Origin of the sequence: Nocardia sp. CWNU-33, from assembly GCF_046764895.1 — a bacterium.
Taxonomy (GTDB): Bacteria; Actinomycetota; Actinomycetes; order Mycobacteriales; family Mycobacteriaceae; genus Nocardia.
On sequence record NZ_JBKOQN010000013.1, the window covers coordinates 55,842 to 170,925 of the forward strand.

Sequence of the window (115,084 nt, forward strand, 5' to 3'; positions counted from 1 at the left end):
CCGACCGGCGCAGCCGGGCGCCGAAGGAGATGCCGATCGACACCACGGCCGCGGTCGGTGCGAAGAACGGAATTTTATGGCCGATGACGTTGTGCGCGATAAACCAGGCAAGCGCGGCGCCGACAGCACACTGGACGATCGGCAGCGCGGACAGTCGCAGCCGCCGCCAGGAGCTGTGCAGCCGGTCCATACTGCTCATCCGCGCAACGTCCACGCGGGAGTTCAGGTCGAACAACTACGACTCAGTCCAGGCCGAGCTCGGACGCAGCACGCGGGTCACAGTCCTCCAGCAGATCCAGGCAGCGAGCGTATTCCTCGGTCTCGCCGATCGCACGCGCCGCCTTGGCCAGCGCGCCGACGCACCGCAGGAAGCCCTGGTTGGGTTCGTGGCTCCACGGCACCGGCCCGAAACCCTTCCACCCGTTGCGGCGCAACAGGTCGAGGCCGCGGTGGTAGCCGGTGCGGGCGAAGGCGTACGCGGCGACGATGTCGTGATTGACCACCGCCGCGGCGTCGTCGCTGCCACCCCGGGCCAGCGCGGCCTCCGCGAGGTGGGCCCACGCGATCGAGGCCGCGGGATGGGCGGCCGCGACCTGTACGGGGTCGACCTTGTCGAGCAAGGCCTCCTCCGCTTCGGAGTTTTCGGGCAGGAGTACCGGTTGCGGTCCGAGCAGGTCACCGAACGAGGTCATGTGGATCATTGTGCACCCGGTGGGGCGAAGTGTGGCGACAGGGGAATCACCAGTGACGGGCAGAAGCCGCGACGGACCAGTAAAGACGGACTACCCCTGGGTGCGCCCATTAGGCTGACCGTCGAGTTCAACAGTTCCGCGTGAGCGAGGGGTATCAGTTGTCCGACCCGAACGACAAGAAGAACCCGGCACAAGGTAGCGCCGGTGCCGCCGACCAGGCCGCGGACGCCGCGCGCCCGGACGCGCCCGCGGAACGGACATCCGCCTCGGATACCGCCCAGAGCGGCACAGCCGCCGCACCGACCAAGCCCCTGTCCACCAAGGCTGCCGAGAAGCAGTCGGGAACCTCGGCTCGAACGGATACCTCCGGTGCGTCGGGCAAGTCCGGCACGTCCGAAGGATCCGATGGCGTGCAGGACGCCGTCGCCGCCACGACATCGGCCGCCACGGCAACGTCTGCGCCGCCCGTTGGGACACCGGCCACCCCAACCCCCGCGACACCGTCTGTGCCGTCCACCGGAACGCAATCCGCACCAACTGTTGAGACACCGTCCGTGCCGTCCGCTGCGAAACCGGCCACACCAACCCCCGCACCGGCCGCTGCAACGTCCGACCGACCTGACGCTCCGACGCCGGGCGGGCCCGGCAAGCCTGCCGACCCAACTCCGGAAACCACACCCATCCCGTCTGCTTCCAGCAAGTCTGCGGACGCGAACCCGAAATCCGAGCCGGAAACGACACCGATCAAGTCGGGCGAATCGGCGTCGGGCCAGGCGGCGGGCGAATCCGCATCGGGAAAGACCGCGGACGAATCCACTTCCGGCAAAGCCGCGAGCGAACCCGCGACCAGCACTGCGTCTTCTGGTGCAGCGTCGGGCACAGCGGCATCGGGCGCACCCGACGCGGAGACGGTTCCCGGCCGTCCGATCCAATCTGTGTCCGCTACCGCAGGCACGAACACCGCAGAGTCCGCCGAAGCCGACGGCCCCGCCACAGCAGGCGCCGCGAAGTCCACCTCCGAGGTCGCAGGCGGTGGCAGTGACGACCGAACCACCGTTATCCGAGGCGACAGCTCGGCGAGCCGGACGCCGGCCGACGCCGCCCCCGCTCGAGCCGCAGGCCCCGATACGGAAACCGCGGTGATCAAGCGTGACACCTCGGCGAGTCGATCAGGACCCGATGCCGCGACAACCGATGAGGCACAACGCGCGGCCGCTGCGGCAGAACTGGCCGATTCCAGCGCGGCGACCGTTGTGATGCGCAGGGCGACCCCCGCAAACAAGCCCACTGACGGCGACGCGTCCTCCGACGCACCCGCGGATATCGCGGCCGCCGATGCCAAGACCGTCTCCTTGCCGACGGCAACCCCGGTAGCCGACAAATCAGCGACCGACAAACCACAGGACGCCGGTCCCGACGAGCCGAATATCGCGGGCGCCGACGCGCAGACCGTCGCGATGCGGGTCGTCCCCAACCCGGCCGACGATGCCAAGACCACGGCGATACCGATCCAGAAGCGCGCCGACAGCGACGCGACCCAGCGGATGCAGACTCCCGGAGCCGGTAGGAAACCCGGCACCGACCGCGTCGCGTCGCCATCTGGCCGTCCGGCCCCGATCACCCGGCCGCCGAGCACGCCTCGGCCCGCGTCCGGCCCGAAACAACCTGCAGCGCAAGGTTCTTCGGCACCACCGCAGAACGCACCCGGCACGCCGCCGACCGAGCAGACCCACCCTTCGCCACCGCGTCCGATCGCCACCCCTCGACAGGTCAACTCGGCGCCGTCACCGGCGGATATGCAGGTGACCCGCCCGGGGCAGTCGCTGTCCGGCCCGCCCGCGGCCCCGCGCCCGCCGCAACCGCGCCAGATCGCCTCGCCGCAGCGCATCGCGCCACCCGCTCAGCCGCAGCAGGCCCCGGCTGCCGCCGAGCCCGTAGCGCCGGCCGGACGCTCGAAGCGTTGGCCCACCTCGGTGCTTGCCGCGGCGGCACTCGTCGTCGTGGCGCTCATCACGTTGGCAGTGGTGCTCATCAGCAATTCCCGCAACAACACTCCAGAGGCCAAGGTCCGCACCGCCATCTCCGATTACACCCAGGCCTTGAAGACCGGCGACCTGACAACGCTGCAGGACACCACATGCGGTCCGCTGCACGATTTCTACAAGAACATCCCGACCGATCAATTCGAGGGTGTGCACCAATTGTCGGTGGAGCGCAAGAACATTCCGGTGGTGGACAGCGTCGACGCGATCCGGATCACCGACAACACCGCGATCGCGCAGGCCACCGTCTATACCGAGGCGGATCGCGCCAAGCGGTCGGCGCGGACCTTCGATCTGGAACGCACCGACAATGGCTGGAAGGTCTGCGATCCACCGACCGCGACGCCATAGCAGGGCCGAGCCAAGGCGGTGCCGGACGTCACATTGACCTGGTCAAGGGACCGGTTGACCAGTAGCATGGCCCGGATCATGGGCACGGAACAGACAATCGCACACCCGGAATCGGATGTTGTGGCGCAGACACCGACGCAGGCTGGACGACGATTCCGCAGCCGCGACCATTACGTAGTAGGCCGAGAGAAGGTCCGCGAGTTCGCGCGCGCCGTCCAGGCCCAGCACGGCGCGCACCTGCGGGAGCCCGATGCGCGCAAGCTGGGCTATGACGGCATCATCGCGCCGCCGACCTTCTCCTCGGTCATCGGCATCACCGCGACACGGGCGCTGCTCGATTCGGTACTCACCGAGTACGACCTCTCCCAGATCCTGCAGACCGACCAGGTCTTCGAGATCGTGCGGCCGATCCTCGCGGGCGACCGGCTCACCACCGAGATCGTGATCGAATCGATCCGGCAGTTCGGTGACAACGATTTCATCCTGGTCGGCTTCGCGCTGACCGACCAGCACGGCGCGGTCGTGCAGACCGGATCGACCACGATCGTCGCGCGCCGCGGCGTCGAGGTCGACGCGAATATCGCCGAGACGGTGGAGAGCATCGTGATGCACGCCGTCCCGCTGACCACCCCCGCGGCGGCCAAGAGCTCACTCATCTCCCTCGACACCGACGACGCCGAGCCTGCGCGCCTCTCGCCGCCGAGCGCGCTCGTGCTCAGCCTGCCCGACTTCGACCAGCTGTCGGTCGGCGATCAGCTCCCGGCCGGTAGCGCCGAGGTGACTCGTGGCGACCTGGCCAACTATGCGGGCGTCTCGGGTGATCCCAACCCGATCCACTTCAGCGAGCAGGCCGCAACGCTGGCCGGGCTGCCCACCGTGGTGGCGCACGGGATGCTCACCATGGGTCTTGCCTCCGGCTACCTGACCTCGTGGGTCGGTGATCCGACCGCGATCGAGAAGTTCAGCGTGCGGTTCTCCGGGTTCGTTCCGGTGAAGAGCGATGCGCCGAGCACGATCGAATTCACCGGCAAGATCAAGTCCTTGAATCCGGCGCGGCGGACCGCGACGGTCGTGATGGCGGGCACTTCGGAGGGGCGCAAGCTCTTCGGGCGCGCCATTGCCGAGATCCGATTCGCCTGAGAAGCAGCACTGTTCGCGCGAATCACTCCACCGTGGCGTGCATCAGATAGACGTTGTAGTCACTCCAGGTCGAAACATTGAGGTACAGGTCCGAACCCGAGGACCACGGGTGGATGAAGCCGCCGTAGAGCTCCGGGTAGGCCCGCGCCGTCACCGTCGGCGTGCTCTCGGACCACTCCCCCTGCGGTGAATCCGATTCGCGGATAACAACGGCCGCCTTCGCCGTCTCGAGATAGCTCATCTGCCAGATATTTCGTGCCGCGTCGAAGCGGACCGACAACTCACCGGCCGGCGCATCGACAATCGGAGTGGCGGCGGCGAATCCGCCGACCGGTGTCCACTGTCCGTCACGCCAATACTGATACGCGGTGGTGTTGAGGATCTGGTCCTTCGGCACCCTGGCCAGGCCGACCGCGCCGAGGCGGGTGTTGGGCGTGCCGAACACGTAGACGTGGTCGCCGTTCGGCACCATCGCACTGACCTGGAAGTTCGCGAGGCCGAAGATGTTGTCCCAGCGCGCGTACGGGTCCTTGGTCCAGGTTTGGCCGTGATCGTCGGAGTAGGCGATGCCGCCGTAGTTGGTGAAGAAGGTGCCCGGGATGCTGTTCCAGGTGCGAATTGCCATGTAGCTCAGGTACTGCCGGTCACCGATGGCGAATCCGGAGGTCGGAATCGTGGTCACCTCGACATTGTCGAGCTTGCGACTGGACAGCACTTCGGCTGCGTGGCAACGATCGTCGGTCACCATCCGGTCGTAGGTCATGCCGTCGGAGAGATCCCGATCGGTGCTGAAGGCCAGCACATTGCTGCGCCAGTCCGTGCCCATCCCGCCGGGCGGGTGGAACCCGCGCCCGACCGTGTCACCGAAGGCGGTCGCGATCTCCCCCGGTGCGCTCTCCCACATGATGCCGAGGTCGGTCCCGTCCACCTGCCACCGCTTGTCGGTGCGGTTGACCGAGTTCGCACCGGTCTGCTTGGCCACCTCGCGCACCGCACCGACTCGCGGCGCACGCCGCTGCGGTGTTTGCGCGGCGGGTTCGGTCGGCGGATCGACCCGAGCGGGCCGCGGCTGCACGGACCCCGGTTGCGGTCCTGGTCCGGGAACCGCGAAGTGGAAAGGCTTGAGGCTCAACAGAACTTCCGGAATCCCGAGCCGACTGGCCAGACCGGGTGGCGGCACCGGCCCGTCGGTGAGATCCGGACACGGGTTGGTGCACGGATCGGCGGGCAGTTCCATTACGACCCGCTTGGGCGCAGGCTCCGGCAGCTGCGGCGGAAGCACAGTGACCACCGGATACGGAATCGGCACCTCGATCGTCTTCGGCACCAGCGGCTCATGGGTGGCCATCGGACCGCCCACGCACGGCCCGACTCCCACCGCATTCGCCTCGGGCACCGCCACAGCAGCCCGCTCAACGCACACCAACACCCCCGCCCCCACCACGACAGCACCGAGTACAGCTACCAGTCGCCCAGCCATAGCCACCCCTCGACATCCCTCGGAGTACCCGCCACCAGCGAACGACCATACCCGGCACACCCGATCGGACATGCGCGACTTTCCGATCACCGAAGGTATTTACCCCAGGCAGCGCAGTTACCGATCCAGTACGGGACACGCGATGGGGAGTCCCGGCCGGATCGGCGACCGGGACTCACCCGATGTGGACGATGCTCTTGCCTCGGGTCGCTCCGCCTGCCAGGTGGGCGATCGCGGTCTCGACGTCGGCGAGGGCGTATTCGGCGGTGATGTCGATGCGCACCGACCCGTCGGCGACCAGGGTCATGGCGCGGGCGGCGCTGTCGGCCAACCGCTTCGGGTTGATCTGGCCGGCCAGGTTGCTGTTGTAGGTCAGCAGCGACTGGCCTTGCATCAGTAGGTCATTGGCCGACACCGTGACCGGTTCGAAGGTGGCGATGTTGCCGTAAACCACGATCCGGCCGTGCGGCGCCAACCGCGCCAGATTCGCGACCCGGGTAGCGCCGCCGATCGGATCGAGGATCGCATCGAACTTCTCCTCGCCCAGCGCATCGGGGAACTCTTCCCGCACGAGCACCTCGTGGTAGCCGAACTGGCGCGCGTAATCGACCTGTCCGGCATTGCCGACCACCCCGACGATCCGCTCCGCACCCGCGAGCGCGGCGAACTGCCCGGCCAGCGAGCCGACACCACCGGCGGCGGCATGGATCAGGACACTCTCCCCGGCCCGCACCCCGGCAACCGAGTTGATCAGGTCGTAGGCGGTCGGCGCGACCCACCCGAACCCTGCGGCATCGCGCAGGCCGACCCCGGCGGCGTTGATCGCCAGCACGGCCGGCGCAGTCACCACCTCGGCGTAACCGCCCCCGCCGATCAGCGCGATCACTTGCTCGCCGATCCGCGTCTCGTCCACGCCGGCGCCGACCGCGACGATCAAACCAGCCGCTTCGAAGCCCGGCACGAACGGGCGCGGGATCGGGAAATGCCCCGCACGTACCAGCACGTCACCGTACTGCACCCCCGCGTAGGCGACCCGGATCGCGACCTCGCCCGGCCCGGGCACGGGCTCAGCCACCTCGGTGATGCGGAATTGGTCATCGATGCCCAGAACAACAGCCTTCATCACATTCAACCTTCTGTGTCAACTCAGTATCCTGATACTCAGAACTAAAGCATTATCAGGTAACTGAGTCAACTTAGGGAGTTGTGACATGGTGGACGTGCCCGTCGGGGAATACGTGTGCACCCGGATCCGTCGCGCCGAGCAGGCGCTGATGGCCCACCACGAAGCGGTGCTGCGCGGCTACGGGCTGACCATGACCCAGTACACGGTGCTACTGACCCTGTCCCGGGAGGACAGCATGTCCGGCGCCCAGCTGGCCCGCGCGTGCGGAGTCACCCAGCAGAGCATGGCCACCGTGTTGACCGGGATGCAGAACAAGGGGGTCATCGATCGCAAACCGTCTCCCCTGCATGCGAAAGTCATGATCGCCACTCTCACCCCGGCCGGCCTCGACCTGCTCGATCACGCCTACCAGGAAGTCATCGTGCTCGAACGCGCTCTGACCGACCGATTCACCTCCGACGAGCACAAGCTGTTGTGCGAATTCCTCGACCGCGCCACCGCCGCCCTCATCGAGCAGACACCCACAGCCCACACCAACTGACAATCCCACCCGCCACGGACCGGTGGGGAAATCCGCTGTCCGCCAGCGTGTGAGAACTGCTGGCCCCGCAGACCTACCCGGCCACTGACGCCCCGACCGAATCATCAGGCGCAGACACCGGGTTCGGCGCAGGATGGAAGGCGTGAACATCTCACTGATCCACCGCCACGGGCTCGCTACATTCGGCGTTGCCTGTCTGCTGGCGGCCGGGTCGGCGCTCATGCCGACCGCCGCTGCCGATCCACCGCAGGCCGCCGCCATATCCGGGCCGCAAGATTCGCATCCGATACCGAGCTATCGGCCGGGGCCGAAAGGGAACAATGTGCCGCCGCCGAAGGAGACGGCACCGGAGGAACCCTGGTACTACGCGAACTGCGATCAGGCACGGGCCGAGGGCAGGCTGCCGTTGTATCGGGGGATGCCGGGGTATGCGCCGTATCTCGACCCGGATGGCGACGGAGTCGCCTGCGACTACTGAACGGCCTGGAAGACCAGGACGGTGGTGCCGATTCGGATGATGTCGGCATCGGCCAGCAGGGCGCCGGTCTCGATCGGCTCGTCGTTGACGAAGACGCCGTTGGCCGAATGCAGGTCCTTGATCAGCAGGCCGGCCCGGCTCGGCATGATGTGCGCGTGGTAGCGGCTGGCCTTGGGGTCCTCGAGCACCAGGTCGTTGTCGGTCATCCGGCCGATCCGCAAACCGCCGTGGCCGATCACGAGTGCCCGGCCGTCGGCCATCCGCAGCTGGCCGCTGCGCACCGCACGCGGCATCTCGGTGACCGTCTCGGTCATCGCCGCGGCCATTCGCTCCGTGCGCTTGAGTTCGGCCGTGCTGAGCGGTTCCTGACGCAACACCCGCTGCTCGAGATCGACCACCATCGGGCCGGGATCGATACCGAGCTCCTCGGCCAGCACCGCGCGCACCCGGCGGCAGGCGTCGAGCGCGTCGGCCTGCCGACCGGACAGGTATAGCGCGGTGATCAACTGCCCCCACAGCGGCTCCCGCAACGGATGCTCCGTCGTCATGGCAACCAGCTCACCGATCACCGAAGAAGCACGTCCACAGGCGATTTCGGCATCGATGCGTGCCGCGGCGGCCTGCAGCCGCTCCTCGTCCATCGCGGTGGCGAAACCGTCGGCGAACTGCAGCCCGGCCAGATCGGCCAGCGCGCGACCACTCCATTCACGCAGCGCGGTGCCGAACAACTGCGCGGCGCCGGTGTGATCGCCGACCTCCGCACAGCGTGCACCCGCATCCCGTGCCGCCTCGAAACGGCCGAGATCGCAAGCCTCCTCGGCGATTTCGAGGCGATAGCCCGATGATTCGGTGCGTAACACCGTGGCCGGATCCACACCCGAATTACGCAGTGCCTTACGGATATTCGAGACGAACACCTGCAGGCTCGCGGCGTAGGAATCGGGCGGATCCTCGTTCCACACCATGTCGGCCAACGCGGCAGAGGCTACCGCGCGCCGCCGATTCACAGTGAGCGCAGCAAGCAGCGCCCGCGGCTTGGGCCCGCCGACTGCCACCGGCTCACCACCGACGAGCAGCCGAACGGGCCCGAGCACACGCACATCAAGACTCATGAGCTGGGAGCCCCCGGGGGGTCGAGCGGGTCAGGCGCTGATCGACCGTCCCGCGGACTTCAGATCATTGCACGCCTCGAGAACGCGCGCCGCCATGGCGGACTCGGCCTTCTTCAGGTAGCTGCGCGGGTCGTAGACCTTCTTGTTGCCGACCTCGCCGTCGATCTTGAGCACACCGTCGTAGTTGGCGAACATGTGACCGACGACCGGACGGGTGAAGGCGTACTGGGTGTCGGTGTCGACGTTCATCTTGACGACGCCGTACCGCAGCGAGTCGTCGATCTCCGACTTCAGCGAGCCCGATCCGCCGTGGAAGACGAAGTCGAAGGGCTGCGCGTCGGCGGCGAGACCGAGCTTGGCGGCGGCCACCCGCTGGCCCTCGGCCAGCACCTCGGGCTTGAGCACCACGTTGCCCGGCTTGTAGACACCGTGCACATTGCCGAAGGTCGCGGCGAGCAGGTACTTGCCGTTCTCGCCTGCGCCGAGCGCGTCGATGGTCTTCTGGAAGTCCTCGGGCGAGGTGTAGAGCTTGTCGTTGATCTCGGCCTCGACACCGTCTTCTTCGCCGCCGACGACGCCGATCTCTGCCTCGAGGATGATGTTCGCCTGGGCGCACGCCTTGAGCAGCTCCTTGGCGATCTCCAGGTTCTCGTCGATCGGGATCGCGGAACCGTCCCACATGTGCGACTGGAACAGCGGGTTCTGCCCCGCGTTCACCCGCTCCTGGGAGATGGCGATCAGCGGGCGCACGAAGGTGTCCAGCTTGTCCTTGGGGCAGTGGTCGGTGTGCAGCGCGATGGTCACGTCATAGCGCGCAGCGATCACGTGCGCGAACTCGGCCAGCGCAACCGCGCCGACGACCATGTCCTTGACACCCTGGCCGGAGGCGAATTCCGCACCACCGGTGGAGAACTGGATGATGCCGTCACTACCCGCGTCGGCGAAGCCCTTGATGGCCGCGTTGACGGTCTCGGAGGAGGTGCAGTTGATGGCAGGGAAGGCAAAGGAGTTCGCTTTGGCCCTACCGAGCATCTCGGCGTAGACCTCCGGAGTCGCGATGGGCACTGTGAAGACCTCCGTGTTGTGCGGTAATAGACAATTCTGTCAGGCCACAGCGTAGGCCAGCGACGTTTCGCGGTGTTTCACGGGCAAGACAATGCGTCCGGAAGGCCCGTTCCCGCCCCACCACCACGGAGCGAGTCTTACGAGCGACCGTTCGCGGCCCGTCTCGCGGCCGAGTGGCCGAAGTGCATGCGCCGCAGGCGCGAGTCTCGGCTGCTCGGCCGCGAGACCAAGGGGGCCGCGAACACGCAGCGTCGCAGGCGCTGCAGATTCGATACAGCATTCTCAGTTGAACCCGGTACTGTGGGCCGCGTAATTGCGCTGGCAGCTACCGACGCGGTGACACAACCCGCGTGACGATTAGCAAGTTGGCCAGCCGTACCCGGACAGGAGGCCGCGTGATTCTGCTCGCAGCGACAGAATCGGTAAGCAATGTTGCGCTGACCCAGCTGTTGGATCCGATGCATTTGCTCACCGAGACGTGGCTGAAGAACGCGGTTCTTCCAGCAATTCTGGTCATCGTCTTCATCGAGACCGGGCTGCTGTTCCCGATCCTGCCCGGCGATTCGCTGCTGTTCACCGGCGGTCTGCTCGCCGCGCAGACACCGAATCCGGTATCGATCTGGGTCCTGGTGCCCGCCGTTGCGATCACCGCGTTTGCGGGTGATCAGTGCGCCTACTGGATAGGCCGGGCCATCGGTCCCGCGCTGTTCCAGAAGGAAGACAGCCGGTTCTTCAAGAAGCATTACGTCACGCAGACGCATGAATTCTTCGAGAAGCACGGGCCCAAGACGATCATCCTGGCGCGGTTCGTGCCGATCGTTCGTACTTTCATGCCGGTGCTGGCGGGCGTTTCCAAGATGGACTACCGCAAGTACGTCGCCTTCGACATCGTCGGCGCCATCCTGTGGGGCGGCGGCGTAACGGTGCTCGGCTACTTCCTGGGCAATGTCAGCTTCATCAAGGACCACGTCGAGGCGATCTTCCTGCTCATCGTGCTGATCTCGGTGCTGCCCGGCATCTTCGCGGTGGCGAAGCGACTGCTGAACAAGGACGAGGCGCCCCGGCCCGACACCGAGTTGGCTGCCTCGGCGAACGAGCCAACCCACTGAGCCGGTGTCCATTGCACCGTTGCCCCTAGCAGTGGGCAATTTCGATCCGCTGACCTCGGCGGGCCCCGCGCTCGTCTGGACGGTGGTGCTGACCTTCGTTTTCATCGAGTGCGCGGTGATCATCGGACTGTTCCTGCCCGGCGACTCGATGCTGATCACCGCGGGCATCGTGATGGCGGGGCACGCCACCGGCGAGACCCAGGTGTGGGCGCTCTCGGTGGGCACCATGCTCGCCGCCATCGCAGGCAACCAGGTGGGTTATGTCATCGGGCACCGCACCGGCCACCATTTGGTCGCGCGGAAGAACGGCAGGTACATCAACACCCGCAATCTGCAACGGGTCACCGAGTTGTTGCAGAAGCACGGGTTCCTCGCGGTGCTGATCGCCCGCTGGATTCCGTGGGTCCGCACGCTGTGCCCGATGGTCGCGGGCGCGGCCGGGATGAACCACCGCAAATACACCGCGGCGAGCACGATCGGCGCGATCATCTGGGCACCGGTACTGCTGCTCATCGGCTATTACGCGGGCAGTTTCCTGGAGCGGGTGCCGTGGTTGATGCCCGGCGTCATCGGCACGCTCGTGGTGGGGTTGATCATCGGGACGGTGCTCGGTATCCGGCACTACCGGCAAGAGATGCGCAAGCCCGCCGAGGACTTCGATCTCGAATCCGCTCCCGCGGGCATGCTCGAGTCCGAGGGCTGAGCCCCGATCCGAGCAGTCCTGCGCCGGCCGAGCCGCAGGCAAGGCAGCCGTCTAGAGCCCGGCAGCGCTGACCTGGTAGGCGGCCTCCATCAACAACCATCCCGATAGCTGCACCGACAAATCCCGCTCGGGGACCCGCGACGAGGTCACCGAACCACCCGCGGTGAAATACCCGGCACCGGAGCTGCCACCGGGCAACTGGGCCGGTTTGCTCCAGTCGTGACCGAACAGCGGCTCCCCCTCGACATCGAGCCGGTTCGCCCAGGCCGCGGCGGCCGAGGCCCGCACGATCGCGGCCGCGTCACGCCGAGCGGCGACCTGCTCGCGATCCTCACCGGGCAACATCAGCGCGACCACCGCGAGGTAGCGGGCCAGAATCCCGTTGAACAGCCCGCCGTCACCGCCACCACCACCGTTGATCACACCGCGGGTGGTCATGTGCTCCTCGACCGCGGTGAGCAGCCGGTGCACGCGTTCGGCGTGCCTCGGCTCGCCGGTGTGCACTGCAAGCTCGGTCTCCAAACCGAGCACCACGCCCTGGCAATAGCTGAACACCGGGCGCTCGATTTCGCCGGAGGGCAAATGGATTCCGTCGAGGATCAGGCCGGTCTCCGGATCACGCAGCATCTCGTCGAGCCAGTCGGCCATCTCCTGGGCCCGCGCGTGCCTGCCCAGGCGCAGCAGCGCGATACCCGCAGGGCCGTTGGCCGGTGCGTTGAAGTAGTCCGATCGCTTGCGCCACGGGATACCGCCGCCGCGGGCCGGATCCCACGCGCCGTACAGCTCCTTCTCCAGCGCCACGAGTGCGCGCCGCGCCTCGGTGATGCCCTGGGTGCGCTCGGCGCGTTCCAGCGCGATGGCGAGCCAGGCCATGTCGTCGTAATAGTTATTGGTCCAGCCGGTGATGTTACGGATGCGGTGGGAGCGCGTGATCGCACCGATACGTTGACGGCGGGCCGGGGTCGGCACCCGGTTGGCCGCGTCCGTCGCGCAATCGATCAGATGCGCCTGCCACCAGTAGTGCCAGGAGGCGAAGGTGCGCTCGCGCATGGTCGCAGGCCAGCCGACCACGCCCAATTCCGTTCCGGGACAAGCCCACAGTGCGCGCAAGTGCCGGGAGACAATCGCGGACTCCGCCATGTCGGCGCGCTCCGACCACACCGCGGGCGTCGGCGCCGCTCTGTCCCCACCCGTGCCTTGCCCGGTATGCGGGCTCCGCGATGTCATAGATCAATGGTGCCAGTTGGACGCCGGTTTTTACGCCTGTTTTCGTTACCAAGCTGAGGCCAAATCGGCATGTTGACAGATCCACGCATGCATTGCGATTCCCGCCGCGACGCCGGCATTGATACTGCGGGTCGAACCGAACTGGGCGATCGAGACCGTCATGACCGCCGCGTCCTTCGCATGCTGGGTGACGCCGGGGCCTTCCTGCCCGAAAAGCAGCAGGCAGCGGCGCGGCAGCACCGCGGTTTCCAGCGGCACCGAGCCAGGCGTGTTGTCCACCGCGACCACCGTGAGATCCGCGCGCGCGGCGTAGGCGAGCAGCTCGGCCACATCGGTGTGATGCTCGATGTGCTGGTAGCGGTCGGTGACCATGGCGCCGCGGCGATTCCACCGCCGCCTGCCGACGATGTGCACAGCGGCCGCGGCAAAGGCGTTCGCGGTGCGCACTACGGTGCCGATATTCGCGTCGTGCCCGAAGTTTTCGATGGCCACATGGAAAGGGTGCCTGCGCCGGTCGATATCGGCGATGATGGCCTCGCGGGTCCAATAGCGGTAGGCGTCGACCACATTGCGGCGGTCGCCGCCCGCGAGCAGCTCCTTGTCGAAGCGCGGATCCTCCGGCGGCGGTTCGGTGTGCTCGTCGGCCCACGGGCCGACACCGTGCGGATGCTCGCCCCACTCGGTGGGTCCTGGCGGCTCCTGCTCCGAGGTGCCCGACACTGGGTCATTCACTCGGATGATGCTAATTCCGGTCGCGACACCGCCGTCACACGAGGCGGATGCGCGCGGGCTCAATAGCTCGAGCTGGTGAGCGCGCCGGCGATACCGAGAACCACGAAGAACACCACGAACAGCAAGCCGACGATGATCATCACCGAGCCGATGATGCCGCACACGTAGCCGACCATGACATTGCTGCGTCCGCCCATCGCGCCGCCCGACGCGTCGATCTCGTTGAGCGCCCTCTTGCCCATCACCCACGCGAACGGTCCGAGCACCTGGCAGAACGCCAGACCGAGGACACCGAGAATCAAGATCAGGGTGGCCTGCGGATGTTCCTGCGGCGGGCCATAGCCATAGGGTGAATAGCCGTACTGCGGCGGCGGCGGCGGGTAGCTCATGCGTGGATGGTAGTTAGGTGTAGCTGGCCACACCATCCATTCGGCGGACAGCTCCATCGAATCCCACGGCCGCGACGACAACCATGGAGCCATGACCGAGACAGACACCGATCCGACCCGCGTGCTGGCCGTGCCGACCGGACCCCCCGGCCGATCCGCCGCCCAGGAAGTGCTTCGCGCGGTGCTACGGGCGCCGATCGAGGCGCGGACCTGGAAGGAATTCGCCTACGTCTTCACGGTTTTCGTGCTCGGCTGCGTCGCCATCGCCTATGTGTTCTTCGGCTTCCTCGGCGGGCTGTTCGCCTCGATCTTCATCATCGGGTTATGGGTGCTCGCACTGGTATTCCTGGGCGGGCGGACCTGGGGCCGGGTCTATCGCGCACTGTGCAAGGACCTGCTCGGCACACCGGTCGTCGCACCGCCGCGCTTCGCGCCGCAGCCGGGGCTGTTCGGATTCTTGAAAAGCGCGTTCACCGATCGGGCGTGCTGGCGGGCCATTCTCTTCCTCTTCGCCCAAGCCGTGCTCGGCGTCGTCGTCGGCTATTTCGTGCTCGTCGTGATAGCCGTGGTGCTGTTCACAGCGATCTCGCCGATTCCGTGGGTGCTGTTGCACCCGACGAATGTCGACGACAACGGCGTCGAGCATCATTCGCTCGCGCAGTTCGGTTCTTTCTATATCGACACCTGGCCCAAGGTGCTGCTGTTCTCGGCGATCGGCATCCTCGGTTGCTTCGCTTTGCCGTGGCTGTTGCGTGGCACCTGTTTGCTGCACCGAGCGCTCACGGTCACGTTGCTCGCCGCGACAGCGCGCGATACCCAGGTCGCCGAACTACAGGCGAGCCGGAAGGCCGCGGTCGAGAATGCGGCGGACACGCTGCGCCGGGTGGAGCGGGATCTACACGACGGCACCCAGGCGCGTTTGGTCACCATCGCTATGGCGCTCGGGCGGGCCGAGGAGCGGCTGGCCATGGGCGGCGACCCCGCCGATCTGATCGCCGACGCGCATGCCAGTTCCAAAGACGCGTTGACCGAACTGCGCGAGCTCGTACGCGGAATCCATCCGCCCGCACTGGAACTCGGGTTGGCGCCGGCCCTGGAAACCCTGGCGGCGCGCTGCGCGGTTCCGGTGGAGCTGCGGGTTCATCTGCCGCAACGGCCGCACCCTGCCATCGAGGCGATCGCCTATTTCTCCGTCGCCGAACTGCTCACCAATGTGGTCAAACATGCCCATGCCGACCGCGTCTGGGTATCTGTGGTGCCGACCGACATTCGAACCATTGCGGTCACCGTGCGCGACAACGGAATCGGCGGTGTACTGCTACCCGTGGCGGGCGAACACACCGCGGGCAGCGGACTCACGGGCCTGGCGGCGCGAGCGCGCGCCGTCGACGGCACTCTCACCGTGCAGAGCCCGACGGGCGGACCCACCGCGGTGACCATCCTGCTACCGAAAGCCGGGCCGCAATGACCATGCCACCGTCCAGCACGCCATTGCGCATCGTGATCGCCGAAGACAGCGCGATCCTGCGTGACGGACTCGCGAGCCTGCTCACCGAGCGCGGCCACGAAGTGGTCGCCATGGTCGGTGACGCGAGCACACTGAGCGACGTGGTCGGCACCCACAATCCCGATGTCGCCGTGGTGGACGTGCGTATGCCGCCGTCCTTCACCGACGAGGGCCTGCTGGCCGCGATCGAGCTGCGCAGGAAGTACCCGATGACCGGGGTGCTGGTCTTCTCCCAGTGGATCGAAACCCGCTACGCCACCGAACTTCTCGCGGGCGGTGCCAGCGGTGTCGGCTATCTGCTCAAGGATCGGGTCGCCGATGTACGCGACTTCATCGACGCATTGAACCGGGTGGCCACCGGTGGCACCGCCCTCGACCCCGAGGTGGTGAGTCAGTTGATGGGCGCATCCAGGCAGCAGGATTCGCTGGCCAGGCTCACACCACGGGAACGGGAGGTCCTCGAACTGATGGCGCAGGGCCTGTCCAATAATGCGATCGCCGGGACGCTGACGGTCACCGAGCGTGCCGTGGAAAAGCATATCGGCAATATCTTCACCAAACTCGACCTGCCGCCGTCGGATACTCATCACCGCCGCGTGCTCGCGGTATTGCGCTTGAAAGGCTGATTGCCCGGGAGAGGCCGAAAACTCGGCAGGACCCGCCGAACGCGTACGGATCGGACCGACCGCACCTGGTCGGACCGCAGATCAGGGACCGACAAGGGCGCACCACCATCGAGGCGCCGCCGTCCTCGCCCGACCATCCGCCGAGTCTTGCCGAGGTGCGTTCACAGCCGAGCGCGGCGTCCTATCCTGGAGGTGGCAGGACAGTCGGGTGGAGGCTGGGTATGGACCACGCGCGCATCTTCCGCACGGTGCTCGGGGTAACCGCCGGGTACCTGATTCTGCTCGGGCTGTGGCTGGGCTGGCTATTGCCGCACACCCCGCCCGGAACCGAGCCCTATCAGATCATCGCGCTCGTCGGCCTGTTCGGATCCTGCGTCGGCATCGGGATGATGCTGGCCGTGCGTCCGTCGCGGGCGGATCGGCGGCTGTGGCGGCACGGCCTGGAGGGCTGGGCGACGATCGAGGGAGCGCATGCGCTACGCCCCACCGATCACCACACCGAGCTCACCGAATTCGATCTGGAACTCACCGTGCCCGGTTCCGAAAGTTACCGGGGGACCATTGTTTTCGACGTGACACCGGCCGACAAGCCGCGGCTCACGGTCGGCGAGACCATCTCGATCCGAGTCGATCCACAGAACCGGGACCGCATCATTCTGGTCCTGTGACTCATTCCGATACTGCGACAGCCACTTTCGCGTGCGCCCTCGGGTCGGCGAGCAGGTACTGCGCGGCGGCATAGGTGGACAGAATGACGCCCTCGGTGACGCGACGAGATCGCTCGCCGCGCGCGAAGAGACGGCGCAGCACGATCAACCCGTCGGAAACGGTGAACAGCAGCGCACCGATACCGAGTCGGCTGCGCGGGTCGGCACCGGGAACATTCACTCCGGCAACGGTTTTTGCGTGCGGTGCCACATCGGGATCGGAGGCGAGCACGGCCGCGGTCCCCAAGGTCGCGCCATAGGCCGCCAGCGGCGCGGCGACACCTGGCGCTTTGGCCCGCAGCAGCGCGCCCGCACCGAGCCAGGCAATAAGACGCGGCACGGCCACCGCGGCGTGCGGTCGCCCACCGCGCCGCCACCACAGTGCCGAATACCCGGTCTGCATCACCGCGAACGACGAAGCACCCGCGATCAGCCGACGATCGTTGTCCGGATCGATCAACAGGACGTCCCCGACCGTCGCGGCGCCCAGCGACCCGAGCAACAGAGCCCGGTCGGTGGGGTCCAGCTCCGCACCGTCGAGCGCGACGTCCGCCGCGAGCAGCGGCATCAGCAACGGTTTGGCCAGCCATTGGAGCTTCTCGCGCCCGGTGACAGCCCCGAACACGGTAACCGCCGCCGCTACGAGGAAGCCTGCCCGGAACGGCCGCACACCCCGCGACGGGCCCGGCGACGGTAGCCGATCAGACACTGAAGCTCGGCTCGGTCGGAGCGGGCGGCAGCGTGACCACCTGGCCCGCGTAGCTCAGGCCGGCACCGAAGCCGAGCAGCAGGGCCGTCTGGCCGCCCTTGGCCTTACCGGTCACCAACATCTCTTCCATCGCGAGCGGGATCGACGCGGCGGAGGTGTTCCCGGTGTTCTCGATGTCGTTGGCCACCGGGATGTCGTCGGCGAGCCCGAGGTTCTTCTTCATCAGTTCATTGATGCGGGCGTTGGCCTGGTGCGGGATGAACACCTCGATGTCCTCCTTGGCGACACCGGACATCTCCAGTGCGGTGGACAGCGCACGCGGCAAAGTGACTGCCGCCCAACGGAATACCCGCGGGCCCTCCATCCGCAGCGACATCCGGCCGACCGGCTCGACAGCCGGGTCGGTGCCCTGCAAGGCCTGCGCCCGCTGCATGTACTCGAGAAAATCGACGTCCTGCGCGATCGCAGCCGCGTTCTCGCCGTCGCTGCCCCACACCGTCGGGGAGATGCCGTTCTCCTCGCTCGGACCGACCACCACCGCACCCGCGCCGTCACCGAAGATCATCGCGGTGCCGCGGTCGGTCGGATCGAGTCCGACCGTCATCGTCTCGGCCCCGATCAGGAGCACGTAATCGGCGGAACCAGCGCGGATCAGGTCGGCGGCGACACCGAGGCCGTAGCCGAAACCACCGCATCCGGAGGTCAGGTCGAAGGCCGCGATCCCGTTCATCCCCAGGTCGTTGGCGACCTTCGGGGCGCCGTGCGGGGTCAGCGTCAGCCAGCTGGAGGTAGCAAAGATCAAGGCGCCGATCTTCGAACGATCGATACCACTGTTGACGATCGCGCGCTCGCCCGCTGCTGCGGCGATCGACTGCAGGGTCTCGTCACCGCTGATCCAGCGGCGATTGCGGACGCCGGTGCGCTCATAGATCCACTCGGGGGTCGAGTCGAGGACCTCGCACACCTCTTCATTGCTGACCATGCGTTGGGGGCGATAAGCACCGATTCCGAGCATCGCGACGTTCTCACGACTGTTGTTGACTGCAAGGCTCACCACAGGTAACCCACACGACCCTTCACTGTCTCCGACCGCCTCGCTGCGCTCGGCGTATGCGTTCCGTATATCGGGTCGCGGCGTTGCCTCGTTATCGGTCGCTCGTCGCTCCCAGCTCTGGTCCGAACCCGACCCGGGCCCGCAAACGCAGCTTAACCGAGGGCAAGATCCTTCAATCCGAGGATAGACCGGTACTCCAGCCCCTCGGCGGCGATGATCTGATCGGCCCCGGTTTCGCGGTCGACGACCGTCGCGACCCCGACCACCGTGGCACCGGCGTCGCGCAGCGCACGCACGGCGGTGAGCGGGGAGTTTCCGGTAGTGGTTGTGTCTTCGACAACCAGTACTCGCTTGCCGACGATGTCCGGGCCCTCGATTTGGCGCTGCATGCCGTGCGTCTTGGCGGCCTTGCGCACGACGAAGGCGTCGATCGGACGCCCCGGCGCATGCATCACGGCCAGCGCGACCGGGTCGGCACCCATGGTCAGTCCGCCGACGGATTCGAAGTCCCAGTCGGCGACCAGCTCGCGCAGCAGCTTGCCGATCAGCGGTCCCGCGCTGTGGTGCAGGGTGGCGCGGCGCAGGTCGACGTAGTAGTCGGCCTCCTTGCCCGAAGACAAGGTCACGCGGCCGTGCACGACCGCCAGCTCGCGCACCAGCGCGGCCAACGTATCGCGGTCGGACCCGGCGTCCTTGGTAACCGTGTCATTGCTTGTTGCCTGGTCGATCATGTCTGTGTTCCTTTCTCGCATGGGCGGGGCCCTCCGTGGTTACGCGTGCGCTGCCGCCTCCGGGCCTGACCGCCTATGCCTAAGTTCTTCCGCGTGCGTTGAACAGGCCGCGATTCATTCGGGCCGCCAGGGTTCGCGGGATCATTCCGGCGACGGTGGTGAGTGCTTTGTACTGCACGCCGGGCACGCTGAGTACCCGGTCCTTCTCCAGGTCACGCAGCGAACCGGCGACAACCTGATCGACACTCAGCCACAACGGCTTCGGCAGCGAAGACATCTCGATGCCGGCTCGCTCATGGAATTCGGTGCGCACGAAGCCCGGGCACAAGGCCTGGATCCGAACACCGGTTCCGGCCAGTCCGCCCGCCAACCCTTCGGTGAAGGATACGACGTAGGCCTTCGACGCCGAATACGTCGACCCGCGTCCCGGGATCAGACCGGCGACACTGGCCACGTTGACGATCGACCCCTTCGCCGCGGCGATCATCGGCGGCAGCGCGGCCCTGGTGAGCTGCAGCACCGCGGTGACATTGACATCCAACTGCGCCTGTAGCTGCTCCGGCGCCAACGTCCAGAACTCCCCGGAATGCGCGAATCCGGCGTTGTTGACCAGGAATTCGACACCCTCGGCCGCTCGCGCCGCGACCCGCTCACGATCCGCGGCAGCGGCCAGATCGGCGGCGAGCACCTCCGAACGGGTAGCGAACTTCCGATCCAGTTCCGCCGCGAGCCCGGCAAGACGCTGCTCGTCGCGGGCGACGAGCACCAGGTCGTAGCCGAGTGAGGCAAGTCGCACGGCGTACCCGTGCCCGATACCGGAGGTCGGTCCGGTGATCAATGCGACAGGACGGGTCGCGCCGGGCAGGCGCGCGGGAACAGGACTATCGGTCATGTCTGCGCAATCTGTGCCAGCCGCTCACTGCGGTACAGGTCCCTGGTATGGGCGGAATCCCGGATGGAAGGGGCCACCGGGCTGCTCCGGTGCTTCATCGATCGGTGGCCATGCGTCGTCCGCCTCGGCGGTGACGTGCGGCGACTCGTCGTCGGCCGACCAGCGGTCCGCGCGTGGACGGGAACGAGCGTCGGGCACCACCGCGAGCGACGGCCTGCGCGGCGGGTCCTGGACGGCCGCCGCCGACGGTGCGCGCTGCTCGGGCTCCTCGTCCGGATCGTCGTAGGCGGCAGCGTTATAACTCGGCTTCTTGTATCCGGACTTGTCGAAGCCTGTTTGCTCGTACTCGGAATCGTCGTACTCGGAATCCTCTTCCGGCGACGCCACCCGGCCGGCCCCGATCGGACCATCCGGCTCACCGCGCTCGCCGGGCTCGTCGTGACGCGTGCGGGTGCGCGGATGCGGGCGGCCAGGGTCGTGGTCACCGGAGTCCATTCCCAGCACATCGCTGACCGGCGGCAACACGTGCAGCAGACCGGAAAGCCGCAGCACCGCGTCGATGGTGGTTTCCCAATCCCGCGCGATGGTGCCGACATTCAGCATGCCGAGTGTCCAGTTGCCCTCGCTCCACAACATCTGCACCGTGTCGGGCAGCGTCTCGATGAAGGCGACCATCCGCTGGTCGACGGCGTGCCTGGCGATTTCCGGATTGGTCGCGAAAACCACCCGGTCACCGATGGCGCCGAGTAGTTCCAGGTCGGCGTCCTTGGGCGGTGACGCGGTCTTGAGCCGCATGTCGACGTCGATATCCGAGCCGATCTGCCGCCGCACCGCGACCAGCGTCGCCGCGTCTTCCAGATCGAAGAGCACGAACTTCTCGCCCTTGCGGATACCGGACACCACATCCACCGCGGAGAGGTAGCCGAGCTTGGCCAACGCACCGCGGCGCCAGGTCGACGCAAGTGCCGGTTCCACCGACACGTACGTGTATCCCTGGGATTTCGCCCAGACCTGGCGCGCATGACCGGTCCGCTGTCGTTGGACCCGATCGAAATACAGCAGCACGATCGCACCTACCAGCGCGATCGCCGCCAACCCGAACCACAATGCCGTCATCGGTGTCTAGCCTAATCGTCCGTGCCGGACGGAGTCCGACATTGGGCCCGCGCCGGGCCGAGCGAAGGCGAGGAACTCGCCGGATGTCGGGTCGCTCATCTCGGTCCTCCCGGCAACGAGGTGCTGATGATGACTCTGGCCTGGATCGACCCGTCCGCGGTCTTGTCGCCTTGGATGACGACCATGTCGCCGACGGGCAGATCGGCGGCCTTGATCGCGGACAGCGAGATCACCTGAGTGTTGGTGTCGGTGTGCACGGTGACCGAGCCGCCCGTCATCGTATTCAAGGTCAGGGTGCCGCCGTTGTTGGCGCTGATAGTGCCTATGGTCGCGCCGAGTTCGTCGATATTGCCGAGCCCCGGGATGCTGGGGATCGTCGCGGTGGACTGACCCGACCTCGGCGTGCCCGTCACTCTGGCCGGGCCCGGTAGCGTCGAGGTACTCGCGGCGCTCGACGCCGAGTCGTCACCCCCGAGCATCAGCCCGGCGACCACACCGACCACCGCGACCAGCGCGACGACACCGAGCGTGAGCGCGACCCACAGTCCCGTGTTCCGTTTGGGTGGCTGCGGTGGGCCGGGCGGGACCATGCCACCTTGGCCCGGCATCGCGCCTGTGTCCTGCAGGGTCGGATCGGCCCACTGCTGGCCGTAGGGGCTCTCGTAAGCACCCCACTGGTTGTCGTAGGGCGGAAACTCGCGAGTGGCGTTCAGCGGCGGCGGCGTCCACGCCTCGAACTGCTCGGTGGCCGGATACGCCGGGCCCGCGCCATGGCCGTATGCCTCGGTGTACTCCGTCGTGTGCGCAGGCCGCTCGAATCCGGACTTGTCCGGACTACCGAGATGCTCAGTCGGAGCATCCTCCGGCCGCTGCGCCCACGGATCGTCCCGGTTCGTCATGGCGTCCAGGGTAGGCCGGGTCAGGCCGGCAGGCAGGCAGACCTGGCCATCCGGCGCGCGGGTCGCGCCCGCGACGGCATTCGGAAACCTTTACTCATTCTTAGGTTTGCCACCAGAATTGGGGGTTCGGAAATGTTGCGGGCCAGCTACTTTGGATACCGTGTTATATGGCCGGGTCGAAGAACAGTTACGGATCCGGGCACTGCTGAACGGCGCTGCGGCGGGACAAAGTGCCGCATTGCTGATTGTCGCCGACTCGGGCGCCGGAAAGTCCGTGTTGCTGGATCTCGCGGCCAGAATGGCAGGCAATTCCTGGCTGGTGTTGCGCTGCGCGGGCATCGAGAACGCAAACGCACCGGAATCGCCGTTCGGCGGGCTGCGGCTGCTGCTCGCGCCCGCGCTCGGCCACATCGACAGACTGCCGGGGCAACAACGTGCGGCACTCGAGGTGCTCGACATGCCACATGCGGCCGATCGCACGCAGGTCGCCATCGCCACGGTGTCGCTGCTTGCGGAGCTCTCCAGCACCCAACCGGTGCTGTGCCTGGTCGACAATGCGCACTGGCTCGACCAGCCATCCGCCGAGGTGCTGCTGTTCGCCGTGGAGCGCCTCGGGCCCGAGCGGATCGCGCTCCTGTTCGCGGGACGGCCGGAGTTCTCCGGGCACGGCCTGCCCGAGATGCGATTGCCACCGCTGGGTGACGCGGCCCAGCGCACGCTGGCGGCAGCGCGGACGACAGAGCCACGCGACCGCTCGACCGCGCCGCCGATCGATCGTCGCAACCACGTAGTCGACAGGCCCGATTGCGCCCGAATGGCGGTAGTGGTTGCGGCCACCGAGGAAACAGGTGATCTGGATTTGGTGTTGCGGGTCCTCGCCGATCTCGGTTTGACGGTCGACGCCTTGGAGGCTGCCGAACGGTCCGGCGTGGTGATCGTGATGAACCAATCGGTCAGTTTTCCGAATCCAATCGAGCGCGCGGCCGCTTACCGCAACGCACCGTTCACGCAGCGACTCGCGGTGCACGCGGCATTGGCCGCGGCGCTCACCGACCAACCCGACCGTCGAGCCTGGCATCTCGCCGCGGCCGCCACCGGGCCCGACGAAACAGCGGCCGCCGCGTTGGAGGCGGTCGCACGGCGCGCACGCACCAGCACCGGATACGCCCGCGCGGCGACGGCATGGGAGCGAGCAGCCCGGCTCAGCCCCGACCCGGCCGACCGCGCCTACCGTCTGGTCGCCGCCGCCGAAGCGGCGCTCGACGCCGGCCAACACCAGCGAGCCCTCGAACTGGCGGATGAGACGGTCCATTCGATGGACGCGGGGCCGGAAGATCGGGCCCGGTTGGCCATCGTCCGAGCCCGTAACGAATTCGACCGCGGCTCGCTGCGCGCCGCACACCGGCTGCTTGTCGATGGGGCTGCGGACCTCGCGTCCGTGAAACCACATCATGCGGCACGGCTGCTGATCGGCGCCGCCACCGCGGCATGGACCACGGGAGATCTGTCGGCGGTGGCCGCCGCCCGGGTAGCAATGGCCGAGCTCGACCTCGAAGAGCAGCGTGCGCCTTGCCTCGCCGCGGTGGACGGCTTGCTCGCGCTGCAATCCAGTGATCATGCCGCTGGGGTGCGGCTCATTCGGACGAGCGTGCGACGCATCAGATCCGCGCGCGCCAGCGCGCCGACGACACTGGTCGCGATGGCAAACCAGGCTACTGCCGCAGGTGATCTCGATGACGCCCGCGACATCTTGGTCGAGCTGGCTCGGACGTGCAGGGAGCTAGCGATGGACGGCTCGCTGCCCGCTGTCAACGGCGCCCTCGGGACCGTCGAGATGCTGCTCGGCCACTTCCGGGAAGCGGAGGTGGCGCTGAGCGAGGGCGTGCGCATCGCGCAGAAGGTGAACCAACCGAACCGGATCGGCCAGGCGGAGTCGATTCTGGCTGTTATCGCCGCCATCAGCGGCGAGGAAGAACACTGCCGCAGGCTCACCAAACAGGCCTTGCGCCAAGCCAGTACCGATTTCAACGCCATCGATATCGCACACACCGAGTGGGCGCTCGGACTGCTCGACCTCGCCTACGGTCGCTACGAGGCGTCGATCGATCGGTTCGAGGCGCTGTGGGAGCGGCCGGACCGCGCCCTCGGTCAATGGATTCATCTCATGAGTGATCGCGTCGAGGCGGCGGTTCGACTGCGCAGTCCGGAACGCGCGGTCGAACCGATGGCCGCGCTCGAACAGTGGTTCACGGCAACACATTCACCGTGGATCCAGGCGCATCTTTTGCGCTGTCGCGGGATGCTCGACAGCAACGGCGAGGCATACGCGCGCGCACTGGAACTGCACGCCGCCGAACAACGCTGGTTCGATCACGCCCGCACCGCGCTGCTGTACGGCGAATGGCTACGGCGCGACCGCTCCAAGACCAAGGCGCGTTCGGTGCTGCGCGGCGCGATGAGCACCTTCGAGCGGCTCTATGCCTGGCCCTGGGCCGAACGGGCCCGCACCGAGCTGCGCGCTGCCGGCGAGGCGACCGTGCCGACCGGATGCGATCTGGCCGCGCTGCTCACACCGCAAGAACTCCAGGTGGTGCGACTCGCGGCGGCGGGCGCGACGAACAAGGAGATCGGCGCTCGGCTGTTACTGAGCCCTAAAACCGTTGCGCACCATCTCTATCGAGCCTTTCCCAAACTGGGCGTCACCAGCAGGAACGGACTTGCCCGAGTCGATTTCGGGAGCAGCGCTTCCAACGAAGCCTGACAAGATCTCTGGTAGTTGGTCGGTCAGATGTCCGAACGTTGTCTGATACCGCAGCTGGTTTCGCGGACGTAGCGTCCTGCCTGGGACTGCCGGCAATAGCCGGAGCATCCGTGAGAAACGTGCTGTCACACGCTATCCGGGCATACAGCCCCAAGCCGGCCGACTACAAGTCGAGGTCGGCCGATCACCTTTGTTGGTAAGGAATCGCCATGACAACAACACTCACCGCTCCGACCGGCGCCGCGGCCGGAATCGGTCTTGCCGAACTGGTCGGAAAGCTCTCGACCGGGTCCGCTGTGCATCCCGCGCTGCAGCGTCATCTGACTCCGCTCATCGACGGCGGAGTTCACGCGTTCAACTCGGCGATCACCAACGACGACCACGCCTTCAACTCGGCCATCGCCAACGACGACCACGCCTTCAACTCGGCGATCACCAACGACGACCAGGCCTTCAACTCGGCCATCGCCAACGACGACCACGCCTTCAACTCGGCCATCGCCAACGACGACCACGCCTTCAACTCGGCCATCGCCAACGACGACCACGCCTTCAACTCGGCCATCGCCAACGACGACCACGCCTTCAACTCGGCCATCAGCCTGACCCTGTAGGTCCGAAGCAACAGGCCGAAACTCCGGTGGACCCCGGCGCGTCCGTTTCGTCGCGCTGGGGTCCACCGGAGGATTCGACCGGACATCGCCAGGAGGCGAAGAAGATGAATCCCGAGGGCGCATCGTGGCCTACGGTCGGACTGGATGTCGAAGGGTTGCGCCGAATCGGTTGGCAGCCGCTCCCTTTCGTCGAGTACGTCATGAAGATCCACAGTCGCTGCAACCTGGCCTGCGACTACTGCTACGTCTATGAAATGGCCGACCAGAGCTGGCGCGACCAACCCAAGAACATGGACGATCAGGTATTCACCGACTCCTGCAAGACAATCGCCGAGCACGCGCGTCGCTTCGCGTTGCCTGCGGTGAATCTGGTGATGCACGGCGGCGAACCGCTACTCGTCGGACACGAGAAGCTGGAGTACTTCGCCCGGTCCGCGCGCGAGCTGCTGGAGCCGATTACCAAGGTGCGCCTAGGAATCCAGACCAACGGCGTGCTGATCGACAAGGAGTTTCTTCGGATCTGCGACCGTTGGGGCATCCAAGTCGGCGTCAGCCTCGACGGCGACCGCAAGGCCAATGATCGCCACCGGAAGTATCGCCGTGGCACGGGCAGCTTCGACGATGTCGCCAAAGGGCTGGGGCAGCTCATCGGCGGCGACCATCGACATCTGTACTCCGGGCTACTGTGCACGGTCGATGTCGAGAACGATCCGATCGAAACCTATGAGGCACTCGTACAATTCGGCCCGCCCGCGCTGGATTTCCTTTTGCCCCACGGCAACTGGACTACGCCGCCACCGGCCAAGACGGCCGACGCCACCACTACGCCCTACGCCGACTGGCTGATCCCGATCTTCGACCGCTGGTACTCCGCTCCCGAGGTAGAGACCAGGGTCCGGCTCTTCGATGTGGTGATAAAACTGCTGCTCGGTCGCAACGCCTCGACGGAGGCGGTCGGTCTGGCACCGGTCCGCCTCGCGGTGTTCGAGACCGACGGGACCCTGGAACAGGTCGACGAGTTGAAGTCGGCTTTCGCGGGCGCCACCAAGATCGAGCAGGCCGCGACCGGCAACCCGCTCGATGAAGCGCTGTGGGATCCGCATGTCATCGCTCGGCAGATCGGTATCGAGGCATTGAGCGACACCTGCCGGGCCTGCCCCCTCCACAATGTCTGCGGCGGCGGACACTACGTGCACCGGTATCGCGAGGGCACCGGCTTCCGGAATCCCTCGATCTATTGCGCCGATCTCGTGAAGTTGATCCGCCACATCGAATCCAGCATCAGGGCCGACATCACCTCAGCGGCCGTCGGGTGATGGTATTCGATTGAACAGCAATGGAATTCACACGAACAAGGCGTTCGTATTGCTGTGGTCCGGCAATGTTGTTTCGCTGACCGGCTTCTTCGGCATTCGCATCGCCTACCCGCTGCTGGTGCTTTCGGTCACCGGTTCCGTGACGCTTATGGGCTGGGCGGGGTTCGTGATCACGGTGCCGAGCCTGATTTTTCAGATTCCGGCAGGCATCGCGGCCGATTATTCAGACCGGCGGCGCACCCTGCTGATCTGCCAACTGTCCGGATTGACCGCGACCTCCGTCGCCGCCCTGGTCGTCGTTCTGAACGTGCCGAACCCGGGACCGTTCCTCATCGTCGCGGCCTTCGTCGAGGGCACCGCCTATGTCTTCTTCACCCTCAGCGAATTGGGTGCGATTCGTGACGTCGTCGACAGCGAGCAGCGCCCCGCGGCGTTCTCGTTCTTCGAGGCGGAGCAGCCCATCGGCTCCGTGCTCGGCCGCGCACTGGGCGCAGCCGCCTTTGGCATGGCACGGTGGCTGCCGTTCGTCATCAATGCCGTCTCGTACCTGTTCTGCCTGGCGACACTTTCGGCGATTCGCGGCGACTTCGCGGCGCGAAAGCCTGAAGGTGACCGGCCCAGCGGCGGACGCTGGAGCGTCGCGTGGGAGGGCGTGCGGATCGTATGGACCGAGCCGTTCCTGCGTGCCTCGACAGCGATCAGCGGGCTGTCGAACATGGTCATCCAGGTCGTCATCCTGCTGCTGATCTTCGAGATCGGCACCAGCGGCCGGCCGGTGTGGACGGTCGGCGTGGTGCTCGGTGCGGCTGGTGTCGGCGGCATTCTCGGCTCGTTCGCGGCGGCACGGCTCACCACTCGATTCAGTGCGCACGCGGTGTATCGCGGTTCGCTGTGGGCATGGACAGCGCTCCTATTGCCGATCGCCGTCAGCTCGAACCCCGCGATCATGGCGGTGTCGTGGTGCGGCATCGGTGCAGTCGGGACCGTAGTGAATGTGGCGCTGACACTCTTTCGGGTACGCGTTATCCCCGAAGACACGCTCGGCAGAGCGGTCGGCGCAGGCAATATCGTGACCGACGGCGCCGTCGCGCTCGGTGCGCTGCTCGCGGGCTATGTGCTGACCGCGCTCGGCGCCGCCACCACCGGATGGGCGCTGGTCGGCGCCATGCTCGTCCTCGCGATCGGCGGCAGCCTCGTCGGCCGCAGCCGCGAAGCTCCGCTCGCCGAGACACCCGCACGGGTCGAGTGATCCTCGGCGAGCGACGCCGCGCTTACTTGCCGACGATGAGGCTCTCCCCGTTCGGTGTCACGCTCACCTTGACCGTGTCGCCGTCGGTGATCTCACCGGCCAGCAGTTCCTTGGCCAGGGTGTCGCCGATGGCCTGCTGGATCAGCCTGCGCAGCGGCCGTGCACCGTAGACCGGGTCGTAGCCGCGTACCGCAAGCCAGAACCGTGCCGAATCGCTGACATCCAGCTTCAGCCTGCGCTGCGACAGCCGCTGCTGCAGCTGGTCGAGCTGGATGTCGACGATGGATTCCAGCTGCTCCTCGTCGAGCGGGTGGAACATGACCACATCGTCGAGGCGGTTGAGGAACTCCGGCTTGAACGCCGCGCGCACCGCGTTCATCACGAACTCCCGATCGCCGCCCGCACCGAGATTCGAGGTGAGGATCAGGATGGTGTTGCGGAAGTCGACCGTGCGACCTTGGCCGTCGGTCAGCCGACCCTCGTCGAGCACGGCGAGCAGGATGTCGAAGACATCCGGGTGCGCCTTCTCGATCTCGTCGAACAGCACCACGGTGTAGGGCCTGCGCCGCACCGCCTCGGTGAGCTGGCCGCCCTGGTCGTAACCGACATAGCCGGGCGGCGCACCGACGAGCCTGGCCACCGCATGCTTCTCGCTGTACTCGCTCATGTCGATGCGGACCATGGCGCGTTCGTCGTCGAACAGGAAGTCCGCCAACGCCTTTGCCAACTCCGTCTTACCGACGCCGGTTGGGCCGACGAACAGGAACGAGCCGGTCGGGCGGTTCGGGTCGGCGACGCCCGCGCGCGCCCGTCGCACCGCGTCCGACACTGCCTGCACCGCCTCCGGCTGGCCGACCACGCGCTTGCCGAGCTCGTCCTCCATCCGGAGCAGCTTCTGGGTTTCCCCTTCCATCAGCCTGCCGACCGGGATGCCGGTCCAGGCCGCCACCACCTCGGCGATGTCATCGGGACCGACTTCTTCCTTGAGCATCACCTCGCCGTCACCGGCTGCGGCAGAAGCCTTTTCGGCCTCGGCGAGCTGCTTCTCCAGCGCCGGGATCCGGCCGTAGCGCAGCTCGGCGGCCTTGCCGAGGTCACCGTCGCGTTCGGCGCGCTCGGATTCACCGCGCAGAGTTTCCAGTTCCTCCTTGAGGACCCGGACTTGGTCGATCGCGCTCTTCTCGTTCTGCCAGCGGGTCATCAGCTGGTTGAGCTTCTCCCGATCGTCGGCGAGCTCCTGGCGCAGTTTCTCCAGACGCTGCTTGGAGGCATCATCGGTTTCCTTGCTCAGCGCGACTTCCTCGATCTCCAGCCGCCGCACCGCGCGCTCGACCTCATCGATTTCGACAGGGCGGGAATCGATTTCCATGCGCAGCCGCGATGCCGACTCGTCGACGAGGTCGATTGCCTTGTCGGGCAGGAACCGGGAGGTGATGTAGCGGTCGCTGAGGGTAGCCGCGGCGACGAGCGCGGAGTCGGTGATGCGCACGCCGTGGTGCACCTCGTAGCGCTCCTTGATGCCGCGCAGGATGCCGATGGTGTCCTCCACCGACGGCTCGCCGACCAGCACCTGTTGGAAGCGGCGTTCCAGTGCGGCGTCCTTTTCGATGTGCTTGCGGTACTCATCCAGTGTGGTGGCACCGACCATCCGCAGCTCACCGCGGGCGAGCATGGGCTTGATCATGTTGCCCGCGTCCATCGCGGATTCCCCGGTCGCGCCCGCGCCGACAATGGTGTGCAGCTCATCGATGAAGGTGATGATCTGTCCCGCACTGTTCTTGATGTCCTCGAGCACGGCCTTGAGCCGCTCCTCGAACTCGCCGCGATACTTCGCGCCCGCAACCATCGCGCCGAGATCGAGCGAGACAACGGACTTGCCGCGCAACGACTCCGGCACATCACCCGCCACGATGCGCTGGGCGAGGCCCTCCACGATCGCGGTCTTGCCGACGCCCGGTTCGCCGATGAGCACCGGGTTGTTCTTGGTGCGACGGCTCAGCACCTGCACGACGCGGCGGATTTCGTTGTCACGGCCGATCACCGGGTCGAGCTTGCCCGCGCGGGCCGCCTCGGTGAGGTCGGTGGAGTACTTCTCGAGCGCCTGGTAGCTGCCCTCGGGGTCCGGGCTGGTCACTCTGGCACTGCCGCGCACCGTGGTGAATGCCTCGCGCAGCGCGTCGGCACTGGCGCCGTATTTGATGAGCAGCATCGTCACGTCCGAGTCGCCGGCGGCCAGGCCGACCAGAACATGCTCGGTGGAGACGTATTCATCGCCCAGCTCGGTGGCCAGGCGCTGGGCGGCTGTGATGGCAGCCAGGGCTTCGCGGCCGAGTTGCGGGGTCGTGGTCGCGCCGGTCGCCCTCGGCAGCCGGTCGACGATGTCCTGCGCTTCGCGACGGACCGTTGCCGGATCTACCGCGACAGCCTTGAGCAAGGGGGCGGCGATGCCGTCGGTTTGATCCAGCAACGCCACCAGCAAGTGCGCCGGACGAATCTCCGGATTACCCGCGGCGGACGCCGCTTGCAGCGCGGCGGTCAACGCCGCCTGGGTCTTGGTGGTGGGATTGAACGAGTCCACGGTCACCTTCCTACTAGTCGATGTGCACGGCACCGAGGGTCCGCATTCCGCTCGACACACGATGGGTCGCGCGGCTCACTGCCGTTCCTCACCGTTCAACGTTGGAAAGGTTGAGTCTGTTCCGCTCAACTTTGAAATTCTTCCAGCCTCTCGGCTCTTGACAAACGCTACGCCGCGACACCGTCGAATGCGATGAATCACGACGTCGGTGGTGTATGGATACCTACGACGGCGGTTGCCGTCGGATGCGTCACCTCTTCTCCCAATTACAAGGAGCGAACAGATGCGCGCGATCGTGGTACGGAATTTCGGAGCAACACCCGAGTTGACCGACATGCCGGTGCCCGAGCCCGGCGCAGGCAAGGTCCGCGTGCAGTTGGAGGCGGCCGGGGTCAACCCGTTCGATCAGCGGATGGCCACCGGATACCTGGACGGGAAGATGCCGCACGACTTTCCGATGATCCTCGGCGTCGACGGCGCGGGCACGGTGTCCGCGGTCGGGCCGGGCGTCAGCAGGTTCGCCGTCGGCGACCGCGTGGTCGGCAAGTTCCTTACGTCCCCGGCGGGCCACGGCAGCTTCGCCGAGTACGCGGTGTTGCCGGAGACCGGCGCGCTCGCGCGGATCCCGGACGGCATCCCGACCGGCGCGGCCGCGGCACTGCCGACCGCGGGCGTCACCGCACAGGACATTGTGGACGCCACCCGGATCCAGCCGGGCCAGACGGTGCTGGTGGTCGGCGCGACCGGCGGCGTCGGCTCCTTCCTCGTGCAACTGGCGAACATCGCAGGCGCCCACGTCATCGCCACCGCACGTGGCGATGCGGCCGATCAGACGACCCGCCTCGGCGCGGCCGAAACCGTCGACTACACCCAGGGCTCGGTTACCGCGCAGGTCGCGGCCGCCCATCCCGCCGGCATCGACGTGCTGTTCGACGTGGTGAGCCCGCCCGAAGCACTCGCCGAGCTGACCACGCTGGTCCGCGACGGCGGCACCGTCTATTCCACCATCTGGTCCGCCGACGAAGCGGCGCTGCGCGAGCGCGGCATCAAGGGCGGCAATATCGAATCCTCTGGCGGCGCACCGGAATTGACTCGCCTGATGAAACGCGTCGCCGAAGGCGATGTGGTCGTGCCGATCGACGCGACCGTGCCGCTGGCCGAGGCGCCGTCGGTGATCGGCGCTACGGGCGCGCGCGGCAAGACAGTGCTGACCATCTGAAGCGTGATGTGCGCAGGCCCAGCTGCCGGCGATAGCGTGCCGGTCGTTCGAAGGACGGTCGAACAGATCCACCGAAATGCCGAACCGGTCGCGCCCGCGGTCCGCACAAACGTCGGTGAATAACGCCTGCTACAACCGGTGAGACAGGCCCGCCGCGCACGGTGTTTGCCCACCGATTACCGTTGGCCGAGGCGTGATGGGCCATACCCACACGACCACGGGATTTTCGGGGATACTTGACCGCGGAGGACCGCCGGTTACGGGTATGTCCTCGGGCAGCAATCAGAGGGAAAGGGAGCTCGACGTCGTGGATGCGCGTTCGGCTGCGCTGGTCCGCGCCAACTTCCGTTCGGTGATCTCCTCGCCCAACGGACCCGAGCGGTTGATCAGTGCGTTCTATGGTCACCTCTTCGCGGAAACCCCCCAACTGCGCGAGCTGTTTCCGCCTGCCATGGATATGCAGGCAAAACGGCTGGTGACGGCCATCCAGTATGTGCTCGACCATCTGGAGGATTGGGAGCGGGCGCAGAAGTTTCTCGAGCAGCTGGCTCGCGACCATCGCAAGTACGGCGTATTGCCCGGGCACTACGATGCCGCAGGCCGGGCGCTGCTGGCCGCCTGTCGTAGTTTCAACTACAACAATGGCGTCTGGAATCGCGCGCTCGAGGAGGGCTGGCGCGACATCACCATCCTCATCTCCGCCTCCATGGCCATCGGCGCCAACTCCGACAAGTCGCGCCCGTCCTGGGAAGCGACGGTCGTCGGCCATCGCCGGGTGCTGGAGGACTTGGCGATCGTGCGGCTGCAGTCCGAGAGCCCGATCCCGTATCAGGCCGGACAGTACGTGCCGATCGTAGTGCCGCAGCGACCGAAGATGTGGCGCTACCTCTCGCCCGCGATTCCGGCAAATCCCTACGGCGAGATCGAATTCCACGTCCGCAAGATCCGCGGCGGCTGGGTGAGCCCCGCGATCGTGAACGAAACCCGCGTCGGCGACAAGTGGACGATCGCCAACCCGCTCGGCGGGCTGCACGTCGACCGGGACAGCGGTCGCGACGTGCTGCTGATCGGCGCGGGCACCGGCATCGCCCCGCTGCGCGCGCAGCTGATCGAAATGGGCCAGCGCGGCATCAACCCGCGCGTGCACTTCTTCATCGGCGGCCGCTACCCGTGCGAGTTGTACGACGTGGATAACATGTGGCAGCTCTCGCAGAGCAATCCGTGGCTCACCATCGTCCCGGTCTGCGAACAGAAGACCAACCCGTGGTGGTACCCGCATCCGCCCGCGGATGCGCCCTACGGCATGCACCGGACGCTGATCGGTAATCTCGGTGCAGTGGTCGCGAGCTTCGGTGCGTGGGCGGATCGGCAGATCCAGATCGCCGGATCGGCGCGGATGATCGCCGACACCCGCCGCGCGCTGATAGCGGTGGGCACTCCGGAGTCGATTATCAGCTCCGACCCTGTGTAGAACGAGGAGGCTCCGTTGGGGGACTTGCACGGCAACGGTGCTTCGCCCGATCACCGCACACTGCCCGATTTCGACGCCCCGCCCGAATGGAAGGCGACCGTCGTCGGCCATCATCGGCTGCGCCACGACCTCGCGGTGATCCGGCTGATCGGCGAGTTCGTGCCGTTCACCGCGGGCCAGTCCGTCGAGGTGCGGGTGCCGCAGCAGCCGAGCATGCGGCGAAGATTCTCCCCCGCCCTGCCGCCTTCGCTGGACGGCAAGCTCGAATTCCATGTTCGAACCGTGCCGGGCGGCTGGTGCAGCGGCTCCATCGTCGCCGACACCGCACCGGGTGACCAATGGCAGATCACCGCCCCGGCAGGCACGTTCGCCGTCGATCCCGACGGCGACGAGGTGGTGATGATCGCGGGCGGCACCGGCCTTGCCCCGATGCGCGCCCAGATCCTCGACCTGGCCAGGCACGAAGACCCGCCGCCCACCTACCTGTTCATCGGCGGCAGCTCCCCCCGCGACCTATACGCCACCGACATGCTCTACCTGCTGACCGGCGAATTGCCCTGGCTCACCGTCATCCCGGTGGTAGAAACCCCGGACGATCCCGGCTGGGTCGACGACTGGTACGAACAGTCCCGCGTAGACATCGGATTCCCACCCGACGACATGCTCCACGGCACCCTCGCCGACGTGGTCGGCTCACACGGCGCTTTCGCCAACCACCAGGTGCTCGTCTGCGGCTCCCCCGCCATGACCCGCGCAACAGTCGACCGACTCATCTCAACCGGAACCCCCGCCGAGAGAATCCAATTCGAGGGAATCTGACCAACAGACCCCCCGGAGCAGTTCGTCCAGTGCCCGCTCCGGGCCGATTCACATGCAGCACAAGCGCATCCACCAAAGTCCCGAGCATCCCCACCAATGCGCCCACTGGGCACGATGCACCTTCCGAGCGCAGCGAGACCCAGCACCAGCGTTCGCGGCCCGTCCACCCCACACCAGCCGCAGCGCATCCACCAAAGTCCCGAGCATCCCGACCAACACACCCACTCGGCACGATGACACCTTCCGAGCGAAGCGAGATCGAGCACTAGAGTTCGCGGCCCGTCTCGCTTCCGAGCGGCCGAAGCGCATGCGCCGCAGGCGCGAGTCTCGGCCGCTCGGAAGCGAGACCAAGGGGGCCGCGAACACGCCGCGCCGCAGGCGCGGCCAAATCAAAACAGCGGGTCGTGGCGGATGTTCTTGGTTTGGGTGCCCGCTGCCATCAGGCGGAACTTGGTGGTCTGCACCATGGATGGCGATCCGACGATCTGGACGTCGCGGTCGGCCCATGCCCCGTAGCCGGCGACGACCTTGCCGATCTGTCCGGTCATTCGTGGTTCCAGCCCCGGCCAGGTGCGCTCCGGTTCACCGGAGTCCACGTGCCACCACGGGTTTTCGTCGCTCTCGGTCACCGGTGTCACGGTGAGCCACTTATTGGCCACGGCGAGCGCGCTGAGCGTTTCGAGATCGTAGAGGTCGCAGGGGTGATGCCCGCCGATGAACAGGTGCACGCGGGGGTTGATCCGCCGCTGCGCCATCGCCATGAGCTGGGCGCGTAGTGGGGCGAGACCGGTGCCGCAGCCGACCATCAGCATCTTGCGCTTGCTGTTGCGTGGGATGCCGAGCCCGCCGAGGGGGGACCCGAGTAGCCACTTGTCGCCGATGTTCGTGTGGCCGACCATCGCCGGGCTGACCCAGCCGCCCAGCACGCTACGGATGTGGAATTCGATCTCGCCGTTGGCGTTCGCGGGCACGGCGGGCGACAGGTAGCGCCACATCCGCGGCCGCGACGGTATCTGCACGCTGATGTACTGGCCTGCGGCAAACTGCATCGGCTCGTCCAGTTGCAGCCGCACGACGGTCAGGTTGCGCAGCACGTCGCGGCGCTCGACCACGGTCCCGGTCCACACCGCGGGCGTGGTCTCCTTCTCCGCTGCGCCGATCATGGTGTCGCCGATGATGGTCAGGCCTTCGTCCCAGGCCCGCTCCACTTCATCGGTCCACATCTCGGTGCCTGCGAAAATCCGCATCGCGGCCTTCAGCGAGTTGGCCACCGCGACGTAATGCTCGGGCTGCACACCGTATTTGCGGTGGTCGCGGCCGAGTTGGGCCAGGAACGGTAGTAGCTTGTTCGGCTCCTCGAGCCGGTCCAGCACGTAGGCGATGGCCTTGACCAATCGGTCACGCTGTGCATCCATTGCTGCCGGGAAGAATTCGCGAGCGTGCGGGTAATCGGTGAACAAGATCGCGTAAAACGAACTTGCCAGCCTCGCGGACCCACCTTCCTCCGCAGCAACCGCCTTGAACGTCGTTCTTATCAAAGCGATAGTCCGCGAATCCATTTGTGTCACAACCCCATTTCGCACTCGTACACAAACCGAGCCGGCGAGTGAGGTGCTGCGGGACACTCGACAGCAGCCGATGCAACCGAGTGTAGGTGAGGTTTGCCAGCAACGGAATCATCCGTGAAAACATCACGCGTGAAATTCTCCTGAAACGAGGACCCGAAACGCGAAACGCCACAGAAACCGACTGGGAGATCGATAATTTGGGTGAAATCAGTCACAGACTCACTGAATTTGTGAGATCCATTTTGCAGGGTTCATCCTGATCCAGCACACCGAGCGATCACACGGCAACTCCGAAATGTTGCCGATTACCTAGGGTCAGCAACCTTTACGCACCCGGCTGCCCGGGCGACCGACCGGAAATCGCGAGACGACCGGCCGCCCGATCCGTTGCGCGGACAGTCGTGCGCGCCAATCGATCCGGCATCCCGCCCGCTATCACCGCGCCTCGACGACATCGGGCCCCAGGCTTCGGTTCATGCGTGATGAACCGAAACACCGGGGCCCGATGGTTGCCAGGAAGTGTCAGCGCCGATGCCGGGGCTGCCACACCACCAATGCGGTACTGCGTTGTGGCGGTGAAAGATCCGGGCGATAGCCCGAGCGCAGCCGCTCCACTTCAGCCGCCAGATCGGCGACGTGCTGCTGCAATTCCGCCACTTGATTGGTGAGTTCGATAATGCGCTTGATGCCTGCGAGATTGACACCCTCGTCCTGGGACAGCCGCTGCACCTCGCGCAGCAGCTCGACATCCCGGGCCGAGTAGCGCCTACCGCCGCCCGAAGTCCGTTGTGGCGTAACCAGTCCGAGGCGGTCATAGGTGCGCAGTGTCTGCGCGTGCATGCCCGCCAACTGTGCCGCCACCGAGATCATGAAGACCTGAGCCTCGGTACGGCCCGGGTTGGGCCCACCTGACGCATTCTTCGGATCACCGGACATCACGCACCTGCCCATCCCGCACGTGGATCGAACCCGCTGGTCTTCTCCGCATCCGCGTAGCGCCGCAGCGCCTCGGAAGCATTGTCGTCCAGCTTCTGCGGCACGGCGACCTTGACAGTGACCAGCAGATCACCGGCGCCGCCGCCGGGGCCGCGCTTCGGCACGCCACGGCCGCGCACCCGCAGGATGCGGCCGTCCGCGGTGCCCGGAGGCACCTTGACGCCGACGCGCCCTTCCAGCGTGGGCACCGAAACGGTTGTGCCCAGCACCAATTCACTGTAACTGACCGGAAGCACCAGGGTCAGGTCGTCGCCGTTGCGGCCGAAGACCTTGTCCTGGCTGACGTGCACGGTGACGAAGAGGTCGCCCGAAGGCGCACCACGCAGCCCCGCCTCGCCCTGTCCGGCCAGCCGAATCTTCTGTCCGTCACTGACACCCGGCGGGATCCGCACCGTAATGGTGCGGGTCCGGTTCTGGATGCCACTGCCGTGGCAGTCGACGCACGGGTCGTCGATGATCGAGCCGGTGCCACGGCATTCGTCGCAGGGTTCACTGAAACCGAACGCGCCCTGGTTGCGGCTGATGACGCCGTTTCCATTGCAGATAGGGCACACTCGGGGACTTGTCCCCGGCTTCGCGCCACTGCCGTGACACGTCGTACACGGTGAGGGACTCGTCATCCGCAGCGGAACGGTGACACCTTGCGCGGCTTCACGGAAGCCGAGCGTGGTCTCGGTCTCCACATCGGCGCCACGGCGCGGGCGACTGCCCGCGGTCCGGGTGCCACCTCGGTTGAACAGGCCACCGAGGAGGTCGCCGAGGCCACCATCGCCCGCATTCGCCTGACCGAAGATGTCGCCGATATTGAAGTCCTGGGAGAACCCACCGCCCGTACCGGGGGTGAACCCACCGCCCCGGCCATACGCACCGCCACCGGCGAAAAGCTTTCGCGTTTCGTCGTATTCCTTGCGTTTGGCCGGATCGGACAGCACGGCATGCGCCTCGCTGACGGACTTGAACCGCTCCTCGGCCTTGGTGTCACCGGGATTGGCATCCGGGTGCAGGTCACGAGCGAGCTTGCGATACGCCTTCTTGATCTCGTCCTGGGAGGCGCTGGAGGAAACGCCCAGCTCCTTGTAGAAGTCCTTTTCGATCCACTCCCGTTGGCTCACCGGGCATCTCCTCCTCTCACTGTTCTTGACCTGCGGCGCTCCCGGGGCCCTCCGTGGTCACGCTGCGCTACCGCTTCCGGGCCCGTCGCGTCCTTATTGGTTGGGTATGCCGGCATCGGAACCAGCGTTCGATGCTTCATTCACCGGTAGATCGGCCACGCCATCGGTTACCCCGACCAGCGCGTGCCGAAGCACCCGATCGCCGAAGCGATAGCCCTTGCGCATGACGACACCGATCACCGGGTCGTGCCCGGAACCTTCGTGCTGCACGGCCTCGTGCAGGGTCGGGTCGAAAGGCTCACCCTCCGAACCGAATTCCTCGAGGCCCTGCTTTGTCAGCGCGTCGGACAGCTTGTCGGCGACCGCCTTGAGCGGTCCGGTCTCCAGGTCGCCGTGCGCACGGGCCCGATCGAGATCGTCGAGCACGCCGAGCAATTCGGTGACCACCGCGGCCTTCGCGGCGTCGATGGTCGCCTTACGGTCCCGCTCGACCCGGCGCCGGTAGTTGGCGTATTCCGCGGTCAACCGCTGCAGGTCGGCAGTGCGCTCGGCCAACTCGCCGCTGATGCTTTCGGCCAGAATCGCGGCCCCCTCGTCGGCAGCGAGCACGGCGTCGGCACCGTTGCCCGCATCCGGGCCGGCCGCAGCAGCGTCTGCTGCGGCCGGTTCCCGAATCTCGCCGGTCTCCGGATCAACTTTGCGGTTGTCGACGAAGGTGATCGGCTCTTGTTCGGAGTTACGCTCCCCCGAATTTCCCTGGGTCACTTCTTCTCCGTGTCGACCGGCTCGTCCACAACTTCGGCATCCACGACCTGGTCATCGTCGGCAGTGCTCGACGCACCGTTGCTCGAGGCCGCGGACTCCGCCGCCGACGCCTCGTAGATGGCCTGGCCCAGCGCCTGCGACTCGGTCGCCAGCTTCTCCACGGCGGACTTCACCGCGGCGATGTCGGTGCCCTTGAGCGCCTCGTTGGCCTCGGCGATGGCCGCCTCGACCTTCTCCTTGACGTCGCCGGGGACCTTGTCCTCGTTCTCCTTGATGAACTTCTCGGTCTGGTGCACCAGCGACTCGGCCTGGTTGCGGGTCTCGGCCTCCTCGCGGCGGGCCTTGTCCTCGGCGGCGTGCGCCTCGGCGTCCTTGACCATCCGGTCGATCTCTTCCTTGGACAGGCCGGAGCCGTCCTGGATCTTGATCGTGTTTTCCTTGCCGGTGCCCTTGTCCTTCGCGGTCACGTGCACGATGCCGTTGGCGTCGATGTCGAAGGTGACCTCGATCTGCGGCACGCCACGCGGGGCCGGCGGGATGCCGGTCAGCTCGAAGGAACCGAGCAGCTTGTTGTGCGAGGCGATCTCGCGCTCACCCTGGAACACCTGGATCTGCACCGACGGCTGGTTGTCATCGGCCGTGGTGAAGGTCTCCGAGCGCTTGGTCGGAATGGTGGTGTTGCGCTCGATGAGCTTGGTCATCACGCCACCCTTGGTCTCGATGCCCAGCGACAGCGGGGTGACATCGAGCAGCAGGACGTCCTTGACCTCGCCCTTGAGCACACCGGCCTGCAGCGCGGCGCCGACGGCGACGACCTCATCCGGGTTCACGCCCTTGTTGGGCTCCTGGCCACCGGTCAGTTCCTTGACCAGTTCGGTGACGGCAGGCATACGGGTGGAGCCACCGACGAGCACGACGTGGTCGATGTCCTTGACCGAGATGCCGGCGTCCTTGATCACGGACTGGAACGGCGCACGGGTGCGGTCGAGCAGGTCCGAGGTGATCTTCTGGAACTCGGCGCGGGTCAGCTGCTCATCGAGGAACAGCGGGTTCTTGTCCGCGTCGACAGTGATGTAGGGCAGGTTGATCGAGGTGCTCTGCGAGGAGCTCAGCTCGATCTTGGCCTTCTCGGCGGCCTCACGCAGCCGCTGCAGCGCCATCTTGTCCTTGGTCAGGTCGATGCCCGCACTGGCCTTGAACTTGTCGACCAGCCAGGTGACAACGCGCTCGTCCCAGTCGTCACCACCGAGGTGGTTGTCACCGGAGGTCGCGCGGACCTCGACGACACCCTCGCCGATTTCCAGCAGCGAGACGTCGAAGGTACCGCCACCGAGGTCGAAGACCAGGATGGTCTGTTCCTTGTCGCCCTTGTCCAGGCCGTATGCGAGGGCGGCCGCGGTGGGCTCGTTGACGATACGCAGCACATTGAGGCCGGCGATCTGGCCGGCTTCCTTGGTGGCCTGGCGCTGTGCGTCCTCGAAGTAGGCGGGGACGGTGATGACCGCGTCGGTGATCTCCTCACCGAGGTAGGCCTCGGCGTCGCGCTTCAACTTCATCAGCGTGCGCGCGCTGATCTCCTGCGGCGTGTACTTCTTGCCGTCGATCTCGACGCTCCACTCGGTGCCGATGTGGCGCTTGACCGAGCGAATGGTGCGGTCGACGTTCGTGACCGCCTGGTTCTTGGCCGGCTGTCCGACCAATACCTCGCCGTTCTTCGCGAAAGCAACGATCGAGGGGGTGGTGCGCGATCCTTCCGAGTTGGCGACGACGACCGGCTCTCCGCCTTCGAGAACGGCGACGACCGAGTTCGTGGTCCCGAGGTCGATTCCGACCGCACGAGCCATGGTTTTCCTCCTAGTTGACGTAACTACTTGTGTCGGTGCTGGGCGAACGATCGCCCTGCGGCCAGTTGTCCTGTGCCGCGAGACCTCGCCCCTAGCACCTCACGGAGCACGGTCTCAGCAACGCTGAGCGTGGTCGACTCAATCCTGCACCGGATTGCGGTCAGGAGTCAACTCAAACTTGAGCCGGGCATACTCAACATTCCCGAACAGCTCAACCGTGGCCCTCAGCGATCTATTCCCGAACCTGGCCCGGGGGGCTGCCGCCATTCTCGACAGCCGTGTCATCGCAGCCCAGGAATGTGCGCCAGTTGTGATCAGCACATAGCTGGTCGGGGAGTGACAAGGCGATGGTTGTCACCGAGCTGGTCTGCCTGATCTGCGACAACCTCTCGGCGAACAAGCCGCCCCGAATTCGTCCCCGACCACCGCGTCCTGGGTGCACCCGATCGAGGCCCGGTTCATCGCCTGGTTGGGGCAGTTAGGCCGTATCCGGGCACAGCACCGGCGATCCGTACCACTGGCAGACCAGCAGCGCGAGCTCGACGTCGAGCCTGTCCTCGGTGATAGGCCTGCCGCGCCGCGATACCGCCCGCCCGACCCGGTATTTCACCGAATTGGAGTGCAGATCGAGTTCTGCGGCGGCCGCCTTGTAGCTGGACCCAGTGCGTAGGAACACCCGTAACGTCTCGCGCAGCCATGCGTCGTTCTTATTGTCGGTGGCCAAGTCGCCGAGCACCTCGCAAACCCATTCCTTGACCTCCGCGATCCCGCCGCCGAGCAGGGCCGCCGCCACCGACAATCCCGGGTCGCCGGCTGCGATGATGCTCGATTCCGCGTCTCCACGCGCCAGCGCGACCGAGCGCACACCTTGGGCGAGCCGATGCGACCGACGGAATCCCGACACTCCGGAGGCCACCGTGCCGATGGCCACCCGCGGCGCATCCGGATACCCGGCCGCGAAACCACGGACCTTGGCGACAGCGTCGGGCTGCGCCGACCGATACGGCAGCCATGCCCAGGCGCTCATCCGATCGTCGGCGACGAACAGCGGGCGGGCGGCGGCATCTGCCACCTCGGCCGATTCGCGGACGAATCGTTGCAGCCCGGCGAGCTCGTCAACATGGGCGCCGGCGCCCGGGTACCAAACGATAAGTGCCAGATGGAACCAATGCAGTGGGTAACGGATCGATTCGGTGGCGGCGCCGATATCGACGGTCCTCTTACCCGCCAGCACTTCGCGGACCCGAAGCGCACGGGCGCTGTTGCGGTCGTCCAGCCACTGCTCGCGCTCGCCTTCGTAGGCGGCGACGACCTGCTGGATGATCTGGTCGAGGTATTCGAACAGCCTGGTGCTGATCGCCTCCATGACGATGACCTGATCCACCGGCGCGATATCACTGGCCAGCAGATCGGCGAAAACCATCTTGGTCAGACGCCGCTGGCCGACATGGTAAGCGCGAACCAGGGCATTGAGCGGGACATCGTGCTGGGCCAAGCGCCTGCTGTACTCGATCGCCGCCACGGGCGCGTGGATCCGCGCCGCCGGGATGTCGTGCTGCAGCGCGTGCAGCAGTGTGTTGATATTGCCATGCACACTGGCCCCGAGCAGTTCGATGGTGTGGACGTCGGCACGCAACTCAGGTATCTCGTCCTCGATTACGCGCGAGATACCCACGTTGACATTCGTCACCCGCTCGTTCATGCGGGCGGCGATCTTCGCGATACAGCGGCTCACATCGACATCACCGTCGCGACGAAAAGTCGTCACCACCCAATGGTAGTTACAGCGCAGCGACCCGCGGTGACGAATACGAGGTCGACATTGTCCTCCGACGACAAAGCACGCGACGAATTTCGTCAACGCACGACGATGACGAGCCGCACCGTTACTTCTACCGTTGTCGTCATTCCTCGCACCACACCTCCACCTCGAGGACCGCTGTTGATTCTTTCGACCCTCCCGGACCGTCGCGCCGCCGCCGCGCCCGACGCACCCGCCGTCACCGACGACAACATCGACCTGAACAACACCGAATTCCTGGCCGCCGTGCGGCGGGCCGCCGCCTGCCTGCGCGCCGCGGGCGTCTCGACGGACGACGTAGTCGCGATCATGCTGCCCGATACCGCCGCCCTCGTCGTATCCCTGTTCGCCACATGGCGTTTGGGTGCCACGGCCGCCCCGATCAACCCATCGCTGACCGCCCCGGAGGCCAGCTACCAGATGGCCCAGGCGGGCGCCAAGGTACTGGTCGCCGCGCAGCGGCCCGCCTTCGACGCTCCGGTCCAAGCCGTCATTTCTGCCGACGAACTCACCGCGGCAGACCCCGCCATCTCGGCAGCGGCGCGGCCCAGCGACGATGCACCAGCGCTGATCATCTACACCAGCGGGAGCAGCCTCGAGCCGAACCGCGTGATGCTCGACCACATGAACCTCGACGCCGTGTGCCGATTGGCGATCGAGGCATTCGCACTCACCGACGCCGACCACAGCCTGTTGATCCTGCCGCTGTTCCATATCAGCGGCATCGTGGTGGGCGTCTTGTCGCCGCTGCTCGCCGGTGGCCGCGCCACCATAGCCGGCCGGTTCAGCCCCACGTCGTTCTTCGAGCGGATCGAGCGCAGCCATGCCACCTACTTCTCCGCGGACCCGACCATGTACACGGCGCTGTCCGATCTGCCCGCCCAGATACGGCCGAACACCTCGTCGGTGCGGTTCGCCATCGGCGGCGCGGTGCGGGCCAACGTCGAACAGCGGACCAGGTTCGAACACCGCTACGGCATACCGATCATCGACAGTCACGGGCTGACCGACATTCCTGGGCGAACACGTTCAACTGCTAACCGGCGTCGACTGGCTCATCTGTAGGCATACGCCGGTTAGACCTCGGAGCCATCGAATTTCTGGCGCTACTCAGCCACGCCCAGGCATTGGGCCGACCACGCTTCCGCGCGTTGATGGCACGAGTAGTCGGCGCCTCCGTCGACTATCCGGAACTGGTGAATACCTACATTCGGCGATACTTACTGCCCCGGCCGAGAGCGGCTACCGTATCCGTGACCGGTACCAAGATCGAAGGAACTGACACAGCGCCGGGACAGCCGCGCCCCTCTTGCGGCTGAGGCGGCACCGAACCTCAACGCTGCTGATGGTCTGCGTCCGTAGTCGTGCACAGGGCGTCGTCGATCAGCTTGCTTTGGGCCTGTTCCACGCGCAGGACGTCGTCCGCGGAATCGGCGAGGACGCCCGACAGCGAGACCGTGATGCTGCGCAGGCCATCTGCGGTGACGCCGGCGGCGCTGATCCAGCCGGAATCGCCGCCCTCGTGGCCCCAGTACACCCCGCCGCAGGACAGCGGGCGTGAGAAGAGCCCCAGCCCGTCACCAGCACCCGGCATGAGCTGCTCGAACTCCTTGCTGACCGGAATGGTCTGTTTCATCTGCGTCAGTTGCGCCGGTGGCAGGAGCCGGCCGCCGAGCAGGGCGCGGAAGAATCGGTTGAGATCGGCGGTGGTGGAGACGAGCCCGGCCTCTCCATTGGCGCCCATGCCGACCTGCTCGGTGACGTCCACGGGCGGCTCGCCGGGGTTGAATGCCTGATACGTCTCGGCATGTGGTTGGGGCAGCGTGGGTGAAGTACCCGGCCAGAAGGTGTGATCGAGGCCGATCGGCCGGACGATCCGATCTCTTACCTCCTCATGCCAGGGGTGCCTGGTAACCCGCTCGATGATCATGCCGAGCAGAACGTAATCGGTGTTGCCATAGCTCCAGTCCGTGCCGGGCTGGAAGTCCGGGCGGTGGCCCATCGCCCGAGCGACGGTCTGCTCGGGTGTGTAGGTGTCGTATCGGTGCTGGTAGAAGTCCTGCGCTGAGGTGTAGTCCGGGTAATCGTCGTGAATGCCGCTGGTGTGCTGGAGCAGTTGGCGGATGGTGATCGCGCCACCGTCATTGCCGTTTCCGGACACCACGCCGGGCAACCACCGCTCGACCGAGTCGTCCAGAGACAGGCCGCGGTCGCCGGCGAGCTGCAGGATCACGGTGGCCACGAACGCCTTGGTGATGCTGGCTATCCGGAAGTAGCCATCCCGAGGGATCGGCTGCCGGGTCGTCAGGTCGGCGACGCCGCTGGTGGCGGTCAGGTTCCGGTCGTCAGAGGTGACCAGGAGGGCCTGCACTCCCGTCACGCCGAGTGCGGTGAGCGCATCGGCGTCGCGCTGGAGCTGGAGCTGGATTCGGTCGTCGTGCTGCCGGGCGGCTATCGCGACAAGCACACTGAGGGAAAGGGTTCCGGCCACGATGGCGGCCAGCGCGAGGTTTCGTCGGATGGATCGGCCGCGCCGCCGTGGTGAGCGAATCGATGAACTCGTCATGGGCGTTGACGCTAGGTCTGGCCGAGGTGAGCAGACGATACCGCTCACTAGTGACAAAAAGCGGTAGTGGGCTGTAGTGCGAGGCTCGGTCGCCATGGCTCAGACTTATGCGAATGAACCACCCTGGGGCCAGTCAGCTTCCGGCGATGTGGCGCGGTCTGGGTTATCTACTGGAAAGCCTGGTCACCGCCGCGGTCGCCCTGTTCGCGCTGCCCGTACTCATCGTCCCGACGATGGCTCGCGCCTGGGCGTCCTGGCATCGTCGCCGCGCCGACCGGCTGCTGCTTTCTCCGCGTTCTGGTCCCGTCCGTGTCGGTACGTGGCGTGTTCTCGGGTGGCTGTGCACAAGCATCGTGACCAGTCTGGCGTTCGGGCTCGTCGCGGTGCTGTGCGCAGGTAACGCGGTGGCCACGGCCATCACGGTGCCCTTGTGGTGGGCGTTGCCCGCCGGCACCCGCGCGGGCGGCTTCGGCGCCGGTGTTCCGCTGTCCGGGTGGGGCACGGCGTTGACCCTGGGGACCGCACAAGTCGTCATCTTCGCGGCCTTGACCTACTGGCTCGTTCCACTGCTGGCGCGCCTGCACGCCCGGATCTGTGTTGCGCTGCTGTCCCCTTCGGCCGCGGTGCAGTTGGCGCAGCGTGTGGAGACGCTGACCGAGACGCGGGCCGACGCCATCAACGCGCACGGCGCGGAACTGCGCCGGATCGAACGGGACTTGCACGACGGCACCCAGGCCCGGCTGGTGGCCATCGCGATGCGGCTGGGTGTGGCCCGTGAGTCGATGAGCGAGGACCCGCAGACGGCGGCCAGACTCTTGGACGAAGCGCATGAGAGTACCGAGGAGGCCATGGTGGAGCTTCGTGCGGTGATCCGGACGATCTACCCGCCGATCCTCGCCGATCGCGGCCTCGCCGGGGCGCTGGCCGCGCTGGGGGCCCGATCGGCGATCGACACCACCCTCGATATCGGCGACCTCGGCACGATCCCCGCCGCGGTCGAGACCGTGGCCTACTTCACGATCGCCGAGGCGCTCACCAATGCTGCCAAGCACAGCCAGGCCACCCGGATCACCGTCCGCGTCGCACGCGACGGTGACCAGCTGTCGATCGAGGTCACCGACGACGGAGTCGGCGGCGCCGATGAGACGCTGGGTACCGGCATCGCCGGAATCCGCCACCGTGTCTTGGCGCTCGACGGCACCGTCCACATCCACAGCCCCGGCGGCGGCCCGACCACGATCACTGTGAGCCTGGCGTGCGGGTCGTGATCGCCGAGGACAACGTCTTGTTGTCCAATGGGCTGGAACTCCTGCTGACCGCCAAGGGCTTTCACGTCGCCGCGATCACCCAGGACGCCCCCGGCTTCCTCGCCGCCGTCACCGAACACCGACCGGACGTCACCATCGTCGACGTACGGCTACCGCCGACCTTCCGCGACGAGGGCATCCACGCCGCCATCCGCGCCCGCCGCCGGCACCCCGGCCTACCCGTGCTCGTCCTCTCCCAATACGTCGAGCAGCAGTACGCGGGCGAGCTGATCTCCGATGGACGCGGCGGCGTCGGCTACCTGCTCAAGGACCGGGTGAGCCGGGTGAGCGAGTTCATCGACGCGCTGCGGCGGGTCGCCGCCGGCGCTACCGTCATGGACCCCGAGGTGATCGGGCAGCTCCTCACCCGTCACGCGCACGACCCGGTTGCCGCCCTCACGCCACGTGAACGCGAAGTCCTCGCCATGATGGCCGAAGGAAAGGACAACGCCACGATCGCGGCCCGGCTCGTCATCACCGAGAACGCCGTGCACAAACACATCGGCAACATCTTCGCCAAGCTCGGCCTCTCACCGGCCGACAGCGGCCACCGCCGCGTCCTCGCAGTCCTCACCTATCTCAGCCGTCACTGACCAAGTTGTCCGTTGAGCGACAGTTATTCCTGAGGATCAGGAATCAGTGGCCACTGCATCCTGACGATCAGGATGCAGTGGCCACTGCGGGCAGTTACCGCTGGTCACCCATGCCCAGTCTCCGAGCATTCGATGTCCTTGGTGACTTCGTTGTCGGCAGGATTGGTGTCCTGGTCGCTGCTGGTCACTCGCGCCCATACGCGTACGTGGCGGGTGATGGGCTTCCCGTCTTCGTCGCTGAGGGGGAAGAGGTTGACCTGTTTGGGTTCGATGGGGCGGGGATAGTCGTGACTGCCGATCGGGCCTCCGTCGATGGACCACTCGACCCGCACGTCGTGCGCTGTGGCCGAGCCGAGATTACGAACCATGACCTGCGCGGGGAGCGGTTGCCCCATTGGCGCCCTGGAGCTACAGCCCACCGACAGCTCCAGGTCGGGCAGGCCCTCTGCCTGTGCGGCGGTGCTGGTGACGACTGCTGCCGCCGATATCAGAGCCGACACGCCAGCCGCGGCGGCGTATTTCACAACGATGTACCTCACAGGCCTTCTTTCGTGAATGTTGTTGACCGACATGGGTTCTTCAACCGATTTCCGACAACTTACAAACTGGGGACGCCCGATCGCTGCTGGAGCTGGGATCGTTCTGCCCGACTCGAGCACTCAGCCAGAACAACCCACCTTCGATGACCGGATGCGCAGCAGCCGCGCGTGCTCGATCTCGTCGTCCGCTTCCAACGGCCGTCTCAGCCTGCGGACCCGGTCGACATCCGGCGGTATGAGGCAGGATCGTTGTCAACCACCGCACTCAGGTATTCGACGCTGCGTGGGGAGCCGGTAATCCACTCGCTGAAATCGTCTGTGAAACCCGGCTTGTAGTAACTCGGGCAGGAAGGCCGCAACACTTCAGTCTGGTGCGGGCCTACCCACGTGCTGGACTGCTGTCCGAGGCCGGTCGTGCAGTTCGTCCGCCAGGTCACGCGGTAGGTGTCGTCGGTGTCGTTGCGGCAGGTGTAGTCGGCACCGCAGTTCAGTCCGGAGGCGAGAGCAATGATCAATTCCTGTGGATGACCTGGGAGGGCGTGCCTTCCCGGAAGATGATCTACGAAGTCAATGGGATCTGATCAAGACCAGCGCGCCAACGCCGGCGGGAAGGCACGCCCGTGCTCGAGGTAGTCCAGAACAACGATGCTTCCAACGAGGGCTATGTGGCCGGTGCCGGGCGGTCGTTGCTCGACGAGATCGTCCGCGATGGTGCCCGGCGGATGCTGGCGGCGGCGTTGCAGGCTGAGGTCGCGGCCTATGTTGAGCGGTTCGTCGGCGAGGTCGACGAGGACGGTCGGCGGCTGGTCGTCTGCAACGGCTATCACCAGGAACGGGAGGTGCTGACCGCCGCCGGTGCGGTGGCGGTGAAGGCGCCGCTGGTCAACGACAAGCGGGTCGACCCGGAAACTGGTGAGCGGCAACGGTTTTCCTCGGCGATCCTGCCCGCTTGGGCGCGTAAGTCGACGCAGGTGAACGAGGTGCTGCCGCTGTTGTGTCTGCACGGGTTGTCCAGCGGCGACTTCGGGCCGGCGTTGGAGCAGTTCCTCGGCACCGGTGCCGGGTTGTCGGCGTCGGCGATCACCCGACTTACCGTGCAGTGGCAGGACGAGGCCAAGACATTTCAGGCCAGGGACCTCTCGGGCACCGATTACGTGTACCTGTGGGTCGACGGCATTCACCTGAAAGTGCGTCTCGAACAGGAAAAACTGTGTCTGTTGGTGATGATCGGGGTCCGTGCCGACGGTCGCAAGGAGCTCGTTGCTCTCACCGACGGGTTCCCGGAATCGACCGAGTCGTGGGCGGATCTGCTGCGTGATTGCCGCCGACGTGGCATGACCGCGCCGGTCCTGGCGGTCGGCGACGGCGCGCTCGGGTTCTGGAAGGCGCTACGAGAGGTGTTCCCGGACACCCGCGAGCAGCGGTGCTGGTTCCACAAGCAGGCCAATGTCCTTGGCACGCTGCCGAAGTCGGCTCATCCTGGTGCGTTGGCGGCGATGAAGGAAATATACAACGCCGAGGACATCGACAAGGCCCGAGTCGCGATCAAGGCGTTCGAGATCGACTACGCCGCAAAATACCCCAAAGCAGTGGCGAAGATCGTCGGCGACATGGACGAACTGCTCGAATTCTACCGGTATCCGGCCGAGCATTGGGTTCACTTGCGCACCACCAACCCGATCGAAAGTACTTTTGCCACAGTGCGTTTGAGGACCAAGGTCACCAAAGGTCCCGGTTCCCGCCCGGCCGGGCTGGCGATGGCCTACAAGCTGATCGAGGCCGTCCAAGCCCGCTGGCGAGCGGTGAACGCGCCTCAATTGGTCGCGCCCGTCCGGGCCGGAGCCGTGTTCCACAAGGGCAAGCTCCTGGAACGACCGACCGCCATCACACCCGAAACCTCGACCGGCCAGCCGTCATCACCCGCAGCGGCGGAGGTCGCCTGAGAAGACCTCATCCACAGGATTTGACAATCGTCGGGCTTCGACGACTACCTCACCCATGTCGGCTACTGAATGATGGGGTGGGCTGCGGGTGGGCCGGGCGAGGGCGGGGTCAGTGCGGAGGCTAGGCCCGCCGGCTTTGGGGAATTGGGATTTCGGGGCGGCGGATTCAGCATCAGCGGAGGTAGCGCAGATGAGTGAGTGTCGCCTCCGGTTGGCTTGGGCGGGCACTGCGGCGAGCGGGGTTGTGCACTGCTGCAGGTGTAAGTGGGCACTGTCGAGTCGGCTTGGGCAACAGATACCGAGCCTGCGGAGACGGCCAGCGTGATCGCGATCGCGTAGAAGTAGGTGGCACGCATCGGTATCACAGCCAGATCGGGTCGCCGTACACGGCGACGGAGTTGTCGGCGTCGGCGGTCGAGGTGGACGCGATCGCGTACGAGCGCAGGCTCACCGGCCCCATGCACGAGTCGACTTTGATCTGCACCTGATCAGCGGTGATCGAGGCATGCGCGCCGCTGAGCTCCTTCGTCCCGAACGGCACGGTGGTGATCGTGCCCGGCTTGGGTGAGAAGGAGACGCTCGGGATCGCTAGTGCGCTCGCGCCGGCGTTCGCACCGCCCACCGAGATGCCTATGTTCGGTCCGATCGCCGCGGACAGCCCGATGGTCAGGCCGTTGGACACATCGACCTGGCAACCGATCTGGTAACCCAACGTCACGCTGCCCGAGTTAACCGGTACCCGACCGTGTCCGGTGATGTCGGCGACGGCCTTCAGCCTGACGAATCCTTCACGGGTGAACGGTGAGGCAGCCAGGTTGGGAACACGATCCAGATTCTCCGCGACCTTGGTGATTCGCACCTGCCACCCGTCGTCGGTGGTGACCTCGCGCGAGGTGTCCGCTACCGGATCCGCGGACGCGGTCGCGTACGTGCCAGCAATGAGTGTCGCTGCCACCAGGCACGGCAGCGCGACGATAGAGCGTTTCATTCGAACATGTCCTTATCGCTAGATGTGTTTCTCGCACTCAGGCGGCCGCTGGTCTGGTTGAGCAGCCACCTGATGGTGATCGTGCTGCCGTCGTGGCCGTTGTCGCGGACCACGCCGGGCAGCCACTTCTCCACGGTGTCGTCCAGGCTCAACCGGCCGTCGGCCGCGAGTCGCGGACGTCAGCCAGGATGCCGGGCAGGCCGCCGTCGGTCACGGCCCGCTCCGGCACCCGCTGGACCCGGCGTGGTCGTCGGCTACCGCTGCCGACGTGCCGACGGTCACCGCCGGTGCGGCGGCGAGCAGGCAAGTGGCGCGCGGAGGATTTTTACCTTGATGGGTGATCGCCTTTCAATTCTTTCAATGGGTGAGGTGGCTGCGTGCTTACGCACCGATGGCGACGCCGAACTCCGCTTCGATGACCCTGAACATGGGGTCCCAGGACTTCCACTCGGTGTTGGTGTGCACGGCGATCGTGTGCTGGCCGTCCGGGGTGCCGACCGCGAAGAAATAGGTACCCCAGAAGCTGCCGCCGACGCCGCGCAGCGTCCGGCCGCCGGTCGCCTGCTTGTCGAACTCGAACAGGCCCAGGCCGTAGCGGGTGTGCGGCATCCAGTAGCTGCCCTCGGTGGAGACAGTGGTCCACATCTGCCGGTGCTGGGCGGGTGGCAGCAGGCTGCCGGTGGTCATCGCGGTGAGGAAGCGGATCATGTCGCCGGTGGTGGAGACGACGTTGCCGGCCGCGTAGCCCAGCGAGGTGTTGAGCTCGGTGACGTCCAGCGGCGGCAGGCCGGGCTCCTCCATCAGGGATTGCCAGTTCTCCGGGGTGACCGCGGCGGGGTCGGCACCGTCCTTGAGGAACTGGTTGGAGTAGCCGCGCGGGTGCGGAGTGGGGTAGCCGGTGTCGGTGGTGGGGCGCACGCGGGTGTGGGTCAGCCCGAGCGGCCGGGTGACTCTGCGCTCGACCTCGTCGGCGTAGCTGTTGCCAGTGACCTTCTCGATGATCGCGCCGACGATGTAGAAGCCGCCGTTGGCGTACTCGAAGCGCTCGCCGGGCGCACCGACCGGCGGCTGGGACACCGCCACCCGCAGCAGCTCTTCGGTGCTGAAGGTGTCGAAGCGATGCCGGACGAGCCCGGAGCGGGTGGCGTAGCGGTAGCTGACCTCCGGGGCCAGGCCGGTGGGGAACAGTCCGCTGGTGTTGCTGAGCAGGTGCCTGATGGTGATCGTGTCGCCGTCGTAGCCGTTGACGTCCAGCACGCCGGGCAGGTGAACGTTGACCGTGTCTTCCAGGCTGAGGCGGCCCTCGGCCTCCAGAGCCAGCAGCACGGCGGCGGTGAAACTCTTGCCGCAGCTGCCGGTGTGGATGTTCTCCCCCGGCTGGCGCGGGGAGCCGGTCTCGAGGTCGGCCACACCGGCGGTGCCGAACCAGGTCCGGTCCCCATCCTTGACCTCGGCCACGATGCCGGGGATGCCGACCTCGGCCACGGCCCAGTCGAGCACCTGCTGCACGTTCTCGTTTGTTGCCATCGCACTTCCTTTCGGGATGTTTCTTCGTGACGTCCTCCACGATGTCCAGCAGCTCTGACAGGCCTCTTATATCCCTCTTCCATCCGGCACCGGCTCGCTGTAAGGCGCTTTCAGCCCACCGAATAGCCTGTCGAGCATGCGGATTGAGGTGCTGGGGCCGGTTCTTGCGTATGCCGACGACGGCGCACCGATCGACCTGGGCGGCACCAGGGTTCGCGCGCTGCTGGCCAGGCTGGCACTGGCCGGGAACGAAATGGTGTCGGTCGATTCGCTGCTCGACGGCCTGTGGGGGGAACACTCCTCCGGAGGCACCGTCAACGCGTTGCACGCGTTGGTGCATCGGCTGCGCAAGGCCTTGGCCGGGGCCGGGGTCGTGGAGACGGTGGCCGGCGGGTATCGCCTGCGCAGCAAGCAGGTCGACGCGCTCCGCTTCGAGAAGCTGGCCAAGCGAGGCAGCCGCGAATTGGCCGCGGGCGCTGTGCAGCGGGCGGCCTCGCTGCTGGACGAGGCGCTGGCGCTGTGGCGGGGAGACTCGCTGGCCGACGTGCGCGACATTCCTTTCGCCGGTACGGCTGGCGCGCGCCTGGACGAACTGCGCGTCGGCGCCACCGAAGACCGCTTCGAGGCGGAGCTGCGGCTCGGGCGCCATGGCGAGATCCTGGCCGACGTGGAGGCGGCGGCCGCTGAGCATCCGCTGCGGGAACGGCTGGCCGGGCTGCGGATGCGGGCCTTGCATGCGGCGGGCCGCCAGTCCGATGCGCTGGCCGTGTTCGAGAAGGTCCGTGGCACGCTCGCCGAGGAGCTGGGCGTCAACCCCTCCGAGGAGTTGCGCAAGACGCATCTCGCCGTGCTGCGGGGTGAGCTGGAGATCCCCGATGCGGAACAGGTCCGGCCGGAGGCGGTGCGAGGCCGTCTGCCGGCCCAGCTGACCAGCTTCGTCGGCCGGGAGGACGAGTTGAGGTTGCTGGCCGGGTTGCTGGAGACCTCCCGGCTGGTCACCATCGTGGGGCCCGGAGGAGTGGGCAAGACCCGGCTGGCCGTGGATGCGGTGAGCCGGCGTCGGGCCCATCAGCGCGGCCAGGTCTGGCTCGTCTCCCTGGCCGCGGTGGACACGGCCGACGGGCTGCTGGAGGCGGTGCTGGGCTCGCTCAGCGTCGCCGAAGCCCAGCCGTCCGGCACGCCGCTGGAGCGGGTGGTCAACCTGCTCGCCGGTGGTGAGGGCGTGCTGGTGCTGGACAACTGCGAACAGATCTCCGAACCCGCCGCTCAGCTCGCCGGACAGCTGCTGGAGCGCCAGCCGTACCTGACCATCCTGGCCACGAGCCGAGAGCCGCTCGAGGTCATGGGGGAGACGCTGTGCCGCCTCGGCCCGCTCGACCTCCCCCCGGCGCACGCGGACCCCGATCGTGCCTCCGCATCGGCCGCGGTGCGGCTGTTCCTCGACCGGGCGGCAGCCGTACAGCCCAGCTTTGTCCTGGACGCGACCACCGCGGCCCCGATCGTGGACATCGTGCGCCGGCTGGACGGGTTGCCGCTGGCTCTGGAGCTGGCCGCGGCGCGACTGCGGACCATAAGCGCCGAGCAGATCGCCCGGCGGCTGGATGACCGCTTCCGGCTGCTCAGCACCGGCAACCGGACCGCCCAACCCCGCCAGCAGACCCTCCATGCGGTCATCGAATGGAGCTGGGACCTCCTCACCTCACAAGAGCGCACACTGACCCGCCGGATGTCGATATTTCCGGCGCGTACCGGTATAGCCGTGATCGAGGCGGTCTGTGCGGATTCGGATGGGGCGCTTCCCGCGGACGAGGTCGCCTACCTCCTGGACTCCCTGGTCGACAAGTCCATCGTGGAGCGGGCCGGCGACGGCTACCGGATGCTGGAAACCATCCGGGCCCATGCGGCGGGAAAGCTCCGGCTCGCGGGGGAGACCGAAGCCGTCCTGCGCGGGCTCACGCGGCACTTCGCCGACCTGGCCGAGGAACACGAGCCGCTGCTGCGCTCGGACAAGCAGGCGGAGTCGCTGCGGCTGTTCCAGGCCGAGTACGACAACCTGATGTACGCCCTGCAAACGGCCATCGACAGCGGCGACGTCTCGGGCGCCGCCCGGATTCTCGGGCCGCTGTACTGGTACTGGGTCATGCACCGCTACGACGCCCGCGCCGAGGCCTACGTCGCTAAGGTCGCCGAGTTCGGCGACGCGCTGCCCGCGGACGCCCGGTCCGCGTTCACGGCAATTCACCTGGTGAGCATCGAGGGCGGGCCGCTCACCGACCCCGAACGGCTGCGCGCGCTCATCGACGACTGCGTGCGCACGGGCGCGCTGCGGCGTTACCCGATGCTGCTGACAATCGTGCTGGTGATGGCGCCGCTGCTCGGGCTGGATGAGCTGGCCGACCATGAGATCGCCCGGGTGCGCGGCGGCTCGGACCGCTGGGCGATCGCCTGCACCTTCATGATCGAAGCCATGCGGCATCGCGAACGGGGCGACCTGGAGAGCTCCGCGACCGCGATGACCACGGCGTTGCACGCGTTCGAGGAGGTGGGCGATCGCTGGTGGGCGGCGAAGGCGCTGTACGGCCTGGCTCAAATCCACGCCATCGCCGGTGACCACGACCAGGCGATCACCGCCTACGAGGACAGCATCGCGATCGCCACCGAGCTCGGCTCGCAGGACGAGGTCTCAACCCGGCTCGGGCTCGCCACCGAACGCATGCGCGCCGGCGACCTGACCGGCGCCCGACACGACATCGAAACCGCCGAACGAGCGGCCTGGCAGCGTGGCCAGCCGGTGGTGGAGATCGAGGTTCTCGGCGTCCTGGCCGAGCTGTACCGCCGCTCCGGAGAGGTCGAACGCGCCGATCAAGAACTCGACCGGATGGACACGCTCACCCGCAAGCTGCCCCTGGCGGCCGAGAGCGCCGACAATCGGCTGCTCCCCGCTCGGGTGGCCAACCTCCTCACCGCCGGGAACGCCGTACGTGCCCGCGAACTGCTGCCCCGCGCCGTCCACGCCGCGCAAGCGAACATGGACGCCCCCTCGGCCGCTCACCTCCTGGCCCGGCTGCTGTTCCTGGAGGGCGATCCGGCCGGCGCGGCCACCGCGCTCGGCCTGAGCCAGGCCATCCGCGGCACCTTCGACCACGGCGACACCGAACTGCGTTCCCTTGCTGAGGTGCTCGCGGAACGGCTCGGCCGCACCGACTACGACACCGCCTACCAACGGGGCGCCGACCTGACACCCCATGAGGCCACCGACCGGCTGACAGCACTGTGAACCGCCCTGGGTTTGATGGAGGCTGGGTCCTCGAGTGAAGGATGGAAAGATGGCTGGTGATGATCGGGGTCCGTGCCGACGGCCGCAAAGAGTTGGTCGCGATCACCGACGGCTATCGGGACCGAGTCGTGGGCTGATCTGCTGCGCGATTGCCGCCGCCGCGGAGACGAACTGAAGGCCCTCAGCCCCGAACCCCCGTACCCAGTCGATTTCGCCGTCCGACTATCGCGTGGCTTTACTCGTAACTCGGGCGTGACCGGTTGCGGGCAGTGCTCCGCCGGTCGCGGCATCGGCGAGATGCGTTATCGAACCGGGGCATACCTTCCCATTCACGAGAGCCAGTGAAGCTTACTTCGGGGGACCAGCCTTTGGCAGACTGCCCGGTATGTCGAGTGCTCCGGTCGAAGAGTTGGCACAGTTTCTGCGGGACAGGTTCGGTGCCAACGCACCGACTACCTGGTCGTTTCAGACACATTGGAGCTACATGCAACTCCAGGACTGGCCGCGCACCGATCAGTACGACGACGCCAAGATGATGGACCTCATGCAGCAACTGTACGACGCGTTGCGTGCGCCCGACGATGACCGGCCGTTGATCGGGGAATTGACACTGGACAACGATCCGCCGCAGTTGCAGCACACCTTCGAATTGTCGTCCCTCTCCCCATGTTCGGTGCTGCTGGATTCGGAGTTCTGCTATCCGAACGACCAACACACTCGCCAGTCGGTCTCCGAGCACCCGGCCGCAACGGATAGCGCGACCGATCCGGGGGTGTTGCGGCGCGTCGAATCGTTGGTGACCCAATGGGCCGCACATTATCGGGAAGTAACCGGGAGCGCCCCTGAGTTCGGCGAGCCCTACACCGAGGACCGGCTCTTGGCCATCGAACAACGGGTGGGCTTACGACTGCCTGAGGACCTGCGCGCGTTGTATCGATTGGTGGGCGACGATGATCACGAGCTCGGGCTGCTCGGAGGGTATTCTCTGCTCGAGCCGGCCGCTCACGATCATCCGCAGATGGGCTTCGGCGTAGCTTCCACCAGTGATCCGTTCACCCCGCTGGACCGCGTGGTGTTCGATCCGTACCCCCTTGGTGCGGTGCGGCGAGTCTCGAGCAGCGACGGGTGGATTCCGATCGGAAAAGACTACGGATGCAATGGGATCGCGGTCGATCTTGATCCTGGCCCGGCCGGGCAGTACGGGCAAATCCTGGAGTTCGGGCGGGATTTCGAGATGGTCGGTGTCTTGGCCGAATCGGTGACCGCGCTGCTGACCAAGGTGGTCACGACCCTGCTGCGTGCCGATGTCGGCCAAGACGTCTGGCCGGTGCGGATATCCCGGCCGGACCGGCAATGGGCGGCGAACATCCAGGTCGATGCCGACCACCTGGCCGCCGCGCTCGCCGAAACACCCGATGTCGACCAGTTGCAACGACTGCGACTCGCCCGACCGGGCCTGTCGATTCGTCGACTGCCGACCGGCGCCGTGATCACCAACGGCCGTAATACTGATGCCGACCCCGGCAGGCTCGACCTGCGTGCCTTGTCAGTGGCCCAGAACCTGCGGCAGGTGGAAATCGAGGGGAACGGCGAACTGCGGTTGTGGCTCCCGGACGCCGTCGAGTCGCTGTTACTGGATGCGCCAGGGGCGAATCTGTCAGAACTGGCCGGCCATCCGACGCTATGGGACCTGACAGTGGGCGGGATGTCGGTGCGAGTGCGTGACCTCGCGGCCCTGCCCGCACTGACCCGGTTGGATGCTTCCGAAGCAGACATCGACGACGTGGCCGCGTTGGCCGATCTCGACCTGCGGGTTCTGCGACTCAGCACCGAACAATGGCGGCAGTTCCGCCATGCCGATCGGCTCCCGAAACGGCTGGCCGCCGCCCAATGGGTGGGCGAGACCCCGTCGATGTCCGAGGCGATGGCCTTCAACAACTGGCTACGGAGGAAGGCCGGACGCTAGGCGTCCCGAGACAGCACAGCTAGGAAGTCTCGATCCGGCGTGCTTCGAGAGGATCGCACGTCATAGCAGTTGAAGCGGCTCGAGCATTGGCGTCTCGGTAATGAACATGCGTTGACCGCGCCCGGATGCGAGAAGATCTTCGTCGACAAGGCATCCGGCAAGCTCGCGATCCGGCCACGCCCAGACCGACAAGCCGTTACGACCGACATAGGTCAGCCCACTGCAGCAGCGAACCGGATTCGCCAGACGCAACCACACGTGTGCGCGGCGAATTGTGTTGCCCAGACACATGTTCCGCGCATTCTGCCGGTATCTCATGCGACGATCGTTTGTCATGACCTCCGATTCGACGGCGAACCCGGCTTCGTTGTTCTTCGAAGCGCTCCGCACGTGGGCCTACCCGCAGACAAGCCGCCACAGCGGCAAAGCGACATTCGTTGAGGCAGCTCAGTCGCTGTGTCAGCTGGCCGGGGCTGATGGGCCGACCGGGCCCGCCGCACTGCAAAGGCACCTATGGTGGCGGCTGCGAGCTGGGGCTTTATCTACGCTGGGTAGGTGGATGAAGTTTGGAGCGAGGAGGAATACGTTGAATACTTGCGGGAAGAGCGCCGCCGTTTTACGTGGGTGATGCGGCGATACGGAGGGCTTTCGTCGGTGGAGGCCGAAGCTGCTGCGTTGGAGTCGTATCCATATGAGGCGGCGGATAAGCCGTTTCGTGGTCTGATCTTCCATGACGACGCGTGGCATTGGGCGATGCTGAGGATCCACGGCGATAACTACACGATGGAGCATCCCGAACTGTGCGTACCGTCGTCGGAGTACGAGGCGCTCTAGTTAGTACTGCCGGTCTCCGCTCGGTTCTCCAGGCATGGGCCATGCCTCGCCCGAGCCCGCCTACCGGCGCTGACGCAGGTACTCGTCGTGTTCGAGGTCTTCGCGGTAGTAGCGCTGGGTGAGGGTCATGAGGCGATGGATTTCGGCTGCCATGGCCTGGGGAGCAAGGGGCTTGGCGATGATGGGGTCGCCGGTTTTGACGTAGTAGCGGCCGTCTTCGTAGTCCATCCACCAGAAACCGCGGCCGAAGCCGGGGCGGGCGTCGAGGGCCGGGCCGGAGAATACGGTGATTTCGCCGATGGCGAGCCGGGGGCGTTTGAAGAGGCGGTCCAACTGTTCAACGAGGCTGATTTCGTAGGGTGCGCGGACCGCGCGGTCTCGATCGGCCGCGAGTGTTTCGCGGCGCACCTCTAGTGGTTTGCCGGTTCCGGCGCGCATCTTCGGCAGGGCCGCTACCGCTTGTTCGGCGACTTTCTTTGCGGAGCAATAACTTACGATCACGTCAGCACCGGTATCGAGAGCCGCGCCCGGCAGCTGGACCAGGGTCGCACCCGCCTTGTCGCGCACCGCGCCGTGAAATCGATAGACGGCCAAGGGGTCTCGGTTGTCGAAACCTTTCGACTCGATCCGGGTATCCGGTTCCAGCAGTATGTCCAGTGCCCGCTCCAGATCGACGGCGTACTTGCCGAGCAGCGCGTCGACAGCAGCCTCCCGCTGCCGTTTCAGCGCGCTGAAATCCATTTCCTCGGGCCGGAATTGGAGCGGATAGGGCAGCCGGTCACGACCATAGGCGGCCCAGAGAATCTCGAACTCTTGGCCGGTGAAGCGCCACTCAGCCATGGCCCCCACCGATGACCGGCGGCACCGTTTTCGGTAGCGAGTCCAGGCCGGTGACTTCTTCGCCATTCTGTTTGTTGATCAGATAGTCCTTGGTGCCGGAGGTCTCACGCTCATCGTCCTTACCTTTGCCTGCCGCGCCTGGCGCGACGCCGGACGTGCCGGCGGTACCCGGCCGGTTGCCGGTGCCCGCGGACGCCGCGAGCGGGTTCGCGCCGGATTGCTGAGGAACACCGGGAATGCTGCGCCCCGGTGCCGGGGTGCCAGGAGCGCTGGGAATGCCTGGGCTGCTCGGCCTTCCGGGTGTGCTCGGTGCGCCGGTGGAGCGCGGTGGAATCGTTGGGGTCGGGGTGGTCGGACTCGGGGTGCCGGTGCCGCTCGGTGTGTTCGCCGGGGTGCCGGGCGTGTTCGCAGGCGAAGCGGGCTGTTGCGTCGCGCTGGCCGGGTTTACCGATTGTGGTGTCGTCGCGGCCGGGTCGGTGGCGAGTGGCTGTTCGGGGCTGTCGCCCGGCTCTTCGGAGCCCGGGTTTCCGGTGCCCTCAGGAACTTCGCTCGGTTTTCCGGGTTCGCCGGAACCGGTCGGGCCAGGGGACGTGCCGCCGGGCGGTGCGACCGGCGGTTGCGCCGGGTCGTCGACGATGGGCGGCGCGGCAGGCAGGACCGGTACGCCGTGGTCGGTCTGGTTCACCACCTGACCGAAGACTGTGCGCAGCACCCGGCGGGCCTCCTGGGTGGCCTCCTCCTCGGTGTAGTCGCCGCTCTTCATCACGCCTTCTTGCGGCAGCGTCTTGCCGTGGAGGTCCGGGCGTTGCGTGGCCTGCGGCATCAAGGCTTGGGTCTGCTCCAGCCCGGTTTGCAACTCGAGCAGTTTGAAACTCACCAATGCCGCTGCCCCGGACAGGTTTTCGGACTTCTTGGCATAGTTGTTCACAGCAGCGGCCGCCGCCGCACCGGACTGCCCCGTCCACCCACCGTGCCCGCCATCACCGTTGACGGTGTGGGCGAAGTGCTCGTTGAACAACGTTGTCGCGGCAGTGAGCAGCGCCCCGATATTCAGCCACGCCTCCCCCGCCTGCCGGGCGGCACTCGGCCGCATCGCGTCGACAGCTTCGACCATCTGCGCCAGCGTCATGCTGTCGTAGTTGTCCGGACCGGGGATTTTGGGCGGATCGAACTCGCCCATGAAGTTGCTGGTCAACGAGTTCGTACTGGTGTAGATCGCTTCCCGATCGCGGTTCCATTGCTCTTGTGCGGCGATGATGCGGGCGCGGTAGTCGTCGTAGGAGGTCATTGTGGAATCTCTGTTCCTGTGAACTGATCGGCACGAGCCTGATCAATCTCAACGAAGTTCGAGATTGCCTTGGCGACAGCTTCTTTCGCCATTTTGACCGTCTCTATGTGTTGAAGCAGCACCGCGTCTATCGACTGGTCGGTCCCGGCGGCTTTCAAGCTGAACTTTTCTTCTAAAGCCTTACTTGACGGGAATGGCCCGAACCCGGAGAGGACCCTCACGCCGTCGACGATCTGTGAGATGTCGCCGAGTTGGGTGAGGTAGTCATCGCACACCTTGTCCAGCCCCTTGCCAACTTCAGGGGCAAGAGATATCTCGCCCGCGTTGGCGAGATCGAGAACCCTGCGCCACTCGGCAGGATCTACACCGAACTCCACGGTTCCCTCAACTCCCAGGCAGGTACTTGGCTAGGTCATCAACATGACGACGTGCCTCGACACACGGTTCACCCTGTTTGCCAATCTCATATCGGGTGAAGACGCGAAAGAGCACTACACCTTGCGCCATCTCAACTGCAATGCTGCACTTGAGCCGCTTCGTATCGCCCACATCGAGGAATTCCACTGCTTGGCGCGAACCGACGGTCCTTGGCGTGAACGCCTCGAAGTCACGGCGCTGCTGGACAGCGGCCAGGGTGGTGGTTCCCGAAAAGACGCCGAGGCTGTACCAGCGTGCGGCTGCCCGCCAACTGCATACCTTCCAGCCGTCGAAGTCCACCCCCGCGACATCCTTCGTCCTACTTGCGGGGTCGAGCCCGGTGGCAGATATCGCCGACTCCGCAAGATCGCACGGATTCCACAGCGCCGCATCAGGATCAGCAGATTTCGTCGCCGCAGCCGTCGACGTCGTACTCGCCGCGCCCGTTGTAGTCGCAACTGGGCTGGTGGAGTCCTGACACCCGGCCAAGAACAGCACGGTGCCGATCGCGACGGCAAGACCGCGCAGCACATTCCCCCTGCTCTTCATAGGTTCCTCGCCGCCGGTAGAGCGCCGTGTCGGTAGGGCCGGACCGGCTCCTCCGCCCCCTGTCAGCTCCCCGTTGACGGTACTGGGCGGTCGACGGGCGGTGCAAGCGAACTCGTCGGTTGATGCTTGCCTATCTGCCGGAAGACACCTCGGAACCGCACGCCTTCCCGGGATCCGCACCAGCTCTGGGCGCCGCAGTGTGCAGATCCAGAGACAGTGGTGCAGATCCGGCGAAAGGCACGAAGACTCAAGGAGTGCGCGTCGCGGACAAGACACCATGCTGTCGTTTGTTGCGGCGGGCCAGCGTCCAGTCGAGAGTTAGGACCGATTGCCCGCCACATCACCATGCTGAGCATCGCGCTTCGCGCCGCGCCTATGGACCGCCAGGCAAACGGCGGTGCCCAACAGACACTTCATCTTTCAGATCTTCGTAGCCGATCGCCAGCTCAGCGAGCCTCTCCCACGCATCACCGAGCTCCCCTTTCGAACCGCTGGCCAATGCCGCGAAGGCGCAGGCGGTGAACTGTCCGAGCCGGTCGACCACCGCACCGATGGTCTCGGTGTGCACACGCGCAGCACCGAGTGACGGCGGGAGTTGTACGCCGACCCAGTGGTCGATTTCGCGGACGAGGCGCGCACGTTCGTGGTCGATCTCGTCGGCTTGCTCGCGGCTGGCACCGAGTCGCCGTTCATGCAGTTCGGCCAACTCGCTGGCCGACCGCAGTAGCGGGTCGTCGTTGTGCACGTCGCCACGACATGCGGCCAGAATCAGGTTCTTTCCCGGCAGTGGGTCTTTGGTGGTCACCGCGTACGCACCCCAACAGTTGCCCGTATCGATGCGACGACCATCAGCCCGGAAGGTCGGAATGCGCAGCGCGGCGGCTCAACCCAACAGCGGAATTGTGCGCACCGATCGGCTGGGGAAGGCAGTGCGATCGCCCCGCCTGCTCGCACTATCGAGACGTTGAGCCGGAACATCTCGGCGAACAAGCTGTCGTCGTTCGGCAGATCTGGACGCACCAAGTAGGTCCATCTGCTCGAGCGAGGGTGCGACATGATCGGTCCGATATCTTGTTGGCGGCGTTGGAGTTCCAGTCGCACTGCCTGCCCGAGATGCGTGGGCATCATCACCGCCCACACAATTCCCGCCTTGACGATGATCCGGCCTAGCTGTGGTGGGTCCACGATCGCGGGGAGGTCGCACACCTGGCGGTAGTACCGGCATCGGGACAGTGGAGTGTCCCCGAACTCTGCATGGTCCATCTGAGACCTCAAGTCGGATAGGCGGTTTGAGAGCGCCCGGCCTTCGGTCGAGTTGTAGGCCAGAGATAGGAGGTCCGAATCGTTGAAGCAGCTCCCTGCCGAGCGCATACGCCGAGTACAGCACCGCTTCCTTCGTGCTTGGAAGATCCAAGGATGGTTTTCCACGAAGTTGATAACAAGGTTCCAAAGTTGGTGCCAGACTGATTCCGTCGTGCAATGGCAGTCGATAGTGGGGGTAACGAAATGACAGGCGAGATGGCGGGATCGGCACTTCCGCGGCGGTTGCTCGGCCGTCAGCTCCGGGAGTTGCGAGAAAGGTCCGGCGTATCCGCCGTTGACGCGCGGAAGGCGATTTCAGTCTCGCAACAGACACTTTGGCGTATCGAGAGCGGGCAGAGTGGCGTAAAGCTGAGGCCGCATGACGTGCGCGCGCTGTGCGATCTCTACCGGGCCGCCGACGCCGTCACCCGCCGACTTCTAGCACTGGCCGAGGAGACGAAGAGTGCTGGATGGTGGCACGCTTACAGTGATGCCATCCCAAAAGAGTTTGATCTGTTCGTCGGCCTGGAAGAGGCCGCCAACCGTTCGACGGGCTACCAATCCACCCTGCTGCCAGGCTTGTTGCAGACCCTCGAGTATCGGCGGGCGCTGATCTGGGTCGAGTACCCCACCATCAGCACGGAGAACGTCGAACGCCGACTGGAGATATCCACGAGGCGGCAAACCCGGCTGACTGGCGACACTAAATCGTTGGCGCTGAACGTAATCCTGAACGAAGCTGTGTTGCGTCACGACGTTGGAGGTCCAGCCGTCATGCGTGCTCAGTTGAAGCAACTAGCCAACATCGGGGGTCAGCCGAACGTTTCGATCCGGGTCGTGCCTATCGACGCCTCAATACATCGTGGATTGATCGTTGGACCCTTCACGATTCTGGAATTTCCACCCCATCCAACGACATACTTGACAGAGCCGCCGGTGGTGTATGTCGAGGGCTACACAGGCGACCTCTATCTTGAGAAATCCAACGAAGTCAAGCAGTACCGCCAAGCGTTTGCCGATATCGAACGCTCAGCGTTGACAGAGGATCAGAGTTGTAGGCTCTTCCTCAACATTGCGGAGGAGCAGGGCATATGAACGCAGATCTATCCGGGGCCAAGTGGTTCAAGAGTCGACGAAGTGGCCCTTCGAAGGACTGCGTAGAGGTCGCGTTCCTCGATCGAGGCCACGTTGGCCTTCGCGACTCCAAGAACCCGACCGGCCCCGCGCTCGTCTTCACCCCCGGCGAGTGGGACGCGTTCACCGCCGGAGTACAGGACGGCGAGTTCAACCGCGCGTGATTCTGGGAACGCGAAGAAGCCGCCTCCGTCGACCGGACCCGCAAAGAAGCGAGACATGACGTCTGATCTGTCCCAAGCTCGATGGTTCAAGAGCAGCCGTAGCTCAATGGGCAAGGACTGCGTAGAAGTCGCGTTCCTTGATGAAGGCCACGTCGGCGTGCGCGACTCCAAGAACCCGACCGGCCCCGCGCTCGTCTTCACCCCCAGCGAATGGGACACGTTCACCAGCGGCGTGCGGGACCGCGAGTTCAATCGCCGGTAAGTGCGCCACGAGGCGCGAAAGATCGTGCAGGGGTGTGAAACCCCTGCTCTCGGGCCGTCGCAGCGGTCCGGGTAAAGCTGAGGACAGCCTGAACCGGGGGATGCTGGGAGGGTGGGATCAGTCCTGACAACGACGGGGCACGTCCGTATTGCCAGACGGTGTTGGGCCCAGCTAGATGAGTTATCCCAAGGAGTGCAAGGGACAGTGACCGGCCCACCTTAAGGTGATCGAGATGGACGACCGGACAGACCCCATCCAGATCATCGCCGCCGTATCGAGAGGGGAGCCTTCGAGGTGTGGATCTGGAAGGCGCGCAAAGCGGGCTGGTTGGTCTCGGTCGAGTCGAGTTCAGCGGACGAGCCCGGCGATGAGTGTGGAGTCGTGGACGTCGAGGGGTTGAAGTACCGCATCAACTTTTCGCCGAGGGTCCGCAGGCGAGTTTTCCACTCAGCACCTGGACAGCACGCGATCGCCACAGCCATCGAGATAGCGACGGGCGAATCCGCGCCGGCCGCCTGGGGCTGGGAGTTCGCTCCGGCCGTGTGGGCGGAACCGATCGTCGAAGACGACTGAGCTCCGTCCACCCCTTGGGAGAGGTCAGTGATCGTAGGCGGTCAGCGAGCGGTGGATCGGTGCGCCTTCCCCCAGCCGAGTTCGGCAACCCTGCAGGGCCTTGCGCCTGTGAGTAATATCGAGTGCTGTCACTCAAACGCCGCTCTGGGACAACAGGTTTGACACCCGGCATACACCCGAAGGGAACTTGACTGTCACATCACAGCGGGGCTTCGTATGGGTCCAACGAGAGTTGAGTGGATGCCGGAATTCCTACTGCCCGCGCGGTTCGGTATCTCCACTAGCCGGCAGGAAACGGCTCAGCATCATGAAGATGCACTGAACTGACCCACGCTGGTGCTCGTTAGCCCTACCGATTTGCGCGCACCCGACCTGCCGAGGGATCGGCCCTCGACAACCACACTCGTAGTTTGCGTTGTCTTGCGAATTCGTGACTGCCGGAGAGGCATTCACCACAGATACGGCTTGGGGACGCTCTGCTGCTTGCCCGTTTCCAACGCGCGGTCACAGAGCATGTCTGGCACTGTCGTCTTTTCAATGTCACCGTTGGGAGATCATCTGTGGAAATGCCCGGCACACACAGCTCGCCGATCGATGCCAGTGGGCCCCGCGTCTCGCTCCATTCCGAAGCGTTCGCGAGAGATCCACACAGCGCCTACCGCGCTATGCGTAGTAGCTACGGCTCCTTGGTGCCGGTCGAACTGTCACCGGGCATCCCAGCCACCCTGGTGATCGGATATCGCACCGCCGTAAGGATTCTCAACGATCCGGATCACTTCCCCGCTGATCCGCGCGGCTGGGAGAAGAATGTGCCGAGCGAGTGCCCGATTCTGCCGATGCTGGGATGGCGGCCGAACGCGCTGCGCAACACCGGCCTCGACCATCAGCGCTACCGGCAGGCGAACACGGCGGGCATCGCCGAGATCGACGGGCACGCGCTCCACGCCATTGTCGAGAAGCACGCCATCCGGCTGGTGAACACGTTCTGCGAAGACGGTGCCGCTGATTTGATCAGGCAGTACGCGTATCCGCTCGTCTTCGAAGTCCTCAATACGATCCTCGGCTGCACACCAGAGATCGGGCAGAAGGTCGCCACCGGCATGGCCGCGATCTTCGAGGGCATCAACGCGGCCGAGGGCAATGCGATGCTCACCGAAGGCCTGGTGGAATTGGTCCGCTTGAAGCGACAAGAACCTGGCAGCGACGTCACCACGCGGCTGATCGAGGATCCAGCCGCGCTCGATGACGAGGAAATGATCCACCAACTGGTCACTCTCTACGGCGCGGGTATCGAGCCACAGCTGAATTTGATCGTCAACACGCTGCTGCTGATGATGACCGACGACCGGTTCGCCGACAGTGTGCACGGTGGCACACTGTCCACTCGTGACGCCCTCGATGAGGTCCTGTTCACCGACCCACCGTTGGCGAATTACTGCGTGTCCTACCCCCGCCAGCCGATCCTGATCGACGGAGTGTGGCTGCCCGCGAACCAGCCGGTCGTGATCAGCATGGCCGGCTGCAACAACGATCCGGACATCGGCAGCAGCGGTGAATACACCGATAATCGCTCGCATCTGGCGTGGGGTCTCGGGCCGCATGCCTGTCCCTCGAAGTCGATCGCATACCTGATCGTGCAGGAGGCCATCGACCAACTGCTCGACGCGCTCCCTGAACTGCGACTGGCTGTCGCCGCCGAAGACCTGGCGTGGCGACCAGGACCCTTCCATCGGGCACTGGCCGCACTGCCCGTCGTCTTCCCTGGATCGTCACCGTTGCCGTTGCCAGTGTTCTAAGGAGATAACGATGGACCAACAATTGATCGTCCTCGACCCGACAGGGACTGACATCCAAGGAGAGTCCGCGCGCATCCGAGCGCATGGACCCGCCGTCTTGGTTGAGCTGCCCGGCGGTGTCAAAGCGTGGTCGGTTACCGATCCCGATCTGCTCACGAACCTGCTTATCGACAAGAGGGTGTCCAAGGACGCCCGCCAGCATTGGCGGCGCTCATCAATGGTGAAGTACCGCAGACCTGGTCACTTCTTCTGTGGGTAGCGGTGAACAACATGTTCACCGCGTATGGCCCCGACCATAAGCGATTGCGAAAACTGGTCGCACCCGCGTTCACCGATCGCCGCACCAAAGCGATGCGCCCGCTCATCGACCGCATCACCGCGAACCTTCTGGACAAGCTCGAACAGACCCCCGCAGGTGAGGCGGTCGACCTGCGTGAGAGTTTCGCCTATCCGCTGCCGATCCAGGTCATCAGCGAGCTGATGGGTGTTCCGGAGTCGCTGAACAGCGGCCTGCGCGCGTGTGTCGACGGAATCTTCGACACTTCCCTCGGCCCAGAGGAATCGCACGCCAATTACATGGAGATGTACCGGATTCTCGGCGAGCTGGTCGAGTTCCGTCGTGACAAACCCGGCGATGACATGACGAGCCTGCTGATCTCGCACGTGGACGAGGAGGACGGCTCGCGGCTCACCGAGCAGGAACTCATCGACACGCTGCTGCTTGTCATCAGCGCTGGTCACGAGACGACGGTCAATCTGCTCGACCAGGCCATCTTCGCGTTGCTGACCCACCCCGAGCAACTCGCCGCGGTAGTAGGGGGCCGGGCGGCTTGGTCGGACGTCGTCGAGGAATCATTGCGGTTCCAAGCCCCGGTAGCGCACCTCCCGCTGCGATTCGCCGTGGACGACATCGACATCGACGACGTCCATATCTCCAAGGGCGATGCAATCCTCGCCTCCTACGCCGGTGCGAACCGTCACCCGAAGCTGCACGGTGACACCGCGGACACCTTCGACGTCACCCGAGCCTCCAAGGAGCACTTGACCTTCGGCTACGGCGCCCACCACTGCTTGGGTGCCCCGCTTGCCCGGCTGGAGGCCATCGCCTCGCTGCCCGCCATCTTCGAGCGCTTTCCGAACATGCGGCTGGCCGTGGACCCGTCGGAGTTGAATACCGTGAACAGCTTCATCTCGAACGGACATGAAACACTGCCGGTGTACCTGACAAGCGAATAGACAGCCCTGCTGATCTGTCCGTGTTCGCGACTCCATCGCGAACACGGACACCAAGCGGCAACTTGTATCTGCACGCAATTCGTGGCGTGAATTGGTTTGTCCCCTTGCGATTACCGGGCACACGCCGTGACAGTACTTCCGCGGGCAGCTTGCCGTGCAATGCCGGAACCTGGTTGTTCTGAACATCGAATGGCCAGGCTTCGCGACGTCCTCCGTACAGGAGTTCTTACGGCACTGGGGCCATGAGTTCCGGTCGACGACTCGCCGCGCCACCGGAGCAGCTTGTCGAAAGGCGTGTCAACTGACCCAGCGGTCGCATCTCCGCCGGAGGGAGCCGGGAGCGTAGTGGCCGAAGGTTTCCGCGAGATGTTCTATCGGGAAGATGCGGCCGTATGTGCCGTCGGTGCTGTGCAGGTAGCAGTCGTTGCCGTCGTTGCGGTGGTATGTCCACGCCAGATCGGTGGCGCAACGCACGGTTTCGCCGTAGTACCACGCCGCTCCGTTCAGGAACTCGGCATTTGCCGGGTTTTCCAGCAGGTCCTCGGGAGTGGGCGTGACCTGTCGGATCATCGACTCCAACACGTCGAGCGAGTCAGGTGAGAAGTCGGAGCCGAGTTGTGCGCCATAACGCTGCTGCCATTCCGGAAATTGTTGTGCCCGTGCGGTTGTCCAGGCGGCTGCGTAGTCGTCGTCGGACTGCTTGCGCCGGGATTTCTTACGGTTCCTGCGGCGGATGGCGTCCTCGGTGCGCTGGCGGACGGCCGCGGTGACCCAGTGGTCGAAGTTGTCGCGCAGGTCGCTGCGTAGCTCGCCGAAGCCTCCGTCGTATCGGCGTTCCACCAGCCTGCGCAGGTCGTGAACTACGTAAACGCTCAGAGGGTAGCCACTTTCGCGCTCCAGCGTGCTCACGTCCAGGCCGTTGTAGCAGCGCCCATCCGCATCGAGGTTGTCGTGGTGTTGCCATTCGGACGGCTTGCCACGGCGTAGAACCTCGCCGTAGTACCAAGCGGCGCCGTCGACGAATTCAGCATGCTGGGGGTCCTGGAACTGGTTCGGGGTCGGGAGTACCGCGAACACGACCTCGGCGAGGTCGATGAGCGAGTCGCGGGAGAAGTCCCAGGTTCGTCCCGCGCCGTAGCGCGCGGTCCAGGCGGGGAAATCGTGCTCGCGTGCGGCACACCAGGATTCGACGACTGTCGGTGCAGGGGGCGAGTCCAGGCCGGGAGTGGGCGCTTTCGTCGGATGCCAGTTCAGGTCTTTCGCCGCCTGCTCGCGCGTGTACCGTTCCCGAGCCTCGTACGCGCGGGTGAGCGCGCCCGGGTCCTGCCACCGGCACGCCACCCGGACCAGGTCGATCGGCGAGACGTCGTCCGATGTGAAGTTGTAGCCCCTGACGATGGGGCGGCCGAGTGACACGTTGCTCGGTGTGTCGTCGAGGGTCCAGCAGCCGCCCCCGGCTCGCAGCAGCGCCTCGCCGACATAGGCGGCGATGTTCTCGACCAGATCCTGCTGCGGATCTGGGCCTGCCGCACGGCAGCGCCTTTCGAGCAGGCGTAGCGAATCCGCCGAATAATCGAGGGTGATGTGAGGCGCGGCGGCGGCGAGGGCGTCGATACGCCCGGCGATCGACTCGACCCAGGTGTGCAGCGGGGTCTGCCAGGCCGTACCGGCCCACCGGTACTCGGGCTGCGGCCGGTCCGCGGCGACGAACGGTGTCGTCCAGTATCCGAACGCATTGTGCAGCTGCACGGGGTTGCCGTCTCGGACCGCGAGCCACAGGTGGACTCTCGGTGCGGACGACCATTCGTCGTCAGGGTGCTTCCGCACGCGGAAGTACTCGTCGCCGTGCGGGGCAATCCACTGGCCAGGTTCCGCGCGACGCAGCGTCTCGCCGAGGTACCACGTTGCGCCGTCCACGAAATCGGCATTGCCCGGATCGTCGAGTTGTTCGGGCGTCGGCGTCACCCGAAATAGCGCGGCCGCAAGGGCATCGATGCTCGGCGGCGAAAAGTCCCACGTGCCGCCTGCTCCGTAGGCAGCGACCCATTGCGGAAACCGCTGCTCGCGCTCGGCCAGCCAGGCCGAGAGCCGGTCTGCGTCGGAAACCTTGGGGAGGCGGTCCAACCGCCAGGTGAATTCCTTGACAGGCCGCCAATCAGGGTGCACCGCAGCGAATTCGAGTACCGCCTGCTCCCACTCGACGTATTTCTCGACGATCGCAACACCGCCGGAGCCCACCAGCTTCCTCGGCGCCACCGGGGTCAGCCCAAGCTCTTCGGAGGGGCAGGCGAGCGGCTGTCCGAAGGTGTCGCTGTCCGGCGTGTCATCCCATCCCCAGCGGCCGCCCGCGAGCTTCAGCAGGGTCTGGCCGATGTAGGCAGCCGCGGCGTCGTCGAAACCGGGCGTCTCGTCGTAGTCGTAGAGCACGTCACCGAGCAACTCCAGCGACTCCAGCGTATGGTCGAGCACCACGTCGTCCGGGACGATGTCATCCATCAGGTCATAGGTGATGGACAACTCCTCGATCCACCGCACGAGGCTTTCGTGTTCGCCGAACATGCAAAGATCCTTCCGCCGCTCGACGGCATTGTTGCTCGACGCCATGGTTGCTCGGCGCAGTAATTCCCAAGACTGAGAATGAGCGGTCCGGTCGAGGTCGCTTTGTCGGCTGGACGGACGGGCGCTCGGTCCGCACTGCTGGGGTGGGGGTGACGAGGCGAGCTCTCCAGTACGCACGAACCGCGCTGTCCCGGTTGAGGATTCGCGACAGTCGGCAGCCATCGCGGCAGGCGCGATCGTCGCCATGGTTGAGATCAATAGTGACCATCGGCGGCTCGGCAGCAGGAAATCCCTGCGGGCCCACCGTCGACGAAACATCATCGCGTCGATCTCCGAGAAGTAGGTGGGCTCGGACGAGCCAGGGGCTTGTGACGTCTCACTCCTCACAGCCGAACTCGGTGTCGTGCAGCGTCCGCGCCGTTGCGACATCAGCCGAAGCTGCATGATGCCGCAGCAGGTAGACGGTATTAGAGAGCAGTGCTCTTGACAAAGAGCAGGGATAACGGAGAGCATTGCTCTCGTTACGGAATGCCGATCGCACGGAGTCGAAAAATGAAGTTGTTCTACACCGGACCTGCCACTACCGACCTGCACGAGAACTACGCCAAGAAGGGTCTGCTGGACGAGAACGCCCCGGTCCGCTCGGTCAGCACGATCGTCATCGACGCTCCGATCGACACCGTCTGGCGGCTACTGAGCGACATGTGGAACTGGCCCGACTGGCGCTCCGACGCTCATGTACTCGAACTCGGCGAGATGAAGGTCGACGCCTCGTTCCGCTGGAACCTGCACGGCACCACCATCAAAGCGACCTTCGCCACCATCGAGCCGCAGCGGGAACTCGCCTGGACCGGCGTCTCCATGGGCTGCATGAAGGCTGTCGATCGCCTCCGGCTGACCCCGCTCAGCGAAACTCGCACCGAGGTCACCATGGAGGAATCGCTGGCCGGTCCGCTACTGACCCTCTTCTTCAGCTCCGAAAAGCTGCGCGCGGGCCATGACGCCATGCTCGGCATGCTGAAGGCTGCCGCCGAATCCCCGATCCCGGCCGCAGTCTGACGGTGCGCCCTCGCTACTTGAATTGGATTATCTGGAGGTAGTTCCCGTCAGGGTCCGCGAAGGTCCCGAAGCGGCCGGAGGGGCGATCGGCGACGGGAACGAGCCAGTCCACGCCGGCTGCCCGCAGCTGCGCCTCGACGGCGTCGAAGTCCTCGACGTGGAAGTTGAGGATCATCCGGCCCGGCTCATTGTTTTTCGTCCCGAGGTCGTCGCGCTGGTCGATGACCAGCAGGAAGCCGCCGAGATCGATCGGCCCTTCACCTTTGTATTCCGGCGCGAGCGTGCTGCGGTACCAGTCACGCAGTTCCGCGGGCCGGGTAGTACCGAGCAGGATGCTGCCCGGTTTCGGCGTGAGGGCATGAGGTGAGCGCTCGGCGCGCAGGGCGGAGGCGGCATCCTGATGGGCCGGGGCATTGCCATCCTCCTTCGGGTTGGGCTGTCCCGCACCGGTATTGATCAGATTCCGCAGGCTGCCGCCGATGTAGCCGCCCCATGCGTTGGAGCACACGTCGTAGCACTCGTACTGCGGAACCAGGCCCACGTGGGTGAAGCGGACCTCGGCGCCACCGTCCTTTTCCGAGATTTCGAAGACGATCTCGGTGCCCTTCCATTCGGCCTGGTCTTCGATGAAGTTGAAGTAGTTGTCCAGAACGAGCCATGCGACCTTGCGGCCGGGCACCAGTTCCGTGACGCGGATCGTGCAGCGATGGACATCCTGGTAGCGGTGGACGAACTCGCCGCCGACCCGATCGGTGACGCCCTCGGCATCCTCCGACCACCAACCGCGGACATTGATGACGGCCTCGAAGGCTTCCTGGGGAGTCCGATCCACCGAGAAGGTGGTGGTGAAGTTCTGCTTCGTATCAACTTGCATCATGCAAGCGAGGATAACCGGAGGAACTTTCATGATGCAAGCGGTATCGGTAGACTGGTTCGCATGCTGGGGAAGACCTACGACTCACAGGCGTGCTCGATCGCGCGCGCACTGGAGGTGATCGGCGAACGCTGGAGCCTGCTCATCGTTCGTGACGCGGTGTTCGCAGGTTCGACCCGCTACAACGACTTCCAGCGCAGCCTGGGCGTAGCGACCAACATTCTCAAAACCCGCCTCGATAGTTTCGTAGAGGCCGGAATCATGGTGCGCCGCAAGTATTCCGAGCAGCCCGACCTGCATGAATACCTGCTGACCGACAAGGGGCGTGCGCTCGCACCCGCGCTGGTCGCGCTCACCGAATGGGGCGATGAGTGGGTGACCGAGGGCGAGCCCCCGATCCTCTACACCCACTCGGTATGCGGCGCCGGAATCACCCAGCACACGGTGTGCGCCCACTGCGGTCGCGTGCACGACCCCGCCGAAATCCAGGCCACGATCGGCCCCGGTATGCCCCCCGAACACATACCGCAGAAGTCTTGACGCTCGGCCGCGCTACGGCCCTCACCGCAATCCGGTCGAACGGGTGACCAAACTGCGGTTGCAGACAAATAGGTTGCTGCCTTAATCGGGTCTCGGGTTGATTGTTGCTTGACGGAGCGCAGTAGCCTGCGCTGTGGCAGCGCGCTGCACCGCAACAGCACGGCATATGTCAAGTCCGGCACAATCTCACGATGCGCATGCTGATACTGGTGTTAGCGGTTTTCGGAGCTCTGGTGGGCTCGGGCAGCGCCGCCGCGGTCGCGTTGGTAGCCGAGCATGCTGCCGCCTCGACCTCCCCGAGCCCGACTCGACCAGTGCTCGTAGTGCCGCCGCAGTGGACCTCCGAGAGAGTCTGCGATCAGCCTGGCGACATGGTGGCCATCGCCTTCGAAGATCCGAAGCCGTGGCAGGAACGTAGACTGCCCGACACCGAAGTGCTGGCCGCGCTCGGCGCGGCCGCCGGGGCGCTGCTCGGGGTGCTGTTCGGGTATGGATACGGCAGGACAGGATGGATCCTGCGCTGGGAGCGTCGTGTGCCCGGTCAGGCAACCTTCGGTAGGTAATGATCTTGGAGCCGGCGGCGAAGTCGCGGATGGGTCCGGCGTGCTGGTTGCGCCAGCGGATGTAGCCGCCGATAGCAGCGTCCTGTTCGTCGTGGCTGCGGTGGTCGGTGCCGCCCAGCGCGAAGTACCGCAACGCGGCGAACTCACACCATGATCACGAACTTCGGTCGGAATACCCACCATAGGTAAGACGTCCGATACCTTCCGATCGCCGTACCCGCTTAGGCTCGAACCGGGTAGTGGTGGGCTGCGGTAGCAGCCGGAGGAGAAAGACAGTAAATGGTGCGGATGGGTAGTCGGCTGCGTGCGGCCGTGGGTCTATTGCTAGGTCTGGCGGCGCTGGTGCTGGTGCTGTCAGCGTGTACGAACAAAGAGTCCGACTCCGGGGCGCCGACGTCGAGCACGGTGGCCAAAACGTCGACCACCGGAGCGAAAGCGGTGACGCCGACGAGCGCGGGTGCCGGTGCTGCACAAGGCAATCCGGGCGGATCGCAAGGCGCGGGCGGGTCGCAAGGCGCAGGCGGGTCGCAAGGCGCAGGCGGGTCGCAAGGCGCAGGCGGATCACAGCCAGGAGCCGCGCCCGGCACGGATGACTGCGACCGAACAGTCCAATGTGGCGTCCCCCCGGTCGGCGGCACCGACAACTGCGACAGCACAGTCGTATGCGGCGCCCCCCCGGTCGGCGGCATCGACCACTGCGACAGCACGGTCGTATGCGGCGAATTACCGAAGTGCACGGACCGGATCAACTATGCGGGCGATCCACGGTCGAATGCCGAGATCAACGCCCTGGGTGAGATGAACCTCGGCAAGTGCCCCGACCCGATTCCGCCCACGACCACCACTTCGGCCGCGCCGCAGACGACCGCGACCACGTCGGCCGCGCCAACGACCACAGTGACCACTTCGTCTGCTGCCGAGACGACGGTCACCACAACTGCGAAGTAGCCGCTGGTACGCCTGCTGTCGCTGGACTTCACCCCAGCGGACGCCCTCAGGCGTCCCGGATGGCGAGGTCGACCGCCACTGAGCTCGATACGCAAGAAGCCGCCTCGGCTGGACGAACCGGGGCGGCTTCTTGCGTGAAGGCTGCGATGCACACAGAGTCGATGGCCTGCTGACTCGACTACTGCGGCGGCCAGGGGTTTTGGGGCGGGTAAGGGTTTACCGGCGGCTGCGGAGACCCCGACGTCGGGTACTGCCACTGGGCGGGGAATTGGGCCGGTGGCGTAGCTGGGGCTCGAGTCGAGTTCGCCGCAAGTACCACGGTGATCGTGGCCGCCAGCGCGGCGATCGTCGCGGGGATGAGCAGCCATCCCTGGTCCTCGAAGAGAAACGACAGTTCCAACCGGGATGCCAACTCGAAGGAAGTGGTCGTCAGCAGCATGCCCGCACCCACGGTGGCAAGGGCTCGTAAGGCGGGGGTTCGAGCGCCCGCCCCGGTGAGCACGGCGATCGATGCGCCGATCGCGACGATGATCATGATCACGAACGGAGCATCGCTCCAGTGGAATCCGTAGGTTGCCGCCAGCCGCCACCCGCCGGTGATGAGGGCGGCCAGCAGAATCAGTATCCCGGCCACCCGGTCGATACTCGCCCCCGCAGGGCTGTCGGGCCGTGCGTAACCGGGGCCCTGGGAGTACGGGTTGGTCGGCGGGTAGGCGGGGGGCGCGGCGTACAGGTTGGGCACGCCCATCGCTGGATTGCCTTGGGGTTGCACGGGTTGCGGGTGCGGGGCCGGCTGGGCGTAGCCGCGATACGGGTCGGGCGGGGGCGGGATGGACACAGTGGGAACTCCTTGCCTGCCGACACCGATGCGGGGTGATCGAAGCATCCCCCGTCGCCACCCTATCGAAACCTGGGGCGTGCGGCCGCCCAGCCGTGGGGTTGCTGAACGAGCAAGGCCGGTCGAGGATCGGCTGCACCGCCGCGCTGCGGCCGGTCGCCGATTCCAGCGCTCGCCGACCCGGATCGGTGCGGCCGCTCGCCGTGTATATGGCCGCGGTACCGGCGGCGTGGACGCACGATGGTCCGGATCGACTACAACGCGTGATCGACGCGGTGCTCGCCACACTCTGAGCCCGCACTCACCGGCCTGATCCGGCGTTATCTTTCGCCCAGATTTGTATCCACAGTCGAAGAATCCGCGCGGGACATGGATCTACTGCTCCCAGCGACGAATGCCGTTGTCGCGAGAGCGAGCACGAGCAACCCCGCGCAGACATAGCTCGAAACGGCGAAACCACTCGACATCGCCTCGCGGGCGGCTTCGGCAACGCCGGTGGTCGCCGGTTGGCCCGCGAGTGCGGGGATCGCTGATCCCGCACTCTCGGTCACGGCCGCGCTGAGCTGATCGGCATCCCGGCCCGACGACCCGGCATCGGCGAGGCGGTCGCGCAGGCCCGATCCGAACGTTCCGAGGAACAGTGTGGTCAGCACGGCGATACCAAGTGCTGAACCCAGTTCCCTTGCAGCGCTCTGAATTCCGGAACCCTGACCGGAGAACTCGACTGGCACGTCGGCGAGCACCACATTGGTGACCTGCGCCGTCGCGAATCCGACACCGATGCCGTAGACGAACAGCGCGACAGCAATCGACCACCAGCTGCTGTCGACGGCGGCCCACCACCCGAGCAGCACCAGCCCGGCGGCCTCGAGCAGCAGGCCGATCCGCACCTGACCCAGCGCCGAAATCGCGTTCGTCATCGAGAAACTCGCGCCGCTCGCACAAAAACTGCCCACGGCGAGCGGCACCAGCGCGAGGCCCGCTTGCAGAGCGTTGTAGTTCAGCGTGAACTGCAACCACAACGGCAGCACGGCGATGATGCCGAACTCGCCGAGCCCGACGATCAGCGTCACCACATTGCCCCTGCGGAACGAGCCGATCGCAAAAAGACCCGTGTGCATGAGCGGTTCGGAGCCCGCGCGAGCAAGCGCCACCTGCCTACGCCAGAACACGAACATCGCGAGCGCCGCGGCGACAAAGGCGACGAGAACGGGCGAAGGACCTGTGCGCCAGACAAATCTGCCGATCGTCAGCGGTTCGGTGACGACAAGCCAGCCATGGGCTCGGCCCTCGATCAGCGCGAACGCGAGCAGGCCGAGTCCGATGGCCGAGAGCGCCGCGCCGGGCCAATCGACTCGACCGCGCATGCGTTGCGACGCAGGCAGATACACCACGACGCCCGCCATGATCAGCACCACCAGCGGGATATTGATGCCGAACGCCCAACGCCAGGAGAAGTCCGCGAGCCAGCCGCCGAGCAGCGGGCCGACCGCGGCCGCCGCGCCGATGGTGGATCCCCAGATCGCGAAGGCCTGGCCGCGCGCCTTCCCGGTGAACGTCGCGTTCACCAGGGCCAATGACGTCGGCAGGATCATTGCCCCGCCGATGCCCTGGAGAAACCGCGCCAGGATGAGCAGCTCGCCATTCGGTGCGGCGGCGGCGAACAGGCTGGTCACACCGAATATGAGCAGGCCGATGAGGAAAAGCTTTCGGGCGCCGTACAGATCGGCAAGTCGTCCGGTGAGCAATAGCAGGGCAGCGAAAACGATCGCGTAGGACTCCTGGATCCACTGGGCCTCGATCGAGGTGATCGAGAGGTCTTCGATGATCGGGGCGAGGATCACGTTCACGATCGTGAGGTCGACGACGATCAGAGCGACGCCGAGCGATACGGCGATCAGGCCCAACCACAGGCGCAGCGGAGGGGTTTCGGTTTCGGCGGACAATTTACCTCCATCATGAAGTAACTTCATGGTGAAGTTACTTTCGACGAGGGTAGGTTGTCAATCCAGGACCGGCAGAAACGGAGGTAGGCGCATGGGGCAGACGCCCGGCGACATTGCGTCGCAACGGCAACGGCTCGCGGAAGGACTGATGGCCTATGGCGCGAGCTTCACCGAACTGGGCCGCCGCTTCGCCGAAGCCCTCGGCGTCCACACCACCGATGCCTTTGCACTCATGGACATCGCCACCGCCGAAGCGGCCGGCGCACCCCTGTCGCCCGCACTGCTCGGCAAGCGCATCGCACTGTCCTCGGGAGCGATGACCGCCCTGCTGAATCGGCTCGAACAGGCCGGCTACGTCATCCGCAGCCGCGAGCACACCGACCGACGGATAGTCACGCTGCGCTGCAGCCCACAGGCCAGGCAGCACGCCGACCAATTCTTCGGGCCCGTGAACGCCGAGCAGGACGCCATCCTGGCCGCGTATCCATCCGAACTCCTCGAGCAGTTCGATACGGTCCTCGCCGCGCTGCGCGGCACGATGGACGTCCAGCTCGCGCCGCCGGAGTCTTAGCACCTCGCCCAGTCCCGCGCCGCCCGGTCACCTCGAGGGCAAAGTAACCCCAGGGCGAGTGACGCTGCTCGATCAATTCAAGGCCGCAGGAACAGAACACGAGTTCACGACTTCGACACCGACCACACCGGAATCACTAGTGTGGCCACCGCCGCGGCGCGGCTTTCGTTGCCCGCAGCAGGTGCTTGCCCGGCGATCTCCACTCAACGAGGATGGCGGGCGGCGGTGCGGCCGATCGAACCGCCGAGAGGAGTGGTCGTGGTGGCGAAGACGCGGTCGTGGTGGGGTTGGGGGAATGTCGAGGACGCCGTCGTCGGTGCGGAGCGGGAGGCGCTGACGAAGCGGGTCGCGGCGATCCTGCCCGGGACCGATCTCACCGTGCACGAGCCGCCCTCGGTCGAATCGCTGGAGCTGCCCGAACCTCGCGTCGCAGTGCCCGATTCGCTCGCCGGGCTCACCTCGACAGACCAGGCCGACCGCGCGGCGCACGCACACGGGCAGGCGTTTCGTGATGTGGTGCGCAATCTGATGGGCGATGTGCAGAACCCGCCCGATGTGGTGGTTCGACCACGCAATGAGGCCGATATCGTCGACGTGCTCGACTGGGCGTCGCGGGCGAATGTCGCGGTCATCCCCTTCGGCGGCGGTACTTCTGTGGTCGGCGGGGTGGAGCCGAGGATCGGCGACCACGGCCGGACCGTCGGAACGAACGGCGATCACGAGTTCGCCGGTGCGATCAGCCTCGACCTCGCCGCACTCGATCAGGTACTCGAGATCGATCGCACCAGCCGGGCAGCGCGGATCCAGGCGGGGGTCTTCGGTCCGGCGTTGGAAGATCAGCTACGCGGTGCGGACCTGACGCTGCGACACTTTCCGCAGTCCTTCGAGTTCTCGACACTCGGCGGCTGGCTGGCCACCAGGGCCGGTGGACATTTCGCGACCCTCTACACCCACATCGACGACCTGACCGAGTCGATGCGGGTGGTGACGCCGTCGGGCATCAGCGAATCGCGGCGGCTGCCGGGCTCGGGTGCGGGCCCGTCCCCCGATCGGATGTTCCTCGGATCCGAAGGCTCGCTCGGCGTCATCACCGAGGCATGGATGCGCCTGCAAGACCGGCCGCGGTGGCGTGCAACGGCTTCCGTGCACTTCGACGACTACGGCGCCGCGGTCGCCGCCACCCGCGCGATCGCCCAGTCCGGTCTGTATCCCACCAATTGCCGGTTGCTCGACCCGGCCGAAGCATTACTCAACGCAGGCGCGGCGACCAGCGGCGGAGTACTGGTGCTCGGCTTCGAATCCGCCGATCACCCCACGCGAACCTGGATGGAACGCGCGCTGGAACTGGTCGCCGACCACGGCGGCACCCTCCCCGAGCCCGCCCGCTACACCGAGTCGACGGGCCATCAGGACGGGGCGGGAGCGGCGGACACCTGGCGCTCGTCGTTCCTGCGAATGCCCTACCAGCGCGACGCGCTCGCCGCCCAGTCGATGATCACCGAAACCTTCGAAACCGCCTGTACCTGGGACAAGTTCGACAACCTGAAGACAACGGTGACCGAGGCAGCCAACGAAGCCATCCGATCCGTCGGCGCGACCGGCGTGGTGACCTGCCGCTTCACCCACGTATACCCGGACGGTCCCGCGCCGTATTTCGGCATCTACGCCGCAGGACGCTGGGGCAGCACCCTCGCCCAATGGGATGACATCAAATCCGCTGTCTCCGAAGCACTCTCAGCCGCAGGCGGCACCATCACCCATCACCACGCGGTCGGCCGCGATCACCGCCCCTGGTACGACCGGCAACGCCCCGACCCGTTCGCGCATGCCTTGCGGGCAGCCAAGTCCGCGCTGGACCCCGCAGGCATCCTCAACCCGGGCGTGCTGATCTGACACATCACCGAGCGCGCGCGTCGAACGACCACCCAATTCCGCTACCTTCCAAGGGCTTACCGGGCAGCGCCCGGCACGTCGGGTGACCTGCACCGGGCCGGACGTCACAGTCGTCTGACTGTTCGCGTGTGACTGAGACATCCAGGGTGCCTACCCGACCCGCGCCGCCTCGCGGGCGAGGATGCGGGCGCGTTGTTCTTCGAACCGGATGACGTCGCGAGCGAGTTTTTCGAGGTATTCGCCGAGTTCTTCGCGGCTGCGTTCGCCGCGTGCGGTGAAGTCGGTGCGCTCGAGGACGTTCCATATTTTCAGGACCGGTAGCACGACCTCGTCCTGGTGCTGGCGCAGGTCGTAGATCCCGTGCTTGACCATCAACACGCCATTGCGACGCCAGTTCGGCATGCCGGCGCCGGGCATAACGAACGTCTTCACGATCTTGGTCACCGATTCCATCGTCTGATCAGGTGCGATGTCGAACGCGGCACCGGTGATGTTGCGGTAGAACATCATGTGCAGATTCTCGTCGGCGGCAATGCGTTTGAGCATCCCTTCGGCGATCGGATCGTCGCAGACTCGTCCGGTGCTGCGGTGGCTGACCCGGGTGGCCAACTCCTGGAAAGTTACATACGCGACCTGATCGAGCACACCGCGGAAGTCCTCCGGCGCGTGTACACCGCGGGTCAAATGCACCATCCGGTCGTTCTCCAAGGCGACGGGATCGACAGCGCGGGTGCACACGAGGTAGTCACGCATGGCGATGGCGTGGCGGTTTTCCTCGGCGGTCCAGCGGCCGACCCAGGTGCCCCACGCACCGCTGCGAGCGAAGTTCTCAGCGATCACACGGTGGTAGGAAGGCAAGTTGTCCTCGGTGAGCAGATTCGTGATCATCGCGACTTTGGCGACCTCCGAAAGCCGTGACTGCTCGGGATCCCAATCGTAACCACCCATTGCTGCAAAGTTGCGACCCTCGTCCCAGGGAACGAAATCATGCGGATGCCAGTCCTTGGCGGTGGCCAAATGCCGGTCTAAATTGGCCGCGACAGCCGGCTCCAGCTCCGTCAGAAGTTCAAGTTGCGTCAAATCCTTTGCCATGCAGCGCCTTTCGATTCGGTGGAAATGACCACGGAACGTACCGCTGTTCACGCATAACTGACTCTGCGGCGTAGCCGCACCCAAACCCTAGACGTCGCGATCAGTTTGCTGCGCATCAGGTCCGGCCCCATTTATCGAGTGACCGACCGAAGGGAGCGCCCTGGCTCGGCATCAAACATCCGCTCGTGCCACGATCCGTATCTCGTCGCCATGAGTAATGCGGTGGCTCGATTTAGTACGCAAGGGTGACGCAAACGCCCGCGGTGATGGTCGATGGCATGACCGCGCGTCCTCGCTCGCCGCACAGGTTTACAGCCGGGGTGCGTTCTCCACAGCTGGACCCGGGTGGGCGAGTTAATCGCCGTGGGCCGGCCTGAGACCAGGATGAACTCCGGGCTGGAGGCCGTTCGCCACCGAAGTCTGTTGCAGGAGCTCAGTCAGTGTCGCGCGCTGGGCGGGGTCGAGTGCGCCCAGGATTTCGGCGTCCAGTGCGGCGACGATCCGCTCGGCCTGTGCGATCACTTTGTGTCCGGCGGGCTGTAGGTACACCGCGTGGGCCCGGCGGTCTGTCGGGTGCTTGCGCCGCTCGACGAGGCCACGCTTCTCCAACTCGTCGACCAGGCCGACCATCACGTTGCGGTGAATGCGCAGCACCTCGCAGAGCTGTTGCTGCGACTGGCCGTCGTTCGCGCTGAGCATGCGCAGCATGCCGGAGTGCCGCGGGCTGATGCCGAGGGGGGCCAGGAGTTCGGTGTACCGGTTGGTGACATGGAATCCGAGCTGTCCGAGCAGGAAGGCAGGGTGCTCGGACATCGGCACGAGGATCGGATCGGCGTCAGTCACCTACCCAGCATAAACGGCAATTAGGGCACCCAGGTTGATTGCCCTCTTGATTGATAATCACTTCAAGTGCATAGTTTGGGGAGCGCACCCGCACCGAAGAAAAGAGCTCCCATGGACACCGACATCTCCCCCGACGCAGACGCCCCACCCACCCTCGACCCGCGCCGCTGGATCGCCTTCGCCGTCGTGCTGGCCGCGGGGTTCATGGATCTGCTGGACGTCACCATCGTCAACGTCGCCGCGCCGAGCATCCAGACCGATCTCAGGGCGGAGTACTCGCACATCGAATGGATCATCGCGGCCTACGTCCTGGCTTTCGCCGCCGTGCTCATCACCGGCGGGCGCCTCGGCGACATCTACGGCCGCAAACGCATCTTCCTGATCGGCATGACCGGATTCACCCTGGCCTCTGCCGCCTGCGGGCTCAGCTCGGACCCGACCATGCTCATCACCTCGCGATTCGTGCAGGGCGCGATGGCAGGGCTGATGGTGCCGCAGATCCTCGCGATCATCCGAGCCACCTTCCCGGAACACGAACGCGCCAAGGCGATCGCGGTATACAGCGGCGTCGGCGGATCGGCGTCGGCGGTCGGCCTCTCACTCGGCGGGCTGCTGGTGCAGTGGGACGTCTTCGATCTGGCCTGGCGGCCCATCTTCCTGGTCAACATCCCGGTCGGCATTGCCGCGCTGGTCGCGGCGAGCGTTGTCATGCGGGATTCCCGCTCCGCCACCCCGCCGCGGCTCGATCTGGTCGGGATGGTGCTCGCCATCTCCGCGGTGCTGCTACTGGCCTACCCGCTGACCGAAGGACGCCAGTTGGATTGGCCTGCTTGGACTTTCGTCATGATGGGTACGGCGGCGGCAGTCTTCGGGCTATTCGTCGCCTACGAGCGGCGGCGGGCGCGGACCGTCGGATCGCCGCTGATTGATCTCGAGCTGTTCCGGTCACGTCCGTTCGCCGTCGGCCTCGCGAGCTGGCTGCTGTTCTGGATCGGACTCGGCGGCTTCTTCCTGGTGTGGACGCTGTTCATGCAGGCGGGCCTCGGCTGGTCGCCGATGCGGGCCGGATTGACGGCGGTGTGCTTCGCAGTCGGCGCAGGCACCGGCGTCGGCGTCGGCGTGGGCGTGCTCGCACCGCGATTCGGGCGCCGGGCACTCATCGCCGGCGGTCTGGTCAATGCCGGTGGATTCGGGCTCTACGGAGGGATGGCCGCGCACTACGGTGCGTCGACTACCTCGTGGCAGATGGTGATTCCACTGATCATCATCGGTATCGGGTTCGGGATGGTGGTCGCGCCCACGATCGATCTACTGCTCGGCCAGGTGCCTGCGCGCGAGGCGGGCTCGGCGTCGGGACTGCTCAATACCGGACAGCAGCTCGGCACCGCGCTCGGCGTCGCGCTGGTCGGTGTGGTGTTCTTCGGTCAGCTGGACCATGATTCGGCGCGCGGCGTCGAGGCGGTCGCGCCGCAGGTGCGTGCCGAGCTCGGCACGACGGGATTACCGCAGCCGGCGCAGGACGAGATTCTCGCCAATTTCCTGGCCTGCGTGCAGGATCGGTCCGCCGAAGTCGATCCGACAGTGGTTCCCGACAGCTGCCGCAGCGGCTCGGCACCGGGCAATGACGGCGTGACACAAGTACTCACCCGAGCCGGAGTGGAGGCCAACGCGGTGAACTTCGCCAACACCTTCGAATACACGCTCTGGTACGGCATCGCCATCTTGGCCCTGATGTGCCTCGGCTTCTTCGCCCTACCCAAGGATGCTCGGCTCGAGCAGCACGAACTCGATACCGAATCAACGGATCTCACACCGGCAGGAGTCTGACATGAAAATACTGGCCATCGGACGCGAACAGGACGTGGTGAACACGGCGGTCGCGGTGTTCCAGTCTCACGGCTACGCGGCCGTGGGGACCATCGCCGATGACGAAGCACTCGATGCGCTCGACATCGACGAGATCACCCATCTGATCATCGGCGGTGGGGTGGAGCCCGCTTCGCGAGAGCAACTGAAGAGGCGGGCGGAAGCGCACGGCGTCACCGTGCACGAGGCCGTGCGCAATGGGCGCGGCATCGAGGGTTACCTCGAAGAGGTGGTGATTCCGTCACTGCATAGGTGACGGAATCGACTCCAGCCCGGACCGGGTCGCCGAGTTCCCTGCGGATGAGCATTCCGAGACGATCGAACTCCGCGTCCCCATCGGCATGGGTGACATCGGGACGCGTGATCCACGGGTCGTCGAGGTCCACCTGATCGTCCTCGACCTTGTGTTCATCGCGACCGTGCTGACGCACACATGCCCGACGTCCCTCTTACCGACAGAGGGACGTCGGGCATTGTGTTTACAGCTCTTCAGTTTTCGGCTGCGACCTTCCACATCTTGCTGCGCAGGTCACGGCCGCGGACAACCTGGATTCGCCATGGCGACAGCCGAAGAATATGCAGCTTCGGGTCGTCGATGCCCTGCCAGAAATTGCCGAGGGGGTAGCCTGCGCCTTTCGGGCTGGTTTGCTCGTACAGATCCCAGACGTGCTGCCTGGTCACGAGGTCGTCGAGCGGCACCCAGTCGGCCAGGGCATCGGCGTGCACCTGATTCTGCTTCCTGGTCCAGTACGCGAAGGTCGTGTGCGGGTTGGCGGCCAAGTGCGCCGCCTTGACCGGGGTCCGGTAGGTGGCCAGCCAGCCGAGGGGGTTCCCGTCGACGATCTCCCACACCGGAATCAGGACCCGGGAGCGCGGGCGGCCCTTGCCGTCGACGGTGACCATGGTGGCGTAGACGATGTCGCCGATGTAGGCCTCGAACTCGTCGCGGATATCGTGGAAAGACTGTACCGAGATGGTCATTTCGAAGCTCCCTTCAGACCTGTGCAAATTGGGTCGATGCGGAATCCGTGGCCGGTTCGGCGGCGCTGCGACGCAGGCCGAATGCGGCGACCAGCCCGGCGACGGCCGCAGCGACCACCGGCACGATCAATGCTGTTCGCACCGCCTCGATTCCGGACTGACCTGCCGTGACGGCCGCCACCTCGACCGCCGTCACCGCCGAGATGCCGAGCGCGAAACCGAACTGGAATGCGGTGTACAGCAGGCCACTCGCCAAACCCTGGTCCTGCTCCGCGATGCCGTCGGTGCCCGCGATGGTGAGCGGACCGTAGACGAGCGCGAAGGCAACGCCGAGCAGCAGCATGGCCGGGAACATAGCCGCGTAGGCCCGGTCGATATCGGTCGGCAAGAACAAGGCGTAGGCGATCGCGGCGAGCACGACACCGCCGAAAACCACTCGCGCATTGCCGAATCGGTCCACCAGGCGTGGTGTCAGCACCGGCGCGAGCACCGCGTCGACGCCGATCACCGCCATAGCGAGACCGGTCTGCACCGTCGACCAGCCACGCAGTTCCTGAAAGTACAGCGTGGCAAGGAACTGGAAACCCGCGAAGGAACCGACGAACAGCAGCGCAACCACATTGGTGCGCACCAGGGCTCCCGAACGCAGGATGCCCAGCCGAACCAGCGGGTTCGCGGTGCGACGCTCGTTGACGACGAACAGTGCGAGCATCAGCAGCCCGGCCGCGAACACCGCGGTGGTCAGCGCTGGGCCGTCACCGGGATGCTCCAGCCGGACCACACCGTAGACGAGCAACAGCATCGCGCCGGTGACGCTGAACGCACCGAGTAGATCGAATCCACCCCGAACCCGTTCCGGCACACCGGAATCCCGCACCAACGGGATCGCCGCCGCCAAGATCAGCGCGGACAGCACGACCGGAGCGAAGAACACCCAGCGCCAGCCGAGCGCGGTGAGCAGCCCGCCGACAACCATCCCGAGCGAGAAGCCGCCCGCCGCAATGCCCGCGTACACCAGCAGCGCCTTGTTCCGCGCAGGTCCCTCGGCGAAGTTGGTGGTGATCAGCGACAGTCCGGCAGGCGCCATGAACGCGGCGGCCACTCCGGTCACGAAGCGTGCCGTCAGCAGCATCCAGCCTTCGGTTGCGAAGCCGCCGAGTCCGGAGAACAGCAGGAACACCGTCAGCCAGAACAGGAACATGCGCCGCCGCCCGAGCAGATCGGCGGCGCGGCCGCCGAGCAGCATGAACCCGCCGTAACCGAGGACGTACGCGGAGACGACCCCGCTCAGCATCCCCGTGGACAGGCCGAGATCGGACCGGATCGACGGCAACGCCACATTGAGCATCGCCACGTCGATGCCCTCCAAGAAGATCGCGCCGCACAGCACCGCGAGCACTGCCCAGGCACGGCCGGACATCTCGGTGAAGACCTCGGCGGGTCTCGATTCCACCATCGAACGACTCCCAACAGACACGGTTACCGATAATGAGGTCGGTTCCCTCTTGATACCGACCATGAGTCTTCGGCAGAATCGGTAGCCATGGAAGACGGCACTTCGAAGTCACCCGGTTACTGCGGGGATACCGAGGAGGACTACGACGTTCTCCAGTGGGACACCCGCGTCGACTGCGAGGTCAGGCAGATCCTCGACCGCGTGGCCGACAAATGGTCGCTGCTGGTGATCGCCCTGCTCGACCAGCGCAGCCTGCGTTTCACCGAACTGAAGCGCAAGATCGACGGTGTCAGCCAGCGCATGCTCACCCGCACACTGCGGCATCTGGAACGCGACGGACTTGTCCAGCGGACGGTCTATCCGACGGTCCCGCCACGGGTGGACTACGCCCTGACCCCGTTGGGCGTCAGCCTGCACGCCACCATCAAGGCTCTGGTCGTCTGGACGGAGGGCCACCAGAACGAAATCGCCTCCGCCCGTGATGCTTATGACCGCCGCAGCGCCGAAGCGGAAGCCCTGCAAACCGTGTGACCGGCCCTCCGGTGCGCGGTGGATTTCCGGATCGGCGACGCGCCCTGCCACTTGTTCGTCGTCCTCCTCGCGAGTCAGCCGAATAGCAGTAGCGTGAACCTGCACCGTGGGCCGACCCACGCATCGGGAGCCCTGCCGCGCGCCGCCGATTCGAGGAGTTCGCCATGAGGGCAACCGTCTGTACCGAGAGCAAGTTGACCGTCACGGACCTGCCGACGCCGACGCCAGGGCCAGGACAGCTGCTGATCAACGTCTCCCGCTGTGGCATCTGCGGCTCGGACCTGCATGCGCGCGCCCACGCCGACGAAATGGCCGATCTTGCCGTCGCAACCGGCTACGACCACTTCATGCGCGCAGATCAGGGCGTGGTGCTGGGACACGAATTCAGTGGAGAGATAGTCGATTACGGGCCGGGCTGCCGCAAACGCTGGCCGACAGGAACCCGGGTTGTCGCATTGCCGATCGTGCGCCACGACAAACAACCGCACCTTGTCGGCCTGTCGACGGCGGCACCCGGCGGATACGCCGAGCAAGTGGTGGTGCAAGAGTCGATGACTTTGCCTGTCCCGAACGGACTTTCGGCCGAGCATGCCGCGCTCACCGAGCCGATGGCCGTGGCATGGCACGCGGTTCGCAAAGGCCACGTCGACAAGAACCAGAACGCCTTCGTGATCGGTTGTGGCCCAATCGGTCTCGCCGTGATCAGCATGCTCAAAACGGCGGGCGTACGCACCGTGATCGCCAGCGACTTCTCGCCGCGTCGCAGGGAACTCGCCACCGTGTGTGGCGCGGACGTGGTGGTCGACCCGGCATCCGAATCTCCATGGTCCGCCGCCCCGAGAAAGGGGCGCATCAACGGTGTCACCGATATCCTCGGCCTCGGCTTCGACACCATGGAAAAGCTGCGTCGCATCCCGAACGTGCCGTGGTGGTACGTCTTTCGCCTCGCGCACACAATGAACGCGGGACCATCGGGTCCGGTCATCTTCGAATGTGTCGGGGTCCCCGGCATCATCGACCAGATCCTCACCGCAGCGCCACCGCTGTCGCGCGTAGTCGTTGTCGGCGTCTGCATGGAAACCGACCGATTCCAGCCCGCCATGGCCATCAACAAGGAGATCGAACTTCGCTTCGCCCTCGGCTACGACCCCGGCGAATTCCGTGACACCCTGCACATGCTCGCCAACGGCAAGGTCGACCCGGCCCCCTTGATCACCGGGACCGTCGGCCTCGACGGTATCGACAATGCCTTCACCGCACTCGGCAACCCGGAGCAGCACGCCAAAATCCTGATCGACCCGACCAGTACAGCGATGACACCCTGACCCGATTACCCGGCCCGCGCTGCATTCGCTAGCCGGCTCAGCCGCGGCAATCCAGCCGCCGTGACACGGTGCCGCGCTCAGCCGAGGTGGCGGTCGCGGTCGGCCTGGCGGTCGAGCCAGGATGCGGGCGCGGCGACGGCGCTGGGATATGCCAGTGCTGTTCGACCGTGTTCGAGGTAGAGCGGGCGGTCCTCCAGGCGGGCGCGGAAGGCGTGCCACAGCCGGCGCGCCAGCCGGGGCACAACGAAGTCGTCGATGGTGTCGACGCGAACCCATTGCCAACGGTCGAGCTCGCCCGGCTGCAACTCGACCGCCTTCTCGTCGCCGAGAACGCCGCAGTCGAATATGTAGACAATCTTGTCGCCGTCGTCGGCACTCGGCGCCCAGTCGTGCACGAGGAGTCGCTGTGCGGGGCGGTCGATGCCGAGTTCTTCGCGAATCTCGCGGCGGCACGCGGCGGCGGGCGATTCGCCGGACTCGACATAGCCGCCCGGAATCTCCCAGCCACTGCCGTCGGTGGTGTGCACGAGCAACACTTCCTCGCCGCGCACGAACAGGCCGCCCGCGGCCAACCGTACCTGGGCGAATGAATCCTCGACACTGTCGATCATCGACTCACGACCTTCGGTTGCGGACCGGGACGGGCACGACCCTTCCACTTCTACACCGCCGCCACCCGGTCGTACAGAGAACAACTATCAGGAGTCCGCGCCCACCACGGCGGGCGCGGCCATCCACAGCTCACCTACCATCCGGTGGTTCTCATGCAACCGTAACAACGGGACCAGCTACCTGAGCCAGGACCCAATACGCACTGTCCAGGCCCGCGGCTACCACGGCGGGCGCGGGAGTCTACCCCTCACTCCGCCGTCTCATGGATCCTCACGCGGCTGCGAGCACCGCGTTCAACTGGGCGGTGACCTGGGCCAGAACCAGGCCTGCGGTGTCCAGATCCGCGGCAGGGATGTCGGCGTAGGCCTGTTGCATCACGGCCGCGATATCCGAGCGGACCGAGCCGAAGCGACTGCGACCGTGCGGGCGGCCTGCTGCGGTGCGAAGTAGAAAACGGTCAGCTGGTTTCGGTGGTCAGCTCGACAGCAGGTCGAGAATGCCCTCCGCGCTGCGGGCCACGGTGAGGCAGGCCGTGATAGTCAGCTGATCGGCGAGTGGATGCTTGGCTCGGGTGCGCCATTTGCGGACGGCCGCGACGGCGTGCGCGCGCTGCTGCTCCAGCGAGGTGTCGATCGGGAGACCGAGGCGCAGGTGCGGTGCGACGCCGGATCCACCGATCAGTCGATGGAGTTCGGCGAGATCGTCTGCGGGAAGGGTCAATTCGTCGGTGCGCAGGCGGCCGAGGAGACGCAGCTCGGCGAAGCCGTGCACGTCGGCGAGCAGGGTGCGCACTCGGGGCAGCAGCTGTTCGGCCGCGACGCCAGGGTAGGCGGTGAGTACGCGAGCCAAGACGGTCAGGGCGGAATGCGCCTTGAGTTGGTCGGCGCGCTGGCCGAATTGGACGTCCAGCACCGAACGCAATTCATCGACGCCACTGCGGCTGGTCAATTCCGCTGCCAGCGTGGTCGAATCACGGACGCCGAGCCGAATCAGGGTGATGGCCATCCGGATTCCGAACATGCCGAACCGCTCGGCCAGTTGCGCGCGCAGCCCCGGTGACACCGGAAGCGCGATATCGGCGCGCGCGAAGCGATCCGCCGAGAGCAGTGCGGCGCTCAACTCGTCGACCGGAACACCCGCCAACGCATCGAAGGCCGCGAAGTCCTGCTGACGCAGCGTCGCGGCGGCGAAGGCAAGCAGTCCGGCGACCGGAATCACCGCCTGGCACAAGCCGGTTCGCTCCAGCTCGCCGGCAAAGCGCACCGCGACATCGCGGGCGGAATGCAATGCATCGATCCGGCCCGCCCCGATCTCATCAGCCCGCGAGACGACGCCGACAACGCCGAGCGGACCGGACACTCCCGAATCGCCCGCCGCACCAGCTCCGACCTGCTCGAGGAACCGAATATCGGCGGCATCGAGCCTGCGCAGCAGATACACCACCGCATCCGCACCGGGAATGGCGATGTTCTCCGGGGTGTCCAGCCCGGCCTCGCCCGGCGTCAGCAGCCGCGCGGTCCGCTGCGACACCTCCCGCGACAACGACGAAGTGCCGGGCGTATCGATGATCGTGGTGTGCGCGAGCGCGGCCGAGGGCCATTCGACCTCGAGATGGTCCACCTCCCGCGGCGCGGGCACGTCCCAGGTCAAGCGGTCCAGGTCGAAGGTCAGCCCGTGGGCTCCACCGCCGCGCCGCACCACCACATTCGCCCGGGCGCCATCGGAGGCATGCGCGGTCACACTCGGTGTCGAGCCATACCGGTACCAGGTGACCACCCGCGTGCACTCGGTGGCATCGGTCGGCGCGATGTCCTGTCCGACAAGGGAATTGAGCAGCGTCGACTTGCCCGCTTTCAGCGAGCCCGCCAGCGCGACACGCAATGGCTGATCCAGTCGGCGCGCGCAGTCGGCGAGCAACGCGCGCGGGCGCGGTTCACCGGCGAACGCCTGACGGGCCGCGCCGACCAGCTGACGGGCCTCGGCGACGATCCCGGGGGCCATCCGGGCATCGATTCTCATCGGCCCACCGTACCGACCTGCCCTTCCAACGGCGCGGCACGCTCGATCACCCGTATGGTCTGCATGGCATCCGCATAGCGCCGCAGCTCCGCGACCACCCGCAACTGCCGCTCGAGCACCGTGCACCGCTCGGCGCGCCGCGCGGTTTCCATCGTCGCCGCCTCCTGCGCCGCACGCAGCGAATCGTCGATCGAGCGCAGGCTGCGCTCGGCGACGCCGGTGTAGTGGTCGCGCAGGGCCCGATGGATGCGGTGCAGCCGGTCCTTGGATTCCTTGCCTGCTTGGAAGGCGACATCGTCGACGAACCGCCGGACCGCGATCTTCGCCTCGTTCCGCCTGCGCGCCATCCTGGCCTGCTTGTCATCACGGAAAGCCTTGCCGCCGACCAGCAGACCCGCGCCGAGCGAGAGCGGGTTGAGCAACGCAAGCCCGGCGAAGGTGCTGGCGAGACCGACCATCAGCACACCGCCATAGGAGCCGCGCATTCCGACGAGCAGTTTGCTGCCGAGGCCGATGTCGGGCTCCAGGTCGGCGAGGGTGCCCGATCCGGCGCGGCTCTCGTCGGTGTTGAGGCCGGGGTGCACGTCGGGCAGGTCGACGGCACCGATTTCGGTGAAGTGTTCGGCGACCTGCTCGGCGAGTTGCACCGCGCGGGCATGCGTCCACAGCAGGTTGTCTCCGAGTGCGGTATCGATGGTGCCTGTGAGCCATTCGGCGATCCGGCCCCAATGCCTGCCGGGATCATGGGCGTCGATCCACTCCTCACCGGTTCGGGCGATAGTGCGCAACCGATCACGCAGATCATGATCGACATCGCCGGCCAGGTCGGTGATTCCGTCGGCGAGTGTCAGCTGCCATGCCGCCGTGCGGCGGTGCAGGTCCTCGGCCGCAGTCCTGGCCGACTGCAATTCGCGCACAGCCGCAGCGCCCTGCTCGGGATCGCGTAGCGCGACCAGTTCGCTGCCCAGAGCGAGCGCCAAATGTTCTGCGGCCGACTGGATGTCGCGCGCTACCGCGAGGCGGGTCGCGGCCACATCGCGGGCAACCACCTGCTCCCGCAGGAACTGATAGAGCACGCCGAAGCCGGATTCGATGCCGAGCTGCTGATCCTGCAACCGCATGGCGTGGCTGCGCAGCACCGCGGAGACCGGGATCATCGGCACGTCGAGCCGTGCCCACTCCAGGTGGCGAAGGTCGGCCTCGTGCACCTGCCGCCAATGCGGGTACAGGTCGGTTTTGGTGAGCAGGAGCGCGACCGTCGGGCACAGTTCGCGCACCTGACGCACAAAGGCGAGCTCCGGCTCGGTCAGCTCGGTCGAGGCGTCCGAGAGCACCAGCACCGCGTCTGCGGCGGCCACCATGCCGAGCACACTTGCCGCATAAGAACTTCCGTGCCCGCCGACCCCGGGGGTGTCCACCAGTACGATGCCGTCGGCGAGCAGCGGGTTCGGCACTTGAATCTCCAGACGGAGAATCCGGCGTCCCTCGGCCAGCGGTGATCGTGCGGTGATCGTGCCGATCTCGTCGACCGGCACCGGGATTCGTGCCTCCTGCCCACCACTGTGACCTGTGACGACCAACTCGGCACGTGGTTCGGGCCCATGGGAAAGCACGGTCGTCACCGCGGTGGTCGCATCATCGCCCACCGGGCAGATATCGAGGTTCAACAGTGCGTTGACGAACCGACTCTTGCCCTGATCGAGCTGTCCGGCAATGACGATGCGCCGCCGCGGATCACGGACCCGATCGGCCGCCACTTCCAAGCGGCCGACCAGGTCGGTGCGACCCGCAGCGCGCGCCGCGGCGATGGTTTCACCGAGTACCGAAAGCAGCGGTACCGCAGGTGGTTTCGCCTGTGGTGCGGGTGTCCCCATCGCGTTATCGCTCTCCCTCAGTGCAGGAACATATCGTCGTGCAGGTCCCCGCCACCGTTTCCGGCGACGTCGGCACCCGCATGTGTGTCGGAGAACAGGCTGGAGTCGCCGTGTGCGTCGACCGAACTGTCCAGGCCCGAGCCGAAGGCACTCGAAACATCCAGTGACGACCAGGTATTCGCGGTCGAAGCAGCGGTCGACCCGACACTGCCGCCGAGATCCGCCGCGCCGTGCGCCCCGGCGTCCGCCGCACCATGTGCTCCGGTCCCCACCGAACCACCCACTCCCGCAGCCGTTTCCAGCCCGGAGTGCACAGTTCCACCAGCACTTGTGGACAACCCGCCGCCGAGATCGGCAGCCGTGTCGATCCCCGTCGACAGTCCACCGTTGATCGCGCCGCCGAGCCCTGTCTCGAGGCCCGTGCCCAGGTGTGTCCCCACGTCCGCAGCGCCACCGACACCAGCGGACAGGCCGGTATCGGCAGCACCGACTCCTGTCGAAAGTCCCGTCTCGAGCCCGGTCGCCGCCTGCGCACCGGCGCCGACAGCACCACCGAGGTCGGCGGCCAGATCAGTGCCTGCGTGCGCACCCGCGTCGACAGCACCACCCAGACCCGACGTCAGACCCGCACCCGCCTGCGCACCAACATCGACAGCACCACCCAGACCCGCACCCGCGTCTGCAACACCCTGCAAGCCGGTGGACAACCCCACTCCCAGATCCGCTCCGGCCTGCGCACCTGCACCGAGGTCGGTCGACGCTTGGCCACCGGCGTCGAGGACACCACCGATTCCGGTGGTCAACCCCGTTTCCAAGCCCGTGCCGAGGTCCATCGCACCGCCGAGACCGGTGGCCAGGTCAGCACCCAGATCAGCACCCACCTGCGCGCCCGCACCGAGTACACCGCTGAGGCCGGTGGACAAACCCGCCTCCAAACCCGTCCCGAGCTGGGCACCCGCATCGAGCGCACCTTCGAGGCCGGTGGTGACACCAGCGCCCACATCCGTTCCCAGCTGCGCGCCGGCGCCGAGAGTGGCACCGAGCCCGGTTTCGAGTCCTGCCGCGGCCTGCGCCCCCGCGTCCAGCACACCGCTCAGATCGGTCGCGACATTTCCGCCGAGACCAGCACCGCCATCGACAACGCCCTGCAGGCCGTTGGACAACCCGGCACCGAGGTCGACAACAACCTGCGCGCCGGCGCCGATGACTGCGCCGAGGTCGGTGTCCAGTGCACCGCCGAGGCCTGCCGTCAGGTCGGCGCCCGCATTGGCGAGGCCATCGAGACCTGCGGAAACCCCGGCGCCGATGTCGGCACCGAGCTGCAGGCCCGCGCCGATCGCGGTGTTCAGGCCAGAGGTCAGATCGAGGTCGACTCCAGTTCCGGCTTGCAGGCCGAGGTCGATGTCGTTCTGCAAGCCGCCGCCGAGATTCAGGCCCGCGTCGGCGGCGACGGCCGCTCCGGTGGTGACCGCAGCGGCAGCGCCTGCGTTCCCGGCGGCCTGCGAACCGGCCGCGACGATCGCCGACAGTTGCGAGCCACCGCTGACCAGCGCCGATTCCGCGACCATCGGGGCGACGGCGGCGATGTCCTCGGGCGTCACATCGGGTAGACCGGCCGCGACCAGCGCCTGGCCGGGGTTGGCGCAGTACGCCACCGCGGCGTCGTGGTGGCGTAGCAGGTTGAGAATGAACTCCAGAATCGCGTTGGGTGTCATCGAAATCATCTCCTGGATGAGCGGACCCTCGCGATCCGCGGTCGTTGGAATGCATTTCACGCTAAGGACCCCACGCGTTACTTCGAAACGGGGCGGACCCCTACTGTCCGCCGTCGATACCCGTTAGGGACCCGAAGACCATTAGGGGAATTTCCCCGACCATGCCCCGATTCAGTAACGGCGGACCGCCAGCAACCGACAGAACTGACGGATCCACAAGATCCACGCAACCCTTTTCCGCAGCGGCGGGACTAACCAACAGCGTCATCGGACCGAACAGTTTTTCGAACGGGGTTCTCGAATGACAGAGCGTGTGGCGCTCGGCATCACAGTCGGAGCATCGAATTCGGTCGCCGTGGCGGCGACCGGGGATATCGGCGACGGGGTTGACGGACCCGCAGGTAGCGGCGCCGTTTTGACCCACCCGAGCGTCCTGCGCCTGGCCGCGGACAGCGCGCCGGCCTTCGGGACGGACGCCCGCGCCACCGGCAGGCATTCCAGCGACGTGGTGCTCGATGGCTTCCTCGACCGGGTCGGCGATCCGGTCGGCATCCTGGCCGAGGACGGCACGAGCCATGCCGCCGCGGACCTGATGGCCACGGCCGTCAGATGCTTGATCGACGAAATCGATACAGAGGCAACGCAAGACGGCTCGGCCACGGTCGCGTGCCATCCGGCGTGGTGGTCGCGGCACACCGTCGATATGCAACGCGCCGCGCTGGATCGGGCGGGCCTACGTGAGGTGACCCTGGTTCCGGAACCGACCGCCGCGGTGCGCTGGCTCGAAGCCGCACACGGCCCGCTCGGCGACAGCGCGGTGGTCGTCTACGACCTCGGCGCCACCGGGCTGACGGTCTCGGTGGTCCGCACCGGCGAACAGGCGGCCTTGCTCGGCACACCGCTGCGTACCACCGACGTGGCAGGCGCCGAATTCGACCTGCTGACCATGCGCTACGTCCTGGCTAACGCGCTGGGCGGAAATGAATTCGATCCGTTCGACCCGGTCGTCGAGCGTGAATTGTCAGTATTGCGCGAACGCTGCAGAAATGCGAAAGAAGAGCTTTCCATAAATACCGCGACCGTGGTTCCGGTGCGCTTGGATCCCATCGATCGGCACACCGACAACATCCGGCTGATCCGCGGCGAGCTGGAGGATCTGCTGCGCGGACCGCTGCTGAGCTCGATCGAACTGGTCCGGGATGCGGTGCAGCGTGCCGGGCTCGACATCGGCGATATCGGCCGCGTGCTGCTCACCGGTGGCGGCGGCGCGATTCCACTGGTTGCCGAGCTGATCTCGACCGAGTTCGGCCTTCCGGTCGTCGCGGCGGCGGAGCCCGGACACACCAGCGCTCGCGGCGCCGCCGTGCTGGCCACGGATCTGCTGGCCGCCACCGGCGATCGCGAGCCGCTCATGGCCGCGGCGGCGGTCGTGACGAATGCCCCGGCGAAGACCGAAGAGCTACCCGCGGTGTCGTGGCAGGACAAATCGCCGCCGAAGGTGGGGGCGCTGCCCGGCTCACGTGTCCGCAACCTGACCGGCCGAAAGCGGGCCGCCGTTGTCGCGGGCGCGGTGGTCGTCATCGGGCTGCTGGCGACCGGCACCGTCGCGATCGGCACCGGGGCCCAACCCGAGCCGAGCCGTCCCGCATCCACCGAACAGGCCACCGCCGGCACGTCCGACGTGGCGGCGACCACCGGCGCGGGAACCGGCAACGCACCGGTTCCCGGAACAGTCGCATCGGTGGCAGACCCGACCGGTACCGACCCGAAACCCGAAGCAGGACAACCCGGCTCCGCAGCGCCGGGCGCGACGTCGGCGGAGGCGGTGAACAACGGGCCCGCGCCCGACCAGGCCGTGGCGAGTCAACAAGCGCCCGCACCGGCCAACCCCGCGCCTGCGACGCCCGGAGCATCCCAACCAGCCCCACAGTCTCCGGCTCCGGCTCCGGCCCCCGCACCAGCGCCTGCACCCGCCCCGGCTCCCGCACCAGCGCCTGCACCCTCGCCGAAACCGCCCACCCAGTCGCCGGGCGGCGCACTGAACAACACCCTCGACGGGGTCGTCGATGGCGTCGACGGGGTCGTCGACGGCGTCGGCGGCATTCTGCACGCGCCCGGCCAGATCATCGGAGGCTCTGGTGGCTGACATCGCGTTCGATACCCTCCCGTGCGCCCGCGAGATCTTCCGCGAATTGGATGCCGCCGGTCAGCGGCCGGTCGTGTATCTCATCCGAGGCCGCTCCGGCACCGGTAAATCCACGTTGCTTTCGGTCATCCGCGCCCGGCTGCAGGCCGGCGGGATCGCACTGCAGGATCACCCCGCGCTACCTGCGACTGCGCTCGAGGTCGGCTCCGGCGATGCCGTCCATGCGATGGCCGGCGCGCGTAGCGCGTTCGGTGCCGCAGCAGGCAATGGGCGCCGTACGTCCCGTATCGTGCCCGCCGCCGACACCACGCAGTCCCGCGCCGAAACCACGCAGGCAGGGCCCGCCCTGATCATCGACAACGCCGAGACCCTGAGCCACGCCGAGCTCGAAAACCTCTGCGCAACTGTCGAATCCGGCCACTGCACGATGGTGATCGCAGCCCAGCCCCGCCCGCACGACCCGTCCCTGCGCAAGCTCGCCGACACCGTGGCGCGCCGCGGCCGGGTGGTCGACCTCCGCGCCCTCGGCGTGAGCGATATCGCGCCGTTCGCCCGCGAGCTCGGCATGGCGGTGCCGCGCCCGGTGGCCCAGCACATCCACCAGCAGACCGCGGGCATCCGCAGTGGCGTGGTCGCCGCACTCACCGCGGCCTGTTCGGCGCGGCTCGACGCCGGTATCGGCGCCGTCGACGAGGCGGTCGCAGGCTGGGCGCGCGCCATGCTGGACAACGTGGCGCCCGACCTGCTCGAGACCATGGTCGTGGCAACCACCGGCACCGGACTCGATACGACCGAGCTGGCCGAGGTGCTCGGCATCGACACGGCCGCGGCGCAGGATCTCATCGACAGGGCCCGGGCAAGCGCCCTGGTGACCGATGCCGACCTGCTGCTCGGTCCCGCCATCGCACCACTGCGCACGGTGCTCGGCGACCGACGGTTCGTCGCGGTCCAGCGCAGGCTGCTGACCGCGCGATTGGACGCAGGCCTGATGCGCGACCACACCGCGTTGCAGCTGGCCGAGTCCGGCGTGCGCGATCAGCGACTTGCCGAATTCCTGTGCGCCGCCGCGACAAAGGCGGGCCGCGACGCGGTGCGCTATTACGCCGCGGCCGCCGCGGCCGGCGCCGACCCGGACATCATCGCGGTGCGCTGGGCCGAGGCGGCCGCCTGCATCGGCGACGGCGAGACAGCGATGCGTCTAGCCGAGCCGGTGCTGGTCCGCTCGGGTGTCAGTGCACCGGAACTCGCCGCGGCCGTGCGGATTTGCGCGGCGGTGCTGACCCGACGCGGTCTGGTCGGGCGGGCGGCGCAGTTGTACTCCTGGCTCGGATCCCATCGCATCGGCGCGGATTGGGCGGTCGGCGCGACTGTCCTATACCTCGCGGGCGATGTGCGCGCCGCCGCGGAGATGTCGCATTCGGCGACACAGTGGCCACCGACCGAGACCAACGCGCACGCCCGGCTCATCGCCACGGCACTCGCACAGACCATTGTCGAGCACGAAACCGGTACCACCGCAGCAGTTTCCGCGCTCATCCACGCGGCGCAGGCCGATTCGGGAGTCGACAGGTTCCTGCCGTGCACCGCGGTGTCCATCGCGACTCTGCTGTGCCTCGGCACCGGTGAACCCGACCGTGCAGAGGATGCCGTGCGCAGAGCCACCGCAAGCGGCCTGCGTTGTCATCAACTCCAGGTGCTGCAGGCGTGGGCCGCGATGCTCGGCGGCGACGAGCAGACAGCCGCGGCGACAGTCGCAGCATTGCAACCGGGTTCGCTCGATATCCGCGACCAGCTGCTCGCCCACGGCGTCGCCGTCGGCCTGGCGCGGCGCAGCGGCGATCACGCCGCGCTCGCCAAGGCCTGGCAGGCTGCCTACCCACTGTTCGACGACGTGGACACCGATCTGCTCACCTTGCTGCCGATCGGCGAGCTGTGGCTCGCCGGCATCCGGCTGCGCGACGAGCGCCGGATTACGCCGCTGGTGGACGCCTCCCTTGCCTTGCTCCGACGCCTGGATCAACCGCCGGCCTGGGCGAATGCCTTCCACTGGTACGGCGTGCAGGCTGCGATCGCACACGAGAGTCCCGCAGAGCTGCTGCCGCACGCTCGACTGCTCAAGACCGCGGCCGAGGCGGGCGACCGGCATGCCGCCGTGCTCGTCGACGCCGGCCGCACCTGGGTGCTCGTGCTGCGTGGCGAGGTCGCGGTCGCGCAGGTGCAGGTTGCCGTCGCCGGACTCAGCGAGATCGGCCTGACCTGGGATGCCGCCCGGCTCGCCAGTGAGGCCGCGCTCGCCGCGGGCGACTCCACGACCGCGACCGCACTGCTCAAGCTGGCTCGCGCGGTTCGCTCCGACGCGCGTCCGCAGGAACCCGCAGTCCGTCCGCCCGCGCATGCCGCGGCGCCGAACGGTCGGGAGCTTGCCGCGTCTGCACCGGCGGCGCAGGCGACGGCGATCCTCAGCGAACGCGAACGGGAAGTCGCCGAACTCGTACTGCTAGGTTTGACCTATCGGGAGATCGGCGCACGCCTGTACATTTCCGCGAAGACGGTAGAGCATCACGTCGCCCGCATCCGGCGCCGTATCGGTGCCAGGTCCCGCTCGGAGCTTTTGTCTATGCTCCGCGCGATGGGACACGGCTCGCTGCTGGTGTGACGGGTCGCGGACTGATCCGAAGCGAGGTAACGAGGATGGCCACAGGCGTCGGTCTGCGCATCGCCGAGAACAATTGCACCGCGGCGATTGTCACCGACGCCGGTGAACCGCAATTCATCATCCGCGAGTCGATCCTGCACATGTCCGACGACGGCGACACCGTCCTCGGCGGACCTGCGCCGGCCGATCACTCGCACTCCATCACCGAGTTCGTTTCCCGGGTAGGCGATCCGGCCGGTATCCCGGTCGACGCCGGCGAGGCCTACCGGGCCGAGGATCTGGTTGCGACCGCACTGTTCTGCCTGATCAATCTGGCGGCCGAGTATTTGAACGGCCCGGCCGAGTTCTATGCGACCCATCCGGCCGACTGGCCGCCGCTATACGTCCAAGCCTTGCGCGATTCGCTCGACTATCTTGGCCTGCGCTCGGTGGTGCTGGTCAGCGAGGGCGACCTGCCCGGCACCGATATCGGCGACCCGGAGGCAGCGTTGGCCTACGACGCCGCCCGCGCGGCACTGGCCTCGGTGCTGGCGACACCGGCGGGCAGCACCCCGCCCGATCCGAGCGACGCCGAGAACTCGACCGTGGTCACCGACGTGATTCCCGCGGTGCCTGCCCCCGGGTCGCAACAAATGCAGGCCTACTCGGCGGCGCTGCCGATCGCCGACCCGATCCTCGCGCAACTGCCGACCGCAGCGGTAGCGGAGTCGCCTGCCGCGCCGAAGACCATCGCGCCGAGGGCCACCGCGCAGCCAGGCCGCACCACCCCGGTGCTGATCGCGGCGGCGGTCGTGATCGGGTTGGTGCTCGGCGGTTTCGGCGTGTCGGTGCTGTTCCGCGATACCGGAAAGACCCCGGTGCCGACAGTGCGGGACGCCAAGTCCGATCCGGTGACGGTAACCCCGACGCCACCGGCGCCACCGGTGGAGTTCCCCACCGTGCCCATCACGACGCCCCCGCCGACCACGGAACCGCCGGTGGTCATCACCCGCACGGTCGAGCCGGAAACGACCGAGCCACCGGTCACCACGACCACCGAGCCACCGGAAACCACCACCGAGCCAACGACGACCGCCCAGCGAACGACCAATTCGCGGCCGACTCGAACGACCAGCCCCTTCCATATCGACGTGCCAACACCGCGGCAGTGGCGGCCCACCTCGGAGATCACACGTCCTCGCTGATTTAGTAGAGCCCAACCCCGGTTTGTGCCCTAAAGTGATCCGCTGACCGGTGTTGCCGGAAAAATTTCCGACGACCGGTCTGTTGCTGGACGAGGACTGTGCGCCAACGGATTCAGCCTGTGGCCCACGGATGTAGCTGGCACGCCCCGTGCCGACGAAGGGACTTCATGCGCAAGTTGGTGGCGCGCAGCGCCGCGGTCAAGGCAGCAGCCGTCGGATGCGCCGCGACCGTTTTCCTCGCTCCATTTCTCGGTATCACCTCTGCATCGGCCACCCCGACGCAGCTGACCGCCGAAAATCTGCCCGCCGAATTGGTGCAGGCCATTTCGCGCGATCTGAAGATGACGCCCGCGGAGTATCTGGAACGGTCCGCCCGCGCCCAGCAGCTCAGCGAATACGCGCGTGACTTCCGATCCGAACGTCCCGATTCCTTCGCAGGCGCGTGGATCGGCACGGACGGCAGGCCGTTCGTCGCGGTCACCTCGGTCGATGCCGCCAAGATCGCCTCGGCCGCCGGCTACCAGACCCACCTCGCTCCGGTCTCGGCGAACGCACTGGAAAACTCCCTGATGCAACTGAATCAGTGGATCAACACGCTGCCGCGTGAGCTGTCCTCCACGATCAACTCCGTCGCTGTCGACTTCCTCAACAGCCAGCTCGTCCTCAGCGTCGCGAACACTCCGGCCGGCCACGTGCTGAATCTGCCGACGCTCATCGCCAACGTGAAGGTCATCCTGTCGCCGGGCAGCGGCGGCCCGATCGAGCGCCGCCCGATGGGCGGCGACACCTACATCAGCGCCCCCACCTCGCTGCACGATGCCGAGCTGCGCAGCGTCGATGTGTGCTCGTTCGGCTTCAACGGCGTGGACGCCGCGGGCAATGCGCTCAACATCAGCGCCGGCCACTGCGACCCGAATCTCGGCAAGGGCGACCAGCAGGCGGGGGTCTACCTGCCCAACGTCAAAGATATTCCGAACAGCCCCGAGGTCGGCACCTTCATGCAAGCGAAGCTCGGCGGACCGACCGCATTGGACTATTCGGTCATCAAGCTGAACGAGCGCGCGGTCAGGGCCGGCATGGACCAGCCGTCGGTGCGCGGCTCCAACGGCACCACACTGACCATCACCGGCACCGCCGACCCGGTGACCGGTGCACCGGTGTGCAAGTCGGGGCAGTCGTCCACCTTCACCTGTGGGTTCGTGGTGGCAGATCGGGTCGAGACCCAGCTGTTCACCGCGGAGGGCGTGAGCAAGACCGTGCGCGGCTTCGCCAGCTCGGCGTGCACCCTGGGCGGCGACAGCGGTGGCGCGATCTTCACCGGCACCCTCGCGCTCGGCATCACCAGCGGCTCCAACGCGGCCGACGCACCGAATTGCAACGACGCAAATGTCGGCCTGGCACAGTACGGCGGCACCGCCTCGCTCGGCATTCCGATCCGTGCGATCCTCGCCGATATCGACGCATCCTCGGGCGGCGGACTCGGCAGCGGTGTCGAGTTGCGCACCAAGCAGGCGGCCGGCTAGGCGGCTGCGTCGCCTTCGCTCGGCCCGGCGCGGGTGCGGCTGCGTCGCCTTCGCTCGGCCCGGCGCGGGTGTCGGCGGCCTGCCGTCCGACAGTGCCATCAGGTGTGTCAGAGCCTGCTCACACCGGACGTGGCGTCGGTTACGTCCACAGCGACCGAATCGCCCCCCGTGATAAGTAGGCACCCCCGGGCCGGAGCCCATATAGTCTGGGAATGCTCCTGCCACGTATAGGTCAGCTCCGATCAGCTGCGCGACAGACCCGGGTCCGAAAAACAGTAATCGCCGCCTCGGCGGCGATTCTGCTGTTCGGTCCCACAGCAGCAGTAGCGACGGCACAACCCGACCCGAATGCCGGACTTTCCCCCGAGCTGGCAGCGGCCGTGGCACGCGATCTGAAGATCTCGCCGGAGGAGTACCTGCACCGCGCCGACCTCGCCCAGCAGGCCGCGGCCTTCGCCACTACCGCACAGCGTCAGTACCCCCAGGTTTTCGCCGGTTCGTGGCTCGACGACGCAGGCCGCGTCGTGGTGGCGCTCGCGCCGGGATCCGGCAACGATGAGGCGCGCAAGGCCGCCGATTCGGCCGGATTCGAAGTCCGCAACGTCGCCAAGAGCGAGGCTGCGCTGCGCGGTGAGAAGACCGCGTTCGAGCGGTGGCTCGACGGGCAGCCCGAGGCGGTGTCCGCGCTGGTGCGCGGCGCGGTGATCGACACCGTCAACAACAGCGTCGCAGTGCGGGTCGACAAGCCGGGTCTGCCGATGCCGAGCTTCATCGATCCGATGCGGGTCATGGTGATGGCTCCGCCGGTGGCGAGCGAGCCCGCGAACCTGCCGCGGGCCGGCGAGATCGCCGGTGAGGCGCGTGGCGCGCTGTCGGGCGGCGACGGTTTCGCCTCGATCGGCGGTGATACGTCGCTGCGTTGCTCGTTCGGCTTCAATGGCACCGACCGGTCCGGCAACACCGTGAACATCACCGCGGGCCACTGCAACCCCGACATTCCCTCGGCGGGCAACGGCAATGCGGCAGGCGTTTTCGAGCTGCACGGCGATCGCGCGGGCGCACAGCTCGGCACGTTCCAGAAGTCGGTGCTCGGCGCACAGGACTACTCGATCGTTCGGATCAACGACCAGGCCAAGGGCCGCTTCGAGAACAACGGCGTGCGGGTGCCCGGACGGGCGCCGATCCCGATCGACGGCGTCGCCACGCCGGTCGTCGGTGCGCCGGTCTGCAAGTCCGGTTCGCGCACCGGCTTCAGCTGCGGCGTCGTCAATGCCGTCGATCAGACCGTGCTGGTCGGCGATCGTGAGCTCACCCAGAGCTTCTCGGCCAACATCTGCGCGCTGCCCGGCGACAGCGGCGGCCCGATCGTGACCGGCCGGATGGCACTGGGCATCTCCAGCGCGTCCTCGGTGGCCGACTTCCCGATCTGCGAGATCCCCAACCTGATCGGCGCCCTCACCGGCAATGTGCCGCAGCTGTTCGCGCAGCCGGTCAGCGTGGTCCTCTCGGACAACCCGGGTCTGCGGATTCGCACCAACTGATCCTCGGGTCACCGAAAAGGCCGGCAGCGAGTTGCTGTCGGCCTTTTTGCTGTCACTGCGCTGTTCTACCGGCCGTCCGGGGATGAATGCGCTGTCAGCGGCCGGTAGGTTCCGGCATCCTGGATTACATGTGTTTGGTTTTGATCGGCTGGCGTGCACATCCGGAGTTTCGGTTGATCGTCGCGGCCAACCGCGACGAGTTCTACACCAGGCCGACCGAATCAATGCGGTGGTGGCCGGAGGTGGCCGGCCTGCTGGCCGGACGCGATCTCGGGGCCACCGGCAAGGCGGCGAGTGACCCCCCGGGCACCTGGCTCGGTGTGACGCGAGAGGCGCAGGGACGCAATCGCTTCGCCACCGTGACCAACGTCCGCAACCCGAACGGTGAACGCGCCGACGCCCGTTCGCGTGGTGCGCTGCTGATGGATTTTCTGCGCGGCGCCGACGACCGCCATCCCAGCGGCAGATTCCCCGGCCCCGAAAAGTACGTTCTCGACGTCGCTGCGGCACCGGATGACTACAACGGGTACAACTTGGTGGTCTCGGACCTCGAATCGCTCTGGTGGCATTCCAACCGCAGTACGACCCCGCCGCGCGAGCTGACGCCGGGCTTCCACGGTCTGTCCAACGGGACCTTCCTGGCCTCGACGGCGCCGGGACCCGCGACGGCATTGGAAGCGCCGCAACCCATCTGGCCCAAAATGCGCGACGGCGTCCTCGGCCTGCGCGCCGTCGTCGAGACCGATCCCGGCAATATCGACCGATATTTCGAGGTGCTCGCCGACCGCACCCAGGCGCCGGACGATCAATTGCCGCACACCGGCATTCCGCTGTCGCTGGAGCGGGCGGTGTCCGCCAGATTCGTCGCGCACCTCCTGCACGGCACCCGGGCGAGCACGGTGCTGCTGGTGCGCGAGGACGGGACGTTCGAGATGGCCGAGCGATCCTTCGGCAGGTTCGGCAAGCGCACGGGCGCCGTTGCGTTCAGCGGCGCCGTGGATCTGCCGGACTGACCCGGAAACGACGATCGGCCCGCTCTCTACGAGAGCGGGCCGATTGTTGTTCGGTTCGAGTTAGTTCGGCGTTTGAACCGGCGCGGCCGCGGGCGTCGCCACCGGCTTCTCGGCCCACTTCGAGGTGCCATCCGCAGCCTGGATGGTGTTGAGCAGCTCGAGGCCCGCAGCAACCAGCGTCGGACCGCCGACGGCGATGGTGCCGAGGATGCCGCCGATGCCCGCACCGGTCACCAGACCCGGAAGGCAGCCGAGCGGAAGGGTGATGATGCAGCCGGCGATCGCACCGATCGCGGTACCGATGAACCCGCCGACGGCGGTCGCGATGCCGAAGTTGCTAGCGAATTCGTTCTGCGCGCGCTGGTTTTCGATCGGCGACGCGACTTCCTTGGCGACAACCGGCTTCGCGACGACCGGCTTGTTCGACACCACGAGATCCGCGGGCTTTTCCGGGGTGACCTCGAGCACGGTGCCGTCGTTCTTCATATCCGCTTTGACCGGCACGAGCTTGCCGTCGACATCCACGTTCAGCGGGAAGGAGACGAGGGTGTTGCCCTTGCCGTCACGCACGTTGGCGACCGTGGTCTTCGGGTCGTCGACAGTGGCGCCGGGCTCCTCGGTCACCGAGAAGGTTCCACCCTTGAGGGTTGCTACAACGACCTTGTCAACCAGCTTGACGGAGTAGCTGAGAGGCTGCGGCGCCGCAGGTGCAGGCTCAGCATGTGCGGTGCCGAGGCTGATAGTCATCGCACCGATGACCAACGCCGAAGCCGCAGTAGTTCTGCGGAGATTCATTCAGATTCCAATCCATCATCACGGGTGTTCCTGAGCCTTCTCCAACACGCGAGAGCTCATTCAACCCAATGGCGGTCTGACCTTCGGGTTCTCCCCGAGCGGTGTGAAGACAGGCACAGCAAATAGAACGGACGTGAGACTAATCGAACCGCCATGAAGATGCGAGATGCATTACTAGCCCTGGGAACACGAAGGACTAAGCCTGTCCTTACCTGCAGGAACGCATGGGTCGACGTTTACGGTGGTGGTCGGTAGTAGACACCGTAGGATCGGTCGAATTTGTGTGACATTCTTCACGGGCAAATTTGGGCTCGAGCCCCTGCATGAGGGCGTTCCGCCCGGCCGGCGATCGTACGATGGAGACCAGTTGTTACTGACGGGTAACTTACTGGCGGTTAGGATACGAGCCAACCGAGGCGGCACATGGCCGCCCTCGACACTCGTGTTGCCTCTAAAAGAAAGGTCGCGACATGAATGCCCTGACAGTGACGCTGGGCACGATTGGGGCGACGCTCAGCCTCCTGTGTTGGGCGTCGTTCTTCGGCGGCGTGCGGAATATCGTCCGCGCCATCATGATCGGCCAAGGCGCGCCGGACCGTTGGCGACCGTTCTTCCCTCGCTTCAAGCAGATGCTCGTGGAGTTCATCGCGCACACCCGCATGAACAAATTCCGCACCGTCGGCTGGGCGCACTGGCTGGTGATGGTCGGCTTCCTCGGCGGCTTCATGCTGTGGTTCGAGGCATACGGCCAGACCTTCGATCCGGAATTCCACTGGCCGATCATCGGCGGCTGGGCGATCTACCACCTGTGGGACGAGATCCTCGGCATCGGCACCGTGGTCGGCATCTCGGCGTTGATCATCATCCGTCAGCTCAACCACCCCAGGGTGCCCGAGCGGCTGGCTCGCTTCACCGGCTCGAAGTTCGCACCCGCCTACGTGATCGAATCGATCGTGCTGCTCGAGGGTCTGGGCATGATCTTCGTGAAGGCGGGCAAGATCTCCGCCTACGGCCACTCGAATCCGGCCACCGACTTCTTCACCAGGCAGGTGGCCGAGCTGCTGCCCGCGAGCACCACCATGGTCGCGCTGTTCGCGTTCGTGAAGCTGATGTCCGGCATGGCATTCCTGTACCTGGTCGGCCGCAACACCACGTGGGGTGTCGCGTGGCACCGGTTCTCGGCGTTCCCGAACATCTACTTCAAGCGTGAAGACGACGGCGGCGTCGCGCTGGGCGCGGCCAAGCCGATGATGTCCAAGGGGCAGCCGGTCGACATGGAGTCGGCCGATCCGGACAACGACACCTTCGGCGCCGGTCGGATCGAGGACTTCTCGTGGAAGGGCTGGCTGGACTTCACCACCTGCACCGAGTGCGGTCGCTGCCAGTCCCAGTGCCCGGCCTGGAACACCGGCAAACCGCTGTCGCCGAAGCTGTTGATCATGTCGCTGCGTGACCACGGCTACGCGAAGGCCCCCTACCTGCTGGCCGGCGGCCGCAAGGATATGGGTGGCGACGAGGTCGGTCTCGTCGACGCCGAGGGCAACCCGAACGAGGGCGCGCTGGCGAAGATTTCGGCGGCGGCCAAGGCCGAGGCCGAGCGGCCCCTGGTCGGAGACATCGAAGCGGGCGGCATCATCGATCCGGAGGTGCTGTGGTCGTGCACCACGTGCGGCGCGTGCGTCGAGCAATGCCCGGTCGATATCGAGCATGTCGATCACATCATCGATATGCGCCGCTACCAGGTGCTGATCGAGTCGGAGTTCCCCTCCGAGCTGGCCGGGTTGTTCAAGAACCTGGAGAACAAGGGCAACCCGTGGGGGCAGAACTCCAAGGACCGGCTCAACTGGATCAACGAGATGGACTTCCAGATCCCGGTCTTCGGTAAAGACGCCGACAGCTTCGACGGCTACGAGTACCTGTTCTGGGTCGGCTGCGCGGGCGCCTACGAGGACCGCGCGAAGAAGACCACCAAGGCCGTGGCCGAACTGCTTGCCACCGCCGGGGTGAAGTTCATGGTGCTCGGTGCGGAGGAAACCTGCACAGGTGACTCCGCACGCCGCGCGGGCAACGAATTCCTGTTCCAACAGTTGGCCGCGCAGAACATCGAGGTGTTGAACTCGGTCTTCGAGGGCGTGGAACAGAGCCGCAAGAAGATCGTCGTCACCTGCGCGCACTGCTTCAATGCGCTGAACAACGAATACCCCCAGGTCGGCGGCAACTACGAGGTCGTGCACCACACGCAGCTGCTGAACCGGCTGGTGCGGGCCAAGCAGTTGATCCCGGTCGCCTCGGTGTCGCAGAACGTCACCTACCACGACCCCTGCTACCTGGGCCGCCACAACAAGGTCTACGACGCACCGCGTGAACTGATGGAAGCCTCCGGCTCCACCCTGGTCGAAATGCCACGCCACGGCGAACGTTCCATGTGCTGTGGCGCCGGTGGCGCCCGCATGTGGATGGAGGAACAGCTCGGCAAGCGCATCAATATCGACCGCGTCGACGAAGCGCTGTCCACCTCGCCGGCCAAGATCGCGACCGGTTGCCCGTTCTGCCGGGTGATGCTCACCGACGGTGTCACCGCGCGCCAGGAGCAAGGCCAGGGCGAAGGCGTCGAGGTCGTCGACGTCGCGCAGCTCATGCTCGACGCCATCGATCGCGTCGACGCGGGCACGTTGACCGAGAACTTGACGGTGGTGCAGGAACCGAAGGCTCCCGTCGTCGAGGAAGTTCCCGAGGCCGAGCCGGAACCGGCCCCTGTCGCGCAGACCCCTGCGGCGGCCGAGGCCGCGCCCGCGGGTGGCGGCTTGGCAATGAAGGGCCCGGCGAAAGCACCAGGTGGACTGGGCATGAAGGGCGCGGCCAAGGCACCCGGCGCCAAGGCATCCGACGAGGCACCGGCCGAGGCGGCCACCGCGGCGCCCGCCGCACCGGCCAAGGGCCTGGCCATGAAGGGCCCGGCGAAGGCACCCGGCGGCAAGGGCTTGGCCATGAAGGGCGCGGCAAAAGCGCCCGGCGCCAAGGCCGAATCGGCTCCGGCCGCCGAGGCTGCACCCGCGGCCGAAGCGCCCACGGCACCCGCAGCACCGGTGAAGGGCCTGGCGATGAAGGGCGGCGGCAAGGCCCCCGGCCTCGCCATGAAGGGCGCGGCCAAGGCACCGGGTGCCAAGGCTCCCGCGGCACCCGCACCTGCCGAAGCACCGGCGCCCGCCGCGGCTCTGGAAACAGCGGCCGCCGAACCCGTTTCGGAACCCACCGAAACCAAGCCGACGGCACCGGTCAAGGGCCTCGCCATGAAGTCCGGCTTCAAGCGCCCCGGTCCCAAGGCACCGGGCACCGCAGCCGCACCGGCTCCCGCCGCACCGGCCCCCTCGGCGGCACCGACCGCCGAGACACCGGTGGAATCAGCTCCGGAACCCGACCAGCCGACCAACGGCAACGGGACCCCCGAAGCCACTCCCCCGGCCGCCAAGCCCGGCGGCCTCGGCTTCAAGTCTGGAGCGAAGGCGCCGGGCCGCAAGAACTGACCGGCAACCACTCAATACGATCGGCCCAGGTCCGCACGGACCTGGGCCGATCGGCTTATCGACGCAGGCATCGCAGCTCCGATGCAGCGTCCTACTCGACACCTGCATCGTGATATCATTTACCTAGAGAATTTGATATCAGGAGGTTCGCGATGTCTCGAACACTAATCGACATCGACGACGATGCTCTGGCGCTCGCCGCAGAAGAGCTCGGCACCAAGACCAAAGTTGCCACGGTCAATGCCGCGTTGCGGGAGGTAGCCAACCGGCGAGCGGTGTCGAAGATGATTCAACAGCTCCGCGATAGCGAGACCGACCTTTCGCCCGAGGCGATGAAGGGGGCTTGGCGCTGAGGACACTGTTCATGCTGGCGGACAAGTCAGCGCTGGAGTGGGTTCTCCGCGACGATGTCGCAGCGGCCGATTTCATGCGAGTGACAGGCGAGCCAGGGGCGCTGGTCGCCGCATGCCATCTCACAGCATTGGAAATCGGGTATTCAGCGCGATCTCATGCCGACTACCTCGCCAAGCTCGCCGGCCAGAAATCATTGGTATGGCTGCCGGTAACCGAAGAAGTAATGGATCGCGCCCTGGAGGTTCAAGGCCTCTTGGCCGAGCAGGGGGCCCATCGTCAACCCATCCCAGACTTGATCACCGCCGCAACGGCCGAGATTCACGGGGCAACAATCCTCCACGTGGACAACGACTATCAAACGATCGCGGCGGTTACTGATCAGCCGCATCATCGCTTGAAAACCAGGTGACCACGCCGGAACCTAGGACAACCAGTCGTCGAGGTCGGGGAGTTCGGTCTCGACCTTGCCGGTGAACTGGGGTGGGCGCTTCTGGAGGAAGGACATGACGCCTTCGCGGAGGTCGGCGCTGGAGAAGGCGTAGGAGATCAGGCGGGCGTCGAGGGTGAACACGTCTTCGGGGGTTTTGTCGCCGGACATGGCAACCAGCCCGCGGCGGATTGCCGCGACCGAGACCGGCGCGACCTGCGTGGCGAGTTCGGCGGCGAGGGATCGGGCGGCCGGAAGCAGGTCTTCGGGGGCGTGCAGGCTGGTCACCAGGCCCGCGGCCAGTGCTTCTTCGGCGCCGAAGATTCGACCGGTGAGCATCCATTCCTTGGCGCGAGCCAGGCCGACGATGCGGGGCAGGAACCAGAGGGAGCCGCCCTCGGGGAAGAGGCCGCGGCGGGCGAAGACGAAACCGAAGCGTGAATCCTGTGCAGCGAGCCGGAAATCCGCCGCCAGGGTCATGGAAAGGCCGACACCGACCGCCGCGCCCTGCATCGCGACGATGACAGGTTTGTTCAGGTTGGTCATCGGGCGCACCACCCTGGTGGACCACTCGACCCACCCCGGCGCGGTGACGTCCTCATCGGAGGCACCCGCGGTCAGGTCCATGCCGACGCAGAAGTCCTTGCCGGTGGCGGCGAAGACGACCACGCGGACCTGGTCGTCACGGTCGGCGGCGGTGAAGGCCGCGCCGAGCTCATCGGCCATCTCGGTGGTGAAGCCGTTGCGGGCATCCGGGCGGTTGAGCGTGATCGTCGCGACGGCATCGGCGACGCTGTAGATGATGGTGTTGTAGGACAATTCGACTCCTGATCGATTCGAGCGACCTGCAAACAGTCGCTAGCGGTGGGTCAGCGCTTGCCGGATGCGGCGGTAACGAGCAGTTCGACCATGGCCGTCGCCTTGTCCGATCGGGGCGGGTCACCGGTGATGACGTCGCTCCAGACGAAAGCTTCGCCGATACGGACGATGGCGTAGGCGAGATCGCGTATCTCGATGCGCGGATCGAGGTCGGGCAGATCGGTCAATCGGGATGCCGCCCAGTCGATCATCCGGCTCTGCACAACGGTGTAGCCCGAGGTGAGCACCCGCAGACCGTATTCGGGGTCGTCGGCGACAAATCGTGAGAGCGGTTCGAAGGTGCGCACGGTGTCGGCGAGCCTGCCGAAATTACGGACGAAGCGGTCGAGGGGACCGCCGTACCCGCGCGCTTCGACCCGGGCGATCGCGTCGGCGATGATCCGCCAGACCACCTCGCCGATCACCACTTCCCTACTGCCCCACCAGCGGTACAGCGTCGCGCGACCGATGCCGAGCTCGCGGGCCAGCTGTTGCATATCAATGCGACGGCCGTCGAGAAACCACCGATGCGCGAGATCGATGACCTCCTCGCGCGTCGGCTTCGACCGGGCATCGGGTGGTTGCGCGGCAGCCGATAGCGACTCCTCCCGCACCGATTCCGCCTCGCCGCGGGACACGGTTAGGGCCTCGTGAGTGCTGCGTACCGAGCGAGATGCTGCTCGCTGGAGCCGAATTCGCGCTCGATCACGGTCAGCCGCTTGAAATAGTGTCCGATCGCGAGCTCTTCGGTCATGCCCATGGCGCCGTGCAGCTGCACCGCGTTCTGACCGATGAACCGTGCCGCGCGACCGATGGTGACCTTCGCTGCCGACACCGACCGCGCGCGGTCGGCAGCGGAAGCGCCGAGCGAATAGACCGCGAGGAACACCGCGGCGACGGCCTGCTCCAGTTCCATATACATGTCGACCATGCGGTGCTGCAGCACCTGGAAGCTGCCGATCGGCACACCGAACTGTTGGCGCTGCTTGGCGTATTCGACGGTGTCCGCGAGCACTTTTCGCATACAGCCGACGGCCTCGGACGCGATGGCCGTCGTCGCTTCGTCCACGGTCGCTTCGATGTCGTCCCAGGCCGCGCCTTCGGTACCGAGCAACGCGTCGCCCGGCAGCCGGAGACCGGTGAAGGTGAGGTCGGAGCCGACCCTGTCATCGATGGTCCGGTAGGAGTGCACCTCGACTCCGGCGGGCGGGTTGGCCGCGTCGAATTCCGTGAGGAACAGCGACACACCGGCCTTGTCGCGCCGGTCGCCCGAGGTGCGGGCAGTGATGAGCAGATGGGTGGCCAGCGGCGCGCTGGTCACCACGGTTTTCGCACCGTCGAGCACCCACGCCTCGCCATCCCTGCGCGCGCTGGTCGACACGTCATGGAACGTCGGGCCCGACGTCGGCTCCAGCGCGGCGAAGGCGGTGCGGGCAGCGCCGGACACGATCTGCCGCAACACTTCCTCGGCCCGCTCGCCGCCGGAACGCGCCAGCAGACCGCCGCCGACAACAACCGTGTCGACATACGGTTCGACAACCAGCGCGCGGCCGAGCTCCTCGGTGATCACCATCAGCTCGATCGGGCCGCCGCCCATGCCGTCGACCCGCTCCGGCAGTGTCGCGCCGAGGATGCCGAGCTCGTCGGCGAAGCCGCGCCAGAGGGCAGGCTGCCAGCCCGCATCCGATTTGGCGGCGTCGCGGCTCTTCTCCAGTTCGTAGCGGGCGCCGAGGAATCCGGCGACCGCGTCGCGCAGGAGTTCCTGCTCTTTGGTGAGTGTGAAGTCCATCAGAGCCCCAATGCTGCCTTGGCGAGGATGTTTCGCTGAATTTCGTTGCTGCCCGCATAGATCGAGCCCGCACGGTCGTTGAAGTAGCGCAGTGGTGCGACGGCCTGCCAGTCCTGGCCGCTGCGGTAACCGTCGGCGGGCGGGGTGAATTCGGCGATCGGCCCGCCGGGCTTGGTGGCGTGCGGTTGATAGACACGGCCGCGCGGGCCCGCCGCCTCCAGCGCGAGTTCGGTGATCCGCTGGCTCAGCTCGGTGCCGAGCACCTTGAGCATGGACGAGGCGGGGCCGGGGTTCTTGCCCTGCGCCATCGCGGAAAGGGTTCGGTATTCCAGGATCTCGAGCACTTCGGTGCGAATCCGCGCGTCGGCCAGCTTCGCCGCGAACGCCGCGTCGTCGATCAGCGGATTGCCATCCGGCCCAGGCTGATTCGCCGCCACGTTGGCCACATCCTGCGCCATCACCTGCAGCCACGGTGACGCCGCGCCGCCGCGTTCGTGCACGAGCAGGTACTTCGCCACCGTCCAGCCGTCGTCGATCTGCCCGAGCACATTGCCCTTTGGCACCCGCACATTGTCGAAGAAGACCTGGTTCTGCACCTCCTCGCCGGAGGTCATCACCAGCGGACGCACCTCGATGCCCGGCGTGGTCATATCGATCAGCAGGAATGTGATGCCCTGCTGCTTCTTTCCCGCGCGCGAGGTGCGCACGAGGCAGAAAATCCAATTGGCCTCGGTCGCATGGGTGGTCCAGATCTTGCTGCCGGTGCAGAGGAAGTCTTCGCCGTCTTCGACCGCCGCCATGGTGAGCGAGGCCAGGTCGGACCCGGCCTCGGGCTCCGAATATCCTTGGCAGAAGAAGATTTCGCCGGTCAGGATGCGCGGCAGATAGAACGCCTGCTGCTGCGGGGTGCCGAATGCGACGATCGCGGGCGCCACCATCCTGATCCCCATCGGCGACAGCGTCGGCGCGCCCGCCAGCGTCGCCTCCCGGTTGAAGATGTAGTGCTGGGTCAGGCTCCAGTCGCACCCGCCGTGCTCGACCGGCCACGCCGGCGCCGCCCACCCTCGCTCATGCAGGATGCGCTGCCACTCCATGCTCGCCTCGTGGTCCGCATAGACACTCGTCGCCAAGCGCCCGGCTTTGCGCAGTTCGGGCGTCAGCTTCGCGTCGAGGAATTCCCGCACCTCGTCGCGAAAGGCCAGATCCACCGCTGACCAGTCGTATTCCATCTGCCCTCCCAGAGGTATGCGTCATTGCCGCACCGCGAGCCCCTAGGCCCACGAGACACAACATACGTCTGTCTCACGTCCGAATCAAACTGAAGCCACCCGACAGCAGTTCTAATTCGGACGACCCGAGCAATAGGCGGTACCGGGCGGAGAGGTCTTCTCGACGTTCGACTCAGCCATGTACGGCTCGCCGACAGTCGGGTGAATTCGGCAGAGTCAGCAGGGTTCGATGACGGCTTTGAGATAGCCGGCGGATTGGTAGACGTAGTTATAGGCCCAGCGGGTGAGCGATAGGCGGGGGCGGGGGTCCAGGAAGAGGAGGTCTCCGTCCCAGCACCTTTCGAGGATGTGACGGGCCCGCGAGAGGTGGGGGGTGAAGGTTATGACGATGACTCGACGCCAGTTCTCGGCGCGGGCCAGCGCGGCCAGTTCGCGGCCCTCACCTCGAGTGGTGCGGGGGGACGGGTCGAAGCAGATGACTTCGAAGCTGTAGCCGCCGTGGCAGATTCGGTTGATCAGGGGGCTGTTCCCGTACGGGTCGGAGAAAAGGACTCGGGGCGCGTAGCCTTCGTGGGCCAGGCGCAGGGCCAGTTGTTCGCGGCCGTCGTGGGCGCCGCCGAGAACAAGGATGGCGTCGGCCTTTCCCGGCTGATCGGTGCGGGGGTCGACGTACACCGGCCAGAGCGCGGCAGTCAGGACGACGACGGCCGCGGCAAGGCTCGACAGGAACCAAAGTATTCTTCGGCGGCGCACCCGGTCGATGGTAGCTGGGGTGTCGCGGACAAGAAGTTCGCAGGTCAGCGCAATATTCGGGATTCATGTCGCCACCTGTACACCTGCTGTTGCCGCGACTCTTGCCTCGCTGACGTGGCGTGGCCATTGGCGAGGCCTATCAATCGATCATGCGATGCACAGTCTTCGGAACCGGGTACCTCGGGGCCACGCACGCAGCGTGCATGGCCGACCTCGGGCATGACGTGATCGGGGTGGACGTCGACCCCGGCAAGGTCGCGAAGCTGTCCGACGGGGTCGTGCCGTTCTATGAGCCGGGCCTGGAGGAGGTGCTGCGGCGGAATCTGGATGCAGGCAGGCTGCGGTTCACCACCTCCTACGCGGAAGCGGCGGCGCACGCGGACATGCATTTCCTCGGCGTCGGGACACCACAGAAGAAGGGTGAGTACGCCGCGGACCTGAAATACGTTCACGCTGTGGTCGATACGCTCGCACCGATGCTGGAGCGTCCCTCGGTGATCATCGGAAAGTCGACGGTGCCGGTAGGGACCGCGGCGGCATTGGGCGCGCGGGCCCGCAAGCTCACCGACACCGCGGTCGAGGTGGCCTGGAATCCGGAGTTCCTACGCGAGGGCTTCGCGGTGAAGGACACGCTACGCCCGGACCGGCTGGTGCTCGGGGTCGACAACCAGCGCGACGCCGCGGCCTGGGTCGAGGATCTGGTGCGGGAAATCTACGCCGATCTGATCGCGGCCGATGTGCCGTTCCTGCTGACCGATCTGGCCACCGCCGAGCTGGTCAAAGTGTCGGCGAATGCCTTTCTCGCGACAAAGATTTCATTCATCAACGCGGTCTCGGAAGTCTGCGAGGCGACCGGCGCCGACGTGACCATGCTCGCCGACGCGCTCGGCTACGACGCCCGCATCGGCCGCCGATTCCTCAATGCCGGATTAGGTTTCGGTGGCGGCTGTCTGCCGAAGGACATTCGCGCGTTCATGGCCCGCGCCGGTGAGCTCGGCGCCGATCATGCCGTCGCCTTCCTCCGCGAGGTCGACAACATCAACATGCGCCGTCGCACCAAGATGGTGGACATGGCCGCGCGGGCCTGCGGCGGTTCACTACTCGGCGCCAATGTGGCGGTGCTCGGCGCGGCGTTCAAACCCGAATCCGACGACGTGCGCGACTCCCCCGCATTGAATGTGGCGGGCATGATCCAGCTGCACGGCGCGGTGGTCACGGTGTATGACCCCAAGGCACTGGAGAATTCGCGACGCGTGTTCCCCACGCTGAACTACGCGACCTCGGTCGCCGAGGCATGCGAGCGCGCCGATGTGGTGCTCGTCCTCACCGAATGGGATGAGTTCGTCGCATTGCGACCGCAGGATCTGGACCCGGTGGTCCACGGCCGCTCGATCATCGACGGCAGGAACTGTCTCAATCGTGCCACCTGGAGAGCCGCCGGATGGGTGTACGCCGGACTCGGCACACCGTAGAGTTGCCTGGCGAGGCGGGGTCGACTGTCGGACAACCAGTCCTGCCTCAGGCATTGCCGATCGTCGGCGGTAG

At 66.3% G+C, this 115,084-nt stretch carries 101 protein-coding genes and 1 pseudogene (1 of these 102 running past the window's edge); 51 read left to right on the forward strand and 51 right to left on the reverse strand.

The window, feature by feature from the left end:
• Together ACLMAL_RS19535 and ACLMAL_RS19540 are read right to left on the reverse strand one after the other, a co-directional pair.
• Positions 1 to 199 carry the 5' end (the start) of an FUSC family protein gene (locus ACLMAL_RS19535; RefSeq protein ID WP_412000380.1) on the reverse strand. 914 nt of this gene lie to the left of the window's left edge, so the window shows 199 of its 1,113 coding nt (coding positions 1–199); it begins with the start codon at positions 197 to 199; its stop codon lies beyond the left edge, outside the window.
• Positions 200 to 242: 43 nt separating this feature from the next.
• The gene (locus ACLMAL_RS19540; RefSeq protein WP_328406975.1) at positions 243 to 692 is read right to left on the reverse strand and encodes a DUF3151 domain-containing protein; all 450 of its coding nucleotides are present in this window, start codon (positions 690 to 692) and stop codon (positions 243 to 245) included.
• Between the two features lie 140 nt (positions 693 to 832).
• Between ACLMAL_RS19540 and ACLMAL_RS19545 the strand changes: the two genes are divergently transcribed.
• Complete coding sequence (locus tag ACLMAL_RS19545) at positions 833 to 3,085, forward strand: hypothetical protein (RefSeq protein WP_412000381.1); 2,253 nt, start codon at positions 833 to 835, stop codon at positions 3,083 to 3,085.
• Positions 3,086 to 3,163: 78 nt separating this feature from the next.
• A complete protein-coding gene (locus ACLMAL_RS19550) occupies positions 3,164 to 4,225 on the forward strand; it encodes a fused (3R)-hydroxyacyl-ACP dehydratase subunits HadA/HadB (protein ID WP_412000382.1) in 1,062 nt (353 codons plus the stop codon).
• A 22-nt stretch (positions 4,226 to 4,247) separates the two neighbouring features.
• Here ACLMAL_RS19550 and ACLMAL_RS19555 read toward each other — a convergent pair whose 3' ends face one another.
• Both ACLMAL_RS19555 and ACLMAL_RS19560 read right to left on the reverse strand, forming a co-directional pair.
• Positions 4,248 to 5,705, reverse strand: a complete 1,458-nt coding sequence (locus tag ACLMAL_RS19555; protein ID WP_412000383.1) for a DUF4185 domain-containing protein — start codon at positions 5,703 to 5,705, stop codon at positions 4,248 to 4,250.
• A gap of 175 nt (positions 5,706 to 5,880) precedes the next feature.
• A complete protein-coding gene (locus tag ACLMAL_RS19560; protein ID WP_412000384.1) occupies positions 5,881 to 6,828 on the reverse strand; it encodes a quinone oxidoreductase family protein in 948 nt (315 codons plus the stop codon).
• An 88-nt stretch (positions 6,829 to 6,916) separates the two neighbouring features.
• Here ACLMAL_RS19560 and ACLMAL_RS19565 point away from each other — a divergent pair, with 88 nt between their 5' ends.
• Positions 6,917 to 7,372: a MarR family winged helix-turn-helix transcriptional regulator gene (locus ACLMAL_RS19565; RefSeq protein WP_412000385.1), complete on the forward strand. Its 456-nt coding sequence runs from the start codon at positions 6,917 to 6,919 to the stop codon at positions 7,370 to 7,372.
• Between the two features lie 142 nt (positions 7,373 to 7,514).
• A complete protein-coding gene (locus ACLMAL_RS19570; protein ID WP_412000386.1) occupies positions 7,515 to 7,850 on the forward strand; it encodes an excalibur calcium-binding domain-containing protein in 336 nt (111 codons plus the stop codon).
• Here the strand turns inward: ACLMAL_RS19570 and ACLMAL_RS19575 are convergent.
• Together ACLMAL_RS19575 and fbaA are read right to left on the reverse strand one after the other, a co-directional pair.
• A complete protein-coding gene (locus ACLMAL_RS19575) occupies positions 7,844 to 8,962 on the reverse strand; it encodes a BTAD domain-containing putative transcriptional regulator (protein ID WP_412000387.1) in 1,119 nt (372 codons plus the stop codon). The genes ACLMAL_RS19570 and ACLMAL_RS19575 overlap by 7 nt on opposite strands.
• A gap of 30 nt (positions 8,963 to 8,992) precedes the next feature.
• Positions 8,993 to 10,027, reverse strand: a complete 1,035-nt coding sequence (gene fbaA, locus ACLMAL_RS19580; RefSeq protein WP_412000388.1) for a class II fructose-bisphosphate aldolase — start codon at positions 10,025 to 10,027, stop codon at positions 8,993 to 8,995.
• A 458-nt stretch (positions 10,028 to 10,485) separates the two neighbouring features.
• Here fbaA and ACLMAL_RS19585 point away from each other — a divergent pair, with 458 nt between their 5' ends.
• Positions 10,486 to 11,136 (forward strand): DedA family protein, encoded by a 651-nt coding sequence (locus ACLMAL_RS19585; protein WP_412000474.1) that lies wholly within the window; start codon positions 10,486 to 10,488, stop codon positions 11,134 to 11,136.
• A 19-nt stretch (positions 11,137 to 11,155) separates the two neighbouring features.
• Positions 11,156 to 11,839, forward strand: coding sequence for a DedA family protein (locus ACLMAL_RS19590; RefSeq protein WP_412000389.1), 684 nt, complete (start codon positions 11,156 to 11,158; stop codon positions 11,837 to 11,839).
• Positions 11,840 to 11,890: 51 nt separating this feature from the next.
• Here ACLMAL_RS19590 and ACLMAL_RS19595 read toward each other — a convergent pair whose 3' ends face one another.
• The 3 genes from ACLMAL_RS19595 to ACLMAL_RS19605 form a co-directional block, all read right to left on the reverse strand.
• The gene (locus tag ACLMAL_RS19595; protein WP_412000475.1) at positions 11,891 to 12,979 is read right to left on the reverse strand and encodes a glycoside hydrolase family 76 protein; all 1,089 of its coding nucleotides are present in this window, start codon (positions 12,977 to 12,979) and stop codon (positions 11,891 to 11,893) included.
• A gap of 132 nt (positions 12,980 to 13,111) precedes the next feature.
• A complete protein-coding gene (locus ACLMAL_RS19600) occupies positions 13,112 to 13,798 on the reverse strand; it encodes a TrmH family RNA methyltransferase (RefSeq protein WP_406234251.1) in 687 nt (228 codons plus the stop codon).
• 59 nt (positions 13,799 to 13,857) lie between these two features.
• Positions 13,858 to 14,187, reverse strand: a complete 330-nt coding sequence (locus ACLMAL_RS19605; protein WP_412000390.1) for a DUF4190 domain-containing protein — start codon at positions 14,185 to 14,187, stop codon at positions 13,858 to 13,860.
• 91 nt (positions 14,188 to 14,278) lie between these two features.
• Between ACLMAL_RS19605 and ACLMAL_RS19610 the strand changes: the two genes are divergently transcribed.
• The 3 genes from ACLMAL_RS19610 to ACLMAL_RS19620 all read left to right on the forward strand — a co-directional run bounded on the left by ACLMAL_RS19610 (position 14,279) and on the right by ACLMAL_RS19620 (position 16,988).
• A complete protein-coding gene (locus tag ACLMAL_RS19610) occupies positions 14,279 to 15,655 on the forward strand; it encodes a sensor histidine kinase (protein WP_412000391.1) in 1,377 nt (458 codons plus the stop codon).
• Positions 15,652 to 16,320 carry a LuxR C-terminal-related transcriptional regulator gene (locus ACLMAL_RS19615; RefSeq protein WP_412000392.1) on the forward strand — a complete coding sequence of 223 codons (669 nt, stop codon included), beginning with the start codon at positions 15,652 to 15,654 and terminating at the stop codon, positions 16,318 to 16,320. The genes ACLMAL_RS19610 and ACLMAL_RS19615 overlap by 4 nt, the downstream gene beginning before the upstream one ends.
• A gap of 221 nt (positions 16,321 to 16,541) precedes the next feature.
• Positions 16,542 to 16,988, forward strand: a complete 447-nt coding sequence (locus tag ACLMAL_RS19620; RefSeq protein WP_412000393.1) for a hypothetical protein — start codon at positions 16,542 to 16,544, stop codon at positions 16,986 to 16,988.
• A 1-nt stretch (position 16,989) separates the two neighbouring features.
• Here ACLMAL_RS19620 and ACLMAL_RS19625 read toward each other — a convergent pair whose 3' ends face one another.
• The 6 genes from ACLMAL_RS19625 to ACLMAL_RS19650 form a co-directional block, all read right to left on the reverse strand.
• Positions 16,990 to 17,697 carry a lysoplasmalogenase gene (locus tag ACLMAL_RS19625; protein WP_412000476.1) on the reverse strand — a complete coding sequence of 236 codons (708 nt, stop codon included), beginning with the start codon at positions 17,695 to 17,697 and terminating at the stop codon, positions 16,990 to 16,992.
• A 31-nt stretch (positions 17,698 to 17,728) separates the two neighbouring features.
• Positions 17,729 to 18,793, reverse strand: a complete 1,065-nt coding sequence (locus ACLMAL_RS19630; RefSeq protein ID WP_412000394.1) for a beta-ketoacyl-ACP synthase 3 — start codon at positions 18,791 to 18,793, stop codon at positions 17,729 to 17,731.
• A gap of 149 nt (positions 18,794 to 18,942) precedes the next feature.
• Positions 18,943 to 19,521: an orotate phosphoribosyltransferase gene (gene pyrE, locus ACLMAL_RS19635; RefSeq protein WP_412000395.1), complete on the reverse strand. Its 579-nt coding sequence runs from the start codon at positions 19,519 to 19,521 to the stop codon at positions 18,943 to 18,945.
• Positions 19,522 to 19,600: 79 nt separating this feature from the next.
• Positions 19,601 to 20,413: an SDR family NAD(P)-dependent oxidoreductase gene (locus ACLMAL_RS19640; protein ID WP_328406991.1), complete on the reverse strand. Its 813-nt coding sequence runs from the start codon at positions 20,411 to 20,413 to the stop codon at positions 19,601 to 19,603.
• A gap of 24 nt (positions 20,414 to 20,437) precedes the next feature.
• Entirely contained in the window at positions 20,438 to 21,529 is a 1,092-nt protein-coding gene (locus tag ACLMAL_RS19645; protein WP_412000396.1) for a hypothetical protein, read from the reverse strand.
• 95 nt (positions 21,530 to 21,624) lie between these two features.
• The gene (locus tag ACLMAL_RS19650) at positions 21,625 to 22,428 is read right to left on the reverse strand and encodes a DUF5666 domain-containing protein (protein ID WP_412000397.1); all 804 of its coding nucleotides are present in this window, start codon (positions 22,426 to 22,428) and stop codon (positions 21,625 to 21,627) included.
• A gap of 160 nt (positions 22,429 to 22,588) precedes the next feature.
• Here ACLMAL_RS19650 and ACLMAL_RS19655 point away from each other — a divergent pair, with 160 nt between their 5' ends.
• The 4 genes from ACLMAL_RS19655 to ACLMAL_RS19670 all read left to right on the forward strand — a co-directional run bounded on the left by ACLMAL_RS19655 (position 22,589) and on the right by ACLMAL_RS19670 (position 28,368).
• Complete coding sequence (locus ACLMAL_RS19655; RefSeq protein WP_412000398.1) at positions 22,589 to 25,189, forward strand: LuxR C-terminal-related transcriptional regulator; 2,601 nt, start codon at positions 22,589 to 22,591, stop codon at positions 25,187 to 25,189.
• 209 nt (positions 25,190 to 25,398) lie between these two features.
• Complete coding sequence (locus tag ACLMAL_RS19660; protein WP_412000399.1) at positions 25,399 to 25,803, forward strand: hypothetical protein; 405 nt, start codon at positions 25,399 to 25,401, stop codon at positions 25,801 to 25,803.
• A gap of 104 nt (positions 25,804 to 25,907) precedes the next feature.
• Positions 25,908 to 27,119 (forward strand): FxsB family cyclophane-forming radical SAM/SPASM peptide maturase, encoded by a 1,212-nt coding sequence (locus tag ACLMAL_RS19665; RefSeq protein ID WP_412000400.1) that lies wholly within the window; start codon positions 25,908 to 25,910, stop codon positions 27,117 to 27,119.
• Between the two features lie 10 nt (positions 27,120 to 27,129).
• On the forward strand, positions 27,130 to 28,368 hold the full coding sequence (locus tag ACLMAL_RS19670) for an MFS transporter (RefSeq protein ID WP_412000401.1): 1,239 nt from the start codon (positions 27,130 to 27,132) through the stop codon (positions 28,366 to 28,368).
• A 22-nt stretch (positions 28,369 to 28,390) separates the two neighbouring features.
• Here the strand turns inward: ACLMAL_RS19670 and clpB are convergent, their stop codons facing one another.
• Entirely contained in the window at positions 28,391 to 30,946 is a 2,556-nt protein-coding gene (gene clpB, locus ACLMAL_RS19675; protein ID WP_328412489.1) for an ATP-dependent chaperone ClpB, read from the reverse strand.
• A 283-nt stretch (positions 30,947 to 31,229) separates the two neighbouring features.
• On the opposite strand from clpB, the gene ACLMAL_RS19680 reads away from it, so the two are divergent.
• The 3 genes from ACLMAL_RS19680 to ACLMAL_RS19690 all read left to right on the forward strand — a co-directional run bounded on the left by ACLMAL_RS19680 (position 31,230) and on the right by ACLMAL_RS19690 (position 34,455).
• The gene (locus ACLMAL_RS19680) at positions 31,230 to 32,165 is read left to right on the forward strand and encodes an NADP-dependent oxidoreductase (protein ID WP_412000402.1); all 936 of its coding nucleotides are present in this window, start codon (positions 31,230 to 31,232) and stop codon (positions 32,163 to 32,165) included.
• Between the two features lie 307 nt (positions 32,166 to 32,472).
• Positions 32,473 to 33,636, forward strand: coding sequence for an FAD-binding oxidoreductase (locus ACLMAL_RS19685; protein WP_412000403.1), 1,164 nt, complete (start codon positions 32,473 to 32,475; stop codon positions 33,634 to 33,636).
• Between the two features lie 60 nt (positions 33,637 to 33,696).
• The gene (locus ACLMAL_RS19690; RefSeq protein ID WP_412000477.1) at positions 33,697 to 34,455 is read left to right on the forward strand and encodes an FAD-binding oxidoreductase; all 759 of its coding nucleotides are present in this window, start codon (positions 33,697 to 33,699) and stop codon (positions 34,453 to 34,455) included.
• Between the two features lie 389 nt (positions 34,456 to 34,844).
• Here the strand turns inward: ACLMAL_RS19690 and ACLMAL_RS19695 are convergent, their stop codons facing one another.
• From ACLMAL_RS19695 to ACLMAL_RS19720, 6 genes are all read right to left on the reverse strand, one after another.
• Positions 34,845 to 36,014 carry an FAD-binding oxidoreductase gene (locus ACLMAL_RS19695; protein WP_412000404.1) on the reverse strand — a complete coding sequence of 390 codons (1,170 nt, stop codon included), beginning with the start codon at positions 36,012 to 36,014 and terminating at the stop codon, positions 34,845 to 34,847.
• A gap of 531 nt (positions 36,015 to 36,545) precedes the next feature.
• The gene (locus ACLMAL_RS19700) at positions 36,546 to 36,959 is read right to left on the reverse strand and encodes a heat shock protein transcriptional repressor HspR (protein ID WP_412000405.1); all 414 of its coding nucleotides are present in this window, start codon (positions 36,957 to 36,959) and stop codon (positions 36,546 to 36,548) included.
• On the reverse strand, positions 36,959 to 38,131 hold the full coding sequence (gene dnaJ, locus ACLMAL_RS19705; protein ID WP_328407003.1) for a molecular chaperone DnaJ: 1,173 nt from the start codon (positions 38,129 to 38,131) through the stop codon (positions 36,959 to 36,961). The genes ACLMAL_RS19700 and dnaJ overlap by 1 nt, the downstream gene beginning before the upstream one ends.
• Before the next feature lie 93 nt (positions 38,132 to 38,224).
• Positions 38,225 to 38,896: a nucleotide exchange factor GrpE gene (grpE, locus tag ACLMAL_RS19710; RefSeq protein WP_328407004.1), complete on the reverse strand. Its 672-nt coding sequence runs from the start codon at positions 38,894 to 38,896 to the stop codon at positions 38,225 to 38,227.
• Positions 38,893 to 40,740, reverse strand: coding sequence for a molecular chaperone DnaK (dnaK, locus tag ACLMAL_RS19715; RefSeq protein ID WP_412000406.1), 1,848 nt, complete (start codon positions 40,738 to 40,740; stop codon positions 38,893 to 38,895). Before dnaK ends, grpE begins: the two co-directional genes overlap by 4 nt.
• A 478-nt stretch (positions 40,741 to 41,218) precedes the next feature.
• Positions 41,219 to 42,508, reverse strand: coding sequence for a PucR family transcriptional regulator (locus tag ACLMAL_RS19720; protein ID WP_412000407.1), 1,290 nt, complete (start codon positions 42,506 to 42,508; stop codon positions 41,219 to 41,221).
• Between the two features lie 174 nt (positions 42,509 to 42,682).
• Here ACLMAL_RS19720 and ACLMAL_RS19725 point away from each other — a divergent pair, with 174 nt between their 5' ends.
• On the forward strand, positions 42,683 to 43,606 hold the full coding sequence (locus ACLMAL_RS19725) for a class I adenylate-forming enzyme family protein (protein WP_412000408.1): 924 nt from the start codon (positions 42,683 to 42,685) through the stop codon (positions 43,604 to 43,606).
• A gap of 268 nt (positions 43,607 to 43,874) precedes the next feature.
• Here ACLMAL_RS19725 and ACLMAL_RS19730 read toward each other — a convergent pair whose 3' ends face one another.
• Entirely contained in the window at positions 43,875 to 45,107 is a 1,233-nt protein-coding gene (locus ACLMAL_RS19730) for a serine hydrolase domain-containing protein (RefSeq protein WP_412000409.1), read from the reverse strand.
• A 113-nt stretch (positions 45,108 to 45,220) separates the two neighbouring features.
• Between ACLMAL_RS19730 and ACLMAL_RS19735 the strand changes: the two genes are divergently transcribed.
• Positions 45,221 to 46,375: a histidine kinase gene (locus ACLMAL_RS19735; protein ID WP_412000410.1), complete on the forward strand. Its 1,155-nt coding sequence runs from the start codon at positions 45,221 to 45,223 to the stop codon at positions 46,373 to 46,375.
• A complete protein-coding gene (locus ACLMAL_RS19740; protein WP_412000411.1) occupies positions 46,363 to 47,007 on the forward strand; it encodes a LuxR C-terminal-related transcriptional regulator in 645 nt (214 codons plus the stop codon). Before ACLMAL_RS19735 ends, ACLMAL_RS19740 begins: the two co-directional genes overlap by 13 nt.
• A 104-nt stretch (positions 47,008 to 47,111) precedes the next feature.
• Here the strand turns inward: ACLMAL_RS19740 and ACLMAL_RS19745 are convergent, their stop codons facing one another.
• On the reverse strand, positions 47,112 to 47,546 hold the full coding sequence (locus ACLMAL_RS19745) for a hypothetical protein (RefSeq protein WP_412000412.1): 435 nt from the start codon (positions 47,544 to 47,546) through the stop codon (positions 47,112 to 47,114).
• Between the two features lie 203 nt (positions 47,547 to 47,749).
• Positions 47,750 to 48,061, reverse strand: coding sequence for a hypothetical protein (locus tag ACLMAL_RS19750; RefSeq protein ID WP_412000413.1), 312 nt, complete (start codon positions 48,059 to 48,061; stop codon positions 47,750 to 47,752).
• A gap of 105 nt (positions 48,062 to 48,166) precedes the next feature.
• Here ACLMAL_RS19750 and ACLMAL_RS19755 point away from each other — a divergent pair, with 105 nt between their 5' ends.
• Positions 48,167 to 49,489 (forward strand): IS256 family transposase, encoded by a 1,323-nt coding sequence (locus ACLMAL_RS19755; protein WP_412000414.1) that lies wholly within the window; start codon positions 48,167 to 48,169, stop codon positions 49,487 to 49,489.
• Positions 49,490 to 49,850: 361 nt separating this feature from the next.
• Here ACLMAL_RS19755 and ACLMAL_RS19760 read toward each other — a convergent pair whose 3' ends face one another.
• From ACLMAL_RS19760 to ACLMAL_RS19770, 3 genes and pseudogenes are all read right to left on the reverse strand, one after another.
• The gene (locus ACLMAL_RS19760) at positions 49,851 to 50,477 is read right to left on the reverse strand and encodes an MspA family porin (protein ID WP_412000415.1); all 627 of its coding nucleotides are present in this window, start codon (positions 50,475 to 50,477) and stop codon (positions 49,851 to 49,853) included.
• Positions 50,474 to 50,638: pseudogene (locus tag ACLMAL_RS19765) on the reverse strand (serine hydrolase); the annotation flags it as partial. The pseudogene ACLMAL_RS19765 and the gene ACLMAL_RS19760, both read right to left, overlap by 4 nt.
• A gap of 220 nt (positions 50,639 to 50,858) precedes the next feature.
• The gene (locus ACLMAL_RS19770) at positions 50,859 to 52,004 is read right to left on the reverse strand and encodes a serine hydrolase domain-containing protein (protein WP_412000416.1); all 1,146 of its coding nucleotides are present in this window, start codon (positions 52,002 to 52,004) and stop codon (positions 50,859 to 50,861) included.
• Positions 52,005 to 52,140: 136 nt separating this feature from the next.
• On the opposite strand from ACLMAL_RS19770, the gene ACLMAL_RS19775 reads away from it, so the two are divergent.
• The 3 genes from ACLMAL_RS19775 (at position 52,141) to ACLMAL_RS19785 (ending at position 58,081) form a co-directional block, all read left to right on the forward strand.
• Complete coding sequence (locus tag ACLMAL_RS19775) at positions 52,141 to 55,281, forward strand: BTAD domain-containing putative transcriptional regulator (protein ID WP_412000417.1); 3,141 nt, start codon at positions 52,141 to 52,143, stop codon at positions 55,279 to 55,281.
• A gap of 385 nt (positions 55,282 to 55,666) precedes the next feature.
• Positions 55,667 to 57,247 carry an SMI1/KNR4 family protein gene (locus ACLMAL_RS19780; RefSeq protein WP_412000418.1) on the forward strand — a complete coding sequence of 527 codons (1,581 nt, stop codon included), beginning with the start codon at positions 55,667 to 55,669 and terminating at the stop codon, positions 57,245 to 57,247.
• A 555-nt stretch (positions 57,248 to 57,802) separates the two neighbouring features.
• Positions 57,803 to 58,081, forward strand: a complete 279-nt coding sequence (locus ACLMAL_RS19785; protein WP_412000419.1) for a hypothetical protein — start codon at positions 57,803 to 57,805, stop codon at positions 58,079 to 58,081.
• Between the two features lie 60 nt (positions 58,082 to 58,141).
• Here ACLMAL_RS19785 and ACLMAL_RS19790 read toward each other — a convergent pair whose 3' ends face one another.
• The 5 genes from ACLMAL_RS19790 to ACLMAL_RS19810 all read right to left on the reverse strand — a co-directional run bounded on the left by ACLMAL_RS19790 (position 58,142) and on the right by ACLMAL_RS19810 (position 61,980).
• Entirely contained in the window at positions 58,142 to 58,921 is a 780-nt protein-coding gene (locus tag ACLMAL_RS19790; protein WP_412000420.1) for an ESX secretion-associated protein EspG, read from the reverse strand.
• Positions 58,914 to 60,209 (reverse strand): hypothetical protein, encoded by a 1,296-nt coding sequence (locus ACLMAL_RS19795; RefSeq protein ID WP_412000421.1) that lies wholly within the window; start codon positions 60,207 to 60,209, stop codon positions 58,914 to 58,916. Before ACLMAL_RS19795 ends, ACLMAL_RS19790 begins: the two co-directional genes overlap by 8 nt.
• A complete protein-coding gene (locus tag ACLMAL_RS19800) occupies positions 60,206 to 60,586 on the reverse strand; it encodes a hypothetical protein (RefSeq protein WP_412000422.1) in 381 nt (126 codons plus the stop codon). The genes ACLMAL_RS19795 and ACLMAL_RS19800 overlap by 4 nt, the downstream gene beginning before the upstream one ends.
• Before the next feature lie 7 nt (positions 60,587 to 60,593).
• Positions 60,594 to 61,157: a DUF3558 domain-containing protein gene (locus ACLMAL_RS19805; RefSeq protein ID WP_412000423.1), complete on the reverse strand. Its 564-nt coding sequence runs from the start codon at positions 61,155 to 61,157 to the stop codon at positions 60,594 to 60,596.
• A 391-nt stretch (positions 61,158 to 61,548) separates the two neighbouring features.
• Complete coding sequence (locus ACLMAL_RS19810; RefSeq protein WP_412000424.1) at positions 61,549 to 61,980, reverse strand: DUF4254 domain-containing protein; 432 nt, start codon at positions 61,978 to 61,980, stop codon at positions 61,549 to 61,551.
• A gap of 701 nt (positions 61,981 to 62,681) precedes the next feature.
• Between ACLMAL_RS19810 and ACLMAL_RS19815 the strand changes: the two genes are divergently transcribed.
• The 7 genes from ACLMAL_RS19815 to ACLMAL_RS19845 all read left to right on the forward strand — a co-directional run bounded on the left by ACLMAL_RS19815 (position 62,682) and on the right by ACLMAL_RS19845 (position 67,642).
• Complete coding sequence (locus ACLMAL_RS19815) at positions 62,682 to 63,572, forward strand: helix-turn-helix domain-containing protein (protein ID WP_412000425.1); 891 nt, start codon at positions 62,682 to 62,684, stop codon at positions 63,570 to 63,572.
• Positions 63,569 to 63,775 (forward strand): DUF397 domain-containing protein, encoded by a 207-nt coding sequence (locus tag ACLMAL_RS19820; protein ID WP_412000426.1) that lies wholly within the window; start codon positions 63,569 to 63,571, stop codon positions 63,773 to 63,775. Before ACLMAL_RS19815 ends, ACLMAL_RS19820 begins: the two co-directional genes overlap by 4 nt.
• Before the next feature lie 55 nt (positions 63,776 to 63,830).
• Positions 63,831 to 64,037, forward strand: a complete 207-nt coding sequence (locus tag ACLMAL_RS19825) for a DUF397 domain-containing protein (protein WP_412000427.1) — start codon at positions 63,831 to 63,833, stop codon at positions 64,035 to 64,037.
• Positions 64,038 to 64,331: 294 nt separating this feature from the next.
• Entirely contained in the window at positions 64,332 to 64,610 is a 279-nt protein-coding gene (locus ACLMAL_RS19830) for a hypothetical protein (protein WP_412000428.1), read from the forward strand.
• A 566-nt stretch (positions 64,611 to 65,176) separates the two neighbouring features.
• Positions 65,177 to 66,406, forward strand: coding sequence for a cytochrome P450 (locus ACLMAL_RS19835; RefSeq protein ID WP_412000429.1), 1,230 nt, complete (start codon positions 65,177 to 65,179; stop codon positions 66,404 to 66,406).
• 10 nt (positions 66,407 to 66,416) lie between these two features.
• Positions 66,417 to 66,665 carry a hypothetical protein gene (locus tag ACLMAL_RS19840; protein WP_412000430.1) on the forward strand — a complete coding sequence of 83 codons (249 nt, stop codon included), beginning with the start codon at positions 66,417 to 66,419 and terminating at the stop codon, positions 66,663 to 66,665.
• Positions 66,666 to 66,676: 11 nt separating this feature from the next.
• Positions 66,677 to 67,642 (forward strand): cytochrome P450 family protein, encoded by a 966-nt coding sequence (locus tag ACLMAL_RS19845; protein ID WP_412000431.1) that lies wholly within the window; start codon positions 66,677 to 66,679, stop codon positions 67,640 to 67,642.
• A 297-nt stretch (positions 67,643 to 67,939) separates the two neighbouring features.
• Here the strand turns inward: ACLMAL_RS19845 and ACLMAL_RS19850 are convergent, their stop codons facing one another.
• The gene (locus ACLMAL_RS19850; RefSeq protein WP_412000432.1) at positions 67,940 to 70,201 is read right to left on the reverse strand and encodes a hypothetical protein; all 2,262 of its coding nucleotides are present in this window, start codon (positions 70,199 to 70,201) and stop codon (positions 67,940 to 67,942) included.
• Positions 70,202 to 70,753: 552 nt separating this feature from the next.
• On the opposite strand from ACLMAL_RS19850, the gene ACLMAL_RS19855 reads away from it, so the two are divergent.
• Positions 70,754 to 71,260, forward strand: a complete 507-nt coding sequence (locus tag ACLMAL_RS19855; RefSeq protein WP_412000433.1) for an SRPBCC domain-containing protein — start codon at positions 70,754 to 70,756, stop codon at positions 71,258 to 71,260.
• 13 nt (positions 71,261 to 71,273) lie between these two features.
• Here ACLMAL_RS19855 and ACLMAL_RS19860 read toward each other — a convergent pair whose 3' ends face one another.
• Entirely contained in the window at positions 71,274 to 72,137 is an 864-nt protein-coding gene (locus ACLMAL_RS19860; protein WP_412000434.1) for an SRPBCC domain-containing protein, read from the reverse strand.
• Between the two features lie 60 nt (positions 72,138 to 72,197).
• Between ACLMAL_RS19860 and ACLMAL_RS19865 the strand changes: the two genes are divergently transcribed.
• From ACLMAL_RS19865 to ACLMAL_RS19875, 3 genes are all read left to right on the forward strand, one after another.
• On the forward strand, positions 72,198 to 72,674 hold the full coding sequence (locus tag ACLMAL_RS19865; protein ID WP_412000435.1) for a winged helix-turn-helix transcriptional regulator: 477 nt from the start codon (positions 72,198 to 72,200) through the stop codon (positions 72,672 to 72,674).
• 191 nt (positions 72,675 to 72,865) lie between these two features.
• Positions 72,866 to 73,237: a hypothetical protein gene (locus ACLMAL_RS19870; protein WP_412000436.1), complete on the forward strand. Its 372-nt coding sequence runs from the start codon at positions 72,866 to 72,868 to the stop codon at positions 73,235 to 73,237.
• Between the two features lie 279 nt (positions 73,238 to 73,516).
• Positions 73,517 to 74,185, forward strand: a complete 669-nt coding sequence (locus ACLMAL_RS19875; protein WP_412000437.1) for a hypothetical protein — start codon at positions 73,517 to 73,519, stop codon at positions 74,183 to 74,185.
• A gap of 178 nt (positions 74,186 to 74,363) precedes the next feature.
• Here ACLMAL_RS19875 and ACLMAL_RS19880 read toward each other — a convergent pair whose 3' ends face one another.
• Positions 74,364 to 75,023 (reverse strand): hypothetical protein, encoded by a 660-nt coding sequence (locus tag ACLMAL_RS19880; RefSeq protein ID WP_412000438.1) that lies wholly within the window; start codon positions 75,021 to 75,023, stop codon positions 74,364 to 74,366.
• A 95-nt stretch (positions 75,024 to 75,118) separates the two neighbouring features.
• Between ACLMAL_RS19880 and ACLMAL_RS19885 the strand changes: the two genes are divergently transcribed.
• Positions 75,119 to 75,316 (forward strand): hypothetical protein, encoded by a 198-nt coding sequence (locus ACLMAL_RS19885; RefSeq protein ID WP_412000439.1) that lies wholly within the window; start codon positions 75,119 to 75,121, stop codon positions 75,314 to 75,316.
• A gap of 27 nt (positions 75,317 to 75,343) precedes the next feature.
• On the opposite strand, the gene ACLMAL_RS19890 is transcribed toward ACLMAL_RS19885, so the two are convergent.
• The gene (locus tag ACLMAL_RS19890; RefSeq protein ID WP_412000440.1) at positions 75,344 to 76,969 is read right to left on the reverse strand and encodes a DHA2 family efflux MFS transporter permease subunit; all 1,626 of its coding nucleotides are present in this window, start codon (positions 76,967 to 76,969) and stop codon (positions 75,344 to 75,346) included.
• Positions 76,970 to 77,060: 91 nt separating this feature from the next.
• On the opposite strand from ACLMAL_RS19890, the gene ACLMAL_RS19895 reads away from it, so the two are divergent.
• Together ACLMAL_RS19895 and ACLMAL_RS19900 are read left to right on the forward strand one after the other, a co-directional pair.
• A complete protein-coding gene (locus ACLMAL_RS19895) occupies positions 77,061 to 77,540 on the forward strand; it encodes a MarR family winged helix-turn-helix transcriptional regulator (RefSeq protein WP_412000441.1) in 480 nt (159 codons plus the stop codon).
• Between the two features lie 261 nt (positions 77,541 to 77,801).
• Positions 77,802 to 79,433, forward strand: coding sequence for an FAD-binding oxidoreductase (locus ACLMAL_RS19900; protein ID WP_412000478.1), 1,632 nt, complete (start codon positions 77,802 to 77,804; stop codon positions 79,431 to 79,433).
• A 150-nt stretch (positions 79,434 to 79,583) separates the two neighbouring features.
• Here the strand turns inward: ACLMAL_RS19900 and ACLMAL_RS19905 are convergent, their stop codons facing one another.
• Positions 79,584 to 80,525 (reverse strand): acyl-ACP desaturase, encoded by a 942-nt coding sequence (locus tag ACLMAL_RS19905; RefSeq protein WP_412000442.1) that lies wholly within the window; start codon positions 80,523 to 80,525, stop codon positions 79,584 to 79,586.
• Positions 80,526 to 80,879: 354 nt separating this feature from the next.
• On the reverse strand, positions 80,880 to 81,368 hold the full coding sequence (locus ACLMAL_RS19910; RefSeq protein WP_412000443.1) for a MarR family winged helix-turn-helix transcriptional regulator: 489 nt from the start codon (positions 81,366 to 81,368) through the stop codon (positions 80,880 to 80,882).
• Positions 81,369 to 81,479: 111 nt separating this feature from the next.
• Between ACLMAL_RS19910 and ACLMAL_RS19915 the strand changes: the two genes are divergently transcribed.
• Both ACLMAL_RS19915 and ACLMAL_RS19920 read left to right on the forward strand, forming a co-directional pair.
• Positions 81,480 to 83,195: an MFS transporter gene (locus tag ACLMAL_RS19915; RefSeq protein WP_412000444.1), complete on the forward strand. Its 1,716-nt coding sequence runs from the start codon at positions 81,480 to 81,482 to the stop codon at positions 83,193 to 83,195.
• 1 nt (position 83,196) lies between these two features.
• A complete protein-coding gene (locus ACLMAL_RS19920; protein ID WP_412000445.1) occupies positions 83,197 to 83,490 on the forward strand; it encodes a hypothetical protein in 294 nt (97 codons plus the stop codon).
• Positions 83,491 to 83,723: 233 nt separating this feature from the next.
• On the opposite strand, the gene ACLMAL_RS19925 is transcribed toward ACLMAL_RS19920, so the two are convergent.
• Positions 83,724 to 84,215: a pyridoxamine 5'-phosphate oxidase family protein gene (locus ACLMAL_RS19925; protein WP_412000446.1), complete on the reverse strand. Its 492-nt coding sequence runs from the start codon at positions 84,213 to 84,215 to the stop codon at positions 83,724 to 83,726.
• Positions 84,216 to 84,228: 13 nt separating this feature from the next.
• Positions 84,229 to 85,671 carry an MFS transporter gene (locus tag ACLMAL_RS19930; RefSeq protein ID WP_412000447.1) on the reverse strand — a complete coding sequence of 481 codons (1,443 nt, stop codon included), beginning with the start codon at positions 85,669 to 85,671 and terminating at the stop codon, positions 84,229 to 84,231.
• A gap of 87 nt (positions 85,672 to 85,758) precedes the next feature.
• On the opposite strand from ACLMAL_RS19930, the gene ACLMAL_RS19935 reads away from it, so the two are divergent.
• Both ACLMAL_RS19935 and ACLMAL_RS19940 read left to right on the forward strand, forming a co-directional pair.
• Positions 85,759 to 86,202, forward strand: a complete 444-nt coding sequence (locus ACLMAL_RS19935) for a winged helix-turn-helix transcriptional regulator (protein WP_412000448.1) — start codon at positions 85,759 to 85,761, stop codon at positions 86,200 to 86,202.
• A gap of 164 nt (positions 86,203 to 86,366) precedes the next feature.
• On the forward strand, positions 86,367 to 87,527 hold the full coding sequence (locus ACLMAL_RS19940) for a zinc-binding dehydrogenase (protein ID WP_412000449.1): 1,161 nt from the start codon (positions 86,367 to 86,369) through the stop codon (positions 87,525 to 87,527).
• 77 nt (positions 87,528 to 87,604) lie between these two features.
• Here the strand turns inward: ACLMAL_RS19940 and ACLMAL_RS19945 are convergent, their stop codons facing one another.
• The 4 genes from ACLMAL_RS19945 to ACLMAL_RS19960 all read right to left on the reverse strand — a co-directional run bounded on the left by ACLMAL_RS19945 (position 87,605) and on the right by ACLMAL_RS19960 (position 93,747).
• A complete protein-coding gene (locus ACLMAL_RS19945; RefSeq protein ID WP_412000450.1) occupies positions 87,605 to 88,138 on the reverse strand; it encodes an NUDIX domain-containing protein in 534 nt (177 codons plus the stop codon).
• A 475-nt stretch (positions 88,139 to 88,613) separates the two neighbouring features.
• Positions 88,614 to 90,140 carry a dynamin family protein gene (locus ACLMAL_RS19950; RefSeq protein WP_412000479.1) on the reverse strand — a complete coding sequence of 509 codons (1,527 nt, stop codon included), beginning with the start codon at positions 90,138 to 90,140 and terminating at the stop codon, positions 88,614 to 88,616.
• Positions 90,141 to 90,154: 14 nt separating this feature from the next.
• On the reverse strand, positions 90,155 to 92,032 hold the full coding sequence (locus tag ACLMAL_RS19955) for a dynamin family protein (protein WP_412000451.1): 1,878 nt from the start codon (positions 92,030 to 92,032) through the stop codon (positions 90,155 to 90,157).
• A gap of 17 nt (positions 92,033 to 92,049) precedes the next feature.
• Positions 92,050 to 93,747 (reverse strand): IniB N-terminal domain-containing protein, encoded by a 1,698-nt coding sequence (locus ACLMAL_RS19960; RefSeq protein WP_412000452.1) that lies wholly within the window; start codon positions 93,745 to 93,747, stop codon positions 92,050 to 92,052.
• A gap of 301 nt (positions 93,748 to 94,048) precedes the next feature.
• Here ACLMAL_RS19960 and ACLMAL_RS19965 point away from each other — a divergent pair, with 301 nt between their 5' ends.
• From ACLMAL_RS19965 to ACLMAL_RS19990, 6 genes are all read left to right on the forward strand, one after another.
• Positions 94,049 to 95,893: an Hsp70 family protein gene (locus ACLMAL_RS19965; RefSeq protein WP_412000453.1), complete on the forward strand. Its 1,845-nt coding sequence runs from the start codon at positions 94,049 to 94,051 to the stop codon at positions 95,891 to 95,893.
• A complete protein-coding gene (locus tag ACLMAL_RS19970; RefSeq protein WP_412000454.1) occupies positions 95,886 to 98,549 on the forward strand; it encodes a LuxR C-terminal-related transcriptional regulator in 2,664 nt (887 codons plus the stop codon). The genes ACLMAL_RS19965 and ACLMAL_RS19970 overlap by 8 nt, the downstream gene beginning before the upstream one ends.
• A gap of 35 nt (positions 98,550 to 98,584) precedes the next feature.
• Positions 98,585 to 99,733 carry a hypothetical protein gene (locus ACLMAL_RS19975; RefSeq protein WP_412000455.1) on the forward strand — a complete coding sequence of 383 codons (1,149 nt, stop codon included), beginning with the start codon at positions 98,585 to 98,587 and terminating at the stop codon, positions 99,731 to 99,733.
• A 167-nt stretch (positions 99,734 to 99,900) separates the two neighbouring features.
• Positions 99,901 to 101,256, forward strand: coding sequence for a S1 family peptidase (locus ACLMAL_RS19980; RefSeq protein WP_412000456.1), 1,356 nt, complete (start codon positions 99,901 to 99,903; stop codon positions 101,254 to 101,256).
• A gap of 212 nt (positions 101,257 to 101,468) precedes the next feature.
• A complete protein-coding gene (locus ACLMAL_RS19985; protein ID WP_412000457.1) occupies positions 101,469 to 102,797 on the forward strand; it encodes a S1 family peptidase in 1,329 nt (442 codons plus the stop codon).
• Positions 102,798 to 102,925: 128 nt separating this feature from the next.
• Positions 102,926 to 103,810 (forward strand): NRDE family protein, encoded by an 885-nt coding sequence (locus tag ACLMAL_RS19990; protein ID WP_412000458.1) that lies wholly within the window; start codon positions 102,926 to 102,928, stop codon positions 103,808 to 103,810.
• A 60-nt stretch (positions 103,811 to 103,870) separates the two neighbouring features.
• Here ACLMAL_RS19990 and ACLMAL_RS19995 read toward each other — a convergent pair whose 3' ends face one another.
• A complete protein-coding gene (locus tag ACLMAL_RS19995) occupies positions 103,871 to 104,605 on the reverse strand; it encodes a hypothetical protein (RefSeq protein ID WP_412000459.1) in 735 nt (244 codons plus the stop codon).
• A gap of 470 nt (positions 104,606 to 105,075) precedes the next feature.
• Here ACLMAL_RS19995 and ACLMAL_RS20000 point away from each other — a divergent pair, with 470 nt between their 5' ends.
• The 3 genes from ACLMAL_RS20000 (at position 105,076) to ACLMAL_RS20010 (ending at position 108,892) form a co-directional block, all read left to right on the forward strand.
• A complete protein-coding gene (locus tag ACLMAL_RS20000) occupies positions 105,076 to 108,129 on the forward strand; it encodes a (Fe-S)-binding protein (RefSeq protein WP_412000460.1) in 3,054 nt (1,017 codons plus the stop codon).
• A 152-nt stretch (positions 108,130 to 108,281) separates the two neighbouring features.
• Positions 108,282 to 108,482, forward strand: a complete 201-nt coding sequence (locus ACLMAL_RS20005; protein ID WP_412000461.1) for a type II toxin-antitoxin system VapB family antitoxin — start codon at positions 108,282 to 108,284, stop codon at positions 108,480 to 108,482.
• 11 nt (positions 108,483 to 108,493) lie between these two features.
• Positions 108,494 to 108,892, forward strand: a complete 399-nt coding sequence (locus tag ACLMAL_RS20010; RefSeq protein ID WP_412000462.1) for a PIN domain nuclease — start codon at positions 108,494 to 108,496, stop codon at positions 108,890 to 108,892.
• 12 nt (positions 108,893 to 108,904) lie between these two features.
• On the opposite strand, the gene ACLMAL_RS20015 is transcribed toward ACLMAL_RS20010, so the two are convergent.
• The 5 genes from ACLMAL_RS20015 to ACLMAL_RS20035 all read right to left on the reverse strand — a co-directional run bounded on the left by ACLMAL_RS20015 (position 108,905) and on the right by ACLMAL_RS20035 (position 113,539).
• A complete protein-coding gene (locus tag ACLMAL_RS20015; RefSeq protein ID WP_412000463.1) occupies positions 108,905 to 109,729 on the reverse strand; it encodes an enoyl-CoA hydratase-related protein in 825 nt (274 codons plus the stop codon).
• A gap of 50 nt (positions 109,730 to 109,779) precedes the next feature.
• Positions 109,780 to 110,406, reverse strand: coding sequence for a QsdR family transcriptional regulator (locus ACLMAL_RS20020; RefSeq protein WP_412000464.1), 627 nt, complete (start codon positions 110,404 to 110,406; stop codon positions 109,780 to 109,782).
• A gap of 2 nt (positions 110,407 to 110,408) precedes the next feature.
• Positions 110,409 to 111,557, reverse strand: coding sequence for an acyl-CoA dehydrogenase family protein (locus ACLMAL_RS20025; protein ID WP_412000465.1), 1,149 nt, complete (start codon positions 111,555 to 111,557; stop codon positions 110,409 to 110,411).
• On the reverse strand, positions 111,557 to 112,786 hold the full coding sequence (locus ACLMAL_RS20030; RefSeq protein WP_412000466.1) for an acyl-CoA dehydrogenase family protein: 1,230 nt from the start codon (positions 112,784 to 112,786) through the stop codon (positions 111,557 to 111,559). The genes ACLMAL_RS20025 and ACLMAL_RS20030 overlap by 1 nt, the downstream gene beginning before the upstream one ends.
• Positions 112,787 to 113,002: 216 nt before the next feature.
• Positions 113,003 to 113,539 (reverse strand): YdcF family protein, encoded by a 537-nt coding sequence (locus ACLMAL_RS20035; RefSeq protein WP_412000467.1) that lies wholly within the window; start codon positions 113,537 to 113,539, stop codon positions 113,003 to 113,005.
• Positions 113,540 to 113,688: 149 nt separating this feature from the next.
• Here ACLMAL_RS20035 and ACLMAL_RS20040 point away from each other — a divergent pair, with 149 nt between their 5' ends.
• Positions 113,689 to 115,011, forward strand: a complete 1,323-nt coding sequence (locus ACLMAL_RS20040; RefSeq protein ID WP_412000468.1) for a UDP-glucose dehydrogenase family protein — start codon at positions 113,689 to 113,691, stop codon at positions 115,009 to 115,011.
• The last annotated feature ends 73 nt before the right edge of the window (positions 115,012 to 115,084 follow it).

What these genes read in the sequence shown, in the direction of transcription:
- ACLMAL_RS19875 (WP_412000437.1), top strand. Translation starts at nt 73,517, where the DNA reads ATGGTGCGGATGGGTAGTCGGCTGCGTGCGGCCGTGGGTCTATTGCTA.
- ACLMAL_RS19895 (WP_412000441.1), top strand. Translation starts at nt 77,061, where the DNA reads ATGGGGCAGACGCCCGGCGACATTGCGTCGCAACGGCAACGGCTCGCG.
- ACLMAL_RS19995 (WP_412000459.1), bottom strand. Translation starts at nt 104,605, where the DNA reads ATGAATCTCCGCAGAACTACTGCGGCTTCGGCGTTGGTCATCGGTGCG.
- pyrE (WP_412000395.1), bottom strand. Translation starts at nt 19,521, where the DNA reads ATGATCGACCAGGCAACAAGCAATGACACGGTTACCAAGGACGCCGGG.
- ACLMAL_RS19950 (WP_412000479.1), bottom strand. Translation starts at nt 90,140, where the DNA reads ATGGCCCCCGGGATCGTCGCCGAGGCCCGTCAGCTGGTCGGCGCGGCC.
- ACLMAL_RS19770 (WP_412000416.1), bottom strand. Translation starts at nt 52,004, where the DNA reads ATGGCAACAAACGAGAACGTGCAGCAGGTGCTCGACTGGGCCGTGGCC.
- ACLMAL_RS19955 (WP_412000451.1), bottom strand. Translation starts at nt 92,032, where the DNA reads ATGGGGACACCCGCACCACAGGCGAAACCACCTGCGGTACCGCTGCTT.
- ACLMAL_RS19550 (WP_412000382.1), top strand. Translation starts at nt 3,164, where the DNA reads ATGGGCACGGAACAGACAATCGCACACCCGGAATCGGATGTTGTGGCG.
- ACLMAL_RS19575 (WP_412000387.1), bottom strand. Translation starts at nt 8,962, where the DNA reads ATGAGTCTTGATGTGCGTGTGCTCGGGCCCGTTCGGCTGCTCGTCGGT.
- ACLMAL_RS19965 (WP_412000453.1), top strand. Translation starts at nt 94,049, where the DNA reads ATGACAGAGCGTGTGGCGCTCGGCATCACAGTCGGAGCATCGAATTCG.
- ACLMAL_RS19840 (WP_412000430.1), top strand. Translation starts at nt 66,417, where the DNA reads ATGGACCAACAATTGATCGTCCTCGACCCGACAGGGACTGACATCCAA.
- ACLMAL_RS19645 (WP_412000396.1), bottom strand. Translation starts at nt 21,529, where the DNA reads ATGACGGCATTGTGGTTCGGGTTGGCGGCGATCGCGCTGGTAGGTGCG.
- ACLMAL_RS19760 (WP_412000415.1), bottom strand. Translation starts at nt 50,477, where the DNA reads ATGAAACGCTCTATCGTCGCGCTGCCGTGCCTGGTGGCAGCGACACTC.
- ACLMAL_RS19700 (WP_412000405.1), bottom strand. Translation starts at nt 36,959, where the DNA reads ATGTCCGGTGATCCGAAGAATGCGTCAGGTGGGCCCAACCCGGGCCGT.
- ACLMAL_RS19585 (WP_412000474.1), top strand. Translation starts at nt 10,486, where the DNA reads ATGCATTTGCTCACCGAGACGTGGCTGAAGAACGCGGTTCTTCCAGCA.
- ACLMAL_RS19730 (WP_412000409.1), bottom strand. Translation starts at nt 45,107, where the DNA reads ATGACGAGTTCATCGATTCGCTCACCACGGCGGCGCGGCCGATCCATC.
- ACLMAL_RS19870 (WP_412000436.1), top strand. Translation starts at nt 72,866, where the DNA reads ATGCGCATGCTGATACTGGTGTTAGCGGTTTTCGGAGCTCTGGTGGGC.
- ACLMAL_RS19860 (WP_412000434.1), bottom strand. Translation starts at nt 72,137, where the DNA reads ATGATGCAAGTTGATACGAAGCAGAACTTCACCACCACCTTCTCGGTG.
- ACLMAL_RS19845 (WP_412000431.1), top strand. Translation starts at nt 66,677, where the DNA reads ATGTTCACCGCGTATGGCCCCGACCATAAGCGATTGCGAAAACTGGTC.
- ACLMAL_RS19925 (WP_412000446.1), bottom strand. Translation starts at nt 84,215, where the DNA reads ATGACCATCTCGGTACAGTCTTTCCACGATATCCGCGACGAGTTCGAG.
- ACLMAL_RS20010 (WP_412000462.1), top strand. Translation starts at nt 108,494, where the DNA reads ATGCTGGCGGACAAGTCAGCGCTGGAGTGGGTTCTCCGCGACGATGTC.
- ACLMAL_RS19855 (WP_412000433.1), top strand. Translation starts at nt 70,754, where the DNA reads ATGAAGTTGTTCTACACCGGACCTGCCACTACCGACCTGCACGAGAAC.
- ACLMAL_RS19775 (WP_412000417.1), top strand. Translation starts at nt 52,141, where the DNA reads ATGCGGATTGAGGTGCTGGGGCCGGTTCTTGCGTATGCCGACGACGGC.
- dnaK (WP_412000406.1), bottom strand. Translation starts at nt 40,740, where the DNA reads ATGGCTCGTGCGGTCGGAATCGACCTCGGGACCACGAACTCGGTCGTC.
- ACLMAL_RS19555 (WP_412000383.1), bottom strand. Translation starts at nt 5,705, where the DNA reads ATGGCTGGGCGACTGGTAGCTGTACTCGGTGCTGTCGTGGTGGGGGCG.
- ACLMAL_RS19930 (WP_412000447.1), bottom strand. Translation starts at nt 85,671, where the DNA reads ATGGTGGAATCGAGACCCGCCGAGGTCTTCACCGAGATGTCCGGCCGT.
- ACLMAL_RS19680 (WP_412000402.1), top strand. Translation starts at nt 31,230, where the DNA reads ATGCGCGCGATCGTGGTACGGAATTTCGGAGCAACACCCGAGTTGACC.
- ACLMAL_RS20000 (WP_412000460.1), top strand. Translation starts at nt 105,076, where the DNA reads ATGAATGCCCTGACAGTGACGCTGGGCACGATTGGGGCGACGCTCAGC.
- ACLMAL_RS19660 (WP_412000399.1), top strand. Translation starts at nt 25,399, where the DNA reads ATGACAACAACACTCACCGCTCCGACCGGCGCCGCGGCCGGAATCGGT.
- ACLMAL_RS19735 (WP_412000410.1), top strand. Translation starts at nt 45,221, where the DNA reads ATGAACCACCCTGGGGCCAGTCAGCTTCCGGCGATGTGGCGCGGTCTG.
- ACLMAL_RS19945 (WP_412000450.1), bottom strand. Translation starts at nt 88,138, where the DNA reads ATGATCGACAGTGTCGAGGATTCATTCGCCCAGGTACGGTTGGCCGCG.
- ACLMAL_RS19905 (WP_412000442.1), bottom strand. Translation starts at nt 80,525, where the DNA reads ATGGCAAAGGATTTGACGCAACTTGAACTTCTGACGGAGCTGGAGCCG.
- ACLMAL_RS19815 (WP_412000425.1), top strand. Translation starts at nt 62,682, where the DNA reads ATGACAGGCGAGATGGCGGGATCGGCACTTCCGCGGCGGTTGCTCGGC.
- ACLMAL_RS19795 (WP_412000421.1), bottom strand. Translation starts at nt 60,209, where the DNA reads ATGACCTCCTACGACGACTACCGCGCCCGCATCATCGCCGCACAAGAG.
- ACLMAL_RS19985 (WP_412000457.1), top strand. Translation starts at nt 101,469, where the DNA reads ATGCTCCTGCCACGTATAGGTCAGCTCCGATCAGCTGCGCGACAGACC.
- ACLMAL_RS20030 (WP_412000466.1), bottom strand. Translation starts at nt 112,786, where the DNA reads ATGGAATACGACTGGTCAGCGGTGGATCTGGCCTTTCGCGACGAGGTG.
- ACLMAL_RS19960 (WP_412000452.1), bottom strand. Translation starts at nt 93,747, where the DNA reads ATGACACCCAACGCGATTCTGGAGTTCATTCTCAACCTGCTACGCCAC.
- ACLMAL_RS19915 (WP_412000444.1), top strand. Translation starts at nt 81,480, where the DNA reads ATGGACACCGACATCTCCCCCGACGCAGACGCCCCACCCACCCTCGAC.
- ACLMAL_RS19940 (WP_412000449.1), top strand. Translation starts at nt 86,367, where the DNA reads ATGAGGGCAACCGTCTGTACCGAGAGCAAGTTGACCGTCACGGACCTG.
- ACLMAL_RS19975 (WP_412000455.1), top strand. Translation starts at nt 98,585, where the DNA reads ATGGCCACAGGCGTCGGTCTGCGCATCGCCGAGAACAATTGCACCGCG.
- ACLMAL_RS19620 (WP_412000393.1), top strand. Translation starts at nt 16,542, where the DNA reads ATGGACCACGCGCGCATCTTCCGCACGGTGCTCGGGGTAACCGCCGGG.
- ACLMAL_RS19935 (WP_412000448.1), top strand. Translation starts at nt 85,759, where the DNA reads ATGGAAGACGGCACTTCGAAGTCACCCGGTTACTGCGGGGATACCGAG.
- ACLMAL_RS19695 (WP_412000404.1), bottom strand. Translation starts at nt 36,014, where the DNA reads ATGGATTCGCGGACTATCGCTTTGATAAGAACGACGTTCAAGGCGGTT.
- ACLMAL_RS19920 (WP_412000445.1), top strand. Translation starts at nt 83,197, where the DNA reads ATGAAAATACTGGCCATCGGACGCGAACAGGACGTGGTGAACACGGCG.
- ACLMAL_RS19780 (WP_412000418.1), top strand. Translation starts at nt 55,667, where the DNA reads ATGTCGAGTGCTCCGGTCGAAGAGTTGGCACAGTTTCTGCGGGACAGG.
- ACLMAL_RS19980 (WP_412000456.1), top strand. Translation starts at nt 99,901, where the DNA reads ATGCGCAAGTTGGTGGCGCGCAGCGCCGCGGTCAAGGCAGCAGCCGTC.
- ACLMAL_RS19820 (WP_412000426.1), top strand. Translation starts at nt 63,569, where the DNA reads ATGAACGCAGATCTATCCGGGGCCAAGTGGTTCAAGAGTCGACGAAGT.
- ACLMAL_RS19835 (WP_412000429.1), top strand. Translation starts at nt 65,177, where the DNA reads ATGCCCGGCACACACAGCTCGCCGATCGATGCCAGTGGGCCCCGCGTC.
- ACLMAL_RS19605 (WP_412000390.1), bottom strand. Translation starts at nt 14,187, where the DNA reads ATGAGCTACCCGCCGCCGCCGCCGCAGTACGGCTATTCACCCTATGGC.
- ACLMAL_RS19665 (WP_412000400.1), top strand. Translation starts at nt 25,908, where the DNA reads ATGAATCCCGAGGGCGCATCGTGGCCTACGGTCGGACTGGATGTCGAA.
- ACLMAL_RS20025 (WP_412000465.1), bottom strand. Translation starts at nt 111,557, where the DNA reads ATGGACTTCACACTCACCAAAGAGCAGGAACTCCTGCGCGACGCGGTC.
- ACLMAL_RS19790 (WP_412000420.1), bottom strand. Translation starts at nt 58,921, where the DNA reads ATGGCTGAGTGGCGCTTCACCGGCCAAGAGTTCGAGATTCTCTGGGCC.
- ACLMAL_RS19865 (WP_412000435.1), top strand. Translation starts at nt 72,198, where the DNA reads ATGCTGGGGAAGACCTACGACTCACAGGCGTGCTCGATCGCGCGCGCA.
- ACLMAL_RS19640 (WP_328406991.1), bottom strand. Translation starts at nt 20,413, where the DNA reads ATGACCGATAGTCCTGTTCCCGCGCGCCTGCCCGGCGCGACCCGTCCT.
- ACLMAL_RS20005 (WP_412000461.1), top strand. Translation starts at nt 108,282, where the DNA reads ATGTCTCGAACACTAATCGACATCGACGACGATGCTCTGGCGCTCGCC.
- ACLMAL_RS19560 (WP_412000384.1), bottom strand. Translation starts at nt 6,828, where the DNA reads ATGAAGGCTGTTGTTCTGGGCATCGATGACCAATTCCGCATCACCGAG.
- ACLMAL_RS19540 (WP_328406975.1), bottom strand. Translation starts at nt 692, where the DNA reads ATGACCTCGTTCGGTGACCTGCTCGGACCGCAACCGGTACTCCTGCCC.
- ACLMAL_RS19595 (WP_412000475.1), bottom strand. Translation starts at nt 12,979, where the DNA reads ATGGCGGAGTCCGCGATTGTCTCCCGGCACTTGCGCGCACTGTGGGCT.
- ACLMAL_RS19825 (WP_412000427.1), top strand. Translation starts at nt 63,831, where the DNA reads ATGACGTCTGATCTGTCCCAAGCTCGATGGTTCAAGAGCAGCCGTAGC.
- ACLMAL_RS20040 (WP_412000468.1), top strand. Translation starts at nt 113,689, where the DNA reads ATGCGATGCACAGTCTTCGGAACCGGGTACCTCGGGGCCACGCACGCA.
- ACLMAL_RS19565 (WP_412000385.1), top strand. Translation starts at nt 6,917, where the DNA reads ATGGTGGACGTGCCCGTCGGGGAATACGTGTGCACCCGGATCCGTCGC.
- ACLMAL_RS19650 (WP_412000397.1), bottom strand. Translation starts at nt 22,428, where the DNA reads ATGACGAACCGGGACGATCCGTGGGCGCAGCGGCCGGAGGATGCTCCG.
- ACLMAL_RS19610 (WP_412000391.1), top strand. Translation starts at nt 14,279, where the DNA reads ATGACCGAGACAGACACCGATCCGACCCGCGTGCTGGCCGTGCCGACC.
- ACLMAL_RS19850 (WP_412000432.1), bottom strand. Translation starts at nt 70,201, where the DNA reads ATGTTCGGCGAACACGAAAGCCTCGTGCGGTGGATCGAGGAGTTGTCC.
- ACLMAL_RS19615 (WP_412000392.1), top strand. Translation starts at nt 15,652, where the DNA reads ATGACCATGCCACCGTCCAGCACGCCATTGCGCATCGTGATCGCCGAA.
- ACLMAL_RS19990 (WP_412000458.1), top strand. Translation starts at nt 102,926, where the DNA reads ATGTGTTTGGTTTTGATCGGCTGGCGTGCACATCCGGAGTTTCGGTTG.